111 protein-coding genes and 3 pseudogenes (1 of these 114 running past the window's edge) are annotated in these 115,343 nt (G+C 63.9%); 56 read left to right on the top strand and 58 right to left on the bottom strand.

The annotated features are described in order from the left end of the window. A protein-coding gene (locus CH278_RS28095) for a hypothetical protein (protein ID WP_094623003.1) crosses the window boundary here: on the top strand, nt 1-52 show its final stretch. Its footprint begins 563 nt before the window's first position; the window shows 52 of its 615 coding nt (coding positions 564-615); its start codon lies beyond the left edge, outside the window; its stop codon occupies nt 50-52. 353 nt (nt 53-405) lie between these two features. Continuing rightward, nucleotides 406-6,213 carry a helicase-related protein gene (locus tag CH278_RS23900; protein ID WP_441344178.1) on the top strand — a complete coding sequence of 1,936 codons (5,808 nt, stop codon included), beginning with the start codon at nt 406-408 and terminating at the stop codon, nt 6,211-6,213. Nucleotides 6,214-6,298: 85 nt separating this feature from the next. Here CH278_RS23900 and CH278_RS23895 read toward each other — a convergent pair whose 3' ends face one another. Then, complete coding sequence (locus CH278_RS23895) at nt 6,299-7,138, bottom strand: hypothetical protein (protein WP_143536298.1); 840 nt, start codon at nt 7,136-7,138, stop codon at nt 6,299-6,301. A 118-nt stretch (nt 7,139-7,256) separates the two neighbouring features. Here CH278_RS23895 and CH278_RS23890 point away from each other — a divergent pair, with 118 nt between their 5' ends. Beyond that, on the top strand, nt 7,257-7,985 hold the full coding sequence (locus CH278_RS23890; RefSeq protein ID WP_094623001.1) for a hypothetical protein: 729 nt from the start codon (nt 7,257-7,259) through the stop codon (nt 7,983-7,985). A 25-nt stretch (nt 7,986-8,010) separates the two neighbouring features. Here CH278_RS23890 and mobF read toward each other — a convergent pair whose 3' ends face one another. Next, entirely contained in the window at nt 8,011-14,202 is a 6,192-nt protein-coding gene (mobF, locus tag CH278_RS23885; RefSeq protein WP_179272029.1) for a MobF family relaxase, read from the bottom strand. Between the two features lie 202 nt (nt 14,203-14,404). Between mobF and CH278_RS23880 the strand changes: the two genes are divergently transcribed. The 3 genes from CH278_RS23880 (at nt 14,405) to CH278_RS23870 (ending at nt 15,874) form a co-directional block, all read left to right on the top strand. Next, nucleotides 14,405-14,869, top strand: coding sequence for a hypothetical protein (locus CH278_RS23880; RefSeq protein ID WP_080731981.1), 465 nt, complete (start codon nt 14,405-14,407; stop codon nt 14,867-14,869). 3 nt (nt 14,870-14,872) lie between these two features. After that, on the top strand, nt 14,873-15,430 hold the full coding sequence (locus tag CH278_RS23875; RefSeq protein WP_052057159.1) for a hypothetical protein: 558 nt from the start codon (nt 14,873-14,875) through the stop codon (nt 15,428-15,430). Between the two features lie 108 nt (nt 15,431-15,538). Next, nucleotides 15,539-15,874, top strand: a complete 336-nt coding sequence (locus tag CH278_RS23870) for a hypothetical protein (RefSeq protein ID WP_032386848.1) — start codon at nt 15,539-15,541, stop codon at nt 15,872-15,874. A 276-nt stretch (nt 15,875-16,150) separates the two neighbouring features. On the opposite strand, the gene CH278_RS23860 is transcribed toward CH278_RS23870, so the two are convergent. From CH278_RS23860 to CH278_RS27795, 5 genes are all read right to left on the bottom strand, one after another. Next, on the bottom strand, nt 16,151-16,777 hold the full coding sequence (locus tag CH278_RS23860) for a DUF6308 family protein (protein WP_094622998.1): 627 nt from the start codon (nt 16,775-16,777) through the stop codon (nt 16,151-16,153). Nucleotides 16,778-16,791: 14 nt separating this feature from the next. Then, nucleotides 16,792-17,154 (bottom strand): hypothetical protein, encoded by a 363-nt coding sequence (locus CH278_RS23855; RefSeq protein ID WP_094622997.1) that lies wholly within the window; start codon nt 17,152-17,154, stop codon nt 16,792-16,794. A gap of 316 nt (nt 17,155-17,470) precedes the next feature. Continuing rightward, nucleotides 17,471-17,776, bottom strand: coding sequence for a hypothetical protein (locus CH278_RS23850; protein ID WP_032386844.1), 306 nt, complete (start codon nt 17,774-17,776; stop codon nt 17,471-17,473). A 177-nt stretch (nt 17,777-17,953) separates the two neighbouring features. Next, on the bottom strand, nt 17,954-18,520 hold the full coding sequence (locus CH278_RS23845; RefSeq protein ID WP_094622996.1) for a hypothetical protein: 567 nt from the start codon (nt 18,518-18,520) through the stop codon (nt 17,954-17,956). A 224-nt stretch (nt 18,521-18,744) separates the two neighbouring features. Beyond that, on the bottom strand, nt 18,745-18,927 hold the full coding sequence (locus CH278_RS27795) for a hypothetical protein (RefSeq protein WP_143536297.1): 183 nt from the start codon (nt 18,925-18,927) through the stop codon (nt 18,745-18,747). A 293-nt stretch (nt 18,928-19,220) separates the two neighbouring features. On the opposite strand from CH278_RS27795, the gene CH278_RS23835 reads away from it, so the two are divergent. From CH278_RS23835 to CH278_RS23825, 3 genes are all read left to right on the top strand, one after another. After that, the gene (locus CH278_RS23835; RefSeq protein ID WP_094622994.1) at nt 19,221-19,646 is read left to right on the top strand and encodes a hypothetical protein; all 426 of its coding nucleotides are present in this window, start codon (nt 19,221-19,223) and stop codon (nt 19,644-19,646) included. Nucleotides 19,647-19,761: 115 nt separating this feature from the next. Further along, on the top strand, nt 19,762-20,709 hold the full coding sequence (locus CH278_RS23830) for a hypothetical protein (RefSeq protein WP_094622993.1): 948 nt from the start codon (nt 19,762-19,764) through the stop codon (nt 20,707-20,709). 165 nt (nt 20,710-20,874) lie between these two features. Next, entirely contained in the window at nt 20,875-21,057 is a 183-nt protein-coding gene (locus CH278_RS23825) for a hypothetical protein (RefSeq protein ID WP_143536296.1), read from the top strand. A gap of 102 nt (nt 21,058-21,159) precedes the next feature. Here CH278_RS23825 and CH278_RS23820 read toward each other — a convergent pair whose 3' ends face one another. The 5 genes from CH278_RS23820 to CH278_RS28090 form a co-directional block, all read right to left on the bottom strand. Further along, nucleotides 21,160-21,432, bottom strand: coding sequence for a hypothetical protein (locus tag CH278_RS23820; protein ID WP_032386838.1), 273 nt, complete (start codon nt 21,430-21,432; stop codon nt 21,160-21,162). Beyond that, the gene (locus tag CH278_RS23815; RefSeq protein WP_094622992.1) at nt 21,429-22,016 is read right to left on the bottom strand and encodes a DnaB-like helicase N-terminal domain-containing protein; all 588 of its coding nucleotides are present in this window, start codon (nt 22,014-22,016) and stop codon (nt 21,429-21,431) included. The genes CH278_RS23820 and CH278_RS23815 overlap by 4 nt, the downstream gene beginning before the upstream one ends. Nucleotides 22,017-22,069: 53 nt before the next feature. Beyond that, nucleotides 22,070-22,303, bottom strand: a complete 234-nt coding sequence (locus CH278_RS23810; RefSeq protein ID WP_094622991.1) for a glutaredoxin family protein — start codon at nt 22,301-22,303, stop codon at nt 22,070-22,072. A gap of 222 nt (nt 22,304-22,525) precedes the next feature. Continuing rightward, nucleotides 22,526-22,741 (bottom strand): hypothetical protein, encoded by a 216-nt coding sequence (locus tag CH278_RS23805; RefSeq protein WP_143536295.1) that lies wholly within the window; start codon nt 22,739-22,741, stop codon nt 22,526-22,528. Between the two features lie 125 nt (nt 22,742-22,866). After that, complete coding sequence (locus tag CH278_RS28090) at nt 22,867-23,106, bottom strand: hypothetical protein (RefSeq protein WP_256984009.1); 240 nt, start codon at nt 23,104-23,106, stop codon at nt 22,867-22,869. 257 nt (nt 23,107-23,363) lie between these two features. Between CH278_RS28090 and CH278_RS23795 the strand changes: the two genes are divergently transcribed. After that, nucleotides 23,364-23,588, top strand: a complete 225-nt coding sequence (locus CH278_RS23795; protein WP_094622989.1) for a helix-turn-helix transcriptional regulator — start codon at nt 23,364-23,366, stop codon at nt 23,586-23,588. A 128-nt stretch (nt 23,589-23,716) separates the two neighbouring features. On the opposite strand, the gene CH278_RS23790 is transcribed toward CH278_RS23795, so the two are convergent. The 3 genes from CH278_RS23790 to CH278_RS23780 form a co-directional block, all read right to left on the bottom strand. Further along, a complete protein-coding gene (locus CH278_RS23790) occupies nt 23,717-25,360 on the bottom strand; it encodes a ParB/RepB/Spo0J family partition protein (RefSeq protein ID WP_094622988.1) in 1,644 nt (547 codons plus the stop codon). 93 nt (nt 25,361-25,453) lie between these two features. Next, nucleotides 25,454-25,738, bottom strand: a complete 285-nt coding sequence (locus CH278_RS23785) for a hypothetical protein (protein WP_094622987.1) — start codon at nt 25,736-25,738, stop codon at nt 25,454-25,456. A gap of 149 nt (nt 25,739-25,887) precedes the next feature. After that, nucleotides 25,888-26,274: a hypothetical protein gene (locus tag CH278_RS23780; RefSeq protein WP_094622986.1), complete on the bottom strand. Its 387-nt coding sequence runs from the start codon at nt 26,272-26,274 to the stop codon at nt 25,888-25,890. A 347-nt stretch (nt 26,275-26,621) separates the two neighbouring features. Here CH278_RS23780 and CH278_RS28085 point away from each other — a divergent pair. The 7 genes and pseudogenes from CH278_RS28085 to CH278_RS23745 all read left to right on the top strand — a co-directional run. After that, nucleotides 26,622-27,032 (top strand): annotated as a pseudogene (locus CH278_RS28085) (site-specific integrase); the annotation flags it as partial. Between the two features lie 270 nt (nt 27,033-27,302). Next, nucleotides 27,303-28,106 carry a hypothetical protein gene (locus tag CH278_RS28080; protein ID WP_230591174.1) on the top strand — a complete coding sequence of 268 codons (804 nt, stop codon included), beginning with the start codon at nt 27,303-27,305 and terminating at the stop codon, nt 28,104-28,106. A gap of 731 nt (nt 28,107-28,837) precedes the next feature. Then, complete coding sequence (locus CH278_RS27245) at nt 28,838-29,923, top strand: hypothetical protein (protein ID WP_141216343.1); 1,086 nt, start codon at nt 28,838-28,840, stop codon at nt 29,921-29,923. Nucleotides 29,924-30,741: 818 nt separating this feature from the next. After that, the gene (locus tag CH278_RS27240) at nt 30,742-32,013 is read left to right on the top strand and encodes a hypothetical protein (protein WP_141216749.1); all 1,272 of its coding nucleotides are present in this window, start codon (nt 30,742-30,744) and stop codon (nt 32,011-32,013) included. Continuing rightward, nucleotides 32,010-32,444: a hypothetical protein gene (locus CH278_RS23755; protein ID WP_094610795.1), complete on the top strand. Its 435-nt coding sequence runs from the start codon at nt 32,010-32,012 to the stop codon at nt 32,442-32,444. The genes CH278_RS27240 and CH278_RS23755 overlap by 4 nt, the downstream gene beginning before the upstream one ends. Before the next feature lie 711 nt (nt 32,445-33,155). Further along, a complete protein-coding gene (locus CH278_RS23750; protein WP_094610794.1) occupies nt 33,156-34,265 on the top strand; it encodes a matrixin family metalloprotease in 1,110 nt (369 codons plus the stop codon). 133 nt (nt 34,266-34,398) lie between these two features. After that, a complete protein-coding gene (locus CH278_RS23745; protein WP_141216750.1) occupies nt 34,399-34,923 on the top strand; it encodes a hypothetical protein in 525 nt (174 codons plus the stop codon). 359 nt (nt 34,924-35,282) lie between these two features. Here the strand turns inward: CH278_RS23745 and CH278_RS23740 are convergent, their stop codons facing one another. The 5 genes from CH278_RS23740 to CH278_RS23720 all read right to left on the bottom strand — a co-directional run bounded on the left by CH278_RS23740 (nt 35,283) and on the right by CH278_RS23720 (nt 38,031). Continuing rightward, nucleotides 35,283-36,134, bottom strand: coding sequence for a hypothetical protein (locus tag CH278_RS23740; protein ID WP_094622985.1), 852 nt, complete (start codon nt 36,132-36,134; stop codon nt 35,283-35,285). 65 nt (nt 36,135-36,199) lie between these two features. Continuing rightward, a complete protein-coding gene (locus tag CH278_RS27235) occupies nt 36,200-36,400 on the bottom strand; it encodes a hypothetical protein (protein WP_094724361.1) in 201 nt (66 codons plus the stop codon). A 196-nt stretch (nt 36,401-36,596) separates the two neighbouring features. After that, nucleotides 36,597-37,376 carry a DUF6924 domain-containing protein gene (locus CH278_RS23730; RefSeq protein WP_052056699.1) on the bottom strand — a complete coding sequence of 260 codons (780 nt, stop codon included), beginning with the start codon at nt 37,374-37,376 and terminating at the stop codon, nt 36,597-36,599. Between the two features lie 71 nt (nt 37,377-37,447). Then, a complete protein-coding gene (locus CH278_RS23725) occupies nt 37,448-37,834 on the bottom strand; it encodes a hypothetical protein (RefSeq protein ID WP_032385459.1) in 387 nt (128 codons plus the stop codon). Further along, on the bottom strand, nt 37,831-38,031 hold the full coding sequence (locus CH278_RS23720) for a type II toxin-antitoxin system HicA family toxin (RefSeq protein ID WP_008720157.1): 201 nt from the start codon (nt 38,029-38,031) through the stop codon (nt 37,831-37,833). Before CH278_RS23720 ends, CH278_RS23725 begins: the two co-directional genes overlap by 4 nt. Before the next feature lie 198 nt (nt 38,032-38,229). Between CH278_RS23720 and CH278_RS23715 the strand changes: the two genes are divergently transcribed. Next, nucleotides 38,230-38,601, top strand: a complete 372-nt coding sequence (locus CH278_RS23715; protein ID WP_032385460.1) for a histone-like nucleoid-structuring protein Lsr2 — start codon at nt 38,230-38,232, stop codon at nt 38,599-38,601. 202 nt (nt 38,602-38,803) lie between these two features. Here the strand turns inward: CH278_RS23715 and CH278_RS23710 are convergent, their stop codons facing one another. Continuing rightward, the gene (locus tag CH278_RS23710; RefSeq protein ID WP_052056700.1) at nt 38,804-39,433 is read right to left on the bottom strand and encodes a hypothetical protein; all 630 of its coding nucleotides are present in this window, start codon (nt 39,431-39,433) and stop codon (nt 38,804-38,806) included. A gap of 574 nt (nt 39,434-40,007) precedes the next feature. Here CH278_RS23710 and CH278_RS27705 point away from each other — a divergent pair. Both CH278_RS27705 and CH278_RS28270 read left to right on the top strand, forming a co-directional pair. Then, on the top strand, nt 40,008-40,376 hold the full coding sequence (locus CH278_RS27705; protein ID WP_176460803.1) for a DUF1003 domain-containing protein: 369 nt from the start codon (nt 40,008-40,010) through the stop codon (nt 40,374-40,376). Between the two features lie 27 nt (nt 40,377-40,403). Further along, complete coding sequence (locus CH278_RS28270) at nt 40,404-40,652, top strand: hypothetical protein (RefSeq protein ID WP_371828738.1); 249 nt, start codon at nt 40,404-40,406, stop codon at nt 40,650-40,652. On the opposite strand, the gene CH278_RS23695 is transcribed toward CH278_RS28270, so the two are convergent. Further along, the gene (locus CH278_RS23695; RefSeq protein WP_170949168.1) at nt 40,579-41,310 is read right to left on the bottom strand and encodes an FAD-binding oxidoreductase; all 732 of its coding nucleotides are present in this window, start codon (nt 41,308-41,310) and stop codon (nt 40,579-40,581) included. The two genes, CH278_RS28270 and CH278_RS23695, sit on opposite strands and share 74 nt — an antisense overlap. Continuing rightward, nucleotides 41,307-41,900 (bottom strand): molybdopterin-dependent oxidoreductase, encoded by a 594-nt coding sequence (locus tag CH278_RS23690; protein ID WP_032385462.1) that lies wholly within the window; start codon nt 41,898-41,900, stop codon nt 41,307-41,309. The genes CH278_RS23695 and CH278_RS23690 overlap by 4 nt, the downstream gene beginning before the upstream one ends. A 409-nt stretch (nt 41,901-42,309) precedes the next feature. On the opposite strand from CH278_RS23690, the gene msrB reads away from it, so the two are divergent. From msrB to CH278_RS23675, 3 genes are all read left to right on the top strand, one after another. Beyond that, on the top strand, nt 42,310-42,783 hold the full coding sequence (msrB, locus tag CH278_RS23685) for a peptide-methionine (R)-S-oxide reductase MsrB (RefSeq protein WP_032385463.1): 474 nt from the start codon (nt 42,310-42,312) through the stop codon (nt 42,781-42,783). Beyond that, the gene (gene msrA / locus CH278_RS23680) at nt 42,780-43,340 is read left to right on the top strand and encodes a peptide-methionine (S)-S-oxide reductase MsrA (RefSeq protein ID WP_032385464.1); all 561 of its coding nucleotides are present in this window, start codon (nt 42,780-42,782) and stop codon (nt 43,338-43,340) included. The genes msrB and msrA overlap by 4 nt, the downstream gene beginning before the upstream one ends. An 87-nt stretch (nt 43,341-43,427) precedes the next feature. Further along, the gene (locus tag CH278_RS23675) at nt 43,428-43,817 is read left to right on the top strand and encodes a TetR/AcrR family transcriptional regulator (RefSeq protein WP_179272030.1); all 390 of its coding nucleotides are present in this window, start codon (nt 43,428-43,430) and stop codon (nt 43,815-43,817) included. Nucleotides 43,818-43,871: 54 nt separating this feature from the next. Here the strand turns inward: CH278_RS23675 and CH278_RS23670 are convergent, their stop codons facing one another. Further along, nucleotides 43,872-44,576, bottom strand: coding sequence for a TetR/AcrR family transcriptional regulator (locus CH278_RS23670; protein WP_032364248.1), 705 nt, complete (start codon nt 44,574-44,576; stop codon nt 43,872-43,874). Nucleotides 44,577-44,779: 203 nt separating this feature from the next. On the opposite strand from CH278_RS23670, the gene CH278_RS23665 reads away from it, so the two are divergent. Further along, nucleotides 44,780-46,255 carry an MFS transporter gene (locus CH278_RS23665; protein WP_371128951.1) on the top strand — a complete coding sequence of 492 codons (1,476 nt, stop codon included), beginning with the start codon at nt 44,780-44,782 and terminating at the stop codon, nt 46,253-46,255. A gap of 16 nt (nt 46,256-46,271) precedes the next feature. On the opposite strand, the gene CH278_RS23660 is transcribed toward CH278_RS23665, so the two are convergent. Next, nucleotides 46,272-46,826, bottom strand: a complete 555-nt coding sequence (locus tag CH278_RS23660) for a PaaI family thioesterase (RefSeq protein ID WP_032364186.1) — start codon at nt 46,824-46,826, stop codon at nt 46,272-46,274. Nucleotides 46,827-47,068: 242 nt separating this feature from the next. Here CH278_RS23660 and CH278_RS28075 point away from each other — a divergent pair. Further along, nucleotides 47,069-47,188, top strand: a pseudogene (locus CH278_RS28075) (transposase); the annotation flags it as partial. Nucleotides 47,189-47,243: 55 nt separating this feature from the next. Here CH278_RS28075 and CH278_RS23650 read toward each other — a convergent pair. The 6 genes from CH278_RS23650 to CH278_RS23625 all read right to left on the bottom strand — a co-directional run bounded on the left by CH278_RS23650 (nt 47,244) and on the right by CH278_RS23625 (nt 53,336). Next, on the bottom strand, nt 47,244-48,308 hold the full coding sequence (locus CH278_RS23650) for a BtrH N-terminal domain-containing protein (RefSeq protein ID WP_032382558.1): 1,065 nt from the start codon (nt 48,306-48,308) through the stop codon (nt 47,244-47,246). 46 nt (nt 48,309-48,354) lie between these two features. Beyond that, nucleotides 48,355-49,191, bottom strand: a complete 837-nt coding sequence (locus tag CH278_RS23645; protein WP_032364247.1) for an SDR family oxidoreductase — start codon at nt 49,189-49,191, stop codon at nt 48,355-48,357. Between the two features lie 396 nt (nt 49,192-49,587). Beyond that, a complete protein-coding gene (locus CH278_RS23640; protein WP_032370982.1) occupies nt 49,588-50,328 on the bottom strand; it encodes a transglutaminase-like domain-containing protein in 741 nt (246 codons plus the stop codon). Nucleotides 50,329-50,397: 69 nt separating this feature from the next. Beyond that, nucleotides 50,398-51,606: an NAD(P)/FAD-dependent oxidoreductase gene (locus CH278_RS23635; RefSeq protein WP_032370840.1), complete on the bottom strand. Its 1,209-nt coding sequence runs from the start codon at nt 51,604-51,606 to the stop codon at nt 50,398-50,400. Further along, complete coding sequence (locus tag CH278_RS23630) at nt 51,603-52,991, bottom strand: cytochrome P450 (RefSeq protein ID WP_032364182.1); 1,389 nt, start codon at nt 52,989-52,991, stop codon at nt 51,603-51,605. Before CH278_RS23630 ends, CH278_RS23635 begins: the two co-directional genes overlap by 4 nt. A 24-nt stretch (nt 52,992-53,015) precedes the next feature. Then, complete coding sequence (locus CH278_RS23625) at nt 53,016-53,336, bottom strand: 2Fe-2S iron-sulfur cluster-binding protein (RefSeq protein WP_024793405.1); 321 nt, start codon at nt 53,334-53,336, stop codon at nt 53,016-53,018. Nucleotides 53,337-53,445: 109 nt separating this feature from the next. Between CH278_RS23625 and CH278_RS23620 the strand changes: the two genes are divergently transcribed. Further along, nucleotides 53,446-54,474: a helix-turn-helix domain-containing protein gene (locus tag CH278_RS23620; RefSeq protein ID WP_052047647.1), complete on the top strand. Its 1,029-nt coding sequence runs from the start codon at nt 53,446-53,448 to the stop codon at nt 54,472-54,474. Between the two features lie 137 nt (nt 54,475-54,611). Here the strand turns inward: CH278_RS23620 and CH278_RS23615 are convergent, their stop codons facing one another. The 5 genes from CH278_RS23615 to CH278_RS23595 all read right to left on the bottom strand — a co-directional run bounded on the left by CH278_RS23615 (nt 54,612) and on the right by CH278_RS23595 (nt 60,945). Then, on the bottom strand, nt 54,612-55,355 hold the full coding sequence (locus CH278_RS23615; protein WP_230591063.1) for a recombinase: 744 nt from the start codon (nt 55,353-55,355) through the stop codon (nt 54,612-54,614). Nucleotides 55,356-55,723: 368 nt separating this feature from the next. After that, nucleotides 55,724-56,890 (bottom strand): site-specific integrase, encoded by a 1,167-nt coding sequence (locus CH278_RS23610; RefSeq protein ID WP_032364181.1) that lies wholly within the window; start codon nt 56,888-56,890, stop codon nt 55,724-55,726. Between the two features lie 204 nt (nt 56,891-57,094). Further along, a complete protein-coding gene (locus tag CH278_RS23605) occupies nt 57,095-58,327 on the bottom strand; it encodes a TniQ family protein (protein ID WP_176456963.1) in 1,233 nt (410 codons plus the stop codon). Next, a complete protein-coding gene (locus CH278_RS23600; protein WP_255122989.1) occupies nt 58,324-59,127 on the bottom strand; it encodes a TniB family NTP-binding protein in 804 nt (267 codons plus the stop codon). Before CH278_RS23600 ends, CH278_RS23605 begins: the two co-directional genes overlap by 4 nt. Before the next feature lie 138 nt (nt 59,128-59,265). After that, nucleotides 59,266-60,945 carry a Mu transposase C-terminal domain-containing protein gene (locus CH278_RS23595; RefSeq protein WP_032386874.1) on the bottom strand — a complete coding sequence of 560 codons (1,680 nt, stop codon included), beginning with the start codon at nt 60,943-60,945 and terminating at the stop codon, nt 59,266-59,268. A gap of 296 nt (nt 60,946-61,241) precedes the next feature. Here CH278_RS23595 and CH278_RS23590 point away from each other — a divergent pair, with 296 nt between their 5' ends. Both CH278_RS23590 and CH278_RS23585 read left to right on the top strand, forming a co-directional pair. After that, nucleotides 61,242-61,664: a hypothetical protein gene (locus CH278_RS23590; RefSeq protein WP_032370903.1), complete on the top strand. Its 423-nt coding sequence runs from the start codon at nt 61,242-61,244 to the stop codon at nt 61,662-61,664. A gap of 85 nt (nt 61,665-61,749) precedes the next feature. Further along, nucleotides 61,750-62,376 carry a DUF305 domain-containing protein gene (locus tag CH278_RS23585; protein ID WP_032370902.1) on the top strand — a complete coding sequence of 209 codons (627 nt, stop codon included), beginning with the start codon at nt 61,750-61,752 and terminating at the stop codon, nt 62,374-62,376. Nucleotides 62,377-62,482: 106 nt separating this feature from the next. Here the strand turns inward: CH278_RS23585 and CH278_RS23580 are convergent, their stop codons facing one another. From CH278_RS23580 to CH278_RS23545, 8 genes are all read right to left on the bottom strand, one after another. After that, nucleotides 62,483-64,651, bottom strand: coding sequence for a heavy metal translocating P-type ATPase (locus CH278_RS23580; protein WP_094622984.1), 2,169 nt, complete (start codon nt 64,649-64,651; stop codon nt 62,483-62,485). 34 nt (nt 64,652-64,685) lie between these two features. Continuing rightward, nucleotides 64,686-64,916 (bottom strand): heavy-metal-associated domain-containing protein, encoded by a 231-nt coding sequence (locus CH278_RS23575; protein ID WP_032364250.1) that lies wholly within the window; start codon nt 64,914-64,916, stop codon nt 64,686-64,688. A gap of 677 nt (nt 64,917-65,593) precedes the next feature. Continuing rightward, nucleotides 65,594-66,835, bottom strand: a complete 1,242-nt coding sequence (locus CH278_RS23570; RefSeq protein WP_032371006.1) for an Nramp family divalent metal transporter — start codon at nt 66,833-66,835, stop codon at nt 65,594-65,596. Nucleotides 66,836-66,934: 99 nt separating this feature from the next. After that, a complete protein-coding gene (locus CH278_RS23565; protein WP_032370900.1) occupies nt 66,935-67,783 on the bottom strand; it encodes a cytochrome c biogenesis CcdA family protein in 849 nt (282 codons plus the stop codon). After that, complete coding sequence (locus tag CH278_RS23560; RefSeq protein ID WP_080729299.1) at nt 67,780-68,412, bottom strand: TlpA disulfide reductase family protein; 633 nt, start codon at nt 68,410-68,412, stop codon at nt 67,780-67,782. The genes CH278_RS23565 and CH278_RS23560 overlap by 4 nt, the downstream gene beginning before the upstream one ends. Beyond that, a complete protein-coding gene (locus CH278_RS23555; RefSeq protein ID WP_032370899.1) occupies nt 68,409-69,038 on the bottom strand; it encodes a TlpA family protein disulfide reductase in 630 nt (209 codons plus the stop codon). Before CH278_RS23555 ends, CH278_RS23560 begins: the two co-directional genes overlap by 4 nt. Nucleotides 69,039-69,093: 55 nt before the next feature. Beyond that, nucleotides 69,094-69,741, bottom strand: a complete 648-nt coding sequence (locus CH278_RS23550; protein WP_032370898.1) for a vitamin K epoxide reductase family protein — start codon at nt 69,739-69,741, stop codon at nt 69,094-69,096. Further along, nucleotides 69,716-70,375, bottom strand: coding sequence for a DsbA family protein (locus tag CH278_RS23545; protein WP_032370897.1), 660 nt, complete (start codon nt 70,373-70,375; stop codon nt 69,716-69,718). Before CH278_RS23545 ends, CH278_RS23550 begins: the two co-directional genes overlap by 26 nt. A 136-nt stretch (nt 70,376-70,511) precedes the next feature. Between CH278_RS23545 and CH278_RS23540 the strand changes: the two genes are divergently transcribed. From CH278_RS23540 to CH278_RS23530, 3 genes and pseudogenes are all read left to right on the top strand, one after another. Next, on the top strand, nt 70,512-70,910 hold the full coding sequence (locus CH278_RS23540; RefSeq protein WP_032370896.1) for an ArsR/SmtB family transcription factor: 399 nt from the start codon (nt 70,512-70,514) through the stop codon (nt 70,908-70,910). Continuing rightward, nucleotides 70,903-73,110 carry a heavy metal translocating P-type ATPase gene (locus CH278_RS23535; protein ID WP_032370895.1) on the top strand — a complete coding sequence of 736 codons (2,208 nt, stop codon included), beginning with the start codon at nt 70,903-70,905 and terminating at the stop codon, nt 73,108-73,110. Before CH278_RS23540 ends, CH278_RS23535 begins: the two co-directional genes overlap by 8 nt. Nucleotides 73,111-73,158: 48 nt before the next feature. Next, nucleotides 73,159-73,458: pseudogene (locus CH278_RS23530) on the top strand (DUF3703 domain-containing protein). Between the two features lie 9 nt (nt 73,459-73,467). Here CH278_RS23530 and ccsB read toward each other — a convergent pair. Genes ccsB through lnt form a run of 3 tightly spaced genes read right to left on the bottom strand, consistent with a single transcriptional unit; the run spans nt 73,468 to nt 77,566 of the window. After that, nucleotides 73,468-74,430 (bottom strand): c-type cytochrome biogenesis protein CcsB, encoded by a 963-nt coding sequence (gene ccsB, locus CH278_RS23525; protein ID WP_032370894.1) that lies wholly within the window; start codon nt 74,428-74,430, stop codon nt 73,468-73,470. 4 nt (nt 74,431-74,434) lie between these two features. After that, nucleotides 74,435-76,060, bottom strand: a complete 1,626-nt coding sequence (gene resB / locus CH278_RS23520; RefSeq protein WP_032371004.1) for a cytochrome c biogenesis protein ResB — start codon at nt 76,058-76,060, stop codon at nt 74,435-74,437. Between the two features lie 27 nt (nt 76,061-76,087). Next, nucleotides 76,088-77,566, bottom strand: a complete 1,479-nt coding sequence (lnt, locus tag CH278_RS23515; RefSeq protein WP_094721993.1) for an apolipoprotein N-acyltransferase — start codon at nt 77,564-77,566, stop codon at nt 76,088-76,090. A 319-nt stretch (nt 77,567-77,885) separates the two neighbouring features. Between lnt and lspA the strand changes: the two genes are divergently transcribed. Together lspA and CH278_RS23505 are read left to right on the top strand one after the other, a co-directional pair. Beyond that, a complete protein-coding gene (lspA, locus tag CH278_RS23510) occupies nt 77,886-78,401 on the top strand; it encodes a signal peptidase II (RefSeq protein WP_052053813.1) in 516 nt (171 codons plus the stop codon). A 205-nt stretch (nt 78,402-78,606) separates the two neighbouring features. Continuing rightward, complete coding sequence (locus CH278_RS23505; protein ID WP_032370893.1) at nt 78,607-79,020, top strand: Rieske (2Fe-2S) protein; 414 nt, start codon at nt 78,607-78,609, stop codon at nt 79,018-79,020. Between the two features lie 197 nt (nt 79,021-79,217). Here the strand turns inward: CH278_RS23505 and CH278_RS23500 are convergent, their stop codons facing one another. Further along, on the bottom strand, nt 79,218-80,141 hold the full coding sequence (locus tag CH278_RS23500; protein ID WP_032370892.1) for a cation diffusion facilitator family transporter: 924 nt from the start codon (nt 80,139-80,141) through the stop codon (nt 79,218-79,220). A 238-nt stretch (nt 80,142-80,379) separates the two neighbouring features. Here CH278_RS23500 and CH278_RS23495 point away from each other — a divergent pair, with 238 nt between their 5' ends. Continuing rightward, a complete protein-coding gene (locus tag CH278_RS23495) occupies nt 80,380-82,419 on the top strand; it encodes a cytochrome c oxidase assembly protein (protein ID WP_032371001.1) in 2,040 nt (679 codons plus the stop codon). A 154-nt stretch (nt 82,420-82,573) separates the two neighbouring features. Here CH278_RS23495 and CH278_RS27700 read toward each other — a convergent pair whose 3' ends face one another. Beyond that, nucleotides 82,574-82,735, bottom strand: a complete 162-nt coding sequence (locus tag CH278_RS27700; protein ID WP_155288468.1) for a hypothetical protein — start codon at nt 82,733-82,735, stop codon at nt 82,574-82,576. Nucleotides 82,736-82,928: 193 nt separating this feature from the next. Between CH278_RS27700 and CH278_RS23490 the strand changes: the two genes are divergently transcribed. From CH278_RS23490 to CH278_RS23460, 7 genes are all read left to right on the top strand, one after another. Next, nucleotides 82,929-83,726, top strand: a complete 798-nt coding sequence (locus tag CH278_RS23490) for a M23 family metallopeptidase (RefSeq protein WP_080729311.1) — start codon at nt 82,929-82,931, stop codon at nt 83,724-83,726. A gap of 25 nt (nt 83,727-83,751) precedes the next feature. After that, complete coding sequence (locus CH278_RS23485) at nt 83,752-84,105, top strand: BlaI/MecI/CopY family transcriptional regulator (protein WP_032370891.1); 354 nt, start codon at nt 83,752-83,754, stop codon at nt 84,103-84,105. Beyond that, on the top strand, nt 84,102-85,058 hold the full coding sequence (locus CH278_RS23480) for a M56 family metallopeptidase (protein ID WP_032370890.1): 957 nt from the start codon (nt 84,102-84,104) through the stop codon (nt 85,056-85,058). Before CH278_RS23485 ends, CH278_RS23480 begins: the two co-directional genes overlap by 4 nt. Before the next feature lie 86 nt (nt 85,059-85,144). Further along, a complete protein-coding gene (ctaD, locus tag CH278_RS23475) occupies nt 85,145-86,917 on the top strand; it encodes an aa3-type cytochrome oxidase subunit I (protein ID WP_052053812.1) in 1,773 nt (590 codons plus the stop codon). Between the two features lie 94 nt (nt 86,918-87,011). Continuing rightward, nucleotides 87,012-87,611, top strand: coding sequence for a copper resistance CopC family protein (locus CH278_RS23470; RefSeq protein ID WP_032370889.1), 600 nt, complete (start codon nt 87,012-87,014; stop codon nt 87,609-87,611). Nucleotides 87,612-87,621: 10 nt separating this feature from the next. After that, the gene (locus tag CH278_RS23465) at nt 87,622-88,584 is read left to right on the top strand and encodes a cytochrome c oxidase assembly protein (RefSeq protein ID WP_032370888.1); all 963 of its coding nucleotides are present in this window, start codon (nt 87,622-87,624) and stop codon (nt 88,582-88,584) included. 32 nt (nt 88,585-88,616) lie between these two features. Beyond that, nucleotides 88,617-88,907, top strand: coding sequence for a DUF4229 domain-containing protein (locus tag CH278_RS23460; protein ID WP_052053811.1), 291 nt, complete (start codon nt 88,617-88,619; stop codon nt 88,905-88,907). 72 nt (nt 88,908-88,979) lie between these two features. Here CH278_RS23460 and CH278_RS23455 read toward each other — a convergent pair whose 3' ends face one another. Further along, nucleotides 88,980-89,399 (bottom strand): hypothetical protein, encoded by a 420-nt coding sequence (locus CH278_RS23455; RefSeq protein ID WP_094650287.1) that lies wholly within the window; start codon nt 89,397-89,399, stop codon nt 88,980-88,982. Between the two features lie 117 nt (nt 89,400-89,516). Further along, nucleotides 89,517-89,693 (bottom strand): hypothetical protein, encoded by a 177-nt coding sequence (locus CH278_RS27695; protein ID WP_155288467.1) that lies wholly within the window; start codon nt 89,691-89,693, stop codon nt 89,517-89,519. Nucleotides 89,694-89,750: 57 nt separating this feature from the next. Between CH278_RS27695 and CH278_RS23450 the strand changes: the two genes are divergently transcribed. The 4 genes from CH278_RS23450 to CH278_RS23435 all read left to right on the top strand — a co-directional run bounded on the left by CH278_RS23450 (nt 89,751) and on the right by CH278_RS23435 (nt 94,815). Continuing rightward, the gene (locus CH278_RS23450; RefSeq protein WP_230593005.1) at nt 89,751-90,218 is read left to right on the top strand and encodes a TniB family NTP-binding protein; all 468 of its coding nucleotides are present in this window, start codon (nt 89,751-89,753) and stop codon (nt 90,216-90,218) included. A 1,532-nt stretch (nt 90,219-91,750) separates the two neighbouring features. Next, nucleotides 91,751-92,440, top strand: a complete 690-nt coding sequence (locus tag CH278_RS23445; RefSeq protein WP_032370995.1) for a ParA family protein — start codon at nt 91,751-91,753, stop codon at nt 92,438-92,440. Then, a complete protein-coding gene (locus CH278_RS23440) occupies nt 92,441-93,319 on the top strand; it encodes a ParB/RepB/Spo0J family partition protein (protein WP_032370887.1) in 879 nt (292 codons plus the stop codon). 320 nt (nt 93,320-93,639) lie between these two features. Beyond that, the gene (locus CH278_RS23435) at nt 93,640-94,815 is read left to right on the top strand and encodes a tyrosine-type recombinase/integrase (protein WP_032370886.1); all 1,176 of its coding nucleotides are present in this window, start codon (nt 93,640-93,642) and stop codon (nt 94,813-94,815) included. A 270-nt stretch (nt 94,816-95,085) separates the two neighbouring features. Here the strand turns inward: CH278_RS23435 and CH278_RS23430 are convergent, their stop codons facing one another. The 4 genes from CH278_RS23430 to CH278_RS23415 all read right to left on the bottom strand — a co-directional run bounded on the left by CH278_RS23430 (nt 95,086) and on the right by CH278_RS23415 (nt 99,170). Beyond that, nucleotides 95,086-95,814, bottom strand: coding sequence for a hypothetical protein (locus tag CH278_RS23430; protein ID WP_094622983.1), 729 nt, complete (start codon nt 95,812-95,814; stop codon nt 95,086-95,088). A gap of 2 nt (nt 95,815-95,816) precedes the next feature. Further along, the gene (locus CH278_RS23425) at nt 95,817-96,866 is read right to left on the bottom strand and encodes a ComEC/Rec2 family competence protein (RefSeq protein ID WP_032370885.1); all 1,050 of its coding nucleotides are present in this window, start codon (nt 96,864-96,866) and stop codon (nt 95,817-95,819) included. Nucleotides 96,867-97,311: 445 nt separating this feature from the next. Beyond that, nucleotides 97,312-98,055, bottom strand: coding sequence for a hypothetical protein (locus tag CH278_RS23420; protein ID WP_032370884.1), 744 nt, complete (start codon nt 98,053-98,055; stop codon nt 97,312-97,314). Between the two features lie 254 nt (nt 98,056-98,309). Then, nucleotides 98,310-99,170: a hypothetical protein gene (locus CH278_RS23415; protein ID WP_143536294.1), complete on the bottom strand. Its 861-nt coding sequence runs from the start codon at nt 99,168-99,170 to the stop codon at nt 98,310-98,312. 405 nt (nt 99,171-99,575) lie between these two features. Here CH278_RS23415 and CH278_RS23410 point away from each other — a divergent pair, with 405 nt between their 5' ends. From CH278_RS23410 to CH278_RS23390, 5 genes are all read left to right on the top strand, one after another. After that, the gene (locus CH278_RS23410) at nt 99,576-100,193 is read left to right on the top strand and encodes an SMI1/KNR4 family protein (protein ID WP_032370883.1); all 618 of its coding nucleotides are present in this window, start codon (nt 99,576-99,578) and stop codon (nt 100,191-100,193) included. A 190-nt stretch (nt 100,194-100,383) separates the two neighbouring features. Further along, nucleotides 100,384-100,920: a hypothetical protein gene (locus tag CH278_RS23405; RefSeq protein WP_230591170.1), complete on the top strand. Its 537-nt coding sequence runs from the start codon at nt 100,384-100,386 to the stop codon at nt 100,918-100,920. 144 nt (nt 100,921-101,064) lie between these two features. Continuing rightward, on the top strand, nt 101,065-101,271 hold the full coding sequence (locus CH278_RS23400; protein WP_032370993.1) for a hypothetical protein: 207 nt from the start codon (nt 101,065-101,067) through the stop codon (nt 101,269-101,271). A 227-nt stretch (nt 101,272-101,498) separates the two neighbouring features. Then, nucleotides 101,499-102,476: a hypothetical protein gene (locus tag CH278_RS23395; RefSeq protein ID WP_032370881.1), complete on the top strand. Its 978-nt coding sequence runs from the start codon at nt 101,499-101,501 to the stop codon at nt 102,474-102,476. A 366-nt stretch (nt 102,477-102,842) separates the two neighbouring features. Further along, entirely contained in the window at nt 102,843-104,015 is a 1,173-nt protein-coding gene (locus CH278_RS23390; RefSeq protein ID WP_032370880.1) for an ATP-binding protein, read from the top strand. 208 nt (nt 104,016-104,223) lie between these two features. Here the strand turns inward: CH278_RS23390 and CH278_RS23385 are convergent, their stop codons facing one another. Together CH278_RS23385 and CH278_RS23380 are read right to left on the bottom strand one after the other, a co-directional pair. Further along, the gene (locus tag CH278_RS23385; RefSeq protein ID WP_143536293.1) at nt 104,224-106,053 is read right to left on the bottom strand and encodes a hypothetical protein; all 1,830 of its coding nucleotides are present in this window, start codon (nt 106,051-106,053) and stop codon (nt 104,224-104,226) included. Nucleotides 106,054-106,264: 211 nt separating this feature from the next. Beyond that, a complete protein-coding gene (locus tag CH278_RS23380) occupies nt 106,265-106,477 on the bottom strand; it encodes a hypothetical protein (protein WP_032370879.1) in 213 nt (70 codons plus the stop codon). 211 nt (nt 106,478-106,688) lie between these two features. Between CH278_RS23380 and CH278_RS23375 the strand changes: the two genes are divergently transcribed. Both CH278_RS23375 and CH278_RS23370 read left to right on the top strand, forming a co-directional pair. Then, entirely contained in the window at nt 106,689-108,074 is a 1,386-nt protein-coding gene (locus tag CH278_RS23375) for a cytochrome P450 (protein WP_032370878.1), read from the top strand. A gap of 41 nt (nt 108,075-108,115) precedes the next feature. Next, nucleotides 108,116-109,150: a GAF domain-containing protein gene (locus CH278_RS23370; RefSeq protein ID WP_052057167.1), complete on the top strand. Its 1,035-nt coding sequence runs from the start codon at nt 108,116-108,118 to the stop codon at nt 109,148-109,150. A 173-nt stretch (nt 109,151-109,323) separates the two neighbouring features. On the opposite strand, the gene CH278_RS23365 is transcribed toward CH278_RS23370, so the two are convergent. Beyond that, entirely contained in the window at nt 109,324-109,767 is a 444-nt protein-coding gene (locus tag CH278_RS23365; protein WP_176458467.1) for a helix-turn-helix transcriptional regulator, read from the bottom strand. A gap of 1,120 nt (nt 109,768-110,887) precedes the next feature. On the opposite strand from CH278_RS23365, the gene CH278_RS23360 reads away from it, so the two are divergent. The 4 genes from CH278_RS23360 to CH278_RS23345 all read left to right on the top strand — a co-directional run. Beyond that, nucleotides 110,888-112,090, top strand: a complete 1,203-nt coding sequence (locus CH278_RS23360) for a hypothetical protein (RefSeq protein ID WP_256984008.1) — start codon at nt 110,888-110,890, stop codon at nt 112,088-112,090. Between the two features lie 91 nt (nt 112,091-112,181). Next, nucleotides 112,182-113,027, top strand: a complete 846-nt coding sequence (locus tag CH278_RS23355; protein ID WP_094622982.1) for a hypothetical protein — start codon at nt 112,182-112,184, stop codon at nt 113,025-113,027. A 51-nt stretch (nt 113,028-113,078) separates the two neighbouring features. Further along, a complete protein-coding gene (locus CH278_RS23350; protein ID WP_238325129.1) occupies nt 113,079-114,767 on the top strand; it encodes a cutinase family protein in 1,689 nt (562 codons plus the stop codon). Nucleotides 114,768-114,799: 32 nt separating this feature from the next. Continuing rightward, nucleotides 114,800-115,343, top strand: a 544-nt coding sequence (locus CH278_RS23345; RefSeq protein WP_094623023.1) for a DUF6668 family protein, incomplete at its 3' end; no start/stop codon positions are given.

Here is a 115,343-nt window from a genome sequence, read left to right as displayed (position 1 = left end):
CACCAGCCAGCTCGACGAGAGAGTGGCCGAGACCGCGGCAAGCGGAAAGTAACCCGCCGCAGCGAATCCGACGCCCAACTGGATCTGTTCTCGTTCGACGCCGACGGTGCCGCACCGATCGACCCGGCCGGCACCGAGATCGGCGGCACACCGCTCCCGGCACCGGTCGATCCCAAGATCCTCGCCGCCGACGCCGCATCCCAGCAGACGCGCGAGCTCCAGCCCGCACCGGAGGTCGTCACGGGCACTGCCGTCGACGGCCCGGCACTGCCGCCGTCGGCGACGGAGCTGGTACGCGACGCCTACGGCCGGCTCGCGCGCGAGGACGAAGCGTACGTGCGGTTGGCGCGGATCCGCGCCGACCTCGACGGGACACTGACCAGCGAGCAGCTCACCGATGCGCTGATGGAGCTGCGGCGCGCGGGCGATGTGTCGCTGATTCCGGAAGAGAATCAGAAGACTCTCGGGCCCGCCGATCACGCTGCGGCGGTGAGCTACGGCAACCAGAGTCGGCACCTGATCGCCGTCGACGGTCGCCGCGTCGACCAACTCCTCCCCACGCGGAGCACTCCCCCACCCAGCGTCGAGACCGCCTCCCCCACAGTCGAACCGACCCCCGATCCCACGACGACTACCGCAGTCCCGGACACCACCGAAGGGATGGTGGTCGACACGCAGACGGTCGCCGAGCGACTGTGGAATGTCGAGCCCGTCGACTTCCGGCCCGGCACCGACATCCTGGTGCCCTCCGGAACGAAAGCCCGTGTGGCAGCGAACATCGACGCCCTGCGCACCCTCGCCGTCGTCACCGCGCAGGATCGCTACGCCACCGCCGACGAGCAAGCAGTGCTGGCCCGCTGGTCGAGTTGGGGTGCAACCCCGCAGGTGTTCGACCCTCGCCGCGACGATTGGGCCGCCGAACGCGAGCAGATCCGCTCGTTGCTGGACGACACCGCGTGGGCGCAGGCGCAGCGAACCATACTCAACGCTCACTACACCGACCCGGCGATCGCGGCGGCGATGTGGAAGGCAACGATCCGGGCCGGGTTCACCGGCGGCCGGGTTCTCGAACCGGGTTGCGGATCGGGAACATTCATCGCTCACGCCCCCAGCTCCGCGCAGATGGTCGGGGTGGAGCTCGACGCCACTACCGCCGCGATCGCCGCGGCGTTGAACCCGTCGGCGCAGATCCGCGCCGAGGGATTCGAGAAGACCACCGCGCCGGCGTCATCGTTCACCGCGGCGATCGGCAACGTCCCGTTCGGGGACTACCGGCTCTACGACCCAGTCCACAATCAGGCCAAGCACTCGATCCACAACCACTTCATCGTCAAATCGTTGGCGATGACCGCCCCCGGCGGCTACGTCACCGTCCTGACCTCCCGCTACACCCTCGACGCCCAGAACCAGCGGGCCCGCCGCGACATCGCCGCCCTCGGCGACCTCGTCGGCGCAGTCCGGTTGCCGTCCAACGCCTTCCGGCGTGTCGCCGGGACGGAGGTCGTCACCGACATACTCGTGTTGCGCCGCCGCGCCGACGGGGCGAAACCCGCACCGTTGACCGAGCGGTTCCTGCAGCTCGAGAACGCCACCGCTCTCGACGATGCCGGCGAGGACAAGGGCGTGCCGATCAATTCCGTCTACACCGATCACCCCGACTGGGTGCTCGGTGAGCTACGGGTCGGGCACGGCATGTACGGCAACGAGACCCTGTCCGTCGACGCGACCGACAGCGACGTCGACCTCGCCTCCCTGGTCGAGGATCGGCTCACCGCGATCGTCGACGCAGCGAATACCGACGGTCTCGGGCTCACCGCGTCGTGGCGCGACACTCTCGGGCCCACCCGGGAGGACTTCGAGCGCGGACTGCTGGCGATCGGGAACGGCCCGGCGCAGGACGAGCTCGCGGTGGGCACGCTGCGGCACGATGCGCAGATGGAGACCATCGAACGCTGGAACTCCCGCGCCTGGGAGCCGGTGAACACTCGTGGAGCCAAGCAGGTCGCCGAATGGGGCGAGCTGCTCGCGCTGCGCGACACCACCCACGCCCTCCTCGACGCGCAACGTGGACCCACCGACCCCAGCCAGCGGCAAGCGCTGCGGGAGATCCTCGGTGAGCAGTACGACGCCTACGTTGCCCGCTACGGCCCGATCAACCGGTTCACCATGACAACGCCCAAGGACCTCACCGAATCGCAGCACGACGCCGCTCTGGCGAAGCTGATCGACACCTGGCGTAAGGACGAAGGCGTCGCCGGCGACCCGTATGCCGGAGAGGTTCCCGAAGACGTCTACGACCGGCTCTCCGACGATGCGTGGATCAATCCCCGCCAGCCCACCAAGCTGCAAAGCCATCTCGGCAAAGCCTTGCGCACCGATCCGACGTTCGCTGCGGTGCTCTCCCTCGAGCACTTCGACGAGGAGACCATGGCCCCCCGCAAGGCGGCGATCTTCCACACCGACGTTCTGCACTCACGCGAGCTGCGCAGTCACGCCGAGACGGTCGACGAGGCAATGGCCATCAGCCTCGACGAGCAAGCCCGCCTCGACGTCGGGCGGATCGCCGAACTACTCGGAACCACCGTCGAGCAGGCCGAGACCCAGATGGAAGGACGCGCTTTCCGCACTCTGACCGATCCGACCCGGTGGGTGTCGTCGTCGAGGTATCTGTCGGGCAATGTCCGCACCAAGCTCGCCGACGCCGAAGAGATCGCCGCGCTCGATCCCCGCTACCAAGCGAACGTCGACGCCTTGACCGCGGTGATACCGCCACGCAAGACCGATGTCGATGTCGCTCTCGGTGCGCCGTGGGTGCCGATCGAGACCTACACCCAGTTCGTCCGCGAGACCTTCGAGGTACCGGCCGATGTCCCGGTCACCATCGAACGGGCATCGGGTCGCTGGGCGGTGTCGGTGGATGCCTACCCCGGTGTGGGCGAGCAGCACCTCAAGTGGGGCCTGGTACCCAAACGGGGATCGTGGTCGACGAAGTACAACTTCGAGCACCGCCCCGCCGAGGACCGCGGGATCGGCAACGCCGGAATGCGCTCCGGTGACTACGAGTGGCAGGAACTGCTCACCGACCTGCTCAACAGCGACCCGATCGAGATCGCCACCTCCAAGGAGTTCCGCGAGAGTGCCGGGGCACCGGGCATTCACGATGCCGCGACCCGCGCGGCGCAGTCGAAGGCGCGGCGTCTGTCTCAGGAGTTCGGGCAGTGGGCGTTGCACTCCGACGAGGTGCGCCGCGAACAGCTCCTCGATATCTACAACGACAAGTTCAACTCCCTTGTCGCGCCGGTGCATTCGGGGGCGCACATGGCCTTCCCCGGTCTCGGTGAGAAGTACTCGCCGTACCCGTATCAACGAGACGCCGCCGCGCGGATCGTCTCCGAGCCGACGGTGCTGCTCGATCACGTCGTCGGGGCCGGCAAGACCGGCACCATCCTCATGGGAGCGATGGAGCTGGGGCGTCTCGGGTTGGCGGACAAGCCGTGGGTGGTGGTGCCCAACCACATCATCGACCAGGTCGTCCGCGAAGCCGGGCAGTGGTATCCCGGCGCGAGAATCCTGTCCGGATCGGCGGCCACCGACGCCGAAGGGCGCCGATTGCTCGTCGCCCAGTCCGCCTCGCAGGACTGGGACATGGTCATCGTGCCGCGGTCGGCGTTCTCCTCGATCGGGGTCGATCCCGGCACGAAAGCCGAGTACATCCGTGGCCAGGTCCAGGCCATCGACGCGGATCTGGGCGATGTAGAGGGCCGCCAGACCAAGAAACGGCTCGAAGCGATGAAGGCCAGGCTCGAGGAGAAGCTCGCGACTGCGCTCGAGCAGGCGGGGAAGGACCGTGGGCTGACCTTCGAGGCATCGGGCTGTGACTACCTGTTCATCGACGAAGCCCACGAGTTCAAGAATCTCGCCCGCGCGTCCGGGGTCACCGAGCTCGCGAACGAGGGCTCGCACCGGGCCACCGACATGGACCTCAAGCTGAACTATCTGCGGTCGATGCGCCGCGAGGAAGCGATCACGAAGGGCATTCCGCCGGAGGAGTACGTCGAGCGTGTGGCCACGTTTGCCACAGGCACGCCGGTCGCGAACTCTCTCGCCGAGCTGTGGGTGATGCAGCACTATCTGCGTCCGGATCTCCTCGAGGACGCCGGGGTCGCCTCGATCAACGACTGGGGAGCGACGTTCACCGACACCGTCGAACGAGTCGAGCTCAATTCGTCGGGATCGAGACTGCGGGCCATCACCCGGGTCGGTGAATTCACCAACGTCGGCGATCTCATCGGCATGACCAGCGTGTACACCGACGCGGTTACCCGCGATCAGGTGCCGGCGAACCTTCCGGTCAAGGACGGTGGCCGCAACACCGACGTCACGTTCACCCCGGCGCTGGAGGTGCAGGACTTCATCGCCGATCTGGGCTACCGGGCCGATAACGCCGACGTCAAGCGCCCTGATCTCGACAATGCCCTCAAGGTCGCCAACGACGGCCGCAACGCCACCCTCGATCCGAGGGTGGCGCACATGGACCCGGCACCACCGGAGCATTCACGGGCGCACATCGTCGCGCAGCGAATCCTGAACGTGCACAACGAATCGAGCGAGAACGCCTACCTCGATGCCTCCGGTGAACCGCACCCGACGCCGGGTGCGTTGCAGATCGTGTTCTGCGACCGCTCCACCCCGAAAGCCGACGGGTCGTGGTCGATCTACGACGGGATCCGCGAGGAGTTGCTCGCCGGCGGGATGGAGCCCGCACAGATCGCCTACGTCCACGACTACCCGAAGCCGTCGGAGAAGGCCCGCCTGTTCGAGATGTGCCGCACCGGAAAGGTATCGGTGGTGTTCGGGTCCACCGAGAAGATGGGCACCGGCACCAACATCCAGGATCGTGCGATCGCACTTCATCACGTCGATGTGCCGTGGCGACCAGCCGACCTCGAACAGCGTGAGGGCCGAATCATCCGGCAGGGCAACCAGAACGCCCATGTCAAGGTGTTCAACTACGTCGCCGAGAAGACCTTCGACACCGTCATGTGGCAGACCGTGCACCGCAAGGCGCATTTCATCGAGCAGCTCAAGAAGGCGGACCGCTCGATGCGGCGGGTGGTCGATCTCGACAGCGACTCGCTCGCCGAGAACTCGGCCATGACCAAGGCCCTCGCCACCGGCGATGATCGGTACATCCAGCAGATCGAGCTGGACTCCCAGCTCCAGGAGCTCCAGTCCGAAGCGGATTCGCATTTCGCCGAGCAACGCTCCATCGAACGCGACCGGGACCGCCTGCGCCGCGAAGTACCCCGCGCACGCCAGCGGGTCGCCGGATTGAAAGAAGCGGCACCGGTGCTCAAAGGCCGGCGCGACGTCGAGCAGTGGCCCGGCATGACCATCCGCGGAGTGTTCTACGACAAGCGCAGCGACGCCGCGAATGCGATGGCCATGGCGTTGCAGGGCACCTACCAGGCCCTCAAGGGTGAAGGGTTGACCAAGTCGATGGTGGTCGCGGAGATGAGCGGATTCCCGATCGAGGCATCTCGCCCGGCCCAGGACAGTGCGCTGTATCTGTCGTTTTCCGGTCTCGGTTCCTCGACGAAGGTGATCGAAGCGCACGATCTGTATCCGAGGATCGGAGACGGAGACCGCAGCCAACACGCGTTCGGTCTGCTCACGCGGATGGAGAACATGGCGTACACCGTCGACACCGACCTCGCGAAGGCCGAACGCTCACTCGATCGAGACGAACAACGCCTCGACGACCTCGAACTGGTCGAGCTATCCGACTTCCCGAAAGCGGTACAGCTGAAGGACCTCTCGAACGAAGTCGCCCGGCTACGGCGCGAAATCAAGGAGGCAGAAACGAGTCCCGAAGCCCTCGCCCGCGACGCTGCCCGTGCCGAACGTGCAGCAGCGAAAGGTCGAGAGCAAGGGTGGTCGCTGATGCTCAACCCCACCCCCGCACTCGTCGAACAACTCGGAATGGGCAGCGCCGACAACGTCCGCGCGATGATGCGCCAGGCCGAAGTAGAAGCGTTACAGCGCACTTCATCGTCGAGCATCGATGCGATCGACCCGGATCGACCCCGTCGCGGACTATCTGCACCACCCGAAAACAGGGCACCGGGCACCGGTCGACCGGATCCTGATCGGCGCCGCCCACCTCCAGAGCCGAACGGGCCCACCCGCGACCAAGGGCCCCAATTGGAGTAACAGGTATCTGACTCGCCGGATCTGCCACCGGTCCGGCGAGTCATCAGTTCAGCTCGAAACTGCCGGATCGCGGGCCGAACTTCTCCTACTTCAAGTCATGTCCCACCGGCGGCCGCACGATGTATTGAAAGTAGGCACGGTGATCGAATCCGTTGGCCCGCTGGTACTTCGCCCCCTTGGCACGCATCTGAATGTTGATGACAGCTGCCTCACCCACATCAGCGTCCGTAACCTCCCATTCGAGTTGGGCTTCCGTGCCGCTTGCGGAAATGGCGGAGGCTGCGTGTGTGCCTGCGGGAGTGATGAGCTCCCATTCCAGTGGTCGGTCGCGTCCGTCGGTACCGGTTACCGTGACCTGAACTCGGTCTCCTGGGCGAAGGATCGCACCGGTGACCTTGCCCTCAAAGATTTCCCCAATCGGACCGTCCCAGCCGGTGAGTCGATGACCGAAACAGTCCACCGCGGACTCAATCCGCGGATAGATTTCTCCGGCGGGATCTCGCGTGCTCATATACAACGTCACCTGATTTCGGATCTGACCGGCGATACCGGAGAGGAGTTCCTGCTCGAAGGTCACCAAGGGCCTGCTGTGGGCTGTGGTGTTGCGGAGTTTTTCCATGCGCACTAGAAGTGGATAGGCGTCTCCGAGTGCAGGTTCTAGGTCCGACCAATACGTCTTGGCGATCTTGACCAAGTCGTACATGTTCGCATAGGTGAGGCCGGGCCCATCCGTTTCGGCTACACCGCGACGTTCCCTAGTCTTCTGTTCAGCCTTGGCTCTTTCTGCCCACAACTCGCGTTGCTGCTCTGTCGACACTCTTTCGATCCAGTCGGCATCGTACTTCTGCAGGAACACGTAGCCCATCAAGGATCTGAGGGCGTTCTCGCAGGTTGACTGGGCAATGCTCGGCTCAAGGGTCACCATGACCACATGCTGCCACGCACCCGATTGCAGTGGGCTGATGCACTTGGTCCGATGTCGCAAGATATTTCCGATCGCGCATTAGGCCCTTGCGTAGGTGTCACCGTCGTACGGTCGAGGGATGGCTCTCGGAACGATCATCAGAGATGTGTACTCCAACGACGAACGCAAAGATATGCGAAAAGTCCTGCGAGCGTTTCTCTGTGGAGGTTGGAATACCGCCGGGATCTACTGCTTCTGGGACCCGGACACACACGACGCTCTCTACCTCGGTTTGGCCAAGAACCTCCCCGACCGGTTTGCCAATCACAATGGGTTGAAGGGCACCCCAGGTAACGGGAACAAAGCGATAGAAGTCGACGCATGGTTCGATGCCCACGAACGGCTGGGCTACAGCATCATCGTGCAGTCGGACGTCGCGGACGATGCCACGGAGGGTTACACGAAGAGTGCCGAAGGTCAGCTGATTAAGGGCCACCAGAAGGCATTTGGCAAGATCCCGCCGTGGAACAACATGGGCGGCAGCGTCGACGGAGCCGCGAAGGCCGGGGATCTGACCGGAGCATGGTTCGACTTCCTCACCGGTCGCCAGGACAGCCTGCTCGTGGCACGACGAACGATCCGGCAACTCGATGACGACGCCACAGCTGAGTTCAACGAAATCGATATCATGCTTGCTCGCACACAGCTCGCCTTGGCCCAGTTCGATTCGGAGATAACCGATCACTCGATCGTCAAGGGTCTTGAGTATCTCCGTGACACTCCGGTCTTCGGCCGAACATCGGAACGCCACGACGAGTTGATCGAATACCTACACGAGCCCGCACCACACCCCGAACTGAGCGACTGAGCGCGCGTCTGTTCGTGTCCGTTCTTTACAAGCCGCGATCGAGATCGATCCCCCGATTCGGCTCGACGTCCGGTGGGGTCTGTCTGCGCGTGGCGGCATCCGTCGTTGACTGTCCACTCGCCGCTGACGGGGCACTGGCGAGAGAACGTGCACGTGCAGCATCCTCGCGATCCGCATCACGCAGAACTTCGGTGTCACGTCGTTGATCGGTGATTCCCTCGACGGGCCGACCGTCTCTGAGGGGCGCAGCAGTGACGTCGGTTTCTCGGCGTAGTCGCTGCTCGACCGCTGCACGTTGGGGTGCCGTGAGCTTCTGTCGGCGGCGGCGAGCATGTTCGGTGATAGCGGTATCGAACACGGCGGCGGATGCAAGATCGGCGGCGCGGCGGTCGGGGTCGCCCGCGCGTGCCGCGATCGCGGACCATTCGCCAGTCTCGGCACCCACCCGGCCGGCGGCGTCGCGAGCAGCGCGTTGGGTGTCGCGGACCTGGCGTGCAAGTCGCTCTTCGCGTAGTCGTGCATCGTCGGCGGCCGGTTCGAGGGTCTTACGCTCGCGTCGTTTTGCGGTCGACAGCTGCTCGGTGAGCGACGTGTGTTCATTGCGCGCAGCCTCGTGTTGCGCGGTGATCCGGCGTAGTTCAGTCTCGATTTCGCGGGCTGCTGCGATCGCTGCGGCGTGCTCGTCGAGTCGGGCGTACAGCTTTTCGGTGTCGGCGACGACGGTGGGTTCGGTGCGGTCGCGTCCGGCGCGGTCGACGAACGCGGTCAGCTCTGCGTCCGGGAGGAGACGGATCGGGTCCTGTTCCATTTTGGCGAGCAGGGCGGCGTCGGCCGGCGAGAGCGCCGGTTGCGGATCGGGGGCACTCTCGATGATGTCTTCCGCCGACAGTTCTGTCGGGGCCGGCGCTTCGTGCTCGGGCTGCTCGACCACGGTATCAAGTTGTGGTGCGTCAACCGCCTCGGTGGTGGCAGTGGGCTGCTCCTGCGTCGTCACGGTCGGGGTGTCGGACATCGCGGAACGCTTCGCTGCCTGTTCGGCCCGCCACAGCATCGCTTCGGTGCGGTCGACGTCGGCCTTGAGCTCGATGAGGACGGCGAGGTCGATGCTCTCGGCCGCCAGGCGTGCGGTGGTGACGTCGACGGCGGTGACTTCTCCCCCATCGGCGGCGGTGACGCGCTCGTATTCGGCGGCGGCGTCGTGTGCGCGGGTGCGGGCGGCGGTGGCGGTGTCGTCGACGAATCCGGCGCGCCAGATCTCCCAGTCGAGACCGCGCTGAGCGAGGGCGCGGGCATCGTCGTCGTCCCCGGCGGCCGCCACGTCGGCGGCGACTGCGGGCCGGATGACGGTGTCGATGTGATGCCAGAGCGCTTCGGCCTCGAACTCGGTGTCCATCCAGTCCTGGCGGGTGTCGAGCATCGCGATCCGGGCGGGGCGTTGCCGGTCCGCGCGCTCCTGCAGCTCGGCGAGCATCGTGCGGGCATGGAACTGTGCGGGGCTGGTGCCGTCGGAAATCCGGCCGCGCAGCTCCCTATAGTTGGTTCTCGCGTCTTCGAGGTCTTGGGTAAGCAGTCGTACTCGTTCGTCGGTGGTGACCGTCGGGTACGGCAGAGCCAACACCCGTGCGTGTTCGAGCATCGCCGCGTACGGATCGACCTCTGGATCGATGTCCGGATCGTCGGCGGTGACGTCGTCGCTGTAGCTGTCGTACTCGGGCGGCGGGGCGTCGTCGTACTCCAGCGGCGCATCGAGTGCGTCGAGGGAGGCGAGGTAGTCCGCATCGCTGCCCAGCGGGATTGTCGGTGCGGCTGCGTCGACTGCTGCTGTCGGTGAGTTGACCGGGGCCGGAAGGTAGTCCGGATCGGCGAATTCGGCGGGCAGCACGTCGGCAGTAGTGTCGCCGATCGTCTCGTCGAGCGGTGCGAGGGCTTCTTCGTCCTCGACCGAGAGCGGTTCGTCGGCCAGTGGGGTGTAAGTGCGGGCGAGGTGGTTCTCGCGCACCAGCATCTCGGCCCGCCACGTCAGTGCGGTGGCGAGTTCGTGGGCGGGCAGGGTGACACCGTGATCGACCGGGTCGATGCCCCCGTGCAGGAACTCGTACGCAGTCCCCAGCAACTCCCCCGGCGTCCACAAGGTGGGGTCGGCGTCGTCGACGGTCGCCACGAGTGAGGGCCATGCCGGGTCGGACATCACGCGGGTGGCGGCGCGCTCGCCGAGCAGTTCGGTCAGCATCGGTGCCCAGGATGGTTCGAGGACCGCGCCGTCGGTGTCCGCGTCGAGCGCGGCGGCGGAGAGTTCACCGGACAGTCGCCACCACAGTGCGGCAGCGGGCAGCTCGTCGGGTAGCGGCGAGGTGGCGAGGGAGTCGCGGACGAGGGTGTGGACTTCGATTCCGGCGCGTGCGGCGGCGGAGAGTCGGTCGGCGAGGATCGGGAAGTACGGGTCGCGGGCGATGTGGGTGTCGAGTTCGTCGACGAACGGACGCCATCGGGCGACGGCATCGTTTCCGGTGTCGATCATTTCGGCGGCGCGGCGGTCGAGGCTGCGTTGCGCTTTCACCGATTCGGCCGCGTATTGCTCGGGTCCGGTCGGACGGCGGTCTGCCGGGTCGACGTCGTGTGCGGCGCGGAACACCGCAAGATCGGTGAGCAGTTCGAGGTCGGGTTCGTCGGTGAGTATCGGGCGCGCCCACACCGGTGCAGTTGTCGGTGTCCATGTGGCGACGTCGGCGGCGATGCGTTCTCGATGACCAGTGATGGCGTCGGCGCGGGCGTCGAGGTAGCTCGCCCACTCCGGTTCCTTGCGCAGTGCGTCGGGGATGGCGGGCAGCCACGGCAACGGCCCCCGCCCCGATGCTCCACGTGCTGCGGAGTGGCGTCCGGTGGCGTCGAGTCGCCAGTCCAGGACTGCGGCCCGATCTCCCGCGGTGCCGAGTTCGCGTTCGGTGATCGCGGCGTTCAGTGCGACGACAGGGTCGTCGCCTCCGGCGGCGAGGATCGCGAGATGACCACGCAGGACCGGCCACGCGGCGTCGTCGGTGAGGCCGGCGATCGCGGCGTCGGCGGCGGTGTCGATCGCGGCCATCACTGCGGGTCCGGCGAGGACTTCGCAGGCGGTGGCGACGGAGTAGTCGTAGGCGTTCGCGGCCGGTGCCAGGTTCACATGCGGATCGCCGGCAGCAGCGAGGGTCGAGTGCGCCGATACCTGTGCGCCATCGCGGCGCAGGATCGCCCGGAAGTCGTCGACGGCGGTCGGGGGAAGCATTCCGCGTTCGGTCATCGCGGTGTGCAGATCGCCGTCGGAGGCGGTCGCGAGATACATGTGGTTGTTCAGTCGACCGCGGGTGAGTGCGACGTAGGCGAGCTGTCGGGTTTCGTCGCCGGTGGCCACGACGTGGCAGGTGTCGGCGGTCGAGCCTTGCGCGGAGTGGACTGTTCCGGCGTAGCCGAGTTCGGTCGATTCCTGGACGTAGTTTGGTGACAGGGTGACGGTGCGTCCGAGTTCGAGGTGGCGTACCACCAGTGATCCGTCGCGGCCGACTTTCTCGACGGTCCAGCGGTCACCGTTGCGGACCCAGTCGGTCTGCGAGAGTGGGTTGCGGCGGTCGTTGGAACGAGTGCGGACGATGTCCCCGGCGCTGGCGCGGAGCCCGTCGGCGAGGACGGCTTCCCGACCGATCTTGGCGTCGGTGGCGGCGAGGCGGTCGGTGCGGGCGCGGGTGTTGAGTTCGGCGACGAGCTCACGGGTGGGTGCGAGCAGCAGTGCGTCCTTGCCGGCGGCGCGGTCGGTCGACCATGCGATGTAGGCGTCGTCGGTGACGGTGGCGATGGAGCCCACGTGCAGCCGGGAGTGGTCGATGTAGAAGCCGATCGCGGCGTCGTCGCCGTCGCGCAGTGCCAGTGATGCTGCGCCTTCGGCCGCGCCGGTGACCGGGTCACGGAACCGCACCACCTGCGAGAGCGTGAGAGCGCCGACGCGGTCGTGGATGTCGCGGAGCACTCCGCCGGAGGCAACGGAGGCGAGCTGTTGATCGTCGCCGATCAATCGCACCGTTGCGCCGCGTTCGGCGAGGGCGGTGACGGCGTCGTCGAGGTCGAGGGTGCCGGTCATTCCGGCTTCGTCGACGATGACGAGAGTGTCCGGTCCGATGTTGGTGTACCACTCGGGGACGGACACCGGATCGCCGTTGCGTAGACGTTTGGTGATGTCGACGAACTTCGCCAACGTATCGGTAGTCGTCAAGATATCTTGACGCAGGACTGCGGCGGCAGCAGCAGTCGGCGCGAACCCGACAACGTGTCCGCCTGCGTTCTGCCACGACCGTGTCAGTGCGGTCATGGCGGTGGTCTTGCCGGTTCCGGCGGGTGCGAGTGCGAGCTGAAGTTTCGCACCGGAGGTCGCCATTGCGCGCACCAGTGATCGCTGTCCGGCGTTGAGTTCGCGTCCGTTCGCAGCGGACTCGAGCAGCGCCATTTCGACGTGCTCGTCGGCGATGGCAACCCCGTCGTTGCGTTGTGCGAGAGCGACGATGCGAGCTTCGGCATCGAGGACGGCGTTGGTGGTGAACAGGGTTGCTTCGTGGCGGGTGTGCACGTCTCTGCCGTCGCGTCGACGCATTACCTCCGGGGCGATGTCTGCGGCGACGTCGTCACTGAGTTCGTCGCCCAGGGTGACGGCGTGGTCGGTGCTGCAGGCGCGGTCGGTGATCGCTTCGACGAGGTCGGTGATGCGATCGGCCGGCGGGTTCGCGGTGCGGACCTGACGGATCGCTTCGGCGCGGATGTTGTGCCGTTGGTAGCGCGAGCGTGCACGGGAGACGACCTCGACGACTTCGGCGGCGGTGTAGTCGATCCAGCGCGGGTCGTCGATGTCCACGCTCGCCCGGGTGCGCTTCTTGCCGGTCACCTCGGCGACCATCTTCGACAGTGCCTTCGGTGAACCGAGTACGTCGATCGCCTCGGCGCGCCACCCTCCGCGTTGCTCGGCGTGCGAGCGCGGTTCGTGTTTGGCCTGCCGGGTCTCCAGTGTCGCGCGCTGCGCCAACCGGATCGCTTCGATGGCGGTCGGTTCGCGGTGATGCTCGGCCTGGAACTCCCGTGCGAGTTCGGCGGTGCGCACGACGATGGCGGCATTGCGGGAGGACCAGCGCTCGGCCAGACGGGTATCGAGGCCGACGATTTCACGCACGGGTCGCTTCGACCGGTCCTCGCTCGGGCGTTCGGCGAAGTCGACTCCGATGCGTTCACGCAGTTGCGCTTCGAGGGCGGTGTTGTAGACCTCGGAGGCGGGAACGTTGTTGCGGTACAACGCGGCCCCGTCGAGCGCGAGCCACTTCGTCGTCCCGTCCGGCAGGGTCGTGGAGACCTTGTTGGAGATCGCGACGTGGGTGTGCAGGTTCGGATCCCCGGCGCGTGAATCGCGGTGGGTGAACGCTGCGGCGATCAATCCGTTCGCGTCGACTTGCGCGACACCGCCGTTGCCGAGGCGGGTGAAGCAGGCGTGCTCTTCGAGGTATTCGAGTGCTGCTGCGATCGCGGCGTCGTGCGCTGCTTCGATCTCTTGCGAGATCTCCCGCGGCGCAACGGCCCAGAGCGCCGACACACTTTTCACGGGCGTGAACGTGAGGTCGAACCCGGCGACGGCTTTGGTGTTCTGTCGCCCCGATTTTGCGACCCACCCGGACAGTTCACGTTCGTCGGCCGGGGCGCGTCCGTACTCGCGCTCGAACATCTCCCTCGCGACGCGGGTGCGGATCGTTGCGCGCGATTCGGCCTCGATCGGTGCGTTCCATTTCTCGCCGGCCGCGAGGTTGTGCTCGACGAACGCCTTCGCGCACGCGACCCGGTAGTCGGAGGCTCCGTTGTCGATCTTGAATGCGCGTCCGAGCTTGATCGCCGCCGACGCTGCCCGCTCTGCGTTCTTAGTCGACGCACCGGCAGCGAGCTCGGCCGCGAACTTTTCCGCGTACATGGTGTCGGCCTCGGGGTGCAGGCCGTCACCGAACAGCGCCTTCATGTGCGCCTCGGACACCTGTTCCCCTGCGCCGATGGTTTCCAGCTCGGCGAGTCCGGACCCGGTCCAGCGGCCCGGAGATTCGCCCTTTTCGGAGTAGTACTCGGCCAGTGATGCGGCCCCTCGTTCGGTGGAATCTGCCGCTGCAACCTGCCTGGTCAGGTACGTATACCCGTCCCCCGCGGTGAGCTTGTGCAGACCCATCATGGACCGGACCCTACCAGCGAAATCCACAAAGTGGCCTGAATGCATGAGGTCTGTGGGGTTGGTCTTGGCTTTCGGTTCTAGATCGGTGGTGCTTGGGATCAGTGGTCTTGGGATGGGGTTTCGGTGGTGGTGGATCGGGATGCGGGAGGAGGTTGTGTCAGGATCTGTGAATTCGAGGGTGTTCGGGGTTAAGGTGGGCGGCATGGCGTCGACTCAGGCTCGGATGACTGCGCGTGCTCGGGCACGGGCAGCGCAGCAAAAAGTCGTCGCCGACCGCAAAGCGCGCGACGAGAAGAACATGGGCTCGTTGACGGACTACTTCGCGGCCGCTGACCAGATCGACGCGGCCCGGCTGGCGATGGCCCGCGCGCTCGACGACATCCGCGCTCGGGAAGGAACACTCAGCGCCGCTGCGACACTCGCGGGGATCACGACCGGCGAAGCTCGCAAACTTCTCGCACTGCTCGCCGACACCGCAGCGCCGTCGGCGAGCCCAGAGACCGGCGACGACGCCTCGGTCTCCGACTCGGATGCAAACGCAGAATCGCGTGATGGATCGGCCTTGAACGAGCCGGGTGACTCGGCGTCGACAGGCGATGCAACGACGAACAAAGCCGCGACCGTCGACAGCGTCCCGGACGCCGAGTCCGCGACAAGTCAGGGGTAGCCGGTGACCGCAGCGGTGATGCAACTGGCGTTGTTCGGCGACGACACCGACGCCGCTGAGTTGCAGTCGGTTCGCCGGGTGTGGCGACCGTTGCAAGGGCCGTTGACCGCCAAGACGGTGGCACGGTTCTGGACGAAGGTCGTCAAAACTCCGACGTGCTGGTGGTGGCGTTCAGCCGTCAGTTTTCCTGATTCCTATGGGAGGTTCACCTTCACCGACGGCGACACACCACGCACGTTGTCCGCGCACCGGTTCGCTCTTCTGCTCGAATACGGCGACCTCGATGACGGGATCGTCGGCGAGCACGACTGCGACGAAACACTGTGCGTGCGAGTGGCCGACGGTCACCTCAAACGCGGCACCCAGTCGGCGAACCTCGCGCACGCCGTCGCAGTCGGCCGGCACATCGGACCGACACCGGCAGGCGGGGATCCACGCGGACGCTACGGGCGCGCGATCGCGATCCGCGACGCACTCGAAGACGGCTACGACGAACCGCGACTGCGGGCCGCTCTCGCCGGCCACAGCTTCGACGCCCAAGCACCACCAACACTGTTCTGATACGACAACGACGACGTTGTCGGCGGCGAGCTGTAGAGATAGATCCATCAGGCTTCGGGCCGCTGCACCGCCCCGGTGAGAGCAGTCCTCAACGATAGGGACTTCGAGATGACGCTCTCCTCGCTCTTCACCGACGACGTCGGACCGCTCCCCCTGCTCGCTGTCGCCGGTGCTGGACTCTTGATCTGGTACGTCCGGTACCTCGGCGAGAACGACCCCGGATGGAAGGGTTTCGTGGCAAACATTCTCACCGTCATCGGTGTCGGCGCGTACCTCGTCGTTCTCGCTGTCGTGTTCGGCGCGTTCATCGCGGTGATCGGCGCGTTCATCGCGGTGATGCTGTTCATGGTTCCCCTGTTCGCACTCGGCGGTGCCAGCGGAGTCGATGACCGCAGAGCCCGTCGCGGGTACTACCGCGACCGGTACGACAACGATTACTACTGACCCTCCGACACGCACGAACAGTCTCTGTGCACGTAGTGCACTCGGGCGATGCTCAGCCGGTGCAACAGCGGTTGTGCAGTCGCTGCAACGGTCACGTGCGGATCGTGTGCACCGCGTCCCGACACCGGATGCAACGGGCACAAGGTTTGAGAGAGAGCGTCGCCTGTGTACGCGGCCCGGGTACAGCGTGAGCGATGAATGCGGATAGTCCTGACGCACGACCGCAGCTGTCGGTCGAGGAGATCTTCGAGCGGCATGGCGAGTGCAGACGCCGACTCAGTTCGTCGTGCCGTGCATCCAGGCAATGACGTCGAGGACTCGTAGCGCACTGATCTCGTCGGGCAGTCCGGCCTTCGCCCGAATCGAACGCAACCGCGCGTCGAGTGCTCCGCCGTCGGCACGCAGCGCTTCCCGAATGGGGTTCAGATGCAGTGCCTTCGTGTCCAGCACACGTCCGACGACCACGTCGTAGATCGGCACGAGACGGGGACGTTTGCGGGCCATCAGCTTCGTAGCGATGGTGCGGCCGATGTCCCCCACGCTCCGCAATTCGTCCTCCAGACGCCACAACGGTGCCTCCGACGTGAACGGTTCGGTCTCATCGACGAGGTCGCGGTCGGGGCCAACCGACTCCAGGAGTTCGGTGAATCGGTCGACTCGGGTGACGAGCAGATCGCGTGCCGCGTTTGCCGTGACCGCAACCGACAAGAAGGTGACCGCAACGAGGTCGTCGGCGGTGAATCGGTTGCTGTCGGCGACGCGGTTCTGCGGTGCCCAGCTGTCGAAGTACGCGCCGGTGTAGCACCCGGCATCGAGGTAGGTGCCGCCGTAGTACCGACGCAGCAGAGCGACCGCATCGTCGTCGGAGTCGGCGATCAAGGGCGGTGGAAGAGTGACACTCATAGCGGTCGATCGTGTCAGACAACGGTGGTGTCGACGTCGGGTTCCGGGTGGGGTTCGATGCGCTCCATGCTGTTGATGATCAGCGCGGTGCGCTCCGGCGGGCCAGACACACATGCGGTCGCAGCGATCGGGCCCGCCGTCTCGACGCACGATCGGCCGGTGTGTGCGAACGCGCGCGGGAACATCCAGAAGTCGATCGAATCGTCCAAGTCGACGAGTCGCCCCATCGCCCACTGACCTGTCTGCTCATTCGTCTGCACTGTGACGTCCTCGAGGGTGCCGTGCACGACGACGTGCGTCCCGTTGGGGACATCGCCGTCGAGCACCTCCCGCACTCGCACGAGAGGCTGCGGTGTGGCGGCGTGGTCGTTCGGCATGGTCCCCAGGCTTCCACCAGGCTCCGACACGAATGTGGCGTTGTGAGGCCGACGGCTCCGATGTGGCCTGTCAGCGGCGGGCGCGCCTGGGGGGGTCGAGCTACGACTCGGTGCGATCGGGTGCGGTGGTGGCGTCGCAGATCCTGTCGTCTTCACCTGCGTACCGGAAGGTGCGTTGACCTGTCGAGACCATCCTGGGCGTTCGCCGTCGTCGGCAGGTGGGTCGAACGTCCGCTCGTCTGCCATACCGCCAGTTTCTCGTCTGCCACGACCGATCTCGGGCGGCGTCGACGCGGTGATGTGACCGGGGGAAGGTTCAGAGGTAGAGCAGGTTCATCTCGCCTGTTCCGTCGAATCGTTCGAGGCTGTCGAGGACGCCGTTGAAGTTCGCGGTCCGGCATCGTCCGAGGCCGACGATGAGTGCGAAGTTGCCGTCGAGGGTGACCAGATACGACGGGGCGCAGCCGTTGTCGGGTGAGACGTGTTCGCGGGCGTCGAGCAGTGCGTAGCGGACGGCGTCGGCGGCTGCTCTCTTGGCGGTGGCGAGGTCCGGCTCGGCTCCGGATGCGGTGATGATCTCGGGGTTGTTCTCGGGGCGGGTAGTGACGGTCCAGGTGATCATCGTCGGTGTTCCTTTCCTCGCGCTGTCGTGGGCGGGCCGTGTAGGACTGGAGCCTCGCACGGCGAGCGCAGCGAGTCGGGCGAGGCGACCGCCATTGTCGGTCGGGTGTGGAGTGCCGGCGAAGCTGTGGATAACGACGTTCGGCCCCGCGGTGCGGGGCCGAACGTGTGGTATAGGTCAGGCGTTGTCGAATGCGTCGAGAATTCTGGTGGGGTCTCGGCGGAAGCGGCCGCCGTCGACGAATACCCCGACCGCGGTGCGGTGAACGCGGCGCAGCTCCTCCATGAGGGTGTCGTAGCCGACGCGGTCGGTGATGCGCCAGGTGATCGGGCCCATGTGCAGGTCTGCCCAGTGGACGGTGCGGCGTTGTTCGGGGACGTAGCGGCTGTGCGCGACGACGGAGTGTTCGGGGCCGCCGAGCCACACGACAGATATCGCGGCGGCACCGAATTGTGTGCCGGGTTGCGCCGGGTGGGGGGCGTGACCGTCCACGCCGACGAGTGAGCCTCGGACGGAGGCGAATCCGGCGATGAGGTCGCAGACGGCTTCGGCGCTGCGGAAGGTCATCATCACGTGCCCGAACGCGACGATCATCTGCGCTTCGTCGGTCGCGGCCGCAGTGACGGTGATAGTGGCGGTCTGTGGGCCGGTGACGATCGCGGTGGTGTGGGTGACGATGGCGGTGGTCCGCGCGTTCTGCGCTGCGCTGGCTCGGCGGCTGGGTCTGGTGGTGTTGCTCGACATGGTGACCTCTCCTGGAAAACGGTGGCCGGACCTTCGCCCTGCCAATTTCTTTTGCCGTGGTGGCTTGAGGAGAGGGCTCAGCGCACGGGGCGGCGGGTCAGCCGGTGGGCCGGAAAGTTTTCAGCCGAAGGCGTTCTGAAAAGTTTTCGGAGCCCTTGGGCCGGCGCAGCCGCCATCGGTTGATGCGCCGGCACGGGTGATGAACACTCGGAGAAGCCACAACGTCACAAGAAATTGATTTCTTCGATGCGGACGAAGCGCAGCGGAGTTCGATTCGGCGGCGGCCCGCAGGGTCGCGTGTGGCCCGCCAGGGCCTGCCCGAGGACTGCACCGGCCACCACCGGCGAGACGGCCGACGCCGCCGGGGTTCGGCGCTCCTGCAGCGCGGTGTGGGGTACGGCTCGCACGGTGACTGTGCGGGAGCGACGAAACGGAACCACGCTCGATGTCGCGGTAGCTCCGATCTTTTCGGTGTGTCCGACGGTGGTCGGGTGTGCAGTTCCGGTCTGGGCGGATTCGGTGTGGATCGTTTAGACTTTCGATCAAGTTCGAGCGTCGATGAGGGTCACGTTCGAGCGCGCCCCACCCGTACCGATTCACCCAGCACTGCGTTCACCGCACTGTGGGTTGTGTGGCTCTGTGAGCGATCGGTACCTGTCCGGTGGGGATTTCCGCGCACCGAAACTGGAAGGCCCTCACCATGTCTGTCTCTCCTGCTGTCGACAAAGACACCGCTCTGGCGCGCGCACGCGCCGCGATCGAGAACCGCACCAAATACATCGAGTCCCTTTTCGACGCCGCCCAGGCATCCGCTGATGCGCGCGAGAAGGTCGCCGAGGCGACTCGCGCCGCTGAACGCGCGAACGCCGAACACGCTGCCGCGTACAAAGAAGCGATCGATGCCGGGTGGACGGTTGCCGAACTCACCGGAAGTGGTCTGACTGCACCGACACCGGTCGGCAAGAAGCCATCCAAGCCCTCTGCCAGGCGCAGCTCCGGTCGCGCTACTGCGCGCCGCCGAGTAGGTGCCGAGAACACCGCCGGCCCCGACCGGCAACACGACGATGCGACCTCGCCGACTGCACCCGGAACGCCGAGCGAACCTGAGTCCTCGCCCGCGCACTGACCCTGCTGCCCTCGCACCACCCGCGCACCGGCACCGGTCGCGGATCCCCCGTGCCCTCGCACGCTCGACACATCTCGCGTGCGGGCGCACCCCATCACGTCTAAGGACCACACACATGACCCAGCCCGGATTCAACGTCGAAGTAGCCTCCCTCGACCGCAACGGCGACCCCGGTTTCGTGCACTACCGCGGCGCGTTCTACACCTCCCGTTCCGCCGCACAGTTCGCACTCACTCAAGCAGCAGCACTGGCAGACACCTACGAGTTCGACACCGTCTCCGTCGTCATCGACGCAGTCGGCGAGGGCACCTCACGCCGTGATGTCGAGTTCATCGGCACCCCCGGCGAACTCGCCGCCGACCTCACCGCACTCCCGGACTACAAGAACGGTGTCCTGCGCACCGTCATCCCCGCACCACGCAACGTCACCGCGGCAATTGCCGCGATCGTCGAAGCAACACCGCCGCTACCCGACTCGGCGGTCGACGGCCCCGACGCCGTCGCAGTTCTCGACGTGGAGGTGTACTCGGTCCGGCCCGGCCCGATCCCGAACTCGCGCACCGACGTCGGCGCGTACACACCCGAGGACGCGCACCGCATCGCCGAGCAGCTCGCGGCAGATCTCGGCGGCTCCATCGAGCCGATGCGCAACGAGACGGTGCTGCGCGTGACCCACACAGCGGACGTCTCCGACACCGACCGCATCGCCGCCGAACGGTCCGTGCAGGTGCGGAACCTGCGGGCGAACCTCTCCGTCCTCGACCCGGTCGCCGACGCCGAACACATCACCGCCCTCGCCGCCGACCTCGACGAGCTGCGAGCTCGATCGACGCCGGCCGCACGCCCGGACAACACCGCAGCTGTGTCCGCGTCGGTATCGACGCCTTCGCTGGCGAACGCAGCGGACGTCGAACGCTCCTCGACACGTCCGCGCGGGTTGGTCACTCCCCCGACCGGACGCTCGTCCAGAGCGGCACAGGCCACCTCGTCCACGCTGCACACCGCCCCTGCTCCGACACACACAGCGGCGATATCGCGGTCGGCCGATCACGGTCTCGGGTGACCACCGACCACCAGATCCCCACCGCAGAGAAGGGAAGGGCGGCACCGACTACCTCGGCCCTCGCAGCGCTCCGACGAGCTCGGCGACGGTAAGCCTGCGTTCCGGCTCGACGGCGGCGACCTCGGCGCGGTCCTGGCGTTCGAGGCGGTGCTGTGGAACGAACCGATGACCGGCGTACTCCGCGAAATCCACATCACGCCCGGCCGCGTACGCGTGGTCGTTCTTCAGACCGAACAGCAGAAGGGCCTCTACCCGCGATACACATCCAGCGGCGATCCTGATGCGCCGTATCTGGCCGACTACGACATCAACTTCGGCGACGAGGTCCGGATCGGCGATCGCCACTGACACCGCTCGTCCGGCTCAGCTCGGCCGTACACGCGAGAAAGGCACCCACACAGCCGGTGTGGGTGCCTTTGTCGATCGGGCCGGGTTGGGTTGGGCGCGCGGTCAGCGCTGCGGGTGCGGCGCGGTGCCGGGTGCACCGAAGATCCCAGCCGAGCGTGCCCATGCGGTCAGGGTGCGGCGTTCGGCGTCGGTCGTCTCGTCGGCGTGGAGGTAGTCCCACTCCTGCAGCGCATCGAGGTCGCGGGCGTCGGCTCCGACGTGTCCGCACCACCACAGATACGCCCCGATCGGGGACTCCACCTCCGGCCCGTGGGAGTCGACACCGCGGGTGTCCCGTTCGTTACGGGGTCCGGTGCGGGGACTGTCGAGGGTCACTGCCCTGCCCGAAACGTGTTGAGCCGCCGCCACAGTGCTCGTTGAGCGCGTCCGTGCTCCACGAGATGTTCGAACAGGTACTCCTCCGGTAGCTCTTCGGCGGCGTGGACGATGGCCGTTGCCACGGTCCGGTAACTGCGTCGGTAGGACTGAGAGAGAACGATGTCGGCGTAGTGGACGGCGGTGAAGCCGTCTGCCCCGGCGGTGATGACCTCGTTCAAGCGGCGACGCAGGGGCGCGTCTTTGGCTCCGCCGGATCCGGATCGCATGAAGGCTGCGGTGACGCTCGCCGGGTCGTAGGGTTCGCCGGCCAGGGCGAGACCGGCAATCACGACGAACATTCGCCGGTATGCGACGTCGTCGAAGTCGTCGGCGGTCACGATCGCGGTGATGCGCAGGTCTTCGGCGGACACTCCCCCGGTGTGGGCGCTCCACATCAGGGCGCACAGCAGCAGTGCCTCGGGGTCGGTGGACGGCTCGTGAGCTGTCTCGTTGTCGACGGCAGTGTCGTCGTCGACAACGGCGAGGCTGCGAACGACACGCTCGGGCTCGTCGGGCGGTGGAACTGCACTCAGTGGCGTCATCGTCGGGCTCGTTCTCGCAGGTCGATCTCGAACAGGGTCAACGGAGTGGTCGGTCAGGCCGCGGTGAGCTTGTCGATGGCGTCGATCCGAAAGCCGGACCAGTGGGTGTTCTCGTCGACGACCACGACGGGCATCTGCCGGTAGCCGAGTCGGTCGGTGACGAACTCGCGGGCCGCTGCATCTTCGGTGACATCGACGGTTGTGTAGTCGATCCCGTGCTTGTTCAGGCGTCGTTTTGTTTGATCGCAGTTGTTGCATTCGGGTTTCGTGTACACAGTGATCGACATAGCTCACTCCTCGCGAGAATTGTTCCGATATGTCGATTTTACCTCAAATTGCCCCGATTATCCATAGATAAAGCGAGGCATTTTAACTCGAATATGTTGGCGCGCAATAGATTACTGACTGACCAGAAGTTCGCAATTACGTCGGTTGCGTTTCCTTATCGGCGTCCAGCTCGGCAGCGGCGAGCACCTCGAATATGTCGATCTGGCCTGCGGTCTCGGCCATCACCGCACGCCCAGCTCGGGGCGGGTGATGGACTGCACGGCGAGGGAGAGTCGTACATCGCCGGCGTCGACGACGAGCGGGTGGATGCGGCTGTACCAGGCACCGGGTGCGTCGAGGAGGGCGGTGACCTCGACGCGGCCTGCGGGTGCGGTGCGGTAGCCGAGAATGTCGATGATCGTTCCGTCGAACTGGGTATCGAGCGAAATCAGTTTCATTCCAACTCCTTTGAGACGGCGGCGCGCGGGCGTGGTGGATGCGGCCAGGGTGGCGGTCATGAGTACTCCCAAGGTCGGGCGGAGAAAGACTTCAGCGACGACGGTCGCGGGCCGTGCGCAGGCGCTCAGGAAGGCAAGGTCTGGCAGTCGGCGCATTCCCAGCGCCCGGCGGTCGAGGTGCAGGTCCGTCGCTCTTCACAGAGCCAGCAGATCTGGTTGCGCTTGCGGGTCGACACCTGTTGCGCGGCAGCCACGGTGGCGGCCTGTGCGCGGTACTGCTCACGGGTGCTCGCATCACGGACAGCGAGGTCGGCGCGGACCTGCTCCGGATCTACGGCCAATCCGCCGGTTCGTACGTTCAGCATGTCCCCGAACGCTGCGCGGCAGGACTGACACACATCGCCTGGCGTAGCGACCGGAACAGTACACCCGGGCAATGCGCAAGACGTGAACAGCGTTGCCTGCCAACCGTATTCGATCTCGCCGGTGCGTGTCGATGTCATACCCAAACCATACAGCGTCACGCTGTATGGTTGCAAGGGGTTCGGCGGAGTACTTACAGCGTGGGGCTGTAAGGTGCGGGTATGTCGACAATCATGCTCGTGCGGGGATCGGAGGAACCGTGACCGATACCGAATTGACCCTCTCGGAGGTTCTGGCACTGATCGAGGCCTCGACCGGGAAAGCGATCGCGTCCTCAACGTGGCGGTCATACGTCGCTCGTGGCCAGGCCCCGAAACCTGCCCGCCACCTCTCGCGCACTCCGCTGTATTCGCGGGAGGACATCGAGGCGTGGATCGCAGGCCGACCCGGCAGTGGTGCACGAACCGACCTGTACCCACGCTGATCGCCGTTCGGCGTTCCCGGTTCACCCCTGCGCGCGTCAACATATCTTGACGAACCAGAAAGGCCCCGGCCATCGGCGTGATGGTCGGGGCCTTCCTGCCGTGCTGGTTGCGACGCTCCAGCGGATGGTTAGGCGTCGTCGTCGACGGCGGCGTACGCGGCGTCGACGGTGATGTTGCCGATCGCGGCCTGCTCCACCGGGGTCAGGGTGTGCCCGCTGTCGGCGAGGAAGGTCAGGTAGCTGTCGATGCCGACCATGCCTCGGTAGTGCTTCGAGGAGAACCGCCAGTAGTCCTTGGCGTCCTGCGGTCCCGTCAGGCGGGCCTCGAACGCGGTGAGCACACGGGCAAGCAGCAACACCTCGGCGCGAGCGGGCGTGGCACCGGTTGCCTTACGGTCGACCTCGCCCAGCGGTGAACCCATGATCTCGCCGTACCGCTCCGAGCACTTGGATTCGGTGAACACGTCGCCATGAGCCGCCAGCGCGGTCACCATCCACTTGGTGGCGTTCTTCGGGGCGGTCTTGCCTGCGAGCAGACCGGTGAGGAATGCACGTCGGGCTTCGGTGGCGGTGGCTCCGGCACGGTTGAGGGCTTTCACCTTGCGGCGTTCTGCGCGTTCGGTCTCGATGCGTTCGGCTTCGGCGCGCGCGGCTGTGCGCTGCGCCGGGGTCAATCCGTCCTCGGCGTCGCCGCCCTCTGCGCCGACGGCGGCGATCTTCTCGGGTGCGAGTTCGAGGCCGGCCGCAGACACGTGGTCGTGGCGCAGGAAGAACTCGCACCCCCAGGCGGTCACTTTCTCGACCGTGTTCGCGTGCCGCAGCTCCTCGTACGCCTCGGCGGCGTCGTCGTCCTCGGTGTCGAAGTCGATGTCGTCCTCGGCGACTTCCTCGCGGGTCGTCTTGTCGACCCAGACGGTGCCGGTCTCGTGGACGTAGACGTGCCACAAGTGCGGTGCGTGCTCCGGGGCGTCGGCCGGGACTGCCGCGCCGTCGGCGGTGCGCAGGTCCGCGAGTGAGTACCACTCCCCCTCGCTGGTGGACGGTTCGTCGTGGAGCAACGTGAAGCCGAGTGCGATGTAATCGGCTGCGGCGAAGGTGGTCTCGGCGCGTTCGTCGATGCGGCGCTGGAGGGTGGCCAGGCGGTACTCGAAACCGAATCTGTTGTCGAAGATCTGCTCGATTGCCTCGGTGATCCACGGCTCCGCCTGTGCGGCGGCTTCGAGATCAGCAAGCAACGCAGCCCCTTCGAGGGTGAGTTGCCGGTCGTCGAGCTGGCGGCGAGCGCGCTCGGATCGTCCTGCTCGACCGGCCTTTTCGACGTACGACTTGGGGACGTGCAGTGCTGTCGCGACCTTCTGCACGTTCAGGCCCAGGTCGAGCAGGCCCGTGACGGCGGCGGCGCGTTGCCCGGTGGTGAGGTCTTCGCGCTGGTCGTTGGATACGACCTGCTCGGTGATGCGTTCGATCCCTGCGGCCTTCTCGTCGTCGGACTGCTCGCGCACCATCACCGGTATCGAGGTGAGACCGGCTTCGCGGGCCCCGAGAGTTCTGCGCTGTCCGTCGTGGACGACCAAGGTTCCGTCGGCGCGGCGGACCGCCGAGACCGCCTGGAGGACACCGTGGGCGGCGATGGAGGCGACGAACTCGGGGTCGGCGGTGATGTCTACGCCGTCGCGGACGTTGGCGGTGATGTCGAGGGCGTGCGGGTCGGCGTCGACGAGGGTGTAGCCGGTCGAGGTCGGTGCCGATTGTGCAGCCATGGTGGTGGTCATGATCGTGGTCTCCCTGGTTAGTGTGTGCAGGTGAGGCACCGGGCAGATATCAGCTGCCCGGTGCCCGTTCGCAGGTGGAGGGTCGAGCGAGGGTCAGCGGTCGGCGGTCTTCACGACGGGTAGTTCCCAGATCGGATCTTCTGCACAGGGGTCGCTGATGTCGACCCATCGCCCGGTGACCGCGTATCCGCGACGGGCGAGCAGGACCTGCGCCGTGTCCGGGGTCCAGTCCATCGGTGCGTGCTTCTCGATGCCGGGCGCGTCGATGTATTCGACCTCGATGCCGCCCCGTCGGATGGACACTCCCAGGCCGCGTTCGGGGCGTTCGTCGCCGTATTCGGAGGTGACTGCCGTGAGGTTCTGCTCGGTTTCTCCCATGCCCCAACCTTACAGCGTCACGCTGTATTGTCAAGTCCTGCAACGGTTTTCGATTCCTGTGCGAATCCGAGCGGTCTCGTTGCGGGCGTCGAACGGCGGCACCATACCCACTCGATTCGCCTACAGCGCAGGATGATCGAGCCTGCGGCTCACGCCGGGTCGGTGCGGCGGGTGGGGTTCTCGATACGGGGGCGCAGGTTGTAGGTGTCGTACCACTGCTGGGCGGCTTGCTTGCTCATGCCGAGGATCTCGCCGATCTTCGACCATGGGACAGGCCGCTCCTGGGTCCGGAGGCGTCCGATGATGGCGTAGCGGTCGGCAATCATCGTCGAGGCGAGGAAGGCGTTGATCTCGAGTGCGTCGACATCGGAGACCGCGTCGTCCATGCGGCGTTGGGCGTTCACGGTCCACGTCCCGGCGTCCTTGCGCCCCTGCTCGTGGACCATCTCGGCTAGGTCGACGTCGACGAGAGCGTCCTTGTATTGGACGTAGAGTTCGGTCAGCTCGGTCGGGGTGAGGACCTTCTCCGATTCCATAACGTCAAGATATCTTGACGTATTCTGTCCGTCAACATATCTTGACAATTAGAGCGTGCTTCAGCTGACTGGGGTTGCGGCTTCGGCGGGGCACCACTGTTGATGGAGGCGAAGGAATCCCTTGCCGTTGCCGATCGGTATATCGAAGCTCAGACAGCAAATCCACTGTCCACGAGCGGTTTTCGCCCACGCATGAAGCAGTCCGGGCGATTTTGTATCCATCGCGAGTCCCTCCGAGCGGACCTTGAGAGGCGTCCCGTCGCGGAAGGATCCTCCGGACGAGCCTGCCACGGTGAGCGCTATGTTTTGTGCACGGATGGACAGATGTCCACGTACTGTTGCCCACCATGCCGAAACCTGGTTGGCGTGTTTGTATCACTCCACACGAGTTGGTGCCGCGGCCAGCGGTTCCGGACACAAATTTGGAGTGGCCTGGGTTCGCGCGGCCAGAGTTGGTGGCCGGCACGCCGTTCCTCATCGACCCGGTATTCGAGTACGACGTCGAACTAAATGCCTTCTTCAGATCAGTCGATATGCAGACGAAGGCGCGCAACACCCAGGTGGGCTACGCCCGCGATCTAGCCGCGTTTTTGAACTTCGTTGCTGTCTCACGAGACAGAACTCGTTGGCGCGACGTCAACGAGGCTGACCATCTGGCGTACTGGCGCTGGCGCAGGATCGACCCCCAAGGGCCGCACATACAAGGTGCGACATGGGACCGAGAGGTTGCCGCAGTCGACAAGTTCTACCAATGGCAGGTCCGCGCGGGCCACATATTGACAAACCCTGTGCCGCACAGAGTTCGACAGCCAACACCGTTCGGCGCGGGCTTCGTCCGTCATGACTCTTCGACCACAACACCGGCAACCTACTCGCACGATGCCGCGACGGATCGTATCGAGTGGCTCCCACCCCAGTCCTACCGTTTGTGGCGCGATGTCGGGATTCGCGGATATCGCGCCGACGGTGTCCACGACACCGGGTTTCGCGGTCGCTGGGCGGCGCGCAACGCGTCATTCTGCGACTTGATGGTGCGCACCGGGATGCGGTTGTCCGAGCAAGCGGCGCTGACGGTATTCGATGTGCCCGCAGCTCGCAGTCTGGGGGGCTATCAACGTTTTTGGTTGCCGACGGCCATCTCCAAAGGTCGTTCGGCCCGCCGGGTCTACGTTCCTGAATCCGTGATCGCCGACCTGATCGGGTACGTGACACTCGATCGCGCGGAGGTCGTCGACCGCGCACGCGCCTGCGGACGGTACGAACAGGTTCGCCGCCCGCTCGTGATCCCTGATCCGCATTCGCCGGTCGTCGTGCAGACTCGGTCCGGTCTGAGATCGACCGTGAAAGTTTCCAACCTCGATGCCGACGAGCGCCGCCGTTTGCTCATCGACGGGCCCGATGGTTTGACGCCGGCCGCGTTCTGGCTGTCGGAGTTCGGCACCCCCATGGCGGTCTCGACCTGGAAAGACATGTTCGCAGTCGCCAACACACGGTGTCGTCGAGCAGGAGTTCCTCTGTCTGCACATGCTCACCTCCTGCGGCACACGTTCGCGGTGGTGACTCTGGAACAGCTTCAGCGCGGACATATCAGCGCGATGACTGAGATGACTGCCGAACAGCGAGGGCAATGGACACAGATCTTCGGTGACCCTCTGGACTGGGTGCGACGTCGGCTCGGGCACCGCTCCGTGGTGACAACACAGATCTACTTACACGCGCTGTCGGAATTGGAAATGGAAACGCGAATGATGTTGGTGCCCAACACATGGGAAGATCCCCGCGACACTCCACTCGATGTCTTCGACGTCGCCACTGAGAACAAAACGCAGTGAGCGGTCGCGGCAGTACCGGGACCGGGCGCCGCGCGATGCTCCCATCTGGCCTGTACACACCGACCGAAGGCGAACACGCCATCGCCTCCGGCCTTACGGTCCGATTCTATGGTGAAGACGGCCGGACTCTGCTGGTGGACGTCGCGAAGATGGCGCTGCCCGGTTGGCACACGGCAGTTGCGGAGGCTCTGTCCCTTGCCCTCGGGCCGACAGGACGCAGCAGAACGCTCAGCTCAGCGAAGGGACTGGTTACGAGGGTGCGATCCATGCTGCGATCCCTCTCGGAACTGCGGGATCCGCCGACCGGACCACCGTTGCTGGAGACCGCCCACCTCCAATCTGTCTACAACCAGCGCAGAGTAACGCAGAAGGACGTCTACGCCTGGCGAGGCATCGCACTTTTCGGACAGTTCCTGACGTTGCCACCGCTGGTCGATACGGTGAATTCATCAGTGATCGACTACACCTGCCGCCAGATCGGGCAGACCCGGATTGGCCAACCTGGCTACTCGGACGGAGAGTTCGATCGTATTCTCTCAGCCGCTCGGTCTGACATCACCGCATTGCGCGATCGGATTCGACTCTCGGAAGCTGCAATAGGACAAACGGGTGAACGGGAAGGCTTGGAGGGCGACAAAGAGCTCGTCGCGATTGCGGAATCAGGAGTCGTACCCCCGAGCCGGAGCTTCAGCGCGCACGTTGTCAGACTGGAGCTTGCGAGCCGGCTCTATATGACGATCCGGGACCTCGCGCCGATGCTCGTGTTGATGGTGGCGCTGACCGGCCGCAATATCGAAACCATCAAAGAGCTCCCCTGGGAACACAGAATCCTGGAGACACGCGCCGTCGAAGTTCGTGTCATCAAACGCCGCCGCGGCAATCACCGATGGTTCGAGACCGCGACGTGGGAGATCGGGCCACCGGGTCGCGAACTGCACTATCCCGGCGGTCTCTACCTACTGCTACACGAACTGACCACTCGCAGCAGGAACACTTCTGGCAGCGCATCCGTTTGGTCGATCTGGCGTAGCGGCCACAACACCGGCCTTCGCGGTATCGAAGAACATTTCGACCCATTCGCTCGCGAACTGACCGCAACAGCAATCAACCTTGCCGGATGGCGCACCCGGCATTGCCTCCACGCTGACGTCGTCGACGGAACGCCCCCGGCTCCGCTTGCGGTCACCGGCAACCGGATCAAGACCACGGCAGACGTGCGCCGTACCAAACAGATCGGCGGTCACCTCCCGTCCGCTGCCCGGAGCAACACCATCCCGGTTCTGTTCCGGAACTATCTACGCGGAGACCCGACAACACAGGAATGGGCACACACCGTTGTCGCGGCTGCCGTCAGCGACGCCGAATCGAGCGCTCTGGCAGCACACAGACGAGCGCTGCACGTTGCCGGAGGCACACTGAACGTGCAGCCGGAACGCTCCACCACCGATCCCGATGGTGAAACCCCGTCGACGCATGCAGACGCAGCCGATACCGCCTGGTCAGCGTGCCGGGATCACGAACACCATCCCGCCACCGGGAGAAGCTGTCGCGCATCGTTTCTCGACTGCTTTCACTGCGGAAACTGCGTGGTCACACCGGATCACCTTCCTGGACTGCTCGGATTGCTCGATGCGCTGGCGGCCCGCCGCGATCAGCTGTCGGAGGCCGATTGGTGGGTCCGATACGGACCGACGTGGGCGGCCATCCGCCATGACGTTCTCTCGAAGTTCAATCGGTCCGAGATCCTGGCGGCAACGGAGATCAAACCCACCGATGCACTTCTCGATCTCGTCGAATCACCATGGGAGCAAACATGACCAACGCCCACCCTCAACCGTCGACGTCGCATCCGTTCGACGAACGATGCGTATTGAACGGGCGGCCGGTGCGCCCGGAGACAGAACTCAGCCGAGCTTCCCGATTCGTAGACGACGTCTGGGATCTCAGTCCAGCTTTCTTTCAGCAACATCATGTTGCTCTGATCCTCGACTTCACATCCGTGCCATCTGTCTATCGCACCGTGGCCAAAGAACTTTTCATCGGGCTACTGGGCGGGCCTGCACCCGCCAGAGGACGCGGCTTACCGAAGGTAGCAACGATTGCCTCGATGTTGCCCACGCTACGCCACTTCTTCTCCTGGCTCGCCTCGCGACCCAACCTGCGCCAGCCGCTGCTATCGGAGTTGCAACCTTCCGATTTGATTGCGTACCAAATGCATTTGCTCGCGACGCAACCCACTCTCACGGTTCGTGATCGCTATCGCAGTTCGGTTCGGTCGCTCTATCGCTACCGCGGACTCATGGTTACCGATCAGCTGACTTTCGACCCGTACCACATCGATGGTTGGAGCGAGTCCGGCGACAGGAGCGGACCAGACAACGCGACCGCCAGAATTCCGGAGGCGGTGCTCGGACCCCTACTCACATGGAGTCTGCGATTCGTCGATGAGTTTGCATCGGACATTCTCGCGGCAGACCGCGAGTGGCGACGAGTTCGATTGGGACAAGGGTCAATTCCGCCCAAGACGAGACGATGGGTCAAGGAGGAGCTGGACCAACTCATAGCTGAATACCGTGCCGCGGACCGCCCACTACCGGGGCATAACGGACAACCGAGCATTCGCCACCTGTCCCGCATGCTTGGATGCGATCGCACGACCTTGCGGACCTACCGCCACCTCATCGAAGACACAGCTCGACTGGTCGGGGTCGACAACGACGTCTCGTGTGACGTGGTGATCAACGGACGGATCAACGGGTCCCCCTGGATCGACCGCATCCTGTTCAATCGACGTGATCGTCAAGCCGGGATCTTGCACCTGCTGTCGGCGCTGAGCGCAGCCTGCTACGTCATTATTGCGTTCCTGTCCGGCATGCGTGACAGCGAGATCAAGCATCTGCAGCGGGGCTGCATCAGCGTCAAACGTGACCCTCACGGCAGGCCCTACCGGTGGATGATGACCAGCCTCGCGTTCAAAGGTGAACGCGACCCCACCGGAGTGCAAGTGACCTGGGTTGTCGGCGCTCCGGCCGCCCGCGCCGTGGCGGTCCTCGAACTCCTCCAACCCGGTAACGAAACCCGGCTGTTCGCACCCTCAACTCATGGCACCGCAGTGCGGATCGGCAAAACCGCCGCCCACGTCAATTTGACCAAGACCACGAACGACCACATCAACAATCTGGTGTCCTGGATCGACGGCTATTGTCGCGCACATGGTCTCGCAGAGAACATACCGGCTGTGAATGCCCAAACCTGGCGGCTGACAACCCGCCAGTTCAGACGAACGCTCGCCTGGTTCATCGCACGCCAACCCGGCGGATCCATTGCCGGAGCAATTCAATATCGCCACCAAGCTGTCCAGATGTTCGAGGGCTACGCCGGCACATCGGATAGCGGTTTCCGCGCCGAAGTCGAGTCAGAGGTGGCCCTTGCCCGAGGGGAGGGTCTGATGGCAATGATCGATACCCATGAACACACCGATCTCGTTGGACCCGCCGCCGACGAAGCCCGCCGACGTCTGAGCGAGCTCGAGTCGAATATCCGATACCAAGGACAGGTCGTCACCGACCGGCGTCGGCACGACCGCTTGATACGCCGATTCGACCCAGCAATCTATCCAGGCCGATACGCCACCTGCGTCTACGATCCGGACAAGGCACTGTGCACACGCGCACAGAACCTTTCGGGCCAGAACGCGCCGACGCTCGGTGATTGTCGACCGCTCGAATGCCGCAACGTCGCGCTCACCTCAGGCAACCTCGACGAGTTGCGTTCGGAGAGCTCCGATATCGAGCGCGAGCTCGAACGAACACCGTCGCTGCCTCCGTTGCTGCAGCATCGACTACGGCAACGGAGTGAGCAGATAAATCAGTTCGTCGACCGACACGATCCGAACTCAATCCGATGAGTAAACGCATCGACCTCCCGAGCGAGCAGGACGTCCGTCGAGTGATGACAGAGCACCTCGAAGACGCAGCATCGGCCGGCGGCCGCGCCACTGTCATCGGCCTTGCCCGTCGACTGGGTCTGTCCAACGCAACCTTCTGGCGGCACTACCCCGCTATCGCTGCCGAACTCAGAGCCGCTTCCGTCGCAGCTCCCGTCGCCACACGGCATGACGACCGGACCGAACTCCTTGCCTCCAACAAGCGCGTGCAACGAGACAACGCGGCGCTGACTCAAGACCTCACCCTCGCACTGGCCGTCATCCAGCGGCTAACACTCGACAACCACGCCCTACGGAAAGAACTGGAAACAACGTCAGGGGTGATCTCCCTGCAGTCACGCTCGAACTCCGCGGACGCTGTCGTGGGCGCGTGTGGCCGGCAGGACCGCTAAGCCTCGATAAAGCTGCAAGATACTGGCGTCGGGGAGGAAGTATCCTCTGACCAGAATTGATTCGAGTTCTCACACAGCGAATCAGACCAGACCACCGAGTATGTTCACCGCTGTCCTTTTTGAGATGACTCGTTCAGCTTTTGACGTCGGACGGCAGATACACCAACGACAATGCTTGCGATCCCAGCCATGAGGACAAGCGTTGACAGCGGGTCAAATTCATGAGTCTCCACACGCGTGTCAAAATCCTGTGCAGCGCAACGCACGACGACCAGCGGTAGAAGGGGACGACTGGACTCGACGTCGACAGCCCCCGGATAAGCATTCTCGCAAATCTCTGAGGCCGAGCGACCGAGCCCAATCTGGCTGGTCGCCCCAAAAGCAACACCAACGAGCAAGACGCCGACTAGAACCAGCAGGACAGCTGGCCGTAGCCACCGAGAACCTGTATTGCTCATGCGTTCGAAGTCTAGCCGCCGTCGAGTTGGCGGCGGTCACGGTGACCGAATTGTGACCAAACTCGTGTTCGCGTGCCTCTCCAACGGTGGGCAAACTGACCGTACTGTTCGGTTCGTCCTTGATGCCCTTCACTGTGGGAGCTCCATGAAACCGAGCAGGTTACCTCTCAAGTCGCATATTGGCGATCCAAGCCCATTGATCAATGTCCGCTTCAGGCAGCATCGGACGCGAAACTAAATTGTCGCTCGAAGAATGTCACTTATCGGTGCGTTAATTACATCCCTTGCATTGCTAGTTTCTACACCTGGCGTTGCGAACGCCGATCAATTTCGCAACAACCAGTGGGTCCTCGGCTCCATCGAACGCGAATTTATCGATTTCCTTTCGGGCGCTAACCAATACGGCCAAGGCGGCACCTCGAGTATCGGAGAACCCACCAGTGGCGAGCTCTGGGCAGGAAACAGCAACGAGGGGCGGTGGCAGGAATTCGGGTTCACGAATCGCATTTACTGGTCGCCAAATGTCGACCCAAATAAAGGTCGTCAAATCGGCGGCTTGATCATGAACAAGTGGCTCAATTTGCCATCGCGTCAGTACAGAACGTATGTCAACGGCCCGTATCAATACGAGAAGCGAAGCGACGAACGTGGACGACTCGGCTACCCGGTCACACGTGAGAGCCCTGCTTCGGGCGGGCGATACAACAACTTCCAGGGCGGCGCGATTACATACAAGTTCGGAGCCACATCCGCCTATGCCACCTGGGGGAACATTCGCGATCAGTGGGCTGCGCAGAATTACGAGCTTGGACCCTTGGGCTTCCCGAGCAGTGATGAGTACCTGTGTCAAGATGGAACAACGTCCAATGATGGTTACGAGTCATATGGCGCTTCCGGACAGAACTTCCAGAACGGCCAGTATCTGACGTCAGGACGCAAGCCGCCGACATTGGGCTACAGCTCGGTCCTCTTCTCCAAACTCACCTATCAGTCATCTTCCCAATACACGACCGCAATTTCGCAGGCATCCACTGCTTGGAATGCACTTGGGAGCGTCCAGGTTACCCCCTATGACCCTGTGAACCCGACGCTCACTAATGTGGAAATTTCCGACGCCAACCGTCCGGACGTCACATGGGCCGGGCTATACAGCAACACCGACTTTGGGGTGGACACTATTCAAATGAATACAGCGAAGCTCGGTAACGCCAGTAATCAACGGAACGTTATGACACACGAGATGGGTCATGCGCTCGGTTTGGCGCACAACTGCAAAAGTCAGCTGATGGATCCGATTTCAAACTCATCGGTTTTTGCGCCGCAGTTCATGGATCAAGCCGCCTACCGTCAACTCTGGGGATGACATGATGAAGGTCAGAAGTTTAGGATCAAAGTACGGCAGGGTGGGCGTTGCGAGCTTATTCGCCTGCATTGTATTAGTTGGCTGCAGCACTTCGGCAGGCACGCAACCTGGAGATGCTGGCGCGACTGCCAGCGTGACTACGCGCACACAAGCAGTGGAAATGGACTCGGCTTTCGATGTGACAGACCCTCAGCAGCTTGCCGGTTGGGCCGACGCGGTCTTCGTCGGAACAGTGATTGAGCAAGTCGGTACGAAGGCAGTTGGGCCGTTTCCCGAGACGCAGTTTTCTGTTGAGGTGCTTCAGACCCTAAAGGGTGACGTCGCGGGCCAAATACTCGTCAATCAGCAAGGCGGGTATGGCACCGACGGTACGTTGTACTTACTGGACGATGACCCACTGATCGAGCCGGGAGCAACATACCTTATGTCGGCTGGCTTCTTGCCGTCCGAAAACTGGTACACGGTCGCTCCACGCGCGGGCAAAGTGACGTTGTCAGCAGAGGAAGTTGCTGCCGTCAGCGATGGAACTGCGCGGCGATCAACCGATGAGCCAGCGCCGGTCGCAACAATGCGAGATGCCATCGACAACGAGATTCCGTTCGATCCGAACCGCGAATCGGAGCCCGTCAGCTCCGAACCGCCAGTGCCACCAAGGTAGGTGTGTGTGACTTCAGTCGACTGGACCGGAAGCTGATCTTCACGTCCCACCAGTGCAGTTCGGGGGTGTATGCCTTATTCCCGAACTGCACTGACGTTTTAGCCTGTCTTGGCTGTCGACGGGCCAAATCCTCATCCGCGTTGGCTCCGCTACAGCGGCAGCTCATGGTCCGAGCCTGATTCGGGCAGGTATCGAACCTCGTTGGTGATGGCCCGAAACAGCGGGAGACTAATCGGATGCACAGTGGTCAGAGGCAAACCCCGTCTACAATATGTTGACCAGGACTCTCCGAGGTGGATCGACGATGCGGCGCGTGGGGGGATCGAAGCTCACGGGCCAGTTCTCGTACAGGTCGGGGGTCATTGTGCGACCGCCAATCGGTGCGGCCCATGTTCGGCGACTGCGTCGGTGACCGCGGGGGCCCAGCGCAAGCCGTGTTCGCCGAACATCGGTGCGGTGAGGGTGTAGCGGCCTGTGCGCTGGGTGATTCCGCGTCCGTGGACGGTGGTCTCGAGTGTGATCGAGCCGATGCGGCCCCTGCCTTGCTCGATGCCGCCGTAGCCGACCGGCCGAGAGAAAATCGTCAGATCGAGACCAGGCATTCGACCGTCCGTGATCGCGAATACCCCTGCGTGAGTGCGGTTTCGGGCCAGCAGGGCACGTGCGCGGGTCGGTGGTACGTCGCGACCGTGGACGGTGCTGATGACCAGATCGATCCCATCGATGCAGATATTGGCGGCGTCGAGAGGGTCTGCTTGACCGGGGTCGATCAGGGCGATCTTCGACAAGTCCCCGCCGTGTTCGTGGACGGCGAGGAGCCCGAACTTGGGTTGACCGATCAGGGCGACGTGGTGGCCGGCCGCGGTGGCGGTGGCGACGAGTCCGACGAGAATCGATCCGGCACCGGTGATCGACAGGGCCGTTCCACGGGCCAGCGCGCCGCGTGGCAGCAGTTCCGACAGCGGCATGGGCACCGGCAGGGTTTTGAGGGTTCGTGAGCGCACGGGGCCGCTCAGGGCCCGCTCATCGCCGTCGGTCGCGGCGGCCTGCGCGTTCGGCTGCGAGGGGGCGAATGCGGGCGAGTCGTCGGAGTCGACTGGTGCGTGGTCGCGGCGTCCGGGGATCGCGGCCATGCTGCGGCGAAGAGCGGCGAGCTGTGCAGCCTTGTCCAGGTTGGTCAGGTCGGGGATCGTGTCGGCGATACCGGCCATGAGTGCGACCTTTCGCCGAACGGATCAGTGCCCTCAATCTATGCGAACATACGTTCGATGTCGAACTACCTGCGTGTGCCCGAAGCTGGCCCTGGTTCGCGAACCCTAGCGGCGTTCGCGAGGTGGTCGAGGGAGAGTTCGGGGTCGGCCGTCAGGTGGCGATGTTCGGCGAGCAGACGCCTGACGTGATCGAGGTCCGCGCGCACGGCCGGGTCGTCGGGGTCGTAGCCCTCGTCGATGATGGCGGCGCGTTCGTCTGGGTCCATGTCTAGTTCGACGCAGCAGCGCCGGGCGCGGTTCCCGTGTCGTAGATCAGGTCGTCAGAGCCGTCGTAACGGAGGCGCGCGAGTTCACCATTTCCTGATCCTGCTCGCCGTGGCGAGCCGGTCCCTGGCTAGATTCAGGGACCGGCGCGCCCCTGGTGTCTTTATGGCCGCTCATAAAATCCCGTGCGGGCGGCGGTCACGACGGATAGATCACTTTCATGGCGGCCAGCAAGCTCAGACTGTCCGAGTCCAGGTAGATGGACCAGTAGCTGTCGACGAGCGCGAAGTGGATTCCCAACCCCGAGCCGCCCCGAGCAAGAACCTGAAGGGTCTCGTCGTATCCGATGGTCAGTTCCGAGTTGTAGGTCCCTCCTGCAATCGCGTCGTACCTGTCCCGCAGATCGGTGACGACCATCGCCGGCCAAACCGGTACTGACCTTTTTCTCAGATCCTCTCGCAGTTGCTGGACCGTCGGCGAGTCGTCTGCGTTGTCTGCTGCGGCGATCAAATCCTCGCTTCGGACCTGCGGCTTTTCTATAGTTTGCACTGCTCCGGCACCGCGGTACACCCCATCCAGGTCCGCGCCGGAACGGAGGTCGTCGAAGCTCAGATTTGCGATAGACAAGTTGTTCTCGATTACCGCAAGCCTGCTCGGTACAACCCGAAAAGTAGCTGCCTCATCGTCCGGATCGGCACTTGTATCCACAACGAGCACTGGATGTTCCGGCTCGTCACATGCCCGCTGGTCGACTACGAAGAGATAGTCCGGCGGCGGAGATTCCACCAAGCCGACAATGCGTGACACCGACATGTCGGCAAACTCCGGGTCGTCGACCGTCGTCAGAAAGGCTTGAGCCTCATAACCACTGTCTTGCACGTGCGACGCCTGGGCATCTCGCGCAACCTGCGCCCAGGCACCGTCATCGCCGAAGTACGTACGGATGAGCAGGGATTGGCCCTCTGGCAGAGTTGGCATGGCACCGACTCTAGTCGTTCACAACCGTGAAACCGATGCAGTTGCGAGGGACCGAACATTCGATGCTCAGGTCAATTGTTGACGAGTTGGCTGGCTCGCTGAAATGTCACGCCGAGAAGCGATCCGATATCTCGGACGGGTACCTGAGCGGTGGCGAGCTTCTTCGCGAAGGCCTCGGTGCTGGCTTTGACGCGGGCTTCGTCCTCGGCCAGACGTGCTCGCTGTGTCGCGATCTCGGCGATGTGGACCGCGAGATCCTCTCCCCCGGGTTCGAGCTGGATGTGCTGCTCGATCTCGACATCGGCGAGGGCGACTCCGGTTTCGAGGGCGATGAGTTCTTTCGCTGCGGTGTGGACATCGTCGATGCGACGGGCTTGAGTGAGGGCGTCGAGTTCGGGGACGGCGATCATCCACCACTTGCCGTCTCGGGTCACCGACACCGTGTAAGTTTTGCTCACTGCTGTGCCTCCTTCATGGCTGCGAGGATCTTGCGGTAGACACCGGGCGAGATCGTCCGGTGCCCATCGGGCACAGTCACTTTGACTGCGCCGTCGGCCGAGACCCACGTGCTGTGCGATCCGACCGTGCGGACCGAGGTGAACCCGGCCGCTTTGAGGGCCTTGACCACTTTCCGCGTGGGCTGCTCGGTAACCATGACTTTAGTCTAGTCGATTGGACATTTTCTAGTCAAGTCGACTAGACGAAATAAGGTCGAGTAGCGGTGGCGTGGTCGACACGGGAGGAAGTGCCTATTACGCATTTCCTCATCTGGTGCATCTGCCTGCGGGTTCGGTCTGGTTAGAGTGGCAGTCGACAGCAATGTGTTTCCATTCGAGAGAGGCCGCATAGAACCGTGGCGAAAAAAATATTCACCCAATTGGTCGACGATATCGACGGCTCGGTCATCGACGACGAATCAGGCGAGACAATCGAATTCTCCGTCAACGGCGTCGACTACCTCGTAGACCTGAAGGCAAAGAACGCCAGCGAGTTTCACCGCAAGATCGGCTACTACATCGAGCACGCGACCCGCGTCGGCGGGCGTAAGCGTCGGCACTCCCCCACCTCCACGGCTCCATCTGCTGCACCCTCGAACAGCGGGGCCACACGTAATCCGGCTCAGACCAGAGCTGTCCGGCAGTGGGCCGCAGACAACGGTTACGAGATCAGCGATCGCGGCCGCATTCCCGCTGCTATCGAAGACGCATTCAACGCTGCACACTGATCATTACTTCAGGATCACCGCGCGAACTCGACGGTGTATCCGGCCTGACCGTCGATCGACAGGCTGTACTTGCACACCACCGAGCGTTGTCATGTTCGAGCCTTCCTTCCTTCGCAACTACGGATACGCCGTCATTTGCGGGCCCCGCTCCTGCAGACCCCCGCTTGAATGCCAGCAGACGAAACGAGGTGAAGTTCACCGATCAGTCAGCCGCGGGCTTGGGGAACCTGGGAACAAACTCCCGCCGGAATCGGCGCAGCCTCTTCACAAATGTCGAGATGAGAATAAACGCAACAAAGACGGCGACCATGACACCGGTGACGATCTGCAGCCAATCCGCGGCACCACAAATGGTCGCAATCACCACTGCAATCACGCCACTGATCATGGAGTTCACGACTCCGACGATGACGGCGGATCCGCCGAACAGATGAAGGACTCCGATGCGCCGTCCGAAACCGTATGTCTGGAGGAGACTGGCCCAATCATCGTGATACCCGGTGACGAAGTACGGCTCGAGGCCAGGCAACAGATCTAGGTACGCGTGCCGCAGACGGTTCATACCAATGACTAACCAAAGATCTTCGAGGTCAGCTTCTAGCAACCTCGTGTACGTCGACAACCCAACTAACAAAACCAGCGGTAGAACGAGCGAGGCAATGACTCTGAAATTCTGCCCGAATCCAGTTGCCTGGACCATCAACGAAAGGGCAACGACGGATGCCGAGACAATCGCCAGGAACGTTCCCGTGCGACTGAAGATTTCCTGCCAGAGTGCCCCCCGAGCGGCGAGAAGGCTCCAGTGCTCGACGCCGAGGATCTGGGCGTTCAAGGCGTCGGGGCCCCTATCCGCAACTGGTCGAGGCTCAGGAAAAGGTGGCGTAGCCGGGTTCTTCATGTCGTCCTAACAGGTCGAATCGAAGGCCAGCTTCCTGCCCGGCTCAGTGCGGCAACCGTGCGATCGCGGGCAAGGGTCGCTGGGCAATGTCATGAGGTTACGCCGCCGCGCAGTGACCTACCGGCTTCCGGCCCGCAGATCTTCGAGGCGATGCAGACAGTACAGAAACTTGGTGCCACGAAGCCGAACATAACAGAATTTGGACTTGACGGTCCACAAAAAGCTGGCACAGTAGCTTCCGCGTGCAGGCAGTCGAAGAGTCGTTCACTGCGGACGAGAGCGCACCGGAAGGACTGCAACGATGAGCGATGAGCGGCCAGAGGAAACAGGCCGACGGTCACCGGAAACCGTCACCCCCGCTGAGACTGCCGGTATTCACGGCCACGAGATGTCCGGGCACTCCGGTCATGCCGTCGGCCGAGAGATGTTCGCGTGTCCGCACTGCGGGCACCAACTCAGCATGTTCAGGGAGTCGCGGTCCAGCCCCGGAGACAAGGCTGCGGCGTGGGTGGCCGGCGTCGCCGGATCCTGGCCCTTCCTGCTGATCATGTTGCTGTCCATCTTTGCGTGGTTCGTGATCAACGCCATCCGGCCGATCTTCGATCCGGAGTCGTCAGCCATGCTCGACTATCTGGGAACGGTTCTGGCGATCATTGCTGCCTTGCAAGGACCGCTGATCCTGCTTTCTCAACGCCGCGAGTCCGATCGTGACCGCGCGCGAGACATCGAGACCTTCGTGATTTCACAGAACACCGAGGCCGACCTGCACTCGATCGGTTCCGCGGTCACCACCGCCCTCGAACAATGGGAACGAGATCGAGCCTTACATGCTTCGGTCGAGCCTGAACGCACTTGTGAAGGTGATGACTGCAAATAGGAGACGGACAGTTGCCCTTCCGGATCAATGGCCAACGAGCCGCCGGTCCCTCCGGAGACGGCCCGGCAGGATCTGGCCGACGGCTTCGACGCGTGGCAGCGCCACTTCTCCGACGGTCTGCAGCGAATGCAGCGCTCCGGTGAACTGAGGCAGGAGGCCGATACCGACGACCCGGCGACGTGCCTGTTTGCATCGACTCGAGTCACGAACTGCCGCCGAATCGTTCGGTACGGATCCGCGCTGCATCGTGGCCGAGGTCGACAAGCCACCCGGTGACGGCTTCCACGAACGGCGATGGCCCGCAAACGAATACGCGCGGAGACCGTGATGCGGCGAACGTCCGCTCGGCGATCGTATTCCGGGTCAACCGCCCGCCCTCCTGGAATCCAGGTGCGGACTGTCGGGTGTGCACGATGTCGACGGTAGTTCGTGTCAACCCTACGAGCTCGTCGGCGAACATCTCGTCTCGCGGACTGCGGACCGAGTACAACAACCGACAGTCGGAGCTGTCCGCCTCGCGTTCGCGTGCGGACGCAATCGCGAACAACGGCACGACTCCGGATCCGCCCGCGATGAGCTGGATAGGAGAGCGGTCGGTATCGGAGCGGGACCAGACGAAAAAGCGTCCGAGAGGTCCTTGCACCTCGACATCCTCACCCTCCGCGAGGTGACGTACGAGAAACGGTGACACCTCGCCCGTGGGCAGTTCCTGGACCATCAGAACCACGCGAGTTGACTCACCCGAGGACGCAAGAGAGTAGGACCGAGACGCCTGGTATCCGTCCGGTGCCGTGAGCCGGACATCCACATGAGCTCCGGCGTCGTTACCGGGCCACGTCGGCACATCCAATTCGAGGCGCACGGCCGATGGATTCTCGAAACGCCGACTGATCACCCGCCCGAGATGCCACTGGACGCCGCTCGAGGTTGTCACGAGTAGCGCTCTTCCCGCCATGGGTCGCCCCGAAGGTGGTAGCCGTTCTGTTCCCAGAACCCCGGTTCGTCCGAGGGCAACATCTCCATTCCGAGAACCCACTTCGCGCTCTTCCAGAAGTAGAGGTGGGGCACCAGGAGTCGGGCCGGACCGCCATGTTCGGGTGTGAGTGGTTCTCCTTCCGCCTCGGTGGCTATCCAGGCCTGCCCATCGAGGAGATCTTCGAGCGGCAGGTTCGTGGTGTAACCGCCGGAGCTATGAACCATCACGTAGTCGCAGCTGGTCTCGACATCGTCGAACAACAGGTCCAACGAAACACCCCGCCAGGCCATGTCCAGCTTGGTCCAGTGAGTGACGCAGTGAATATCGGTGACGATGTTCTCGACGCCCACCTTCTGCAGCTCATGCCAGTTCCACCGGTGTGCGACTTTGTCCTCGGTCGTGATCGTAAAGCTCCATTGGCTCTCGTCGATTGCCGGCGTCGGTTCTATCGAGAGCACCGGCCAGTCGTGGGCGAGGGTCTGCCCGGGGGGCAGTCGAGCGTCGGTGGACCTTCGCTGATTTCCGAAACCACTGTTGATAACTCCCACGACTGCACCTTTCCTCGGGCATTCACTACCGCGGCCTACGCGAACGGAACCGAAAACTGTTTCATATCACCGAGCGTCGAGTTGGACCGGAAGTCTGGAGTCGTGCTCCGACAGCCGTGTCGGGGAACGGTTGAGCTCCTCGGCGAACGCCCTCGGCGCGGGTCCTCGCGCAGCTCACGGTCCCCTTCCTGTTTAAGTACCCAAATATGGACTTTGGGGTCCAGTTTTGTGACTGGAATATATCGGAAAACCTAGGACTTTCGCGGCGAATATTGCTTTTCCAACGGGTTTCTCACTTTCGATCCAGCCTGGAGCTTACGGCAGATAGCCAGGAATATCTGGACCCATAGGTCCGTTAAACGATACGATGGCGCGGCCGCCGCGCCATTCGCAAGGAGGAGCCCACGTGATGACGAACGACTACCGCAAGACTCCTGAGTCGGTCAGCCGCCTCAACGACATGCAACTTCGGGTGACGCAGCAGGGCGGGACCGAGCCGGCGTTCCGCAACGAGTACTGGGACCACCACGAACCGGGCATCTACGTCGACATCGTCTCGGGTCAGCCGCTGTTCTCGTCCACCGCCAAATACGACAGCGGCACAGGATGGCCCAGTTTCACCGCCCCCATCGACGCCGCCGCCGTTACGACCGAGGTGGATCGGACATACGGGATGAGCCGCACAGAGGTGCGCTCGGCAGGTGCCGACAGCCACCTCGGGCACGTGTTCCCTGACGGACCGAAACCCGGCGGCCAGAGGTACTGCATGAACTCGGCCGCAATGCGCTTCGTACCCGCTTCCAGGCTGGTCGAAGAAGGGTACGGCGACTTCGCCACGTTGTTCGACACCGACCAAAATTCCTCGAACGGAGCGGCCTCATGACCAACGAGATCAACAACACCGAGACGATCACGAGCGGCGCGACAGCGGAAACGGCCGTCCTGGCCGGCGGGTGCTTCTGGGGGATGCAGGACCTGATCCGCCGTCATCCCGGGGTACTCGGGACCCGCGTCGGATACACCGGCGGACATAACGAGCATCCGACGTATCGCAACCACCCGGGCCACGCCGAAGCCATCGAGATCGTGTTCGCCCCCTCAGAGACGACCTATCGCGACATCCTGGCGCTCTTCTTCCAGATCCACGATCCCACCACGCTGAACCGACAGCGAGGCGACCGCGGCACCAGCTACCGGTCCGCGATCTTCCCCGTCACACCGGAACAGGAGCGGATCGCCCGCGACACGATCGCCGATGTGGACGCGTCGGGTTTGTGGCCAGGTAAGGCGGTCACCACGATCGAGCCGATCGGCCCTTTCTGGGAGGCTGAGCCCGAGCATCAGGATTACCTGCAGAAATATCCGAACGGCTACACCTGCCACTTCCCCCGCGATGGTTGGGTGCTGCCTGATCGGAGTTCGTCGGGCGCGGGAGCGTAGCGGTCGTCCGGTCGGGCGCGGGCCATCTTTCGGCCCGGCCCGGCCGCGAAGCCCTGATCTCGACACCGGTGTAGTTAGCCTGGGGAGATGACCGACAGCGTTAGCGGCTCTCGCCCGCGCCGCTTGACCACGCGCGGTGCCGCAACGAAGGCACGAATCGTCGATGCGGCCGATCAGTTGATGTACGAGCGCGGTGTTGCTTCCACGACCCTGGCCGACGTCCGGGCCGCGAGCGAAACCTCGAAGTCACAGCTCTACCAGCACTTCGCCGGAAAGCGCGCACTTGTGTTGGCAGTCGTCGAGGTCCGCGCCGACGCAGTGCTGTCACAACAGCGCCGTCGTCTCGAGAGGATCGAGTCATTTCGCGGACTCGAACTGTGGCGTGACTGTCAGTTTCAGAAGACGGCTGCACGATGTCAGAAGTGCACTGCAGTGCAACTCCGAGTTCTCGAGCACACGTCCGGCCTTATCCAGTGAGCGCTGCGATCCCTGACTGGATAGCGCATTGATGGTGAAATTTCCCATCAAGTTTTACTGGCCGTCGGTGAGCTGCGGGTCTAGCGCCGCGGCCGGCCATGGACGGCTGTTGTCGCGCGAAGTGCTCGATCGGACACTTGCGGCATGGGCGGCGAGAAAGTTGTCGACGATTTGGATGCAGTCGTCGGCGTGGATGTGGCGCAGTCCTGTGAGGCGAGCGAACACTATCGGTCCGAGGAGCTGAATGAGGGCGAAGGTGGTGTCGATCTCGCCGAGCACAGCGCGAGCGTCAGGCGCCGTCAGGATCTGATCCAGGGACCTGCGGTATTGCTCTATGACACGGGCCCGAAGCGAGACCACCGCGCCAGGATCGAGATCGCGCCGGCTGGCGTCGCCGCTGTTGACGGGCCCCATTGCCAGCCAGGCCAGCGTGGTCATCTGCACCGGAGCTTGGTCGATGAGGTCGGCTTGGGTGGTGAGCAACGAAATCAGACGTTCACGTAGCGGACCGGTATCGATATCGGTGTCGACTGGGGGTAATAGTCGCTCGAAGGTTGCAGCGAGCAGGTCAGTGGTACTTCCGAAATGTCGGTACAGAGTGGCACGTGCAACCTTCGACATGCGGGTGACCGCCTCCACGGTGACCGCCTCCACACCGCCGGTGGACAGCAGCTGACCGGCCGCTTCGAGTAACCGGTTACGTGAGCGCGCCAGCCGGGGGTCGGCCGAGCCCTCGGTTGCAACGAGAGGGTCGACCATGAACGGGCTCCGCTCCATTTGACTGACAAGACATGTCCTCGATTGATCATTCTGTCACACCCGCAGAGTTGTGATACTAATAGTCTCGAACCGAGACGATCAGTCTCGAACTGGGAGGCTGGCCGTTGAACGAACGTAGATCCGACTCTGCCAGCGTCGCTCGATGGAGCGGTGCCCAGTGGTGGATGTTGATTGTGTCGTGCATGGCAGTCGCGTTGGTGGTGGCCGCAATGGCAGCATTGTATTCAGCGTTGCCCCAGATCGCGGTCGCGACAGGGGCGACGCAAGCCCAACTGACCTGGATAGTCGACGGTTATACGTTGGTTTTGGCGTGCTTCGTTCTGCCTGCCGGTGCGATCGGTGACCGGTACGGTCGCCGGGGGGTGCTCGTGGCGGGGTTGGCGTTGTTCGCTTTCGCGTCGGCATTGCCCTTGTTTCTCGCCGACCCGGCGTGGCTGATCGCTGCTCGCGCGTTGGCTGGGGCGGGTGCGGCGCTGGTCATGCCCTCGACGCTGTCGATACTGACCGCGGGATTTCCACCGGCGCATCGCGGCCGCGCTGTAGGTGTGTGGGCCGGGGTTGCTGGATCCGGGGCGGTCCTGGGCATCCTCGGGGCTGGTGTGCTGCTCGAGCAGTGGTCGTGGACCTCGGTGTTCGTCGGGTTGACCGTCGCCGGAGCGGTTCTGGCCGGGTTGGCATGCAGTATCGCGGAGTCCCGCCAGCAGGAGCATCCACCGGTCGATTGGGTGGGCGCGGTGACCGTAGTTGTCGCGGTCGGGGCGATCGTCTTCGCTGTGATCGAGGTTCCGGCCCGTGGCTGGTCGGATTCGCTCGTCGCCATCAGCACTGCGGTGGGCTTGTTTGCGGTTGCGGTGTTCGTCGTCGTAGAACTACGTTCCTCGGCACCCCTACTCGATGTCCGGTTGTTCGCCCGCCGTGGTTTCGGTGCCGGCGCGCTGTCTGTCTGTATCCAATTTCTGGTGACCTTCGGGGTGTTCTTGCTGTTGGTGCAGTATCTGCAGTTGATTCTCGGTTATGGACCGCTCACCGCCGCGTTGGCGTTGACCCCTATGGTCGTGCCGCTCATCGTGATCTCGGTGATTGCACCCTGGCTGTCGAACATTGTTGGGCTGCGGGTGATGACCACTGTAGGTCTGCTCACCATCGCGGCGGGACTGGTGATGGTGAGCAGACTGACCGTCGCGGCGACTTACCCTGACCTGCTGTGGCCCTTGCTCATCATGAGTGCGGGTTTGGGGTTGTGTACCGCCCCTGCGACTTTCGCCATCGTCTCGGACACTCCTGAGGCCAAGCACGGGGTGGCTGCCGCGGTCAACGACGCAGCTCGCGAAATCGGTGCCGCGATTGGGATTGCGGTAGCCGGTAGCGTGCTCGCGGCCGGTTACGTTCAGCACATTCAGCCGGCTCTGCCCCAGCTACCCGAGCCTGCCCGTGGTCCGGTGGCCGATTCTCTGGCCGCCGCGTTACAGGTCGCCGACCGCGCAGGACCAGCTGGTCAGCCGCTGGCCGAGTTCGCCAGAGCCGCATTCGTACACGGAAGTGGTCAGGCGACACTGTCGTTGGCGGCGCTGACCGCCGCTGGGGCACTCGTCCTCGCCGTCTTTGCGCCAGGTAGACGCAGCCGTACGACAGCCACCGCGGGTGATGGACGTCGGTGAAGGTCGGCCAGGGTGTCTATTCTTCGGTGTGATTCGTGTCCGTGGCCCGGAGTTGGGCTCGGGCTTGGGACTGCATGAAGTGTTCGACCTCGACCACCACGAACAGGGCAGTAGCGGTGGCTACCGAGCGGCCCTGCGCATCGTCCATCGTGGCCGTGAGATCCAGTTTGCGCCCATCACGAGACCGAACGGCAGCACGCAATACGTATGGAGTGCCGAGCAGAACCGGCGCCAGGTAGTCGAGCTCGAGACGCCGCGTCACGGCGAGCTCACCCACTGTGTAGAGCAGGAAGCCGAACAGATCGTCGAGAACGGTCGCCACCGCGCCTCCGTGTGCTATCCCGGGTGCCCCGACATGACGTTGATCGAACACATGGTGAGCCACCACGCCGTTCTCGTCACGCTGGACCGACAGGGCGTGGCCGTGCGGGTTCTGCGGCCCACAACCAAGACAGTCGGGGTGGTGGGGCGGTAGATCAGGCGAGTCGAAACTCGTGCTCCAGAACGAGCGCGCCCAGTTCTCGACAGCCGGGCCGGCCGACCCGCTGACCTCGTCCGGAACTCTTTTCATGGTCGGACCTCTCTGTCGTGAAAAAAAATTGTGCCGAGTCTGTCGCGTCATCGTGCGCTCGGCCTGCACCGCTGTTAGTTTCGATAGATAAACTGCACTATGTCAGAAGTGAACCGCGCGTTGAAAACGTCGGCGAGGTTGCAGATGAGGGTCATCCACCCCGCAGCCCAGTGGCTGGCGTCGTGATCTGATCGGCCCAGGGATTCGGACACTAGACCCGCTTGGAATAGGGATCTACAAGCATGAGCAGATCGCGTCGATCTTTCAGCACCGAGTTCAAAGACGAACTGTGCCGAGAGGTCATCGACTCTTCCAAGCCGATCAGTGAGGTCGCCAGGGCGTACGGTGTCGGCGACGACAGCTGCAGCACAGTGCGATGCGCCCCGTGTACCGCGCGCCATCGAACGACGGTGGGCATCATCTCGTGATGGCGGACAGCGAGCGTGAAGCAGACTCCAGGGACTCCACCAGGATCAGCTCGAGTTCCGACAGTCTGGCAGCCGACACGGCCACCGCAGCTGCGCGTGTTCGTACATCGAGACCGCGTTGTGTTCCGGCGCGGGCAGTTTCGGTCCAGGCCTGGGCGCAGTGATCGGCGGCCACCGCGAGGTCTGCGGTAGCGGGATCACCGGTCAGACGTGCAATCTCGGTACAGCCGTCGGCGAGAAGCCGACGAAAGAGCCCGCCTCCGGTTCCGGCCTTTTCGATGAAGATACCGAGACTGAACAGCAGCGTCTCGAGGTCATCGGGCGGAAGGTCGACCCAGCTCTTGACGTCGGTTGCCAGCTGGTCGACCGCGGCCAAACCGTCGGCACCGGCTGCTGGTATGTGGTCGGCTATTCCCGGTGTCGATGGGGCGTGCATGCTGGCGGCGGATCGGGCGAAGGCCGCGGCCGCGGCAGTCGACACGGGCGGCAGTGTCTGCGGCCACGTGATTCGGTACGTGCAGTGACGTGTCGGTTGCGGGAACGAGGTGGAAGATCGCGCCCGAGCCAGCGCGTCGAGCGGGATCTTCTGCACGTCGGCCCGATCGTTGTCGACGACCGAGGCAGTCCCCCCGATCTCGTCGTAGCCGATCACCACGATGTCGTGGCGACTCATCTGCAGTTTCACCCGTAAGTAGGGCAGCTCAGCGATATCGGCCCAGACCAGACTGGGTCTTCCCGCATCGATGTCGTCGCGAACCCATGACCATCCCTCACCGGGATCGTCGGTCGTGAGAACCTCGACTTGTCCGCCGAGCCTGCGCGGTAAGTCGATCTCGAAGTCGGCACCGCGGCCGACCAGGTACATCGGTGGGACCAGGTCGTCCGATCGCAGGTAGGACAAACCGAGATCACCACCCAGTGCGAACACCAACCCCTCGTCGGGTGGTCCGTCCCATCCCAGACCGTGCCACTGGAGAAGGTCTCGCATTGCACCTGACCCGCAGTGCCCTCCCATCCGGTGGGGATAGTTCTCGATCAGAGTCGTGGGGGTCACTGTGGCTGCCTTTCGGGTGGTTGGTCGAGCGCGCGTGTCGGCATGCTCAGCTGTTCTGGATTCTGTCGAGATACGTTCGGCGAGCAGTCATGTCGACGTCCGCGAGGAACACCGAATCTGTGTTCAGGGCCGCACCCAGTCCGGTCGCCAGCCGCCGGGGGACGAATTTCACCGCCGCGACCATTGCGCCTGCGAGACGGGTGACGCGGACGAAGGGGCGTGGATTCTCGATCAGATCTGCTGTCGCGCGGGCGATTTCCTCCGGCTCGGCGTTGCGTAATCCCTTTGCGCCGGCGGTTCCGGCGACGAGTTCGGTGTTGGTGAACGTCGGGCGGACTGTGGACAGTCGAACCCCTGACTTGCGGTACTCCAGTCGTGCGGCCTCTGTGAATCCGATGACTGCGAACTTGGTAGCGCAGTAGGTCGCCAAACCAGGTACCGCGAGCTCGCCGGCCAATGACGCAGTGTTGATGATGTGTCCGGTGCGGCGCGGCAGCATGCGCTGAAGAGCCAGTTTGGTCCCGAAGATGACACCCAGGACGTTGATCTCGACTTGACGCCGGGTTACTGCATCGTCCTCTTCGTGGGCGTGGCCGGTAGGCATGATGCCCGCGTTGTTGATCAGGATGTCGAGGGGTCCGAGTTCACGTTCGACCAGGTCCAGAAACGTTGTGAACGAGTCAGGTTCGGTGACGTCGAGTCGGGTGACGACCTTCACCCCGAGTTCGGCGGCGGCCTCCTTCGCACGTGCCTCGTCGATGTCGCCGATGGCGACCCGGTGGCCTCGTCGAATCAACTCCTTCGCTGTCTGATAGCCGATGCCGCGAGCTCCACCTGTGATCGCCACGGTCCTGGCGGGGGTGTGAGGTGCGTTGTTTGTCATCTGCTGCGCTCCTTGCATAGATGAGAGACATCGGTAGACGCCTGTCGGCCCGCTCTCGCGGTAGCGGCTGCGCACACGGGAGAGGGATATGGGTATCGCGCGTCGTCTCGTGCCCGGGGAGGCGTTCGGATCGGTCGTTCATCGCCCGCAGCCGCAATTCCAGCGGCAGAGCGAGTCTCGTCTGTTCGGTGCAACTTCCGGTGTCGGCCTTACCACGGCCGCGGCGACGAGACAGTCATGTGGCACAGCTCTGCCAGCAGGTATCGGCTCACCCGATTCGAAGGTGTCCGAGGCGGTCCGAGTGTTCACGATCGCGATTGTTCGCGGAGAGAGCTCCGACCGATCGGCAGTCGGCCGCGATACGGGGTTCGGCGCGTATGTTCTCACCGCTTGTGTTCATCGAGACTCCCGCGGAAGGTTTCGATCCCCGGGAGTTTCGTCCGGCCGGGTGCGGCCGGTGAAAACATCATCGAGTGGGTGAGCGCCCGTGAAGATCGTGGGGCCGTAGGCGTGCCGAAGCACCGTCAAGATCGCGTTCAAGGGTAGGTCGTCGAAGACTCCTCGCTCGCGGACATACTCCATGTGCTGGGCTCCGTCTGCGGTGAAGGCATGCATGAGAGCATCGCGATCGCCGTCGAATTCCACTGGCGGCACGCCGAAACGAGCGCACAACTCGACATTGAATGCCGGCGTGGCCTTCAACCACCGGCCCTCGATGTAGAGGCGACTGTAGCCGTGGTAGACGAACAGGTCGGTGCCGCCCATCAGCGTGCGCAACGTCTCGGTCTGCAGGTGATTTCGGACGTCGGCGAAGCCGAGCAGTGCTGGGATACCCGCCGCCCGGCACACTGCGGTCAACAGCACCGCCTTCGGGACGCAGTAAGCGCGCCCGGCCTCGAGGACGAAGCTCGCTCGATAGTGGGCCGGATCGTCCGACACGGTGTATGGGTCGTACCAGATTCGGTCGCGGACGGCGGCGAAGAGGCGTCTGGCCTTGTCACGGTCGCTGCTCGCATCTCCGATTGCCGCGGCGGTGAACGCCCGCACGGATTCGTGCTCGATGTCGAGGAAGTCCGTTGCTCCCAGGTATGCGTGTGGTGGCTGCGTAGTATGTGCTCCGGGCGGGCGGTCTGTCATGGTCATCGCTGATGTTCCCTTCTCTGAGCAAACCGGTTGCTGTTGTGTGCACAACGACCGAAGGATCGGTCAGTTGCGCGCGAGTCCGCCGAGCATCAGGTCTTCGCGTTGGACGGGGAGTCGCTGGGCGATCACCCGTTTGCTGTACATGAACTCGCGCGGGCGACCTATGCAGTCGGCGGCAATGAGCTCACCGGCCTGGAGATAGAAGCAACTGAAATCACTGTCGCGGGTGGGGTCACCGCTGAGAACCACTTCGTCGTATCCAGTGTTGAGGCCGGCGATCTGCAGCTTGAAGTGATACTGATCCGACCAGAACCACGGCAACGCTTCGATTTTTCTGGACTTCCCGCAGGCGGTCGACGCAGCGACTTTGGCCTGCTCTCCTGCGCTCGAGACGGACTCCAACCGTAGTCGACGGCCGTAACGGGCCATGTCGTGGCTCGCGCAGTCCCCCGCCGCCATGATGTCGGGGTCGTTGGTCCGAGTGTGATCGTCGATCACGATGCCGTTGTCGATGACAAGACCCGCATCGGCGGCGAGGTCGGTGTTCGGCTCGACGCCGACACCGACGATGACCAGATCTGCGGGGATCGATTCTCCGCTGGCCAAGGTGATTTCACGAACCTCACGGTCACCGGACAGGCCCTGAACCATCGCGTTCGTTCTGATGTCGACTCCCTGTTCGCGATGTATCCGCTCGAAGAACGTCGATACCTCGGGAGCAGTGACCCGCTCGAGCACACGCCCAGTTGCCTCGAGGACTGTGACCTGTACGCCCAGTGCGCGCAGCGATGCCGCTGTCTCGAGTCCGATGTAGCCGCCTCCGACGATCACCACCCGCTGGCCAGGGCCGGTGGCCATACGTATCCTCTCGACGTCCGCTGCGGTGCGCAGGTAGTAGACCCCGTGGAGATCGGCCCCGGGAACGGTGAGCCGACGAGGGCGGGCTCCCGTGCACAGCGCGAGCTTGTCGTAGGCCAGCTTCTCCCCGGTGTCGAGAACGACGTTGCCTTCCGACCGAACGATGGTCTCCACCTGCGCGTTCAGGAGCTGAATACCTTGCTTGGAGTAGAAGTCCGTGCTGCGAATGGCGATATCGTCGAGTACGCATTTGCCCGCCAGGTATGCCTTCGACAGCGGGGGGCGTTGATAGGGAGCGGCAGACTCGTTACCGATGAGGACGATGTCGCCTGTCCAACCTTCTTGGCGCAAACTAGCTGCCAGTTGTGCCCCAGCATGGCTTGCGCCGACGATGATCGCCCGTTGCGATGTCATACGCTGGAAGTAGGCGTCAGGCGCACCATCATCTTGCTGATGCCCCGCACGAAATTCGACTGAACATACTCGGGGTCGCCGACGACCTCGATGTTCTCGAAGCGGGGAAGCAACTCCTCCCACAGAATCCGCAGCTGCATTTCGGCCAGCCGATTGCCCATACACCGGTGCACACCGAATCCGAACGCGATGTGATTGCGCGCATTGGCACGATCGATGATGAAATCATCAGGATTCTCGAAAACGCGTTCGTCGCGGTTACCCGAGGCATACCACATCACCAATTTGTCACCCTTGCGGATGAATTGTCCGTTCAGAACGGTGTCGGCTTTGGCGATTCGGCGCATGTACGCCAAGGGTGTTTGCCATCGGATGATTTCCGAGTTCATGTTGGGGATCAAATCGGGATTGGCCTTCAATTTCTCGAACTGGTCGGGGAATTGGTTCAACGCAAGAACGCCACCGCTCATCGAGTTTCGCGTGGTGTCGTTGCCACCGACGATCAGCAGGACGAGGTTGCCCAGAAATTCCATCGGACGATCGATCAGATCCTTGGTGTCCTCGTTGCTCTGCAACATGGTGATCAGATCGAAACCGGACTCTTCCCCTGCAGACCTCCTGGCTGCTTTGTCATGCCAGAGAGCGCTGAGGCCACGGGCCATGTCACGCATGCCTTCGAACACCTCGTCGTTGTCCGAGGGCCCACCGTTGGCTTGCTCCATCGAGGTTGCCAAATCGGACCAGTAGACGAGTTTGCGGCGTTGTTCGTAGGGGAAATCCAGAAGAGTTGCGAGCATCCGAGCTGTCAACTCGATCGAGACATTCTGCACCCAGTCGAACGGCTCGTTCAAGGGGAGGTCGTCCAATACCTCCCGTACGCGCGATCGGATCAGTCCCTCCATCTCCCGGAGGTTCTTCGGTGCGACAACCCCCTGGACGGCAGCGCGCTGCTTGTCGTGGTGTGGTGGGTCCATCGCGATGAACATCTCGATATCGAGAAACCGGGGCGGAACGCCGATGACGATGAACGGTTCGGCCGAGAACACAGCGTGATTCTTGTCGACGGCCACGATATCGGCATGGCGCGTGACCGACCAGAACGGGCCGAACGGACTATTGGGTTGGTAGTGCACCGGTGCCTCGTTCCGCACGCGCTCGAAGTACGACTGCCACCGCCCTTGTCTGTAAAGAAAGGGGTTACTGAGGTCGATGTCGGCGAGCTCGACATCCTCGACCGGTGGGATGGGACTTTCGACGAAGATCTTCTTGCCATTCGTGCCAGTCACCCACCGTCGGGTCTTGTCGTACAAATGAGCGCCCTGGATCTGCAGCCCTATCGGGATGGTCGACTGGACCTTGTCGGCGATCGACTCAGAAACTTTCATGCTGTCGTGCCTGCCTTTCGCACATCACAATTGGAATTCAGGTGTTCGAACGATCAGGCCATCCCACGCTTCCGAGGCCACCATCTGGCACGACAACCGAGACGTGGGTTCACGCTCGGGGTTCATCGCCAGCATCTCCTCCTCGTCGGCGCCGGACAGACCCACCTCTCCTGACCACTGCGGGTCGACGATCACATGGCAGGTGCCACAGGCCGTTTCGCCCCCACAGTCTCCATCGATCCCCGGCACAGCATTGTCGGTTGCAATCTGCATCAGCGAGCGACCTTCGACCAGAGCCGCCTCGTGCTTCTCACCATCGTGGGCGACGAAAATTACAGCTGCCATGTCAACTCCTCGTTTTCCGGCGTGATTGACGAAAGTGTCGTCGCAAACGCGGGTGACGGCTATGTTCGGTGGAGTCATAAACTTGTGAATTCGGGTCAAAGGGGTCACCGTGAAGCTGAGCGACGAGGGCGTGCCACCGCTTGCGTTCGTTCAGTTGCTCGAACGCCGCGCACTCGACCCTGACGCCGCCGCGCGGCTTCGTGTGATCATGCACCGCGAAGGAACCAGTGAAGCGACGCTCATTCAGCATGACGTTCAGGCACCGATACGGTGGTTTCGGGAGGTCTATCCCGAACTCGATATCGCCCAGGCCACTCGACTCGGATTTGCGTTTGCCGAGCAGGCCCAGTTGACATCGTTCGGGCCTCTGAGTTCACCTTTGATCAGCGCTGGTTCGGTCGCCGAGATCGTCGATCTCCTGACATACCTACCATTGATCTCCACGGCGTTGAAGTCGCAGTTCCACACCGGCGACTACGGTCTGATCGTCGGGCTCACTGCGCACACAGGCGATTCCGCACTGGACTGCTTGGTCATCACCTACGGTGGGTCGGCGTTACTACGACTGCTGGACATGCTCGCCGGTGACATATCGCCGGTGACACTCCATCTGAGCTGGCCGGAGCCGGCCGAGGTGAGCCACGACGAAGGTCCGGGGGCGAATCGCCGGTTCTTCGACGCTCCGATTTCCTTCGTCCACGTACCCGAGGAGACCCTCAACAAGGCTTGTCGCTTCTCGGACCCCCTCGCATATCGTCTCGCTATCGCTGATCTGCAGCGAACACTCGCCCAGCGGAGTGGGTCCATGTCATCCGCCGAGAAGGTGAGGCAACAGTTGGAAAAGGACCTCGGACAGCGAACCAACCATGATGTTGCACAAGCATTGTCGATGTCGAGTAGCACGTTGAAACGGCGGCTTGCCGAAGAAGGAACCACCTATAGCAAGGTGCGCCACTCGCTGCTGTACGAGCGCGCGATGCTACGGCTCCTCGACCGATCGGTTTCGGTCAGCGAGATCGCTACCGAACTCGGATACAGCGACCTCGCCAACTTCTCTCACGCCTTCAAACGCTGGACCGGACGCTCTCCGAAAGATTTCCGAAATCCCCGACTCTCAGACGACCCGGATTCGACGTAGACCCCGCAGAACGGGGTCGAGATCGATGCCTCGTTCGTTCGCGGCCTGATCGATCTTCATCTCGGAGATTTCTGAGACGTCACCGCCTCCCTGCCGTGAGAAGAAGAGTGTGTGCAAACCCGAGTACCAACCACTAGTCACTCGACGGTGTCGGCCGGCACGCGTGCGGTCTCCGATTCGAGAAAGTCGACGAGAGCTTCCAACAGGCTGTCCGCGCGGGTTTCGACATCGGCCAGGACAGAGTCCACGTCGTCGAGAAGACCGTGGGCGTGTCTACGCGCAAGCGTTCCGCGTTCGTAGTAGCCGGGGTCGAGTAGAACCCGCGGTACTGGATCCGGTGCCGCGATCTGCTCCGGATGTTGTGACCGCGCAGTGGGCTGCAGGTGGGTGGGTGCCCTTCCGTCCCAGTGCATTCGCACGATGCCCGCTACCGCACGGGCGGTCAGCGGGGTCGCAGCCAACGGGGTGTGGCCCCACCGGTCGATCGCAGTCGACAGCGGATGTTGACCGGCCGGGTCGAAATACCGGTCGTATCCGCCGAGCCCGGTGCCGTCCACGGCATCGAAAGCGTCGGCGAGCATTCGGGTGCTCGGATACCGGGCCTGATGGCCGAGCACCTCACACCAGCGCTGGTACACCGTGCGCGGAGAAATGCCCGTCCCCGCCAGCGCGAGGGAGGTGAGGGTATGAACGCCGCGGCCTGTCTCGATGCGAAGGGCGTCGAGACCCGCATCGGCGGTGACATCGCATGCCCGCAGGGCCGCGATCTGCGTGTACGGCAGACCTGTCGTAGCGAGCGTGAGGATCAGCGCGTCTCTGCGCGCGAACAACGCTGACGGCCAACCGTATTCGGGGAGTCGGGCGATGATTCCGCCGATCACGGCTGCCACCTCCTGCAGGCGCGACGTGCGGGCCCCATCCAGCGCAGCCCGGACGGTCTCAGCGCGCCCTGGAGGAGGTAATAGATGCCGATGATGAGCGGAGTCGATCACCGCGATCCGGCGGCGTTGGGTCGTCGGCGCGGCGGGGTGCGCATACAGGAACCGAGCAAGTGACTCAGGAGAGGCCGCCAATGGGGGTTCGCCATGGGCGGTGCACCAGTCCTCGAACAGTGACCACGTGTGCCGATCCCGCCTCGGTATCGACGTGTTCGTGATGTCCGATGCACGTATCGGACAAGGGCGGTCGTCGTGGTCAGCATCTACCCCTGTCGTCCCGTCGCCGCTCACTGGTTCGGTCGGGTGCCTGGTCATAGGCCGAGCTCGGTGACGGCGTTGCCGACCAGTGGCGCATTCTCGTGAGCGTATGTTTCGACCATTGCGGGTGTGGTGTGCCCGGTTTGGCGCATGATCGCATGCGCGTCGGCACCGTTGCGGAAGGCCTGCGTGACGAAGCCGGAACGGAGGGAATGCCCGCCGAGCTGGGCGACGGTGTCGGGGCCGTATCCAGCTCGAGTAGCGCGGCGGCGGATCGCCGCGTGCACCGCGGCTCCGGACAGGGCTGTGTCGGAGAGGTTGCCGTTCTTGCGGACGGACCGAAACAGAGGGGACCGTTTCTCGACTACAGGAAGGGTGCCGCGGCAGATATGGGAGTCGAATTCCACTGCGCGGGAAAGTATTCGGATGACAGCAACTCTGCCGCCGGTGTCGAACGCTGCGACGATCTGCAGCCATCGCACCCACGCGCAGACCGGACATGACTCGTGGCGGTCGGTGAACGGGAGTGCTTTCACGGTTCCGGTGCCGTCCTGGTCGGTCTTCGATTTGCGGATACGTACGTGCGCGCCGTCGAGGCGGTCGCGGTGGACATCGCGGCATTCGAGCGCTACGAGTTCGCTGCGGCGGAATGCGCCGGTGTAGCCCATCAGGAGCAGCGCAGTGTCGCGGCGTTCGAGGACCTCCGACGCCCACCCGGCCCCACCTCGACGCGCGTAATCGACGATCGTAGTGATGTCGGAGGTCAGCAGCGGTGCGCGCGGGTTACGGGGCCGCTCCCCCGCAGACGCGTAATCCCGCCGAATACCCGAGAGAGTGGCGCGCACCATCTCGTGCCCGCACGGGTTGTCGTAGCCGGTAGCGCGGTGGCGGTCCGCGACCGCCGCGATCCATTTGCCGAACGTCGACGGCGCATACGCCCGCGTCCCGTCGACGGTGAGCGTGTCGGCAGCCGCAACGAGATAGGCCGCCACCGTAGCGGGATGCGCCGGCAACGCGTGGTGCCCGGCGACGGTGCACCAGGTCTCGAAGCGTCGCCACGCCGAATCGTAGGCGCGGCGGGTAGCACCGGACCGTGCCGACGCCATCGACCGTTCGATCCGAGCGGCGACCTCGCCCGACAGGTCCGGAAACACCTCCGCACTCCTCACCGGGACGACTGAATCCGTGTCCAGGACCTCACCTAGCTGCCGATCTGCCATGACAGGGACTGTAGCGAGCACCCCCGACAGCTCTTTCGAGTTGAAACGCGCTGAGCAGGGATTTAGACGAAGACGGTGCGGGAAGGAAAATTCTCGTCGGTCACCGCACAGATAACGTTGGTGACTATGACCCGGGCGCGAAAACGGGCTTCTCGGCTGTCGCCGCGTGTGCGCCGCGGACGACCCCGCTCCATCGGGCGATAGCTATGTCGGCGGATGGTGCAGCGGGATCCCGTGGTCGAGGAACAGTTGCACCGTCTCATCCAGCTCCGCTGCGGTGCGGCACCCCCAGCGCAGGAAGTTGTACAACGAACTGGCGGATGCGGGATCGACGCGCGCTGCCGCGATGGCGGCCTCGGCCGCAGCGTGCGCGTCAGCCCATAAATCGCGCTCGGGTGCGGGATAAGACGAGCGCGTCGGAGCTGTCCCGGGATCGACCGGCTCATACGGTCGTGGGCTCAGCAGAGATGCGTGCGCACCGCCGGCGTCGATCTCACCGCTCTCGACCATCGCAATGCCGATCGCTGCGGCCTCGAGGACTTTCGCCTGCTCGTCCCAGTGCAGGTCCTCGAACGGAACCCACGCGGTCCGGAGCGGGCGGGAACGACCGGCGGCCTTCCAGATCGCAACGAGTCTCGTCGCCCACCGTCCGGTGCGAACCAGTGGTGAGGACACTTCGTCGACGACGGTGCGCAGCAGTCGGAACCAGACTGCGGCATGTACCCGGCCTGGGCCGAGTTCCACCCATCCCGTCGTCAGGGCCTCGGTGCTGCGCCGATCGAGGTCCGTGACCGCCGAGGGAACCGGAACGGGCGAGACCCGTTCGTCCGAACCGAACCGGACCTGATCCCAGAAGATCGCATGACCAGGGAAAACAGAGCAGGGTTCGAGTCGACAACGGTGGTCGAGGCAGCTGCTCAGCACCGGATATTGCTGCAGCAGAGCCATGTTGATACCAGCAGTGGATTCGAGGCTGTCGACACATGCCGGGCATGCCCGACTACGCGGAGTGCTCGCCCACGGCAACCATGCCTCGCTCGTGGGTGTGCGACGTCGTCGATCCTCCCTCGCGAGGTCGGCCGGTAGCAGGATCGAGAACTGGTGGACGTAGGTGTCGAAGTCGCAGTCGGCGGGGTCGGTGCTGTCGAGCAACCACGGTGTCCACCCCGCCAACGTCATCATCCGCACCCTCTCTACCGGGACTGCGCCGCGACCGGCCAGCTCGATAAGTATCGGCTCCGGTGTGTAGCGGTCGAGATCCTCGACAGCACAATCGATATCGAGGTCTGCAAGCAGGTCAGAAGGCTTGATGTGCGGATACAGCTCGCATATCCGGGCCACCCAGGACGAGAGGGCCTCACCTGGCAGTGGCTGCGGATGCAGCGGCCACGGGCGAACGTACGCATCACCGGGCATCGGTGCGAGCCGCGCGTTCACGCGAGGTGGCGCTCGAACTGGCGGCGCCGCTCGGTGGGACCGAGGTACAGAGTGCGCGTGAGCACCGATGAGGTGATCGCTTCCTCTCCGCTGTCGACGGCGGTCACTGCTGCGGCAGTGAGCAGCGTTGTCAGTTCACCGATGGTGCCCTCGGAGCGAGTGAGGAGGTAGTCGGTCATCTCCGGTGATGTCAGGTGCGAGGGTTTACGGAGGGGGAAGCTCGTGGTGAAGCTGGCCAGCAGTGATCTGGTGTCGGCAGTGTTGGTACAGACCGGCAAAGTCATGGGGTGGAATCGGTTCTCCAGCTGGGGATCGGTCCGGATGGCGAGGTAGGCGTCGCGGGTTCCGACAGCGACAAGAGGAATGCGTAGTTCGTTGCCCAGGAATCGCAGCACGTTCAAGAATTCGCGGCGGACGTTGTCGCGGCCGGCGAGAACATTGTGGAGCTCGTCGATGATCAACATCTTCACGCCGGTGGCGCGGAGCAGCATCAATGCTTGCTGTTCGAGTTCGTGGACCCGATTGCGGGGCCTGGTCGGTGTTCCCAACGCTGTGAGCAGTGCGAGGTAGAACCGGCCGGGTGACGGGTCCGGGGGCATCTGCATGCACAACACCGGTATCTGCTCGCGGTCGGACAAGCTGATCGGCGGATGAGTGCGCCGGAACTTTTCGATGATCATCGACTTGCCGTTGTTCGTCGGACCGAGCAACAGTAGGTTCGGCATACGCTGTCGGTCCGGCCACGACAGCAACGTCTCCAGATGGTCGATGACCGTACGGGCCTGCGGATACCCGTCCATCTCTCCGACCGGATCAACCGGATCCGCTCCGCGTCGTCGAGTGCGGTGAGCGGTCGAACCGACTCCCGCAGGTGCCCCAAATCCTCGCTGGACGACTCGGTGGGTTCGTTGCTGCTTCCTTTCGATGCGGTCATCGGCTCACCATTCCTCGATGTCGCTGAAGACCGGCGTTGCGGTGCCGCCGTCCGTTTCAGGCTCCACCGGCGGGTGGATCGCCGGGATCGGTGCAGACGCGGCGCCGGTGAGATGCGTGCGGCGGGCACGGTTGCGCCGGGCTTTGCGGGTGGCTTTCTGCGAGCGGTCGGTGACCTCACGCATCTGCTCGATCATCGAAAACAGTGCGCTCTCATCAACGTTCGACCGACCTTGTTCGCGGAGACGGGCGATAGCAGCTCTGTGCTCCCACAGTGTTACCGCGGGATGTGACATCGTCCGGTACGGCACCTCGACATAGCCTGCACCGTCTGGTTCGAGGACCCAGATTCTGCTCAGATCGCGTGGGTCACGTCTTATCACGAACCGCCCCAACTCCTCTCGCCGCGCAACCCACGGTTTGAGCGCGTTCGAGAAGTAGTGCACGTGATCGAGAACGAAGCCCGTGCGCGTCAGACGTCGCCGGATGACGGGAAGAAAGTCCACCAGGAACGCGGTCTCGCCGAGCACCACACGATGGGCATGACCAGCTGCGGCGACACCGCCGGCCCACACGGCGGCCGGAGTGTTCCCGATCCCTGAATGCACGCTCGCGTGATACGAGGCTATCGCCAGAACCAGCCAGCGCTCCAACTCGCGCAATGTCAACGCGGCGTGCTTGTCCGAGTCGTAATTTCCTCGGTCCGCGGGGTTCGAAAAAGTGGTCCCGGGTAGCTCGTGCACAGCCGTCATCGCCGTTCCGAGAATGCGTTCGACGATCCCGCCGTAATGCGGCCGGCCCGGTGGACGGTATTCGAGGGTGATCGCGTGCTGGGCGCATCCGCGGCGTAACGCTTCGCTTTTGAACTCGGCGGCATTGTCGAGGTATAACCGCTTCGGCTTGCCTGCCATCGGCCATTGCACCTGTTCGGCCAGCTCGCATGCTTCGAGCCACGTCTGCTTCTCGCTGCACACCCGGCCCAGGCACAACCCAGCAGATACGGCTGACGGTGCCTCCAGAGTGACGACGAACCCGAGGACGGTACGGCTGAAGACATCGATGGCGATCGTCAAGTAGGGGCGACCTATCGTTTGACGCTCGTACTCGTCGACGATCATCACATCGACGACGGTGTGGTCGATCTGGACCTGATCGAGAATCCCCGCAACCGCCGGTGGAACGTCGCCGGCGGACTGACGCGGCCGGGCGGCATCGGGTCCCCCGCGTGACCTGGCCACCGACGCCGGATGGAGGCCGGCGATACGCGCGGTGACGGTGTTCCTGGCCGGCACAGGCAGACCCGCACGGTGACAGGCCAATGCGATACGTCTATGCAGCGCAGCGACACTGAGCTTCTGACGGTGAAGAAAGTATCGAGTCAGATGGTCGGCGATCACTTCCTCGACCTCAGCGGATACTCGGCTGCGGCCACGCCCACCCGACGAGACCTTCGTCAGAAGATCGGTGACCGTCCCCGTCCCGTTCCTGAGCCTGCCGACCAACGTGTAGACCTGCCGCCTGGACAGTCCCAAGCGCTGCGCTGCAGCGTCGACCGCTTCCGAACGCACCGGATGCATCTCCAGCAAGGGAGCCAGGACAGCGAAACGGGTCTCGGCCTGGGACCACCGCTCCCCCGACGCTGTCAGCACACCGGTCTCCACGACGTCGAGCTTGTCGGGGTCCATCACAAGCCTCCCTGTCACCGAGAGCCGAACATGCGACCGTGCACCGCACTTTTGACATCAGAATGTCAGAAGACACGTGCACTCACCCTCGTAACGCCTGCAATGAGTGCAGCCGTCTTCTGAAACTGACAGATTGTCAGATTCAGAAGTGAGCTGCACTGGTTCAGAAGTCGAGTGCACAGCTCCTTAACTGGGGCGGCGTTTCCCAGAGATTCGGCCTCTGCCCGACAGCGGAGGGCGGGCGATCCCCTGGTTCGCCATTACCCCTGGGGGGTATCTCTGCTACCGTCAAGGGCATGCAATTGGCAGTCAGACGTGGTCGACGGGGCACGGCCTCGGTGACCGGTCTGCTAATTGCACTGACGGTGTTCGGTGTCCTGTTGATGCATTCGGTGACACCGATGTCGATGTCCGTAACCGGCTCGATGTCGTTGAACGGCGGCCGTGCCTCGATGGCGACGCCGCTTCATATGTCCGAAACTATGTCGGTTCCGGTGATGGCCGGGGAGCACGACTGCCCGACGGCCCACCAAATGATGCACCCTTGTGTGGGCACGACGGTGTCGTCGCCCGCGCTGACGGTCCCGGCGTTGAGCGCAGCCATCGATCCAGTACCGACGCTACTCAACCGGACCGTCGGATGCACCGATTCCACGCTCGAACGTGCACCGCCGTGGACGTTGTGGGAGTTGGACAGATCGGTGACCTTGCGAGTGTGACAGGGAGCCCGGTAGACGCGCGTCGACCGGCGGACCGAAACACGTCACACACCCCTGATTGTCCACTCTTGCAAGGAGATTCCACATGCGTACCAAAGTCATGGCTTCACTCGCTGCCGCCGCCGCCAGCGCGTTCCTCGTCGTCGGCTGTAGCAACGACTCGACCGAGTCGTCGATGGACGGGCACTCCATGGGCTCGATGTCCTCCGCACCGATGTCCTCGGCCCAAGCAAGCGCGTCCGCAGAGTTCAACGATGCCGACGTGATGTTCGCGCAGATGATGTATCCGCACCACGCCCAAGCAGTCGAGATGGCCGACATGGCGAACGGCCGCACCGACAACCCGGACGTGCTGTCGCTGGCATCGGCGATCGCCGGCGCACAGCAGCCCGAGATGGACCAGATGACCACCTGGCTCACCGAGTGGGGTAAGCCCGCGCCCTCGGCTGACATGAGTCAGATGGGCGGGATGGACCACAGCTCCGACAGCGGCATGATGACCGCTCAGGACATGGACGCGTTGATGGCAGCGTCGGGACCCGAATTCGACCGCCAGTGGTTGACGATGATGATCGCCCACCACACCGGTGCCATCGAGATGGCGAACACCGAAATCGCAGACGGTTCCAACCCTGACGCCCTGGAGATGGCCCGCACCATCGTCGCCACCCAGCAGCAGGAAATCGAGACCATGCAGCGGCTGCTCGGCTGACCTGGTCCGCTATACACAACGATGGCCGCATCCTCTCCGGCGGAGAGGGTGCGGCCATCAGCGCTTCGCAGTCGTCAGGGCTGCGTTTCCGGTACGAGATCAGCTCTCACAGTGACGGTGTGCGCTGCGACGGAGAATTGGAACTCCCCTCGTTCACCGCTCCGGTGATGGTGTCGGGCGTGAGGTCGAGTCGCCGAAGCAGCTGCGCGTTCGCGGCGACGATGATCGTCGACAGCGACATCAGGATCGCGCCGATCGACATGGGCAGCACGAACCCGACCGGCGCGAGCACTCCTGCCGCGAGCGGAACTGAGATGAGGTTGTATCCCGCTGCCCACCAGAGGTTTTGCTTCATCTTCCGGTACGAGGCCCGCGAGAGTTCGATCACCGACAACACCGACCTCGGGTCGTCGCTGGCGAGGATCACTCCGGCCGACGCGATAGCAACGTCGGTACCCGCGCCGATAGCGATACCGACATCGGCCTGCGCCAGAGCCGGTGCGTCGTTGACTCCGTCACCGACCATCGCCACCGTGCGCCCTTCCTGTTGAAGTTCAGCAACGTTGTGGGACTTGTCTTCCGGTTTCACCCCCGCGAAGTAGCGGTCCACACCGAGCTCGGTCGCGACGGACTGCGCGACGGCATCGGCATCACCGGTGATCATCACCACCGCGATACCCCGAGCGTGGAGCGCATCGACTGCCGTGCGGGATTCGGGCCGGATCTCGTCGGCGAGCGCGAGGGCACCGATCACGGCCCCGTCGGCGAGGACGTGCAGGATGATCGCCCCGTCGCCCCGCCACCGGTCGGCGACAGCAAGTTCGGATCCGCGCTCCTGCTCGAGCAGCGCGGGCCCGCCGACCTGCACGCGGGTGCCGTCGACGTCCGCAGAGACCCCGACGGCGGGAGACGACTGGAAGTCTGCTGCAGCCGGGACGGTCAGGTTCCGCGCGCGTGCGGCCGCAACGATGGCGCGAGCCAGGGGATGTTCTGAGTCGGCTTCTGCGGCAGCGGCCAGCGCGAGGACGTTGTCGGCGGTGCGCCCGTCTGTCACCTCGATTGCGGTGACGGTGGGTTCACCCTTGGTGAGGGTCCCGGTCTTGTCGAAGAGCACGGTGTCCACCGTGCGCATGGTTTCGAGTGCGAGCCGGTCCTTGACCAGGACACCGCCGCGGGCGGCGCGTTCGGTGGCGATGGAGACCACCAGCGGAATCGCCAGTCCGAGTGCGTGCGGGCAGGCGATGACCAACACGGTGATGGTGCGGATGACGGCGTCGTCGGGCATCCCGACCAGAGTCCACACAGCGGCGGTGATGATCGCGGCACCGAGAGCGAACCAGAACAGCCAACCGGCGGCCGTGTCGGCGATGCGCTGAGCGCGCGAGGTCGAGTTCTGGGCGTCGGCGACCAAGCGGCCGATGCCGGCGAGGGCGGTGTCCTCCCCTACTGCGGTGACCTGGACGCGCAGACCGGAGTCGGTGGCTACCGTGCCGGCGACGACGTGGTCGCCGTCGCTGCGGCGGACGGTGCGTGATTCGCCGGTGATCATCGATTCGTCCATGCTCGCCGATCCGGAGACGATGGTGCCGTCCGCCGGTACTCGGCCGCCGGGGCGGACGACAACGACATCACCGAGCTCCAGCTCGGCCGGGGACACCGGCACCACATCGTCGCCGTCGACGCGTTCGGCGACATCCGGGAGCAACGCCGCCAACGAGTCCAGAGCGGAGGTGGTCTGCGCGAGGGATCTCATCTCGATCCAGTGCCCGAGCAACATGATCACGATCAGCAGCGCCAGTTCCCACCAGAAGTCGAGCTGATGATCGAGCAGGCCCAGGCTCGCTCCCATCGACGCGACGAATGCGACGGTGATCGCGAGGGCGATGAGCAGCATCATTCCCGGTGCACGTGAACGGATTTCACTCACCGCGCCGGTGAGGAACGGGGAACCGCCCCAGGCATACATCACGGTGCCCAGCACCGGGGAGACCCAGGCGATCCACGCTGCGTCGGGCAGCGAGTATCCGAGGAGCATCGCGAACATGTTCGAGGCAACGATCACCGGAACGGCGAGGACCAGCATGACCCAGAACAGGCGACGGAACATGCCGACGTGATCGCCGTGACCGGCATGGCCACCGTGCCCGGTATGGCCTTCGTGTTCAGTCTGCTCGCCGTGTCCGGTGTGGGCTGCGCTGTGTCCAGACGGGTCGTGGCCCGACTGTGTGCCCGCTGTCTCGGCCACGCCGACATCGGCATGTGTGTGGTTGTTCATCGCGGTAAATCCTTCTCTCCGCCGAGTTCAGCGGCTACGCGGTGCGTGAATCTGCGGGTTGCGGTTCGGCTGTGTAGCCGGCATCGCGAACGGCAGCGACGACCTGGGCGTGGTCGGGCTCGTCGGCGCTCGTCACCGTCAGCGTCCCCGCCGACGCCGATGCTTCGACCGTGTCGACCCCGGCCACAGCACCGACTTCTTCCCGGACCGACGCCTCGCAGTGTCCGCAGGTCATGCCGGTGACTCGGTAATTCGTGGTGATCATGAGGTACTCCTTCATCCTGAATAATACCCCCAGGGGGTACCTAGCGACGACTCGGACCATACCCCCTCCCCGTATTGCTTGGAAGGGGGACAGCATTCAACGATCTGACGGCGAGGGCTATCGCGGATCTCGACGATCGCGACTGGGACGTTCCGATGCTCGCGGACGTATTGGAGTCAGTGGACCGGCCTACCGGCGGCGCTTGATCGACCCCCATCGGCTGGCTCACTGCGAGCGTGGTCGATTGTTTGCAGGGCGGTGAGGACGATTGCACCGCCTGCTCGGCGATTTCGGCGGGTAGTGGTGGTCCACCGACGGTTCTATCCGTATGACGGCGAGTATGACAATTGGGCACTGACAGAGCTGTTCTGTTGCAACAGTTTCGGGTCGCGCCGTACTTCGTCCTGGCTTCAGAGATAGAGCAGGTGTGGTGGTGCGGTGCCGTCGAAGCGCTCGAGGACGCCGTTGGGCTCAGAGCGTGTGACTTAGATCCACAGAATCCTGCAAAAATTGAGGCAGGAGTGCTCGACTCTCGCTGCCGCAGTGGCACTGTGGCCCGTTGGTGTGGAAGAAAGGTACGCGGCCTCTCCCCCGCTGACTGCTGAAGGGCGGCGAGGTGTCGGTAGAGGGTGACTCTGCCGACACCGAGGACTGATGCGATCCCGGTTTTGGTGCAGTCAGACCACGGTCAGATAGATCAGTGCAATGTTGAGTGCGACGACGATTCCCGCGATGAGCCATGCCGCGTATGCCGTGATCCGGTGATTGACATCGCCGCCCATCAGGATGCGGTCCGAGGTGAACCGCACCAAGGGAATCAACGCGAATGGGATACCGAACGACAGCACGACCTGCGAGACGACCAGTGCCCGACTGGGGTCGACTCCTGCTGCCAGAATTGCCAGTGCGGGAACAAGTGTCACCAGTCGTCGCACCAGAATCGGAATGCGCTTACGTAGTAGCCCGTCCATGATCATCGCCCCCGCGTACGCCCCGACCGATGTCGATGCAAGGCCCGAGGCCAGCAGGCCCACCGCGAACAGCAGTGCTACCACCGGCCCCAGAGTGTCACCCACTGCTGCGTGAGCTCCGTCGATGGAATCGACGCCCTCGCGGCCCCCCAGCGTCGAGGCCGCCAACAGCAGCATCGACATGTTCACTGCCCCGGCCAGCAGCATCGCCAACCCGACATCGATCCGGGTGATCCGCAACAACCGCTGACGGACGGGCCCTGCCTCGGGGTGTCCGTGCCTGTCACGTGCTAGACCGGAGTGCAGGTACACCGCGTGCGGCATGATCGTCGCACCGAGCATCGCGGCGGCGATCAACACACTTTCCGCGCCGTCGAACCGCGGAATGAGACCGGCGGCGGCCTCGGTGAACGATGGCGGTTCCACGACGACGCTGGCAAGAAATCCGACGGCGATGACACCGAGTAGCCCGAGAATCACGAACTCGAAGGGCCGTTGGCCCCGGCGATCCTGGACCATCAGCAAGATCATCGATACGGCCCCGGTGATGAGGCCGCCGATCAGGAGCGGCAGGTCGAAGAGCAGGTAGAGGGCGATCGCACCGCCGACGATTTCGGCGAGGTCGGTCGCCATGGCGACCACCTCTGCTTGCCCCCAATATGCCAGTCGCACAGTCCTGCTCGACTTCTCGCGGACTACTTCGGGCAGTGTCATTCCGGTGACGATGCCGAGTTTGGCGGAGAGGAACTGGACGAGACCGGCCATCACGTTCGCGGCAACGATCACCCAGACCAGCAGGTATCCGAACTGCGCACCGGCGCTGACGTTGGAGGCGACGTTGCCGGGGTCGACGTAGGCGATCGCTGCGACGAAAGCGGGTCCGAGCAGAACGAGGCCCGACCGAAACCTCGAGGGCGGCCGAGACGATCGGCGCTGCAGCACAGACATGACCACACCCTCCGGCACCAACAGTATGTCAGGACCCTGAAAATATAGTTCGGCTACCCGAACAATGCAATGCGGCGGGGTGGTTTGGCGACATCTCGATCAGATGGGCAGGACCACTGCACTGACGAATTCGTTGCGGATCCAGGCGATGAACAACCCCCACACTCCGGTCAGCAGCGCGATGCCGACGGCGATCATGATGACACCGCCCGCGATCTTGATCTTCTGTGAGTTCCTTCGAAGCCACCCCACACCTCGCATCGCCGAACTCGAGCCGAACGCGAGGACGACGAACGGTAGGCCGAGTCCCATGCAGTACGCGACGATGAGAGTGACCCCGCGGGCTGCGGTTGCACCTTCGGTTCCTGCCGCGACAGACAGAACGCCGGCGAGGGTGGGGCCCAGACACGGTGTCCAGCCGAGCGCGAACACACCGCCGAGCAGCGGCGCTCCGGCGAGGGACGAGATCTGCTGAGGTGCGTATCGGGTGTCGCGTTGCAGAACGGGTATCAATCCGATGAACGCTGCACCCATGATGATCGTGATGACGCCGCCGACTCGTTGAAGTACTTGCTCGTTGATGCGCAAGGTGCCGATGACTCCGAAGATCGAGGCTGTGGCGAGGACGAAGACGATCGTGAATCCGGCGACGAACAACGACGCTGCGCCGGCCACACGCCAGCGATTCGCCAGCTCCGGCGACGACGTGTCGGTGGTCGAGGTGCCGGTGGTCGAGGTGCGGGGCGATCGGGTATCGGCTGATTGGGCGTCGGCACCGGCGATTCCTGCCAGGTAGGACAGGTATCCCGGCACCAGCGGCACCACGCACGGGGAGGCGAACGAGACCAGCCCGGCGAGCATGCATGCCGCGATCGCGAGCAGTAGGGGCCCGCTCGATGCCGCGTTCTGGAAGGCCGACCCGATGTCTTGGGCGAGAAGAGTCGTCATTCCGCGGCTATCCGTTCGACGACGGGAAGGAGGTCGTCGGTGAGCAGGGCGCGCATGAAGACCGCGGCCACGCGGTGTGAACGGTCGAGTACCAGCGTCGAGGGGATCACGCTGGTCGGGTAGTTTCCGCCGAGGGCGATCAGGGTCCGCATCGAGGGGTCGTAGATCGAGGGGTAGGAGACGTCGTTGTCGACGACGAAGTCCTGCGCTTTGTCCTTCTGTGGATCTCTGACGTTGAGGCCGAGGAATTGCACGCCACGCTCGCGGGTGGTCTCGTAGACCTCTTCGAGGTCGTCGGCTTCGCCGCGGCAGGGGCCGCACCACTGGCCCCAGAGATTGATCACGACGACCTTGCCGTCGTAGTCCGACAGAGCGGTCGTCTTGCCTTCCTCCATCAGATCGGGGCCGGCGAGTTCGCCTATGGTTCCGCGTGTTTCGGGGGGATCGTAGACGATGTCGGTTCGACCGCCGGGGGCGACGAAGTCGAAGCTGCCTCCCGGGGGCGCAGCCTGTGCGCCGTCGGAGCATCCGGAGATCAGTAGTACGAGGGCAAGAATCGATCCAATTGCCGCGGTGGGCGTGCTGCCCTGACGGCGCGCACCGACCCACACTGGTGGGAAGCGTGTCATGAGGTGAAATCCTTTACTGCAGTGCGGATCTGGTCTGTCGTCTCGAACACCGTCGGGTCGGTGACGCGCTCGACCGTTCCGTCCGGGCGGAGGAGAAAGCTCAGGGGAAGGACCGGCGGTGCCGAGAGCGCGTCCAGGACGCTGCCGCCGTCGATGTAGTTCGGATAGCGGACGCCCAGTTGCGTGAGCAGCGCGGCCGCGTCCGCGGGCCGGTCCTCGACGTCGATTCCGATGACTGGGATCGCGTCGGGTTCTGCGGTGTAGGCATCGAGTACGGGCATCTCGGTGCGGCACGGGCCGCACCAGGATGCCCACAGGTTGATCAGCGTCACCTCGCTTCCGAGAACGTCGGCGAGATCGACATCGTCGGCGCTGCCGATGCAGCGCGCTATCACTCCTGCCAGCGGACCGCCTTCGCGCGGTACCGGCGGCGGACACAGCGGTAGCGCTGTTGCTCGTGCCGCGTCATCCGGCGGGCGGGACAGTGTGGGTTCGGGTCCGACCGGCGCGACATTGTTGGCGATGGCCTCGGACGGGCCGCCCTCGACGCCACCGGAGCGGGGCCACAGTGCAACGATCGATGCAACGACAACGACGAGCATGACGATCGACCAGCCGCGCGTCATCGCCGTGACCTTCTTTCTCGAGAGAGCGGCAGAGGGGCGAACGGTACGTCGCGGATCATAGGAGCGTGGACCAGTACGACCAGAAACGCTGCGCGATCAGGGCGATGAGGACGAGAAACCACACGGTCAGTGGAATCGAGTGATTGCGAATCAGCGAGTCAAGCCATGGCCGAAACCATTGCCCAAGAGCGGATTTCGACCTGGCGCGGTCGAGGTTGCGCAGCGTGACGTACCAGAAGATCGGTACGGTGACCGCCCACACCGCCATGCAGTACGGGCACAGGGCACCGATCTCGTACAGGCTCTGCGCGATCAGCCAGTGCACGAAGACTGCGGCAGCAGTGACACCGACCTGCATTGCACCCCAGAACCACTGCGCGAACACCGCACCGGCGAGAAGGGCGGCACCCACTGCCGCCACGACGGCGAAGCCTGCGATCCCGAGAAGGGAATTGGGAAATCCGAACGCAGACGCCTGCGGGGTGTCCATCACCGATCCGCAGTTGAGTACCGGGTTGATGCTGCAGGTCGGGGCGTAGGCGGGATCGAGCGCCAGAGCGAACTTCTCTACTGTGAGCACGAACGCGGCGGTCAGGCCGATCAGGCCGCCCACCAGTAGCAGCCAGGGCAGGCCCCGGGCGAACGGTCCGCTGCGTCGGGTGAGAGCGGCTGCGGGGTCAGCCGAGTGCAGCGTCGAGGGCATCGGCGAGGTCTCCGTAGGTGGTGGGTTCGATCTTGGTGCCGTTGAGGAAGAACGTCGGGGTGCCCTGCACGCCGAGCGCGATCCCGTCCGCGACGTCGGCCTCGATGCGCGCGAGCGTCGCAGGGTCGGTGTAGGCGGCATCGAAGGCGCTCATGTCGAGCCCTTGCTCGACGGCGAAGCTGCGGAACAACTCGTCCTGCGGAACCTGCTGTTCGCCCCACTGCGCCTGCGTTTCGTACATGCGCTGATACATCGCCTCGAATCCGCCCTGCTGGGCCGCGGCCTCGACTGCGCGTGCGGCTCGTTCGGCATTGAAGTGGGAGGCGATCGGAAAGTAGCGGGCCACGAAGCTCACCCGGTCGCCGTACTCTTCACGCAATTGCTCGATCGCCGGGTAGGCCGATCGGCAGGCCTCGCACTCGAAGTCGAGGAACTCCACGAACGTGACCCGGCCGTCGGGCACCGAGTTCAACCGATGACTGTTCTCGCGCACCGCAATCGAGGCAGGGTCGGTCGCGGCCTGCTCGGCGGCGGCAGCATCCGGAGACCCCGATCGATCCACCACCAGAAATACAGCCAACGCGGCGGCGAACACGATCACCAGGGACAAGGAAATCTTCAACGCTCGGCTCATACAACTACCTTCTCGATTCGTTCGGACTGATCAATGGGCCCGATATGGGCGTTTCGACCCGCTATGACACTAACAATCGTGCGAACGTTGACTAATGGTCCTTCCCTAACGATCGCATGATTGTTAGATTGTGCCCATGGCCTTGGAACCTCTGGACTCGTGCGATCTGTTGTGTATGGACCTCCCTCACGCCGAGAGGGTGCGCGCTACTCTGCCCGCGCTCGGCGATATCGAACCGGTCGCCGACGCTGCCCGAGCATTCGGCGACCCCACCCGACTGACCATCGCGCTCGCGTTGAACGCCGGCGGGCAGATGTGTGGCTGCGACATCGCGTGGATCGTGGGACAGAGCCAGAAGCTGGTCTCCCACCATCTCCGCAAACTCAAAGCCGCGGACGCCGTCACATCGAACAGAGACGGAAAGTTGGTCATGTATGCGCTCACCGACCGCGGCACCCGACTGCTCGCGACACTGACCGAGGTACTGCCCACCACCTCGATCGTCGCTGAAGTCACCGGGGTCGATCATGGCTGACGCGTGCTGCGGACCTACCCCGGCAGCGCCGACCACCGAATCCACTGCTGACGGTGCGGGCACGGGAGGTCCAGCTCCAACCGATGCACTCCCGAGGTTGTGGCAGGTCCGCGAGCTGCAACTCGCCTCGGCCGCCGCGATCATCCTGGGCGCATCGTGGTTGCTCGGTCGAACGGGTGCCGATGCGGTTGCGACCGTCGGCGCTCTGATCGCTGCCGCGATCGCCGCCGTCACCTTCGTTCCCGCGACGGTGAGAAATCTGCGACACGGACGCATCGGTGTCGGCACGCTGATGACGATCGCGCTGCTCGGTGCCATCGCATTGGGCCAGATCCCCGAGGCCGCGATGCTCGGTATCTTGTTCTCCGTCGCCGAGGGGCTCGAGGAATACGCGGTCACCAAGACCCGCCGCGGACTGCGCGCACTCCTGTCCTTGGTGCCGCCGACGGTATCTGTCCTGCGCGGTGGAACCGAGCAGGCCCTGTCCCCCGACGATGTCGTGATCGGGGACATCATGGTGCTGCGGCCGGGTGAGCGAGCTGCCACGGACGGCACCATCGCTCGCGGTTCGACGAATCTGGACGTGTCTGCGATCACCGGCGAGTCCGTGCCCATCGAAGCCGGTGTCGGTGACGAGGTGCATGCCGGTGCCATCAACGGCGGCGGGGCCATCGAGGTCACCGTCACCGCGCCGGCATCGGAGAGTTCGCTTGCTCGCATCGTCCGCATCGTCGAACAGGCCCAGGACCGCAAAGGGGCCGGCCAACGGCTGGCGGACCGTATCGCACGTCCGCTCGTGCCCTCGATCATGATTCTCGCCGTACTCGTCGCCGGCGTCGGTGCGGTGCTCGGTGACCCCATGTTGTGGCTCGAACGCGCACTGGTGGTCCTGGTCGCGGCATCACCGTGCGCGTTGGCCATCTCGGTGCCGCTGTCGGTGGTGGCGGCGATCGGGGCTGCGAGTCGCAACGGGGCATTGATCAAAGGCGGTGCAGCAGTGGAAGAGCTGGGCCGCATTCGCGTCGTCGCCTTGGACAAGACCGGCACCCTCACCGCAGGACGACCGGAGGTCGTCGACGTCGTCACCGCTGCGGGAATCAGCCGCGACGCCGCGCTGGCCGTTGCTGCTGCGCTCGAAGCGCGCAGCGAGCATCCACTCGCCCGCGCCGTACTGGCCTCCGTATCGACCGTCGCGGCCGCCGATGATGTCACTGCCATCGCCGGGCACGGCCTGACCGGCACCCTCGACGGTGCCGCGATCAGGCTCGGGAAACCGAGCTGGTTCGACACACACCCCAGCTCCGAGGTGTTCCGCGCCGACGTCGCTCGTCTGCAGAGCGGCGGTGCCACAGTCGTTCTCGTCGAACGCGCCGGAGTTCTGATCGCTGCGATCGCCGTCCGCGACGAACTGCGGCCCGAGGCCGCCGAGGCTGTCCGCCAACTCACCGCGCTCGGTATCGACACTGCGATGCTCACCGGCGACAATGCGCTCACTGCGCAGGCTCTGGCGACCCAGGCGGGCATCACCGCCGTCCACGCCGAACTACTGCCCGAGGACAAAGCGGCCCTGCTGACCGACATCGCGGCCGGACGCAAGATTGCCATGGTCGGCGACGGCATCAACGACGCTCCCGCCTTGGCGACCGCAGATGTCGGTATCGCCATGGGCGCCATGGGAACCGACGTTGCCATCGAGACCGCCGATGTTGCCCTCATGGGGGAAGACCTCCGGCATCTACCGCAGGTGCTGGCCCACGCTCGACGCGCCCGGCGCATCATGATCGAGAACATCGCCTTGTCGATCGCCATCATCGGCGTGCTCGTCCCACTGGCTGCCACCGGTGTCCTCGGTTTGGCGACTGTGGTGCTCGTCCACGAACTCGCCGAAGTCCTGGTCATAGCCAATGCGATTCGCGCTGCCCGCACCACACCGTTGGACGGGTTCGTGCCCCCGCCCGCGGCGTCCGGTGCCCTCAACGTCACGATCGCACCCGCAGCGGCCTTCGAGGATGCCTGCTGCGCTCCGGCTCCGACGCCGAGGAACACCGCACCTCTCGCATCTGGGAACCTACTGGCCTCCACCACCGCAACGTCACCGTCGGCGATCGGAGCAGACGATGGCAGCTCCGTGTGCTCGGATGGATGTACCTGCTGCACATCGACCCCCGCGTACGGCGAACTCTTCCGCGGACAGAGGTAGAGACCTGCGGGCGGTGATCGGACTGCACGCAGGCTCTACGGGATCGACATGACCGCAGCAGCACGGGCATCGACAACAGAGGTGCGCTGGTACCACCTCGAACGAGCACACATCCTCTCGCAGCCCTGTTGACGGTTGCATGCTCGCAACCACGCCGCGATGTTGAAAGCTGCGGCGGTAGAACATGATCGGCGCGAATCCTGGGGCCAGTTGATTCGGATCGTGGTCGCTGCTCCAGGATCGTGGTCGGGGCGATACCCGGCCGGTAACACCGGCCGGGTCGAGGCGGGACTGATGTCGCCGATGCCCATTCCGCAGGACCTTGCGGACGCGCTGGAGGGCACGTAGCGGGAGTCATCAGTTCAGGCCTGCGTAGGAGTGCAGGCCGGAGACGACCATGTTGATGATGAACAGGTTGAACAGCATCGCTACGAATCCGGCGATGTTGATCCATGCTGCGCGGGTGTTGCGCCATCCGCTGGTGGCGCGGGCGTGTAGGTAGGAGGCGTAGACGATCCAGGTGATGAAGGAGACCGTTTCTTTCGGGTCCCAGCCCCAGAATCGGCCCCATGCGGCTTCGGCCCAAATGGCACCGAGGATGACGCCGACGCCGAAGAGTGGAAATGCGAAGATCGTGGTCTTGTACGCCACGATGTCCAGTGTCTGCGCGGAGGGCAGACGGGCGACGATTCGGCTCATTCTGCTCCCCGAGGCCTCGGGATGCTTCATGCGGATCAGGAACAGCGCGCTTGCAACCCCGGAGATCAAGAACACCCCGCTGCCGAGCGAGACGATGGAGACGTGCACCGGCAGCCAGTACGACTGCAGTGCCGGTACCACCGGTGCTGCGTTGGCGTACAGCACGGTGCCGGCGACGAACAGGAGGATCAATGTCGGTACCAGGACGAACAACCACAGGGTGCGCAGTTGCTTGGAGCGCAGCACCACCAGTGCAGCCAGTACACCGGCCGCGCAGGTGACCGAGACGAATTCGTACATGTTGCCCCACGGCGGCCTGCTGGCGGCGATCCCGCGAAGAACGATCGACCCGACATGCAACGTCAGCGCCACCATCACCAGCCCGAGGCCTGTGCGCCCCAGGCGTTCGGACGGAACCCGCCGGGGTGCGTCGGGAATGCGACCGGGTGTCGTCGACGTCGCGGCGATTATTCGCGTGCGCAGTCGCTCCGTGTTGTGCAGTGTCGCCGCACGGGTCGTCGCGAGCTGGCCGAGGAACGCCATCGCGGCGAGGAGATAGACCACGAACGCGGTCTCGAAGCTGATGTCGCTCCAGCGGGCGAGGGTGTCGTCGATCGGCATGGCGCTACACCGTTTCTCTGTCGTGGGTCTCGGAGTCGCTCGAAGTTGCCTGCGGCCAGATCTGTGACCGGAGGGTCTCGAATTCGGGTCCCCAGCCGGCGTGATCGGTGCGAGCCAGTCCGCCCATGTCCACGCCCGCGCGGCCGTGTTCGGCAGGGTGGATCCGAAACCAGACACGACGGCGGGTGATCACCAGGGAGATCAGTAGTCCGGTCATCATCGTGACCGCGAACACGAGCACCCACCGCTGCGCGGGGTCGTATCCGACCTGGAGGTTCGCGAATTCCTTGGCCCCGTCGAACCGGACGACGGTGCCGTCGGTGAGGGTTGTCGATTCTCCGGGCCGCAGGTTGACTCGGTCCTGCTTGACCAGCCGTCCCTGGTTGATCATCTCCTGGTCCAGGGAGAAGATCGACTGCGGGATGCCGGTGTCGAGACCGGTGTCGCCTTTGTAGATGTCCACTGCCACAGCGGGATCGACCAGTTCCGGGAAGCGGGAGGAGAGCAGGTTTCCGTTGAATTGCGCGGTGGGCGCGAAGAGTCCTTCGATGGCGATCTGCCCTCGGCGGCGTTCGTCGGCGGTGGCGTAGGTCCCCCCGGGTGGGTCGAATCGCAGCGCGCCGCTGCTGAGGAACGTGGTGGCGTCGTCGGGGCGGAACTGCAGGGCTTCGGTGCGGGTCTGGCCGTCGGGGAAGGTGACGGTGAATTCGGGGGCGTAGCCGTGTCCGGTGAGGTAGATGCGTTCGTCGCCGAGCCGGAGGGGTTCGTTGACTTTGAGTTGATAGTCGCGCCAGGTGTCGGCGGCGATGTCGTCGGCGCTCTGGTAGGAGATGTTCGAGGTGAACATCTCGGCCTGACCGTTCTCGAGGTAGTCGGCGGTGAAGTCCTTGACCCGGATACAGAACGGCTCGAGGCCGGTGCCGTCGGTGCTGTTGCCGGCGCGGAAGGAGTCGTAGACGGCGGGAGAGGTGTTGCAGAAACCGGGTCCGTTGTCGGCGATGACGATGACCGAGCCTTCGTAGCCGAACAGTTTGCCGATGGCGATAGCGGCGAGCAGGCCGATCAGCGAGAAGTGGAAGAGCAGGTTTCCGGCCTCGCGGGTGTAGCCCTTCTCGGCCGAGAGGGTCAGTGCCCCATCGGGCTCGGGCCGCACGACGGTACGCCACCCTTTCAAGTGCGGCGCGATGTCGGCGATCACCTTCTCGGGGTCGCCGGCGAGGGTGCCCGAATGATGCAACGGTAGTCGAGTGAGATTTCGGGGTACTCGAACAGGTTGTGCGCGAAGAGCTTTACCGTGCTCGATCAACCGGGGAGTCAGACAGCCGATCAGAGACACGAACAGCAGGACGTAGATCGCGGTGAACCAGGAACTTGCGAACACGTCGAACAATTCCAGTGTGTCCATCACCGGCCCGAGAGCCGGGCGGGCGGCGATGTAGGCATCGACGGCCTGGGTATTGAGATTGCGCTGCGGCAGCAATGCGCCGGGGATTGCTGCGGCGGCGAGGAGGAACAGCAGCACCAGCGCTGTCCGCATCGACGTCAGTTGTCGCCACCGGTTGCGCAGCATCGCCACCGTTCTGCGCACCAGTCCCGGCGAGTGCGCACTGGGGTGTTCGTCGATCGTCATCTCCGCACACCCTTCACCGACCACCATCTAAATACTACGCGACATAGTAGTTTGCGGGTTCGGTGTGGTGGAGCGTGGTCGGCGCAGCAGCGAGAACGCCAGTGCCGCAACAGCGCCGGTAGCGGCAATCCATTCCGGAACGCTGCCGGTGATCGTCGCCGGGGTGAGCGTGGTGCTCAGTGACACCTCGGTGACGACAGCTGCGGGGGTGAACAGCTCCGTGCGCTCGACGACCTCCCCGCGTGCATCGATGACGGCGCTGACGCCGCTGGTGGCCGAAACGACGACGCTGCGCCCGTGTTCGACCGCCCGTACCCGCGACATGGCGAGTTGTTGATAGGTCATGTTCGTCCGACCGAAGGTGGCGTTGTTGGTCGGCACTGCGATCAGCTGGGCACCGGCGCGAACGGAGTCGGTGAGCAATGCGTCGAAGGCGACCTCGTAGCAGGTGGCCACCGCGACGGGCACTCCGGCGAGGTCGACGACGCCGTTGCCCTGACCCGGAACGAAGCGTCCTGCTTGGGCGGCATAGGGAGAGAGTGCGGTGACGATCGTGCGCATCGGCAGGTACTCCCCGAACGGCACCAGTCGACGTTTGTCGTGCCTCTGCCCTGGGCCGGTGACCGGATCCCACACGATCGAAGTGTTCGTGGTGGTGCCGTCGCCCTGGCGTAGCACCGTGCCGACGAGAATGGGCACTCCGACGGCGCGGGCTGCGGCATCGATACCCGCCGCGGCATCGGGATTGCGCAGGGGATCGATGTCGGAGGAGTTCTCCGGCCAGATGACCAGATCGGGTACGCGTACGCGGCCGGAGTCGATGTCGTCGGCGAGCTCGATGGTGCGCTGAACGTGGTTGTCGAGCACTGCTCGTCGTTGGGCGTTGAAGTCGAGACCGAGCCGCGGGACGTTGCCTTGCACCAAGGCGACGGTGACCGTGTCCTGCGGCGGCGGAGCGAACAGTGGAGCCACCACCGTGAGCGCCCCTACAACAGTGGCCGCACCCATGCACGACGCTGCTGCAGTTCTGCGGGTGAACCGATCGGAAGCGATGGCACCGGCCAGAGCGGACCCGATCAGCACCACGACGAACGACAACCCCGGCGCGCCGATCAACGCAGCCAGAGGCAGCAGCGGCCCGTCGGATTGACCGAATGCGATGCGGCCCCAGGGGAATCCGCCGAACGGGACACGTGAGCGCGCAGCTTCGATCGCCACCCAGGCGCTCGCCACCCAGACCGGCGCCCACGGCAGTCGCGACATCCGATCCGCTACCGCGCCGAACATCGCCACGAAGAGGGCCTGAACGACAGCCAGCGCCAGCCACGGCACCGACCCGACGTACTCCCCCACCCACGGCAACAGAGGCACGAAGAACGCCGAGCCGGCAACGAAGCCGTAGCCGGCCCCCGCACGCGCCCCTCGCCCGCGCACAGCCAACAGCAGCATTGCAAGTGCTACCGGAGCGAGAAACCACAGATCGATGGGCGGGAACGTGGCGTACATCGCCAGCCCCGAAGTTGCCGCTGCGGTCAGACGTGCCCAGGTTCGGGGCCCTTCACCTCGACTTGTCCGATACAGCCGCCACACTCGACCTCGGTCGACGCAGGACGGTCCGGGCCCGGGTTCGGCATCGGGCATCGCCCTCATGACGAGGGTGCCGCCGCCCTCACGGCGACACGACGCATCGGGTGGCGGAGAAATCGACGGTATTCATCAACTACTATGGTGCATAGTATTTCAAGTGTTGGCAAATCCGGGGTCACCTGCACCGTCTGCGGTGCACCCGGACGTACGCACGGTGTACACCCGAGAACGAGGACCAGTGACCCGCTCCCCCATCGCCACCGCTCGGCTCCGCGCCGCCGCAACCGCCCTTGTCCTGGCTCTGGTCGCTGCCGCTCTACTGGTCGACTACTGGGCGCAGGCGGCGTTGCCCGGCTCGACGATTCCGCTGCGGATACTCGAGCTGCGACTGGCCTTCAATCGCGGAATGGCGTTCAGCCTGGGTGATTCTCTGCCCGTGTGGGTCGTCGTCGCCGTGACGGCGTCGATCACCACCGGGTTGGCGATCTACGGGTGGCGTACCGCGCCTCACGCGGGTCCGGTCACCACGGCAGCGCTGTCGTTGGTCCTCGCCGGTGCACTCTCGAATGTCCTCGACCGGCTCCTCGACGGCGCGGTCACCGATTACTTTCACACCGGTTGGTGGCCGACATTCAACCTCGCCGACATCTACATCACCTGCGGGGTGGTGCTGATGATCGGGGCGGCACTGTTCACGCGAGAGGCCACAAAGATTACCCCTCGGCCCGCAGTGCCCGACAGCGCCGAATCGTGAACTTGCATGAGATACCTCGGTGCTCGAATCGAATGCCCTGCAGTGCAGACACATTCGCGACAGGACAATCATGCTGATTCGCTCGAACAGTGAGAGTGATCGACACCGAAACGGCTCGAAACATAGTCGACCACAACCACCGACAAGCGATCGTCGCCTCTCGCTCACCGAGGCGCACCGAGGCGCACCGAGGGGAACCTGCTGCATGAGCGACAACATCCCGGCGCTACCGCGCCGTATTTTTCTCGCTACGAGCTGCGCTACAGCGTGCCTGGCTGCCGCCGGATGCAGCGTCGGCGAAGCCCCGTCCGGTGAGGACACCGCTTCCGACGGTCCCATCACCTTGTCGGTGAACGATGTTCCTGTCGGCGGTGGAATCGTGCTCGCCGACCGGCAGGTCGTCGTCACCCAACCGGAACCCGGTACCTTCCGTGCCTTCTCGGCTATCTGTTCTCACCAAGGGTGCACAGTGAACCGAGTCCGCAACGGCACGATCGAGTGCCCCTGCCACAACAGTGCCTTCTCGATCACCGACGGGGCGGTCATGCGCAGCCCCGCTACCGAGCCACTGCCGAACCGCGCCGTGACCAGAACCGTAGATACCCTCACAGTCGACTGATCCATCACCGGGCGGCCGAACATGCGAGGTGGACGGGTTCGGGGTGAACGGTGTCGACCGGGCCGATGTGCGGCAATCGAGGACCCACTCTGTGCCCCCACCCGACTGGTGCCGGTTCCGGTACATCGCTGCCGTGTCGACGACAGCACGGCGTGCCGATCTCGCACCGGGTCGAGACCTGCCTACCAGAGACCTGCCTACCAATTGACCTCTCGGCAACGGCCTTCGCCTTCCTGGGGTTCGACCTGCACAGTGGCGTGCTCGAGACCGAACTCGTCGCGGAGAACCTGCTGCGCTGCAGCGAGCACCCGGGGTGTCTCGGCCTCCGGGGCGACCGTCAGATGCGCCGAAGCGACCTCCATCCCCGACGTCAGTGTCCAGATGTGCAGATCGTGTACCTCTTCGACATCGTCGACACCGGTCAGGGCCTTTTCCACGGCGGCGACATCGATGCCCGACGGAGCGTGTTGCAGCAGAATTCGTACGGCATGACGCCCCAGAGTGAATGCACGCGGCAAAACGAACAACCCGATGGCGACCGCGATGACCGGGTCGGCGTACCGCCACCCGAACACGACGGTGACCAGTCCGCTGACGAGCACTCCGATCGAGCCGAGCATGTCCGCCATCACCTCCAGATACGCACCCCGAACATTGAGGCTCTCTTTCGCACCACTACGCAGAAGGAGGAACGCGATCAGGTTCATGGCCAGACCGAGCAGTGCCACCAACATGACCGGAATCCCGGGCACCTCCGGTGGGTTCGTGATGCGTTGCGCGGCTTCGTAGAGAATCCACCCAGCGACACCGAAGAGCAGCACTGCATTGAACAGAGCCGCGAACACTTCGGCTCGATACAGTCCGAACGTGCGGCCGGTCTTGCGAGACTGCCGCTGTGCGAGTGTGATCGCCACGATCGCCATCAAGACCCCGAACACGTCGGTGAACACGTGTGCGGAATCGGACAACAACGCCAGCGACGAGGTGGACAGACCCACTACCACCTGCGTCACCAACGTAACCGCCCCGAGACCGACAGCGATCCACAGTCGCCCGAGGTGCTTACCGGATGCGCTCGCCGGCGATCCCGGCTCTATCCCGTGGCCATGTCCGTGTCCCATCGTGGGTACCCCTTCTCGGCGTGGTTCGATAGCAGGAACACAACATATTGCGATATGCGCATATATGCAAGTGTCGTGTTCGCTGGAAGCTGCTGCCCGCGCGGCCGCACTGCGTCGGCGCAGAACTATGATTCGTAGTAGTTCGATCTCGGTTGCGCGACTCGGTCGCGCAGCCGTGCCGATATTGCCGGCCGACAGTTTTCCCGCCACACATCATCCACGTAAGGGGTGCCGCGTCATGGCCACCGACGACATGGCCACCGAAGCCGCACTCTCGACCCGCGGTCCGGTGAATCGACGCTCCGGTTCGCAGGTGATGCTGCTGTGGGCCGCGATCGCGGCAGTGGTGGCCGCTGCGCTCGCGGCGTTGTCGACGTCGCAGGCGCTGATTCTGCTCGGGCTTCCCGATCCGGGACCGATCACGACCTACGGTATTCCGGCGCTGACCGCGCTCGGAGAGGTAGCCGCGGTCGTGGCGGTGGGGTCGTTGCTTCTCGCAGCGTTCCTCGTTCCTCCCCAAATGTCGGGTGTGCTCGACATCGACGGGTACATCGCCGTCCGCACCGCGGCGAAGGCCTCCGCAGTGTGGGCGGTGTGCGCAGCGGCGTTGGTGCCGCTGACGCTCTCGGACGCGTCGGGTCAACCTGTCGGATCCGTTGCGGCGCAACCGGTGCAGTTCCTCGGTGCGATCGGCGATGTCGAGGCCTCCACTGCATGGGCCATCACCGCCGCGATCGCGGCGATCACCGCCGCAGCATGCGCGGCGGTGTTGCGGCATCGATGGACCCCCGCCTTGTTCGCCCTGTCGATGCTCGCGTTGATCCCGCGCGCGGTCACCGGCCACTCCTCGACCGGCGGCAATCACGACATCGCGACGAACTCGTTGATCCTGCACATCCTCGCCGCCGCACTGTGGGTAGGCGGACTCCTCGCACTTCTCGCTCACGCGCTGCGCGGGGGTGGACACCTTGCCGTCGCGACCCGCCGCTACTCGACGCTCGCTCTGGTTGCGTTCGTGATCATGGCGGTCTCCGGAGTGGTCAACGCTGCCGTGCGAGTACCCGTGACGTCGCTGTGGGATTCGACGTACGGCGCTCTGATACTGGCGAAGATCGCAGCCCTGGCGATCGTGGGGACCCTCGGGTGGATACAGCGACGACGAACGGTCGGCGCTCTGGCTCACGATCCCGAGAACCGCAGATCCCTGATCACGTTGTCGATGATCGAGACCCTCGTTCTCGTCACCACAGTGGGCCTGGCGGTCGCACTCGGTCGCACTCCCCCGCCCCCGCCGCAGGACGCCTCGCTACCTCAGGCGCACGAAGAAGCCTTGGGCTACGTGTTGGACGGCCCGCCCACCGCTGCGCGGTTGGCGTTCGAGTGGCGTTTCGACCTGGTGTTCGGGTCCGCGGCCGTGATCGCGGCTGTTGTGTATCTGGTGGCCGTGCGGCGTCGTCGGCGGGTAGGCCTGCCATGGCGGCGGCGGTGGACCGCGAGCTGGTTGATGGGCACTGCGGTGCTGCTCGTGGCGACCTCGTCCGGGGTCGGGCTCTACAGCCCGGCGATGTTCAGCGTGCACATGGCGGGACTGACCGCGGTCGCCATCGCCGTGCCGCTGCTGTTGGTCCTCGGCCGACCGGCCACCTTGTTCGCCTCGGTCCTGCCGACCGCGCCGGCAGCCGACGCACCGGGCTCGCGCGAATGGCTCCGGGCTGCATGGCACAGCCGAGCAGCCCGGATCGCAATCCACCCGTGGGTCAGCACCACGGTGTTCCTGAGCAGCTTCTACCTGATCTACCCCGGCGGAGTGTTCGACACCGTCGCCGACTCGCATGTGGCACACATGGTGATGAAGGGCTGGTTCCTGACCGTCGGGATGGTGATGTTCTGGGGCACGGTCGGCGAAGACCCGGTACCGAGACCGATCGCGGGACTGACGAAGTTGCTCGCGAGTATCACCGCGTTGGCCGGGTTCGCATTCTTCCTCGTCGTGACGATCGATCTCGAGACCGCGCTCGGAGCGAGCTTCTACAGCGGACTGCGTCTGGATTGGAACGCAGACCTGCTGGCCGACCAGCGGCGCGGCGGCACTCTTGCGTGGGGCATCGGCGAGTTACCGTTGCTCGCTGCCGCGGTTCTCGCCGCGGTCCGGTGGTCGGCGGCCGACGAGAACGCGGCACGACAACGAGACCGCCGAATCGACGATCAAGGTGATACCGAACTCGAGGCGTACAACACCATGCTCGGTGGCCTGTCCTCTCGGCGCGATCACCCCTGATACCCGAAGAATCCGTTCTCGGTCAGAGTCGCCGCAGCCCGGTCGCCGCAGCCCGCGGGATGTCCTCCGAGGACCGTGACCAGCGGTATGAGCGAATCCGGGTCGAAGGGGATGGAAAAACTATGCTCGATAGTAGTAACCTGTGGCCTGACCGTCACCATTTCGTTATCTCGAGCGAGGCCTCGGCCTCGTAGCCACCAAGGATTGTGATCTTGGCCCGACACCGCACACCCGATCCGATCGACGACGACTGCGCAGCGCCGGCGCGCGGCGGCGTGATCTCGATGCCCGTCGGCACCAGGCCGACGGCGCTCACCGATCGCCCCCGTCATCGACGGGCCGAGTTCGCACCCTCACGTTTCGTGACCGAGTCGCCCGCCGATGCCGGGTACTCCGACACTCTGCCGGAGGACGAGCACACGCCCTCGGCGCAGACGCCCGCACCGGATGAAACCGTTCACGCGGTCAGCGACGCCTGGGACACCGCGGCCGCGGACACTACCGCGTCGATGTGGGCGGCGCACGTGGCCGGTCCGGACGAGGCGACGCACGACGACGGGGGCCGCGCCGATGTCCAGGCCGTGTCGCGAACTACTCGCCGCGGACTTCATCGCCGCCGGGTGCCGAAGCCGGGTGGCCGCGCCATCGCTGCGTCGGTCGCGGTCGGTGCCTTTCTTTCCGCGGCAGCGACGGCTCCGAACACCGGGTCGCAGGACAGTGTGGCGCTCAGCGCCGCGAGTATCGATCGACCTCCCGCCGGCGCCCTGCCGCCGAGCCCGGTCGTTGCCTCACCCCCGCAGGTGTTGCAGTTGCCCGATCTCGACGTCGGCCGGTTGGCGCAGCGCATGACCGAACAACTCGCCGAGGGGGGAGTTCGGGCGGCGGAGCGCGCAGCACGCGATGCCGAGGCGCGCCGCCCGCTCTCGGTGGTGCCGGTGTCGGGAACATTGACCTCCAGTTCTGGGCCACGTTGGGGGACAACGCATTACGGACTCGACATCGCCAACACGATCGGGACGCCGATCGTATCGGTGACCGACGGCGAGGTCATCGAAGCAGGGCCGGCGCAAGGGTTCGGCCTGTGGGTGCGTATTCGTCAGGACGACGGCACGATCGGGGTGTACGGCCACATAGACCAGGCGCTCGTCACCGCCGGTCAACGCGTGAAAGCCGGCGAGCTCATTGCTACGGTAGGCAACCGAGGCCAATCCACCGGACCCCACCTGCATTACGAAGTGTGGCAACCCGACGGTGCCAAGTCCGACCCGGCGGCGTGGCTGTCGGCACGCGGAGTCGATATCACCTGACACGACAAGGAAAGAAGAACTGGCGATGAAAAGGCTCGGTGATCTCGAAGCGGAGGTGATGAACGTGCTCTGGGAATGCGATCGACCGCAGTCGGTCCACGACCTGCGCGAGCGCATGGCCGGCAGAAACCCCGCCTACACCACGATCCTGACCGTCGTGACCCATCTCCACGAGAAGGGGTGGGTCGAGCGGACCAAGCAGTCACGCGCGTACCTGTACTCCCCGGTGCAGTCGCGCGCGGAGGCCACCTCGCAAGCGCTGCGCGAAATCCTCGACACCAGCACCGACTCGGCCGCCGTCCTGATGCATTTCGCGAAAACCGTCACCGACGACGAGCTCGACGCTCTGCGGGGGAACCTGCCGGACGTGAACCGGTGATCGTCGCGCTGGCGTTGCTCCTCGCGGCGATCATCGCGGCCGTCGCCCTGCCGCAGCCGTTGACCTCTCTCACCCGCACCGTGAGCCCCACTCTCGCCTTGACCGCATGGATCGGCAGCATCGCCGGGGTGCTGTTTCTCGTGGGATCCGCGGTGACCGTGTTGCTCTGGCCCGGCCATGCGCCCGCCGAGGGCATGGTCGAACTTGCCGTCCGCTGCCTGGGATCGCTGCAACACGCGGCGCAGCCGTGGATCGGTGAAGCTGTAGCCGGGGCATCGGTCGTCCTCGCGGCGTCGGCGTCGGCGCGCGTCCTGCGCTCGACTCGCCGTCAGCTTCGAGCCCGGTCCAAAGTCCGCGACTATCACCGCGATGTCATCGCCGTCGTCGCGCGCACGGACCCCGGACCCGAACCGATCATGTGGCTCGACCACCCGCTCCCGCTGGCCTACAGCATCGACGGTCGCCCGGGCTACGTCGTGGCCACCGAAGGCCTGCTCGCCCATCTCGATCCCGATCAGCAGCGAGCTGTGATCGCACACGAACGTGCCCACCTGCGCGGGCGACACCACCGCATCGTCAACATCTGCGAGATCCTGGCCAAAGCACTTCCTCGCGTTCCTCTGTTCGCCGCAGCACCTGCAGCGGTGCGGGTTCTGGTCGAGGTCGCCGCGGACCGGTCCGCGGCCGCGGTCACCAGCGCCGACACTGTGCGTTCGGCCTTGTCGACGGTCTCGCAGGCGCATTCAGCGCGTCCACTGTGGGCGTTGGGCCTGATCGGGGAATCGACCGCCGAGCGGTTGCACCACCTCGACACGAGCGCGCACACGCCGAGCCGAACCGGGGCAGGCGCGTACGCTGCCGCCGCCGTGCTGCCGCTCGTGGTGCCGGCCGCCATGGCAATCCTCCTTCTCAGTGCGGTCTCCGCCGCAGCGTGCGCGGTTCTGCTGACTTGAACCACCCCTAAATACTATGCAGCATAGTATTTGAGTTAGGCTGTCGGACGCGTCCTGTAATTCGCGTGCGATTCGAAGGTGGTTCCATGACGGCGCTGACATCTCCTCCGGCTGCGCCGGCGGTTCGCCCCTATCCTCCCCGCGGGGCCCGCAAGGGGTCGTTCCTGCACACGATGGTCACCACCACCGATCCGAAGGTCATCGGGCTGATGTATCTGGTGACCTCGTTCGGGTTCTTTCTCGTCGGTGGCCTGATGGCGTTGATCATGCGCTCCGAGCTCGCCGTTCCGGGAATGCAGTTCCTCTCCAACGAGCAGTACAACCAGCTGTTCACCATGCACGGCACGATCATGCTGCTGCTCTACGCCACCCCGATCGTCTTCGGCTTCGGCAACTACATCCTGCCGCTGCAGATCGGCGCACCCGATGTCGCCTTCCCCCGGCTCAATGCCTTCAGCTACTGGCTGTACCTGTTCGGCGCGCTGGTCACCACCGCAGGGTTCATCAGCCCCGGCGGTGCCGCAGATTTCGGCTGGACCGCGTATACCCCGTTGAGCAGCGCCGTCTACTCCCCCGGTATCGGATCCGACCTGTGGATCGTGGGCTTGCTCGTCGCGGGCCTGGGCACCATCCTGGGCGGGGTCAACATGGTCACCACCGTGGTGTGCCTGCGCGCTCCGGGAATGACGATGTTCCGGCTACCGATCTTCACCTGGAACATTCTGGTGACCTCGATTCTGATCCTGCTGGCGTTCCCACTGCTGACCGCGGCGTTGATGGGCCTGCTCGCCGACCGTAAACTCGGCACCCACATCTTCGATCCCGCCAACGGCGGGGCGTTGCTCTGGCAGCACCTGTTCTGGTTCTTCGGGCACCCCGAGGTCTACATCATCGCGCTACCGTTCTTCGGAATCGTCTCGGAGATCTTCCCGGTCTTCTCCCGCAAACCCATCTTCGGGTACAAGGGGCTGATCTACGCCACCGTCGGCATCGCCGCCTTGTCCATCGCGGTGTGGGCGCACCACATGTATGCCACCGGTGCCGTGCTGCTGCCGTTCTTCTCGTTCATGACCTTCCTCATCGCCGTGCCGACCGGGGTGAAGATCTTCAACTGGATCGGCACCATGTGGCGCGGCCAGGTCACCCTCGAATCCCCCATGCTCTTCTCCATCGGATTCCTCGTCACGTTCGTCTTCGGCGGGTTGTCCGGGGTGCTGCTGGCGAGCCCGCCCATCGATTTCAACGTCACCGACACCTATTTCGTCGTCGCGCACTTCCACTACGTCGTGTTCGGAACGGTCGTGTTCGCGACCTATGCGGGCATCTACTTCTGGTTCCCGAAGATGACCGGCCGCATGCTCGACGAACGACTGGGCAAGTGGCACTTCTGGATGACGTTCCTCGGATTCCACGCCACCTTCCTCGTTCAGCACTGGCTCGGAGCGCAAGGAATGCCGCGCCGCTACGCCGACTATCTCCCGTCCGATGGATTCACCACCCTCAACCAGGTCTCGACCGTGGGATCGTTCGTTCTCGGAGCCTCGACGCTGCCGTTCATCTGGAACGTCTTCAAGAGCTACCGCTACGGCGAAGTGGTCACCGTCGACGACCCCTGGGGGTTCGGTAACTCCCTCGAGTGGGCGACCAGTTGCCCACCACCGCGGCACAACTTCACCGAGATGCCCCGAATCCGCTCCGAGCGGCCGGCGTTCGAGCTTCACTATCCGCACATGGTCGAACGCATCCGCGCCGAGCAGCACGTCGGTGGCCCGCACTCGGATTCGATCGCGCCCTCGGAAGTGATCACCGAAGCCATCGCCGGCCGTGAGCGATCCGATCCGCCGGACCCGGTGAAATAACCATCGTCGCAGAAGTGACCCACCGCTAAACCGCCCTCCCTACTACTATGTCCCGTAGTTGTTGGGTCGGGCTCGATACAGAGGAGTACCCCACGTGAAACGTCTGATGCTGATCGCTGTGATGATCTGCGGGACAGCATTGTTCGCTGCAGCGCCGGCGTCGGCGCACAGCGAACTGGTCAGCTCCGACCCGCCCGCCGATGCCACCCTGGAGTTCGCGCCGATCGGTGTCGGTCTGGTGTTCAACCAGGACATCAACGAATCGTTCGCAACCATCAGCGTCGTGGGTCCTGGCGACACTCAGTGGGCACAGGGAACGGCCACGGTCGAGGGCCCCGACGTATCGGTCCTGCTCGAGGACGGACTCCCCAACGGGCAGTACACCGTCGGCTACCGTGTCACCTCCGCGGACGGGCACCCGATCACCGGGTCGTACGGTTTCTCCGTCGACGTTGCGGCGACCGCCACCCCTCAGGACGCCGCTGCACAGCAATCGCAGGGCGGTGCGACCTCGACCTCGCCGACTCCTGTTACCACGGCTACGCAGCCCTACGATCCCAACAATCCCTCCGCCAGCGAAGACCGGCCACCGAAACAGAACACCATGATGCTGCTCTCCATCGTGGGCCTGACTGTCCTCGGTCTCGCTGCCATCGCCCTGACGTTGGTGATCCGAGGCAAGGACAAGCAATGACAGGGTCCCGATGAACATCGCCGCAGTAACTCCCCCGGAAGGCCCGCCGACGCTGGCAGCGTTGCTGAGCTTCGATGTACCGCCGCTCCCGATCCTGCCGATCGCCGGCATCGTCATGGCCGGGCTGTACTGCTGGGGGCTCTACCGGGTCCGCGGTCGAGGTATCGCGTGGTCACGGTGGCGGAGTGCGAGTTTTCTGCTCGGCTGCGCGGCGCTGGTCCTGGTGACCGGACTGCAGGTCGAACGCTACGGTTACAGCCTGTTCAGCGTCTTCATGTTCCAGCATCTGACGTTGTCGATGACCATCCCACCGTTGTTGGTGGTGGGTTCGCCCGGACGACTTTTGTTGCGTGCCACCGCTCATCACGGAACCGGGCGGTGGGTACTGATCGCGGCGCTGACGGGGTTGCGTAGCCGCGCCGGGCGCATCGCGCTTCACCCCGGGCTGACGATTCCGTTGTTCCTCTTCAGCTATTACGGTCTGTATCTGTCGTCGATCTTCGATGTTCTCGCCGTCAGCGAGATCGGGCACGTATCGATGGAGATCTTCTTCTTCGCCAGCGGGCTGCTGTTCATCATCCCTGTGCTCGCCGTCGGCCCCCTCCCTGTTCGGCAGAGCAATCTGGGCCGTATGTTCGACCTGTTCGTCGAGATGCCGCTGCATGTGTTCTTCGGTGTCATCCTGATGATGTCGAGCACCCCCATGCTCGCCACGTTCGCCTCCCCTCCCCCGCAGTGGGGTGTCGATCCGATAGCTGATCAGAAACTCGCCGGGGCGCTGGCATGGTCCTACGGTGAGCCGGTGGCCCTGCTGGTGGTGCTCATCTTCTGCATTCGATGGAACCGAGACGAAAAAGAGGAATCGGCCGTCGCGGATCGCCACGCCGAAGAAGACGGATACAGCGAACTGAACGCCTACAACGATTTCCTCAAGCAGATCGGCACCGAAACCCGGCCCCGCACCCTACGGTGACGCCCGCACAACTACGCACGACAGGACGGCCGATGCCACTGATCCGCACACCCGCAACCCCCCAGGGGCAGCTCGTCTTTCATGTGCTGGCCTACAACGGCGTACGGCTGATACTCGTGTGCGTCGCTGCAGGCGTGATCTTGGCCGTCGACGCGCTGACGACCCTCGACATTCCCTTCGTATTGGTACTACTCGCCGCACTTGCCGCAAGCCTGCCGCTGTCGGCACTGACTCTGAGGAAACGTCGCCGAACCATCAACGCGGACATCGAAGCTGTCGATCGCGCGCGCTCGATCAAGAAGCGAGGTCCCGCGGCGGGATGACCCCGTAGCAGAACTCTCTGACGCCGGCGTACGCATTCACGGCATGGCCGTATCGTTCTTGTCGATCACTGTTCACCCGACCCACTCGATGTGTGGTTGCGCTTCTGGTTTCGGCGCGCCATCGAGCAGTTCGAGGGTGCGTTGCAACAGATTCTCGATCCGATGCTCGAGATCATCGGTTATGTCGGACACATCGGCCAGATCGGTGTGGGCACGGCGGCGGGCATCGATACCGATTCGGTAGTAGTCCGAGTCCAGTGCAGCTGCAACGGGTTGCGGCGGCGAGCCGGTCATGTCCGCTTCCAGCGCGCGATCACCGAGGAGCAGCGACCGAGGCGGTCGTGGGTCGTGTCGAGGCGGCTGCCCAGTGCGATGGGCATCGACGATCCATCCGACCCCTGCCGGGGACATCGACTGTGCGGGGAACGGCATGTGGCCCCACCGGTCGATCGGCACGGCGACGGGACCTGGGTGCACCGACCATCTGGTCATGTCGGGAAAAGCGTTCGCCTGCAAGTGCTCTGAGAAGAACCTGGCCTTCCCGCTGCCCCCAACAGTACGGCATGAAGCGCATTACAGTACACCCGAAATCGGTTATCTCACTGACTATTACGCGACCGATACCTGGATACCGGCGAGGGTGGCGCGCACCATCTCGTGGCCACACGGGGTGTCGTGGCCGAGCCCGCGGTGGGACGAGAGGGCCTCACCTGGCAGTGGCTGCGGATGCAGCGGCCACGGGCGAACGTACGCATCATCGGGCATCGCCGCGAGCCGCGCGTTCACGCGAGGTGGCGCTCGAACTGGCGGCGCCGCTCGGTGGGACCGAGGTACAGAGTGCGCGTGAGCACCGATGAGGTGATCGCTACGGTCATCGACCATCTGGAGACGTTGCTGTCGTGGCCGGACCGACAGCGTATGCCGAACCTACTGTTGCTCGGTCCGACGAACAACGACAAGTCGATGATCATCGAAAAGTTCCGGCGCACTCATCCGCCGATCAGCTTGTCCGACCGCGAGCAGATACCGGTGTTGTGCATGCAGATGCCCCCGGACCCGTCACCCGGCCGGTTCTACCTCGCACTGCTCACAGCGTTGGGAACACCGACCAGGCCCCGCAATCGGGTCCACGAACTCGAACAGCAAGCATTGATGCTGCTCCGCGCCACCGGCGTGAAGATGTTCGTTCGTCCAGACCCTGACACACCTTCATCCGTTCCCTCCTACGAAGCGCTTCTCCTTAGAGGACACAGAGCCTGGACCATTGGTGCCAGCCCACGATTCGACTCACCTGTTGCCCCAATCCCATAGGAGCGCGATTATGTTCGCTCCATCGATGTCAGGATGCAGCCTTGCCAGCGTCGCACTCGGCCTGAGCGAGGCATAGCACTGAAGCCTGCCTCGAAGGGCGCGCTCGAACGGCAACACGAAGAGAGCTCGACGCAAGGGTGCAGCTCTGTACCACTCCAAGGTCAAATTCAATCTTTACCGCGGTAAAGGTCGCCAAGATATGGAACGGGTCACCCGGACTCCAGGCTCTGCAGGCCCCGGTCCCCCAGCGCATCAAGCGCATCCACGATTTAACTCAAGCAAATGCACTCAACAGGAAGTTCCCCAGCACACGCCAGCCTCGTTAAAGCGGATTCGATTGAATATTGTCTATCAAAGGCCCGCCGCCACCTTCGGCCGGCCTTCGAATGCGCACCGCCAAAGAACCCGGAACTTCGACTGCAAATCGGCCAGATCCCGACGCTTGTGGGTGCGACACTTTTCGTCACAGTGACGAAATTGGGTGGGGTGCGACATCCTGCCCCCCGGTCTTACTTCGGCGCGAACTATCGCGATTCACCCTACGTAAATCCGCCGCAAGGCGTTGCCGGCCAAACCAAGGTCCTACGAGATGGCTGAAACTAACTGCCGACAAGAAATGAAACTCAAGGCCTCACTGGAGCCCACATCACCCCACCACCCACTCGCATTTACTGAATCATCACCTTGCGGTGAGAGATCAGCCTTTACCGCGGTAAAGACGCGACAACGCCAAGGCTCAGGACCTAGCGCCTTGACAGTCCGCCGGAATTGGGCGAAACGACCAAACTGGGCCTGCCCGAAAACCCTAACGAAAACTGTTGCACCCTCACTACGATATCGGCCGGCCGATTGCATCAGAAGAGCCTGGTCGCGCATGATTGCAGTGCACTGCAACAGCAAGCAACTAGCGCGTACTTCGAAGTGCAACGACTGTTGCAGAACCAACGCCAGGTCGCGCCCAGAAATCTTAGTACGACGCGCCTCAGCGGGCCTTAAAGACATCCGACGGGCGTGGTGCCGGCACTTCGTGTATCACCATACCTAGCAAGCCTCCCGACTAACTGCTGTCGACCAGCGAACCAGCCAACGTTGGGGACGGCTGCCGTCCGCAGCCCTGCTCGCTGCTTCAATGACACAGTCCTCGCACGAATCTGCAACGGTGTAGCTCCCACACCCTCGGGTCAGAAGTCTGAATACCAGTAGTTGATGGTGCGACAGGCGGACTTAAGCACTGCCCACCTTCACTGATTTGACGTCTACCGCGGTAAAGATTTAGCCGGTAAGTACCACAGCGCGTGGACGAGCCAGTGAGCGCCGAGGTCCAGCGGGGGAGTCTGCCATCGGATCACAGACATGACCCGGCGAGTCGAAGCTACAACCGAACACTCTGGAGGCATAGTGATGTACATTTCGAGGGCGCAAGCAACTCCAGCGCTGCGCGTTCTCGCGGATCTTTACCGCGGTAAAGATCATCGCCAGAACACCACACCGAAGTAGCCGCACCGCGGTGAAGCAAACGGAAGGTGGGCTCAATGCCCGTACACGTAATAATCAGCCAAAAGGGCGGAGTGGGGAAGAGTACCCTCACGATGAACCTGGCGGCAGTCAAGAATGACGTCTTGACTCGCTCCGGAGCCAAGCAGAGCGAATCGCCAGTACTGGCAGCTTCGATCGACCCTCAGGGCTCGGCAGTGTGGTGGGCCGAAAGAGTGCAGGACCTTCCCTTCCGGGTCACTCAGATCGACGACCCGGAAATGCTCCGCCATCTGCCAAACCTGGATGGAATCAAACACGTTTACGTCGATACGCCGGGCTGGATCGGCGATCGTCCTGGGGCTGTAGATAACGGCACTTCAGGACAAGCGCTCGACACTGTACTTTCGGTGACCGATCTCGCGATCGTCCCGATCGTCCCGGAGCCACTCAGCTTCGACCCGACGGCCCGCACAATCTCCAAAGTGCTTGAGCCGAAGGGAATCCCATTCATTGTCGTCATCAACAACTGGGATCCAAGAGACGGCCGAGTCGACCTGGAACAGACCGAAGCATTCGTCCAAGCGCAAGGTTGGCCACTCGCCAACACCGTTGTTCGGCACTACAAGGTGCACAGTCGAGCCGCAGCTCAGGGGCAAGTGGTTACCGAGTACCCGCCAAATCGGGCATCGCTGCAGGCACGTGAGGACTTCCAACGCTTGTGCCTTGAGCTGGAAGTAGGTAAGTAAATGGCAACATCACAGAAGTCCCGGGGCGGTCGGGTCGATTTTTCTAGTCTGGTTGGTTCAGTGGGGGACAAGTCGCCCGTGGATGCATCCATCCCTGTGGATGGCCAATTTAGACCAGATGTGCCTCTGTCCGAACTAGTGGCCAACCCTCGGAATCCGCGCTCAGCGGTCGGGGATCTCGCCGATCTGGCTACAATCGCGGAGCGGCAGCTTCAACCTGGGACAGTGGTTACGAGCGCACGGTGGCTCGAACTTTGGCCAGAGGACGTCGCCAGAATCGGTTCCGCACGTTGGGTTGTGGTCAACGGCTGCCGAAGGCTTGCTGCGAGCGAGAAGTATGGCCGCAAGGGAATGGATGTGGTCGTTCAGGACAGCCTTGCAACATCCAAAGAGGCCATCCTGTGGGCATCAATAGTCGAAAACCTGGACCGGCAAGACTTCGACGTTGTCGAAGAGGCAGAAGCTGTCAACCTTCTTGTTACTGAACTCGGAAGCGCCACCAAGGCCGCTCAAAAATTGGGGCGATCAGAAGGCTGGATCTCGCAGCGGCGCGCATTGCTCAAGCTAGAGCCTGAGTTGCGGGAGAAACTACGTTCAGGCGATCTCGCGATCCGAGACGCTCGGGCGCTGGCGCAGATTCCGTCTGCGGAGCAGGTCGCTGAGTGGTCTTCACGCCAGCAGAACCCACCATCGCCGAAAGCAAACGAGAAGAAACCACGCCGACCCTCCGATGCTGACAAGCAGATCGCATCACGCAGCGCCGCAATCCGGGCGCTGATGAAGCTGAAAAGCGATCCCCACTCTGTGGCAGTCGCGATCAGGGAAGCGCTCAACGAGGAGGACATACGTGAGCTGGTGAAGACGCTTCGAGGCATCTGACACAGCTCATCCAACCAAGAAGGCCTCGGCGGAAAGCACATCCGCCGAGGCCTTGCTGCTGAGCCTCCGATTCGGACCAGTGGGGAAGTGGAGCGGAGGCTTAAGCCCAGGTAGCCGGTCTGTGTCAGAAGCGCGACCCACCACTTCGCCAGCTCTGATCGGTCGCCAATGGCACTCTTGCAGATAGAGCTTCCTACTCACCCTTACTTATTCAGATTAGACCAACGTAAATTGCATTTTCCGCACCGTCTAAAGCGAAACGCCAGCTCAGCATAGCTTTGCGCTGCAGGCGTGTCGGTGACCTACGCTAGGCTGCCGATATGGACTTCCGACCAGGCCGAACACCTGCCGTGACCACCGGTGCCGGCACTTCCGACGCGGGCAGGTCGGTCGCGGTCGAGCCCGAGATCCCACCCGCCGTCGCGAAGCGGATCGCGACTGCCGTGCACTCCTCCCGGTCCGAGGGAACCCGCAAGACCTACGCCGCCGCGTGGAGACGCTTCACCAGTTGGTGCGAGACGAATGGTCACGTGACGCTCCCTGCACACCCGATCACCGTCGCCGCCTACCTCGTCGACGCAGCCGACACCCGAAACGAAACAGGGGAGCGGGCTTACGCCGTCGCTACGTTCGGCACCTGGATCGCCGCTATCAACCACCACCACCGCACCACCGGCCATCTGTCGCCATCAGCCCACGAACTCGTCACCGCGACACTGTCCGGCATCCGGCGCGAGTATGCCGCGGCGGGCGACCGACCCCGCACCCCACGAAACCCGTTGCTGGTCGAGGACATCAAACTCCTCGTCGAAACGGCACGGGACCGATGCCGAGGCTGGGCCGACGAGGTCCTCGAACGTCGCGACTCCGCAATTCTGCTCCTCGGGTTCGCCGGCGCATTCCGGCGCAGCGAACTCTCCGACCTCGTGTGCGGCGACATCACCGTGCACCGGCACGACGGATTGCATGTGCGGCTGCGGAAGTCGAAGACCGACCAAGAGGGCAGGGGAGCGGTGAAGGCCCTGCCGTACACAGACTCCCACGAGACTTGCCCACCGTGCGCCTACGTTCGCTGGGTGCAGGTCGTGGCTGCGTTCGACGCCGGTGGCCGTCCGTCCGTGATCCGCCTACTCCGAAAGCGAGAACCGTTCGACGCTCACGTATGTCGTGGGGGAGTGCCGCGCACCGCCGCCCGCGCACCGTTGCTCCGGTCCGTCGCGAAGAACGGCAATCTTGGCAGCACGCCGCTGTCCGGAGCCGCGATCCACCAGACCATCCGCCGCCGAGCCGACCACGCCGGCTTCGACCCGACCGCACTCGCGAAGCTGGGCGGGCATTCGCTCCGCGCCGGCTTCGTCACTCAAGGCACCCGCAACGGTGCCGATGGATCCGCCATCGCCCGGCAGACCGGCCACGCCAGCCTTGACTCCGTCGAGGTGTACCGCCGTGAACATGCGCCCCTCGTCGGTAATGCCGTCACCAATATCGGGCTCTGACGGTGAGCTACGACTTCGGAAGATCGCAACAACGCGGGAGACTCGTCCATAGTCCTGACCAGCGCTGCCATAGGAACACCGCAGACCTACAGAGCTGGTGATGATAGAAAAACACGATCAATGTTCGGGATCGCAGGTTGAACGTCAAAGGTCACCAGGAGTACCCAGCAACCCGACTTGCAAGATCACGATCGGTCGCCGTTGAGGCCGTCTTGCGACAGTGCGGGACGATCATCGATGCCGTCGGTCTGACGCGAGAATCTCGTCTAACTATAGGGCGTACGTGAGCTTGACGAGTTCCTGCGCATACCTGTCGGCTGCAGCTCGAACGGAATCCTCCGATGCAAAACCAGCGAGCACCAACACTTGAACACAGCCGATTCCAGCAGCTACGAACGGGCCGGCTATGCCCATATCCACAACTGAGCAGGCAGCCAAGACCCCCAGAATGGCGCAAGCAAGTGTTGCCACGACCCCAATGATGATTCCTTTCGGGCGTAGACCAAGTAAGCTGCGTCGGAAGCAGTACCAAACTAAAGTGTTCTTTAGTAACGGGTATTTTCCTGCGTCCCGGGTTAACGCAATTATTCGGCCGACCGCAGTCTCATAGATTTGATCGGCGCGTCGGGGATCTGCACGTTCCTCTGACTCGGAGGGCAAACGGAGCGTGCCAATTAACAGGGCTAGTGTGCGGTGCAGGTCGGCCACCCGCTCGGGATTTTCTGCGTTCACCCATCGAAGAAGCGACGTTGTGGGTGGCCCACCCCAGCTCGCCCACAGCGTCGGTTCAAGGTTCTTCCCCGGATTGTGACCAAGATGCACAGACAATGTGCACACCGCCAACCATAGAGGCACTGGCACGACCTGCCACCACTGCGCAGCAGCACCGAGTTCGGACGCAATGACCTGTAGGAGCGCGACCACCGGACTGCTCACGATCAGGCTCGGGAGACCGTAAGCGCGAAAATCAAATGTATCCATCATCTTTGGCAATTCCACGTCTATTCCGAATCTTCGACTAGCGGTCCCAGACTCGGAATCGGTGTCCACCCCGCTCGATTTACATTGTTCTGACTGCAAACGATGTGGCCTTCTGTTGCCACAACATGAGCACTACGCCTAAGGAGTGCATTCGTTACCTTCGGGTTCGGGTGCTTGGTGCTGGCCTTAGCAGAACTGACCACGGCGACAACCTCGACCGTTGCGCCAATCGGACCGATCACCCGATCGAGCAAAGACGGAGACAGGTTATGCCGACTCCCGTGATGCGGGACCTGGAACAGGTCGACCGGCGCAGTTGCGAACTCACCTATCACTCGCTCGTACTCATCTGCAGCCAACGACAGGGCGGGCACACCTGCGTCACCCGTGAGGATCACCCTCTTCTCGTTGTCGGATAACAAAAGCACAGTAGAGGTGTTATTGCGGTGACTGGTAACCGGATCTTCTTCAAGGGTTTCGGGTGGCAGGAACGGCAAAGCCCTCGACAGCAAGTCCGTGGCCTTGGAGAAGGCAGCGGTCAGACTCTTCTTTGCGCGAGCAGTCGCAGCCACACCAGATCTCTCGTCCAAGATGTACTGCTGAATCAGCGACCGGTAATAGTCCAGCGTCGGACCGAGAACTCTGAATTGGCCACCCCATCGGGTTAATCCGCGAAACGGCTCGGTGACAGTAACTCCCTGCGATTCCGCAAGCGCAATGACAGCATCGACCCTCTCGATGTTGGAGAATAATTCCGCGTCCCCACTAACAAAATGTTCCCGCGGTCTATGGATAAGTAGCTCTCCGACGCTGAGGTTCTCAAGTACGAAAACCAGTCCATTAAGGTGGTCTGCGTCTGGATGGGTCGAGACGAGGAGGTCGATCCGATCGGTATCGTAGTAGGTTTGAACGTGATCGACGACGTTTTCTCCGATCGCGGAGTAACCGGCATCGACGACTATGACCCGCGAAGTCCCATCAGCCAGCCAAAATCTGCCCGTGATCGCGTCGCCACTCTTCGTGCCATTGCCATCTTCAGCTTCAACAGGCAAGAAATCCAACTCATACATGTGTGGGTGCCTCTCAGATGCGCGAGGCAGCGAAGCACACGCCCATGTTGACGCGCTGGTCCCACGGAGTTACGTTGGCTGTGAACCGTCCAAGTTCAGCCAATAGCTCCGAAGCCGCTACCTCTGGTGTGCCCGTTTCGGGGCTTTCGGTTTGTTCCCAGTAGACGCTACACCTGGTGTCCGACATCTGCGTGTGACACAACAGGTTGTAATCCCATCAGTGTGTTTTATGCCGCGCCTGCATGCTTACGGCCAGACAATGGGGTACGCGCCGTCAACATCTCTTGACGGTGCGGTATCTGCGTCATCAGGAAGGTTCAGCGGGACCGAGCGTCCGCTCGATGTTCTTGTAGCTTGCTTTGCAAGTTCATCACTGGGAACAGGTGGCTGCACGTCCGGGTTCGGCTGGTCGCCCTCTGTCCCAGGTGGTTCTCCGGTGCTCTGATCACATAGGTCCGTATGCGATCGACTCGCGCCAGTTTCCTGTGACTCCGTTCGCCCACCCGCTCATGGTCTTCACGTAGCTTCCGCCATCACCGCTGAGCCCGTGACGTGTATCCGTTTGTCTGCGTTCGATATCAGTCATCGTCGGTGCCACGATGCTGACCGTTCGATCCGTCGTCGCATCGATGGGATGGCGATAAGTCACGGTGATGTCGGTCCCGACCAGGGTGACCGAGACCGGCCTGAACCGCTCGTGTACTCGGCGGCGTACGACCAGACGGTCGGCCAGTGCGGTAAAAGCCGGCAAGCATTCCCTCGTCGCCGCCGATGAGTCGAGAGCGACGTCATCCCATGTTCCGTAAGGGGCGTACATCTTGGGTGTCAGACCCGCGGTGTCGGCGTACGGTCCGGTGGTCGCAAGAGTGTCAACGAGCACCACATTGCGTGGGTCCGGTTCCGCCTTGGCGAACGTTCCGTACCTACTGCGCGGCAGACGGTTCCAGTCCAGATCATTCGGTGCGAGTGACGGTTCCCTTGTTGCACAGTCCACGAAGACGACGAAAAGGTGCCAGGCCATGGAGGTGGTCACTGTTGTGTCGTGCACGAGTACGTACGCATAGTCGGCCCAGTCGTCGCCGATGACCGCACGCATCCACCCCGCGGCCTCCTCTGCCGCGACCGGGCGTCGAGGCCGGCGAAGGTCGTCCGGGTCGGATCCCGCAGCGAAGCCTTTGACTTGCACCATCACTAAACACGGCTGCGCATCCGATGGGAATGACCCGTACTCTTCCAACCCCGGACGACTACCGGCTCGTACCGTGACCACGGTCGATTGTGGGTCGAGGACACTGGAACCTTTAACTGGCAAGCTAGAACCAACGTGGACGTCGTGGAACGGCTCGCGCTGCACTGACGCCCGGGCCCATGCGCGGTGAGGGCCGATCCAAAAGCCCAAGTGGGCGTTGAGTTTTCCCGCGATGATGAGGTCTGACCGGTCGGTCATGCGGACTCTCCTGCACCGTCGGTCGGCGACCTCGATGGTGTGCCGATGTCGATCCATATGACTCCATCGACGAAGCGAGGGGAGTGAAAGACGGGTTGGCCGAACGGTATGCCGCCGATCGATCGGCCTGCACTGAACGCTCGGGGATCATCCAGATCGCGCAGCCGGTGCGCGCGCAGCCCGTTCAGGTCGATGTCGTACCCGTACTCCCTGCCACCGTCGAGCAGGTGCCAGGTGTATCGCACGATGACCCGATCCATACTGTGCAGCGCCACCTTGTGGAACGTGAACAACCGGCCCTCGTCGAGACGACCGATGTGGTCTGCGATCGTCGCCGTCATCTCGGACAGGAACTGTTGCGCCCACACCGGTGGGGGAACTATCTGTGGGTGCAGTATCGAATCCGCGTCGACTGTGTCACCGTGGAGGCGAAGATACTTGAGCAACGCCGGGTCTTCCGGTACAACTTTCTCGGGGTAGATCCGTCGGCTACTGCCGCCGGCCATAGCCCAGTCGAAGTCGCTCGGTGCGAGCTGGCCGTGACCGTGGCGGTCCACGAGTACCGTGAACATGGCCGGTCCGGGGCGGAGAAGCCCTCTGTCCGTGACGACCTTGTACGCATAGTCGGCGAGATCGCCCAGAACTGTACGCAACCAGACGATCTGCTCCGGATATGGTAGGTCCGTGGCCGGCCGATGCGCCGTCGCCCCGGTGCCGGAGGGCGCGTTGGACACCGCGTAAAGGTTCACCTGTATCCACCGCACACCGGCGGTCCTGTCGAAGGTGCCCATGAACGTCGGATCTCTGACCGTCGCACCCACGCGGACGGTGACATCTTCGAGTTCGATGCTCGGCACCTCGGCCGGGTGCGGGTTATGACTGGGCGACAACGAGCCGGACCGGATTCTGGAATTCACAAACCGTTGCAGCACAACGATTTCAGCTGCACTGTCGGCGGGGACAATGGGAAGGTGCGGCGCTGCTGTCATGGGTCGTCACATCTGGATGCTCGACTCCATCTGGTCAGGTGCTTCGAGGAGCGCCCGGGTGGGGTGCGGGCGCTCATGCGCCTTTCTGCTGGATCGTCATGAAACGACGGTAACACCAAGTCGAAGAATGGTCGACAAACAGAATTACTCAACAGTTGTCGACGTTTCGTCCCGACGCCCGACGAGGTAATCACGGTGACGGTGCGGAAAACTGTCGCGAAGCGATCTGCGTTGCGATAATCGTAAGATTCCTCTACGCAGTAGGGTCGGGCAATGTCGTTGACTCATGAGTGGAACCTCCTCGTGACTGCGCTGCGGGATGTGGCACCGGTGACGGCGCGAACGCTCAGGCCATGCGCGTCGACGAGTGCGGTGAAACGGGCCGAGGCAGCGACGGTTCCGTGGCCGGACGAGCTTCGCGAGTTCTTCGGCCTTCACGACGGTCAGAAGGAGGTCGGCGGCGCGGGACTCGTCGTTCCGGCCGGACGTCTGCTGCAGGTCGTGGAGATACCTCAGCGGCATCGCGACATGGTCGAAGTCATGGCGGATGTCGTTGCAACAGAACCAGATATGTTCGACGGGACGTACGCCGAGATCGTCGACAACCTGGTCGAGGCGGGCACCGAGGCGGAAGATCACCTGTTCCTACCGGGGTACGTCCCTATCGCGGCTTGGGATTCGAATTTGATGTATTGCGACACCCGTTCGGGAGAGATGCGGGGGAGTGTGTCGTACCGATCAGACGACGGCGGGCACCTGGGTGTGCCAACCTGGCCGTCTTTGGAAGCATTTGTTCGCGACGTCAGGTTGGCCGTGACCGATCAGATATCGGTCGGCTGGTACACAGCAGCGGTCGACAACGGGGTGCTGGACTGGGACATCGTCGAATGACGTTGCTGCAGGGCGAGAGCGCCGAGATAGCGGTACGGGCAGCGACGGCCTGCATTGGAGCGGCCACCCTCCGAAACACCCGGTGTTGCGGTTCACGCCCGCCGGTGTCGTGCGGGCAGGCGCGTAGTCGGCAGACGGCGGCGTCCAAGTGACGATTACTCCGTGTCGTGACGGCTCACCCGCTCGATGGTTGATCGATCAGAGACGCGACTGGTGGGATCTGGTCACCCGCGGCCCGTCGGGGTACGAGCGTTACGCACGGTTAAGATTCATCCCGGATCCGACTTACGACGGTCAGCGCGAAATGGACACCGACTTCGCCAACGACGGACCGCCCGAGATCGCCCAGCTCGGAATCGCTGTCTCCACCCTCGCCCGGTTCACCACAACTCCGGACGAGTGCTATTTCCTGATCTGGGAGGGCTACGAAAACCTCGACCACATGCAGGCCGCGACAGTCTCGATCCCGGAGCGGCCCTGCTACCTCTTCCGAGGTACTGCGGAGGACGTGTCGACGTGGAAGGACGCCCGAGACGACTCTGGTGAGCTGCCGATACCTGCGTTTGTGTGGCCGGCCGATCGTGCGTGGTGCATCGCCAACGACGTCGACCCCCACTTCGCCACCATCGGTGCCGGCGAGTCCGCTATCGCAGATCTTCTTCGCACCGCACGGATTGATGCGACGCCGGACGATCCCACCACGTACCCACCGTTCTACGGATTCTGAAGGCCACGGTCCAAAGGACGCGTTCGACGCGCTCGCCGGTACGGCGCAGTGCCTGCAGCGCAACGGTTTCTAGTGGACGTCTCCGTACATTCGGGTGGCGGTATCGAACAGGCAGCGCTATCCGAGACGCAAGGAGGCACCTCCATGGCTGGAATCGCTGACAAGCTCGACAAAGCATACGAAGACAAGCCACTCACCGAGCTCGTCGGCGCACCCGCCGAAGCACTTCAGGGCGTCAGCCCTGGCGATGCCGAGCATCTCAAGGCCGCGTTCAACATCAAGACCATCGGCGATCTCGGACGCAACAAGTACTTCCTCTGGGCGCAGTCGATCGCCAAGCTCGCCGAGTAAGACTCGAGTACGGCACACACGATGAAGCCACAAGACTGGCTACGTCCTGTGGCTTCATCGCAAGCCGACATCGAGCCTGTGGCGTACCTGCACCATCGACCGTCGACAGCGATGCCGTCGACGCGCATGCGTGCCACGTTCGCGGCGGGCGACCCTCGGCGGCGTCCCTGATCGGTCGGCCTTCAGCCCGGTACCGTCGCACCTGTGACACCGAACGGGGCAGCACGGTGAGCGGTTACCGCTATCAGTGGTCACTGTTCGCCGACTGGTGCGCTGCGGCCGACGTCAAGGCCCTACCTGCGTCGCCGATCACGCTGGCGCAGTTCCTCGATGAGAATCCTGCCGGCGATGCGGTTCAGTTGCGTCGGGTGTCCGCGATCAACCGCGCTCACCGCGATGCCGGCCAGCCCGCTCCCGGCCGAGTGACGTCGATCCGGATCGCACTGGACTCGGCACGTAGCGAGCGAACGATCCGGCGTGCCGAGCAGGACCAGATCATCGCGGCCGGACTACCGACCTCCGGATCGACGGCCGCACTGTTCGGTCGCCGTGACGCCGTTCTTCTCGTTCTCGCCGGAGCAGGCCTGTCTTACAAAGCCATTGCCGAACTCGATCGCACCGACATCACCACCGACGGTGACACTGTGTGGATCGGCGGCCGCCACCGAATCCGCATCGCCCCCCACGACGCCAGCAATGTCGAGCCGGCCACGATATGGGATCGGTGGCACACAGTCCTACAGTTTTCCGAACACTATCCCTCGACGACGCTGCTAGCAGAACATCTGCAACGCAACACTTTTCCCGACATGACCGAATTGCCGCATCGCAGCGGTCCGGTCGCGGTGCCGATCGACCGGTGGGGCCACCTACCCTTGCCGGTCACGGCGATGACCGCCGCTGAGGTCGGAGCGGTGATCGCCAGGCACCGCACCGGTGCCTCTCCACTGCACACCCCACGTCGCCCCATCATCAGACCCACCGACGGTGGTACCGATCGGAGTTTCCCGATCGCCGCGCCTGAGCCAGTGTCTGTCGAGCTCGACTCCGGGTACTACCGCTCGGGTGTCGAGGCACGTCGACGCGCCCACACGGCGTTGGCCGATGTACCGGACATGGTCGACGACGTCGAGGACCGCATCGAGCGCCTCTTACAACGCACCCTGCAACTCCTCGACTCATCCACCAGCGGCGACAGCATCTGATGCGGCACGCTCACGACCCGGCACACCGACACCTTGGTCATCGTCCAACTCGTCGAGCACAAAGATCGGATACCGCAACGTTGCCGCTGCACCTGGACCCAGACAACCGCAACAGATGGCGTCTACGCCTATGGAGTGGGCTCGACACCCGCCGCGCACGTCAACATCTCTTGACGGTGCGTATCCACTGTTCACGCATCGGCCGACATCGACACCGCAAGGTTGTCACCGTATTTGCTCCTGCAGCAGGTGCTGCTTGTCGACGTAGTCCGCCAGATCTGCACCCAGCCGATGATCTATCGGAATGTATCCAACTATATAAGACTGAATGCTATACAGATACATACAATCCGATAGTCTGAATGCATGGAGTACGGACTGAACCCCTTCACACCCGGGTCCGGCACCCGACCCCCCGAACTCGTCGGGCGTACCGCCGAGCTCGAACGCTTCGACCTGTTGATCACACGCGCGAAACAACGCCGCTACGACCGTGGGTTGATGCTGCAGGGGCTTCGAGGGGTAGGGAAGACCACGCTGTTGGCGACCATGGCGGACCAGGCTCGCCGCCACAACTGGGTGGTGGTCGAGGTCGAAGCTCAGACCAGTGTGGAAGGTGCCGAGGCCCTGCGGAGGCGTATCGCCAAAGATATCTCTCGCGCTGTACGCCGTCGTCAGTTCGCCGGCCCGGTGGCGGACAAGATCCGGCAGTTGACCGAAGAATTCTCGATGTCCGCCACCGCGTTCGGTGTCGGAGTCGAGCTCGCCCGCTCCGCCGGTGCCGAGAAACCAAGCCTGGGGGTCGAATTCGAGGACCTCGTCGAAGATCTCACCGAAGAACTCCGCAAGGACGGCACCGCGCTGGGGCTGTTCATCGACGAGATGCAGGAACTCGAGCCGGCGCTCCTGCAGGTGATCCTGGCTACCCAGCACCGCGCGGCCCAACGCGAGTGGCCGTTCTTCGTGTGCGGTGCCGGCCTGCCGAACCTTGCGCAAGCATTGGCCGACGCACGCTCGTACGCCGAGCGCCAGTTCGACTACAGGACCATCGGTCCTCTCGCCGACGATCAGGCCCGCGATGCGATCGTCACCCCCATCACCCGGCTGAACCAGGACATCGACGCCGAGGCAACCGACTACGTCGTCGCGGCGAGCGATGGATACCCGTACTTCCTTCAGGTGTTCGGTCACGAGCTCTGGCAGGCAGCCCAGCAGTCCCCGTTCACACTCGCCGACGCCGAGGACGCCGTCGACACCGGCCACGCCTCGCTCGATTCCGGCTTCTACAGCTCACGGTGGCTACGGGCCACCGAAGCCGAGAAACGCTATCTGGTGGCCATCGCACGCAGCGGAACCGATACTCCGCGGACGGCAGCCCTCGCCGAGGCCCTCGGATCGAACCCGCAGTCGATGGCACCGCACCGTGACTCCTGCATACGCAAAGGACTCATCTGGTCGCCGGCCCGCGGCCTGGTTGCGTTCACCGTCCCCGGGATGGCGGACTTCATCCGCCGCCAACCCAACGCACCGATTATCTGACCTCGACACCCAAGGACGTCGACTGGATCGACATCGAGCACGTCGATTGCTCACGCAGCCCAGCATCCACACAGCGCCGTTGCACAAAGAGTCCAGTTCGGTCCGGCGTTGCAGCATCCAGCCGCGCTGGGGGGGAGGGCCAGGGCGAGTAACGCGAACAAGGCCGGCGCTCGGTATCACCCTGGACTCGTGGCCGATACACGGTGCGTTAGAACGGGTCCGGTGGGCCGGTGTTCATCACGGCCAGGATGTAGTCGTGGTCGGGTAAGTCGGCCGGGTGATCGTCGGCGACCGCGAACACCGACCGATCGGGCTCCGGCGGGGTGCGTGCTTCCTCGCGGGCTGCAAGCCATTCTCGCCAGACGATGCGTTCGGCTCGGTGGCGCACGATGCGGGCACGGACGGCCGAGGTGAGGCCGTGACGATGGCCGATGTCGTCGAGTTCGACGGGCCCGATACCGATGTGGGTGTTCTCGATTGTGAGGAGCCCGGCCACGCGCAGATCCAACAGGGCCTCGTATCCGCTGGTGCGTCCCATCCTGATGGCGGTGAACAACTCGTCCGGGGTCTGGGGCTCTGCTGCGGCGAGGACTGCGTCGTAGAGGATGCGGTGACGCCAGCCGATGACACTCCACGCCGGGTGTACCGATTCGACCTCGGCTGGCCCTGCCGCGGTGTCGACTACCGCCGCTCGTCCAGCATGTGTGGGCACTAGTGCGTACCGGTCGGGGTTCTGGCCGACTCCGCGTTCGATCAGCAACAGCGGTGAGCCTTCCATGTCCCGCAGCCGCTCCAGAACGGACCACACCGTCGATTCGGGGAGCATGCCGGCGGCGATGGACAGTGACCGCCCACCGACACCGACAGTGGGGACGCCTTCCACTATCTGCCCTGACACTGCGGCAGCCCACGCCAGTGCTTGAACGACTGCATGGGTGGTCCAGCGATCCCGGCGATGATGAAACTCGGAGGCGACCCAGGTTTGAGCGTGGGTGAGCCATGAACGAAGTACCGGGTCGTAGGTACCCCCTGTGTGCTTTTGCTTGTGCCCGGTATCCCGGACTGGGTCGGGGAGTGTCGATGCGGCCCAGTCGAGTGCGCGGGCAGTGTCGCGGCGGATGGCGCGTTCGGGTTCGGCGTAGCGGGCGTATGCGGCACGCACACCCGCCCACGCGGGTTCGGTGACGCGGGTGAGGATGTCGGTGGCGCTGGCTCCGGCGAGGACTGCGTGGGTGATGACGGATTGGCGTGCTTCCGAGCGTGAGGGCCAGCGGCGGGTGTCGATGCGGCCGGTGCTGGCGAAGTCGAGGACGCAGCGAGGCGGCGGGGCGGAACGGCAGAAACGTGGGTGCAGCCGGGCGTCATCGCTGCTGCCGAGGACGCGTTCAGTGGACGTCTCGGCGCGGATGTGGGTGTCGATCGGGCTGGTGACCGTGCGGCCCGTTCCTCCGAGCAGGGCTTCGAGGCGTTGGAGTGTGCCGGCATCGGACCCGACGGTCAGGATGTCGGCCGCTGTAGCCGGGTCGAGGTCGACGAGGGTGCGGTAGCCACCTTCTTTGCACTGCGAGCCCGGCACGGTGATGCACCCGGTTTTGTGGTTGGTCATCGGTGTGATGTCCAACGTGGGAAGTCTCGCTGCAAGAAGACGTAGCAGTGGCCGGATCTCGCCGGCGGTGACTGTTCTTCCCGGTGCCAGCGGTATCAGTACGTGTCGGCCGCCGCTGGTCGATTGGTCGACGACGGCGCGGCCACCGCATTCGGTCAACCAGGCCAGCAGACGCGTCACGTCGGCGACAACGCAGGCGTGGCCGTGGTGTTTGGTGTCGAAGTCCAGGGCAACGATGCAGGCGCGCTCGCGTGAGAACAGCGGTACAGCTGCTGGCAGTGCCGGCCGTTTGACCGTCAGCGGCCCCGCGGACACGTATTTACGTGTCGTCGGGTCGTAGAGACGCATCGATCGGCGAGCAGCAATGGCTGGTGCGAATCGATGCCACAGCCGGTCCGCAGTCGCATCCGGGTGGACGACACGAGCATTCAATCTTGTACCTACTTCAGGGCACGATGTACCCTGAGACATGTCCGCCAAGACAGTCCCTTCGGGGAAAGCAACACAGAACGAGTTGCGAGCTAGTCACTCGCTTCTCTGACTTCAGAAGCCCTCGGCCCGCACGCCGGGGGTTTTTGTCATCTCAAGGTGCTGCGTAGATTTAGTTGGACTAAGACCCGAATGTCGATTCAGGTCGAGACGGCTACGCAGTCAAGGGCAGTACCCCCTGTTCATGCGCGCGATTCAGTTCGCGCGCAAGATCTTCGCGGTCGCTGGCAATCGCGATCAGATCAGCGACGTACTGACTCAGAGATGTCGCACCAGCCGAGCTTCGCTGCGCCTTGAGCGTGTCAATCAGCTCCGACGGCAGTCGGACAGTCAGTGACGTCCGGTCACCCTTACTGGGCATCGGCATGGCACGGCCTCCTTCGTCTACTTCCGCGGTCCCAACCGGTGTCTATCCTGAACCAGAATCATTTTCGAAGCGTTGAGACACGCCGAGGAAGTCACCAGGAATTACACCTCTGTCATTCAAACGGTCTTCACGCGCTGCCGGTCCACTCTCGCAGCTGCGTCACATAATGGCCGTCGACCAAAGTCTGTGGACGTGGTGGACACTATCTGGCATGGAGATCGCCCAAACCATCTCGAAGACTCTGCCTCATCCGCGCTACCGGTTGCCGTTTGCCGGAGACATCGTTGGCCTCGATACTGCCAAGCCGGTTCAGAAAGAGATGGCAATGGCCACCGAGCTAGGGGGGATCTACGAACGCAAGATTTTCGGCCACCGACTCGTGGTCGTCTCGGAACCGGAGCTTGTCGCGGAAGTGAACGACGAGAAGTACTGGGCAAAATTTCTCGCCCTGCCACATCGCAAGCTACGCGCCATCGGCGAAGACGGTCTGTTCACCGCGTTCAACTCGGAGCCGAACTGGCATAGCGCGCATGCTGTTTTAGGGCCGGCGTTCAGCAAAGGGGCCATGCGCGGTTACCACGAAGCCATGCAGGAATCAGTCAACGAACTTCTGACCTCGTGGGATAGCGGATCTGGTCCGGTAGACGCCTACGACGAGTGCTCAAAGCTGACCTTCGACGTGATCGGGCGTTGCGCCCTGTCGCATGATTTTGGCTCGTTTCGCCAGGCCGTGCCCTTTGCGGACGCCATCGCTCGCGTCCTTCACTATGTGAACAAGTCATCGAACGATGTGCCGATCATCCGCTCTGTCTTAGGACGAAGGGCGACGAGGCAGCACGATGAGGACCTCCAGTTCATACGCCACACTGTCGACTCCCTGATCGAACAGCGAATGGCCCAGCCTGACTCCAGCAAAACATCTCCGGATCTGCTCGAACATATGCTCAGCACGCCAGACCCCGATACGGGCGACAGACTGGCCCTGGAGAACATCCGCAATCAGATCATCACTTTTTTGATCGCGGGGAACGAGACAACAGCATCGACCATCGCCTTTGCGTTGCATTTCCTGAGCACGCGGCCCGATGAGATGCAGCGGATACGGGCCGAAGTTGACGCCGTCGCTCCTGATGGCACCGACATCGAGTTCGAGAATGTACCCAAGCTGCGACGGACACGACATGTAGTCGACGAAACTCTCCGCTTGTGGCCCGCTGCACCCGGCTACTTCCGCAAGGCTCGTGAGCGCGGAGCAACTTCGCTGGGCGGGTACGAGGTACCGGAGGGTTGGGTGTTTGTTCTCCTTCCACAGCTGCATCGCTCACCGGAGTGGGGGCCAGAGGCAGACAAGTTCAACCCCGACCGGTTCGCCACAGGCCAGGCCAGCGACACCAACCGCCGCATCTACAAGCCTTGGGGCACTGGTCTGCGAGCGTGTATCGGCCGCCAATTCGCCTTACACGAGGCGGTGCTTGCGTTGGCGTCCATCGCTCGTCGGTACGAGATTCGGGCAGACCCCGGTTACCAGCTCGATGTGCGCGAAGCAGTGACAATGAGGCCACACGGCGTCAGACTTTCTGTTTCGCGGCGGCTGTGACTGTACCGTCGTCGGTCTAAGTCGATCAGGAGGGGGAACCTGTGGACACCGTGAACAGCTGGCACCTGGTGGAAACTCTGGTGCCGGGACAGATGACAGTCATCAGTACTGGGGGGAAGGTCCGAGATTGGACCAAAATCGATCGCTTGTCACCTGGGCCTGAGTTCGATCTACCTGGTTTTCTGGAACTCACGCGCAGTTCTCGCGCCCAGCAAGATGTGCTCTTCAAAGGCCGTCGGCGTGAAGCTCGCATACGCGCAGTACCAGTTCTGGGGCCGTCAGGGGAAACCCACGGCATACAGGTCTGGGTGGGGGACCCGGAGGTCGAACCCGATCCTGTGCGCATCGTTTCCGGAATAGCCTGGCTACTCGAACGCACCGTCATCGAGCAGACAGTCGAGGCTTCCGCGATGTCCGGCGTCTCTGCTGCTGATCACGTACCAGAACGAACCCCGGCTGAGTACAACGCCAAGGCTGTCAAATTCGATGGGTCCGAGGAGTTGTTCGCCCAGGCGTTGGTTCCTACACACGGTCAGAAGTGGGAGGGCCCGATGTCCGTTCTCCACGCAGATGGCCGAATCATGCGTTGGCATTGCTGGGGGAGGGGGAGAACTGACCCTCCCAACGTCGGCCTCAGGCTGCTATGGCACGACGTGACAGACACAACGGAACCCGACAAACCGACATTGGCTGAGCTGGGAATGCCGAGCGGCCTCGAGAGCGGTGGAACACGCATCGCTGTATTCGACGGCCGAACCGGGATTTTGACAATGTGGTTACCGGAAGCTCCAACCTGGGTGAAATGGCGTGACCTCACAAGCGGCTGTGGCGTGTTGCACGACGACGACCGAGCGACACTGTCAGACGCTCTGGAAAAGTGGACTCACGATACGTCACCTGTGTCAGCTGATGTACGCGTCCGTGCAATCGACGGCGGCGACGCGACCGGCTGGAAGTGGCAGCAAACCCGACTCGAACTAAGGCCCTACCCTGGACAGCTTGGTGACCGGCTGGTCCTTGCGGTGCTCCCCGCGCTACAACCTTCCGAGCAGGTGCTCGAGGTTCCCACTCCCTAACTGATCGTGATAGCTTCGCCCTCGGCACCTTCCGCTCTCCCGAAGAGTTGAAGATTTCCTGTCGGCCGCATGGCCCTCAGACGCAGCCTTTGAGCACCACGTGGAACATATTTCACGTGGCTAACAAGCACGCGTCTTGGAGCCAGAATGTCGATCCAGAGTCAGGTCCCTACTCAGGCCGGTTCGCCCCGTGGCCGCTTCCGCACGCGCTCGTATGCCTCGCTGACCCGTTGCGCCGGGTACCCCAACGCTTCCGCTATCTGGCGGGCGGCCGGCGCGCTCAGTTTGCTCTGCCCGCGCTCGAGCGCCCCGATGTACTGGCTACTGACGCCGATTTCGCTCGCGAGCATCCCCTGGGTCAGCCCCCTGGATATTCGCAGATCACCGAGGTATTCCTCGTCCTCCGGCACTGAGACGAAATCGCTGATCTCGCACCCGAATTCCTTAGCGCATCGAGCAAGAGTGTCTATACGGGGATGGGACTGGCCTCGCTCCCATTGTGAGTACGTCGTCAAAGCCACTCCGAGAACGCGCGCAACCTCGGCACCACTCAGCTTGAGTTCAATTCGTCGTGCCCGCAGCTTGTCAGGTGCGAAACCACGCAACCGACGCCTCACCGATGGAACCTCACGAGAGGACACGATGCCACTTGTCCCAATTCGGTAGCACATAAAGCATGTTTTGATGCTAGTGTATAGATACAGTTGTTTAGACGATGCAACTGAGGTTCACCCCCGGGGCGTCGGCAGAGCAAGATTCGGCTTACAGACGCACACCGCATCAACCACAGCGTCTACGCATCACTGATGCGCCAAAGAAAGCGAGAAGCCGACTGGCTCAGAGTAACTCGAATTAGCAGACTCCAGATGCGCCGTGATTGGTCGTCCCGAAACGCATCCGGAGTCCCCTCCACCTACAGAACAAAGCCCCAATATCGGGCCCAACTTGTATCCGCAGGGGCTCTCCCAGCCTAAGCGGATCTAGCAGAACCGCAATCGGATCGGAGACACCTATGACATCTGTCGCGCAACCGCGAACGTTACATCCGGGCTCCACCTGCAATCCCGGCATCGCCCTCTGCCCCTCGGTCAACGACCGTGTTGCGGGCCTGGCCGTGTGTTCGCTCCCAGCCGTGCCCCACCACAGCCACCACAGGCTGATCTGCGAAGAGACGGGCGCGGTGATTGGTGAATGGACTGACGCCAATGCGACGTTCCTGGAACCACTCCCACGGTCTCCGCTCTTCAGCCACGTGGCCTAGTACCCCCAATCTCGACTGACGCCTGAAGAGGCGATCAGTCGCGAGGGTCTACGCGGCGAACTCACTGCACTGAGGCTCCCGTGTAGCCCCTCAATTGGTGGACCGGCGCGAGGGTCGCATGGTGACGCTTCGACCTCATCGTGTGCCGAACTGCGCTACCCCGCCGGGACATCGAACACATTCCACAACTCCTTACTAACAGAAAGGAATACGCCCGATGCCTTGGATCTTCTCGCAGCTCTGGTTCTGGCTCGGCCTACTGGGCTGAGTGCTCGTGGATGCCAGCGTGCAACGGACGCCCGCTGGCATCCACTCCCAAGGCATCACCCGTCCGCGCTGAGGGTTCGCCCGAAGGCTGACCCTCGTTTTCGGTCGTTCCCCAGCGCGGACGGTGGTGGTTCCACCATCAACCACTCCTGTCACACATCACCCAATACCGCTGCATCACAGCGGCTTACGAAAGGCACAGCCACACAATGTCTCCTCAGCAAGGAATTGGTGGGCGTCACCGCAGCCGCAGGGACCGGGCTCTCGTTCTCACTGCCGTTCCCGTGGCCGTCGCCCTCGCGTGGGGCACCGCGACCGCACACGCAGCACCGCAGGACTTCGTCACCGCACCCGACACCGCCCAGTCCGGAACCACCGACACCACTCCCGTCGCGCCGCCGCCGGCCCCGAACCAGGAACGCCAGTTCCTGCCCGGCTACCAGGCCTCACCTCAGGTCCAGCAGTCCCAGTGGCGTAGCTACGACGACTACAGGTCCGGTAATCAGCAGTCCTCGTACCAGAACACCTACTACGAGCCGGCTCCCGCGCCGCAGGCCGCGCCGACCGATGCACCGCCTGCCGTGCAAGCGGCCCCGCCGTCCCCGCCGCCGGTTCCGACTGTGCAGCGCAAGGTCATCGCACCGATCGACGCACCCGAGGGCTATGTCCTCGTCGGCGGCGAGCTCGTGCCGTACGACCCGAACCTGCTCGATCCGAACCTGGTCGAGCAGTTCAACAACACCGGAGCCGCAATCCAGGCCGACGGCGGAAACTGGCTCGTGGACAACGGATTCGCCGACGCATCCCGCGCGGACCGGATCGCTGCGGGCACCATCACCGGCGTCGTCGCCGGTGGCGCGGCCGGCCTTGCCGCATCCGCCGTCCCGGCCGCAGTCATCACCGGTACCGCCGCTGCGATCGGCGGCGGACTCGGCGTCGCAGCCACTACCGGCACCGGAGCCATTGTCTGGGGCGGACCGGTCGGCTGGGTCTTCATCCCCGGCGCAGCCGCACTGGCCGGGGCAGGCGTGGGTGCCGCCCTGTCGGCACCGATCGTTCTCGGTCTGACCGGTGCAGGCGCTGCGATCGGCGGCGTTCTCGGTGCCACCGTCCTCGGCGGTGAGCAGCAGATCATCGAAGAGCCCGCCCCGCTCCCGGCACCCGAGGCCGTACCGGCACCCCCGGCCCCGCCGGTCACCGCCGCGCCGCTGGCACTGGATGCCCCCAGCGTTCAGAGCGTCATCGACGCCCCGGTGTGGACCGAACCGGCCTTCGAGCAGGCCGCGCAGTTCACCTCGACGGTGCTCGAGCAGCCCGCTGTGGCTGACACCGTCGCTGCGGTGAACACCGCCGTCGCACCGGTTCTCGACCAGGCGAACGCTGCCCTGGCAGGCCTGAACCTCGCGATCTGATCTCCGGGTACAGCCCGACCGTACCGGTGGGCGGGCTGTATCCGAAGGTTCGATCCCGTTCCTGCACTTCGACACTCGGAAAGGCCCTGTTGTGGCACCTCGAGAGACCCCCGACGACAGCTCCGATGATTGGTTCGCCGACCCTATCGTCGCCGACACAGAGACTGCCGCTGCAGCGTCCGAGCGCAGACTGACCGTCCTGACCGACCAGCACCATACCGACGACGATCCCGACGACGACTGGTTCGCAGGCGACTCTGCGGACGACGTGGACCCAGCACGGCCAACGGACGGATACAGCTCCTTCGACGAACGGACCTCTCTACTTCGCACTGGAGGCCCCTACGCCGCGCCCACACCTTCGCAGTCCTGGTGGCGACGTCACCGCTCCGCTGTCGCCGTCACGACTGCACTCGCGGTTCTGGTCGGAGGAGGCTTGGGAGCAGCTCTGGTCCTCACCGGCGTCGGTGACGAACCGCAGGCCCCTGCCGCACTGCTTCCCGCCGACATCGTCACCACCACAACCCTTCCCACATCGGCGGCCCCCGCTGCCGCCGGTGCCGCCGCCGCCGATGTCACCTGGTGCAAGGGCCAAGCCGACGGTGACCCGGTCACCGAAGACAGTGACGACCCTGGCGCGGTGGCGATCTGGCGGTTCGAGAAGGCCTTTTACTTCGACCGCGACGGTGCCGCAGCCCGCGCAGCAGGTGCACCGGACGCGGTGATGGCGTCCGCGCAGAGACTCCAGCAGGGGATCGACCAGCTCGAACCCGACATCGAGTTCTGTGTCCTGGCCGACCCGATCGACGCCGGGATCTACGACGTCACCGTCGTCGAACGCGGACCCGGCATCGACGGCCGCATGAGCCGCCAACGGATCACCACCACCGAGCAGCAGGACGGCACAACGCTCATCTCCGCCATCGTCCCGCGCTGACCCCTTATGACCAGGCACATCTGCTGGACCCCACCGAAGAAGAGAGAAACCGTGCACACATCCATCGACCAGGTTCGCCGCCTCACTCCGCGCCTGCTCGCCGCCACCGCAGCGATGACGGTCGCGGTCTCCGCCAGCGGCGTCGCGGCCGCGCAGCCCTCCGCCACTCCCACCCCGTCAGGATCGACGACCACCAGCCAATCCAGCACCGACGGCAACTGCCCGGTACTGCATCTCGTCGTCGTCCCCGGCACCACCGAGATCGACGAGAACTCCTCACCCGACACCGATTCGGGCTTCTTCTCCCGCCTGACCGTCCCGGCGATGCGTGATGCGAACTCCGGCGACGGACCCGCTCTCGAACGCAGCTATGTCCCGTACCCGGCGAGTTTCGGCGGCAAGCCCGGCGATCGCTCCGCCGTTCCCTACGCCCAGTCCGTCGACATCGGCGTCGAGAACACCACCAAGATGATCTCCGACATCGCCGCACGCTGCCCCGGCACCAAAGTCTTCCTCTCCGGCTACTCCCAGGGCGGCGAGGTCGCCTCCCAGGTCACCCGTGACATCGGGGCAGGAACCGGCCCCGTCGACGCCGACCACTTCGCCGGCGCAGCACTGTTCTCCGACCCCACCCGCTCCGAAGGTGAAGACGTCATCGCCGGCGGCGGCTCCACCCCCGCCCCGGCACCGGGAACGAGCGGTGCAGCAGTGGACACCGTCCAACTCGCCCCGGCCGTCGCCGCAGCCGCCCCCGCAGGCGGCGGTATCGCACCGACACCGAAAATCGCCGGATTCGGCGCAGTCTCCGACCGGGTCGCCTCGTACTGCACCGCAGGCGATCTCGCGTGCGACACCCCCATCGACGCCCCCGCCGCCAAGCTGGTGGCATCCATCGCCGGACAGTCCTCGATGGACACCCGCGACCCCGTCCGGATCCTCACCGACGTCTCCACCGCCGTCGGACGCACCGCCCTGATGACCGGCGCGTCGGTGATCAACGACAACATCGACTTCGACTCCAAGGCAGGCCGATTCGAGGTCAACTCGTCCTCGGAAACAGTGCTGTCGAAGATGGCGAAGTACTCCGACCCGTCCGCAACCTCGACCGACGAGATGATCGACGAAGCGGTCGGTGCGGTCACCAAGATCGCCGGTATGGCCATCGGGGCGGCGATCACCGTCGCCAAGGACGTCATCACCCCCGAAACGATCGGCCAGCTCGCCACCGTCGGCCTGACCAACCCACCCGCAGCCCTCGGCATACTCGCCACCAAAGTGCTGTCCTCAGCGGTCAAGCTCGTACCCCCGGCGACCATCGACTCGGCCGTCGACGTCGCGTTCAAGGAAGTGTCGAACACCATCGACGAGAACGCCGGTCTCGCGCAGCTCGTCACCGACACCTCGTACTGGAACACCGCCACCAAACACGGCTCCTACGACAGCGTTCCGGTCGGATCCAAAGGTGAGACCCCCGTCGAGCTGACCGTGCGGTGGATCGTCGCACTCGCCGCCGACCTGACCGGCGATCAGAGCCTCGCAGACAAGGTCGGGGCAGTGATCAAACAAGGCGCGGCCTTGTTCGCCACCACCGACACCGTCCGCAGTGCCGGCAGCATCCTCGCCGCCCACGCCACCGTCGGAACCACCGGAACCGCAACGACGACCTCAGCGGCCACCACGACGACCCCCTCTGTTTCTGCCGCTGTGCCGACCACCGTCTCACCAACCACCACTCGGTGACCGAGAACGCCGGAGAAGGAGGTGCGCCCGAGATGGCCGCACAACCAGCTGAGCACCATGACTATTACCGAGACGACGACGTGTCGGTCACCCCGGCCGGGCTGCGGATACCGCCGCCCTCACGCCGAGCACCGATTCACGACGACCCGGTTGCAGTCCACGGTCGCCCGCCCGTGATGTGGCTCCTCGCCGCTCACGGGCGCTCCGGCGCAGGCACACTCGCTCAGATCTGGGCCCCGGCGGGCGATGCTCGCCGGGGCTGGCCCGCAGCCGACCGGCACCGCAACGTCGTGGTCGTGTGCCGTACGGACCGGGCCGGCCTTGACGCTGCCCACGACCTTCTCCTGCAAGCTCAGGCCGGCCTCGTCGGCGACTGCACTCTCCTCGGACTGGTCCTTGTTCCCGACGCCCCCGGCCCACTCCCCAAGACCCTGCGCCGATGGGCGGACGTCGTCGCCTCCGCAGCACCAGCTGTGTGGCGAGTCCCGTACGTCGAGGATCTGCGCACCCACAGACAGAACGAACTCGCGATCTGGACCCCCACCGAACCTGACCCACCCCCACCAGGGCGGATGC

Source organism: Rhodococcus sp. 05-2254-5 (assembly GCF_002258575.1).
GTDB lineage: Bacteria > Actinomycetota > Actinomycetes > Mycobacteriales > Mycobacteriaceae > Rhodococcoides > Rhodococcoides fascians.
The sequence above is the reverse complement of the archived record's forward strand: the minus strand, read 5'-3'. Positions and strand labels throughout refer to the sequence as shown.

Bases quoted from the DNA above. Each gene is read 5' to 3' on its own strand.
- CH278_RS23900 (WP_441344178.1), top strand. From the start codon at position 406: ATGGAGCTGCGGCGCGCGGGCGATGTGTCGCTGATTCCGGAAGAGAAT.
- CH278_RS23895 (WP_143536298.1), bottom strand. From the start codon at position 7,138: ATGGTGACCCTTGAGCCGAGCATTGCCCAGTCAACCTGCGAGAACGCC.
- CH278_RS23890 (WP_094623001.1), top strand. From the start codon at position 7,257: ATGGCTCTCGGAACGATCATCAGAGATGTGTACTCCAACGACGAACGC.
- mobF (WP_179272029.1), bottom strand. From the start codon at position 14,202: ATGATGGGTCTGCACAAGCTCACCGCGGGGGACGGGTATACGTACCTG.
- CH278_RS23880 (WP_080731981.1), top strand. From the start codon at position 14,405: ATGGCGTCGACTCAGGCTCGGATGACTGCGCGTGCTCGGGCACGGGCA.
- CH278_RS23870 (WP_032386848.1), top strand. From the start codon at position 15,539: ATGACGCTCTCCTCGCTCTTCACCGACGACGTCGGACCGCTCCCCCTG.
- CH278_RS23860 (WP_094622998.1), bottom strand. From the start codon at position 16,777: ATGAGTGTCACTCTTCCACCGCCCTTGATCGCCGACTCCGACGACGAT.
- CH278_RS23855 (WP_094622997.1), bottom strand. From the start codon at position 17,154: ATGCCGAACGACCACGCCGCCACACCGCAGCCTCTCGTGCGAGTGCGG.
- CH278_RS23850 (WP_032386844.1), bottom strand. From the start codon at position 17,776: ATGATCACCTGGACCGTCACTACCCGCCCCGAGAACAACCCCGAGATC.
- CH278_RS23845 (WP_094622996.1), bottom strand. From the start codon at position 18,520: ATGTCGAGCAACACCACCAGACCCAGCCGCCGAGCCAGCGCAGCGCAG.
- CH278_RS23835 (WP_094622994.1), top strand. From the start codon at position 19,221: ATGTCTGTCTCTCCTGCTGTCGACAAAGACACCGCTCTGGCGCGCGCA.
- CH278_RS23830 (WP_094622993.1), top strand. From the start codon at position 19,762: ATGACCCAGCCCGGATTCAACGTCGAAGTAGCCTCCCTCGACCGCAAC.
- CH278_RS23825 (WP_143536296.1), top strand. From the start codon at position 20,875: ATGACCGGCGTACTCCGCGAAATCCACATCACGCCCGGCCGCGTACGC.
- CH278_RS23815 (WP_094622992.1), bottom strand. From the start codon at position 22,016: ATGACGCCACTGAGTGCAGTTCCACCGCCCGACGAGCCCGAGCGTGTC.
- CH278_RS23810 (WP_094622991.1), bottom strand. From the start codon at position 22,303: ATGTCGATCACTGTGTACACGAAACCCGAATGCAACAACTGCGATCAA.
- CH278_RS23805 (WP_143536295.1), bottom strand. From the start codon at position 22,741: ATGAAACTGATTTCGCTCGATACCCAGTTCGACGGAACGATCATCGAC.
- CH278_RS28090 (WP_256984009.1), bottom strand. From the start codon at position 23,106: ATGCTGAACGTACGAACCGGCGGATTGGCCGTAGATCCGGAGCAGGTC.
- CH278_RS23790 (WP_094622988.1), bottom strand. From the start codon at position 25,360: ATGACCACCACCATGGCTGCACAATCGGCACCGACCTCGACCGGCTAC.
- CH278_RS23785 (WP_094622987.1), bottom strand. From the start codon at position 25,738: ATGGGAGAAACCGAGCAGAACCTCACGGCAGTCACCTCCGAATACGGC.
- CH278_RS23780 (WP_094622986.1), bottom strand. From the start codon at position 26,274: ATGGAATCGGAGAAGGTCCTCACCCCGACCGAGCTGACCGAACTCTAC.
- CH278_RS28080 (WP_230591174.1), top strand. From the start codon at position 27,303: ATGGTGCGCACCGGGATGCGGTTGTCCGAGCAAGCGGCGCTGACGGTA.
- CH278_RS27245 (WP_141216343.1), top strand. From the start codon at position 28,838: ATGACGATCCGGGACCTCGCGCCGATGCTCGTGTTGATGGTGGCGCTG.
- CH278_RS27240 (WP_141216749.1), top strand. From the start codon at position 30,742: ATGCTTGGATGCGATCGCACGACCTTGCGGACCTACCGCCACCTCATC.
- CH278_RS23755 (WP_094610795.1), top strand. From the start codon at position 32,010: ATGAGTAAACGCATCGACCTCCCGAGCGAGCAGGACGTCCGTCGAGTG.
- CH278_RS23750 (WP_094610794.1), top strand. From the start codon at position 33,156: ATGTCACTTATCGGTGCGTTAATTACATCCCTTGCATTGCTAGTTTCT.
- CH278_RS23740 (WP_094622985.1), bottom strand. From the start codon at position 36,134: ATGGCCGGTATCGCCGACACGATCCCCGACCTGACCAACCTGGACAAG.
- CH278_RS27235 (WP_094724361.1), bottom strand. From the start codon at position 36,400: ATGGACCCAGACGAACGCGCCGCCATCATCGACGAGGGCTACGACCCC.
- CH278_RS23730 (WP_052056699.1), bottom strand. From the start codon at position 37,376: ATGCCAACTCTGCCAGAGGGCCAATCCCTGCTCATCCGTACGTACTTC.
- CH278_RS23720 (WP_008720157.1), bottom strand. From the start codon at position 38,031: ATGGTTACCGAGCAGCCCACGCGGAAAGTGGTCAAGGCCCTCAAAGCG.
- CH278_RS28270 (WP_371828738.1), top strand. From the start codon at position 40,404: ATGGCCAACGAGCCGCCGGTCCCTCCGGAGACGGCCCGGCAGGATCTG.
- msrB (WP_032385463.1), top strand. From the start codon at position 42,310: ATGACGAACGACTACCGCAAGACTCCTGAGTCGGTCAGCCGCCTCAAC.
- msrA (WP_032385464.1), top strand. From the start codon at position 42,780: ATGACCAACGAGATCAACAACACCGAGACGATCACGAGCGGCGCGACA.
- CH278_RS23675 (WP_179272030.1), top strand. From the start codon at position 43,428: ATGACCGACAGCGTTAGCGGCTCTCGCCCGCGCCGCTTGACCACGCGC.
- CH278_RS23670 (WP_032364248.1), bottom strand. From the start codon at position 44,576: ATGGTCGACCCTCTCGTTGCAACCGAGGGCTCGGCCGACCCCCGGCTG.
- CH278_RS23665 (WP_371128951.1), top strand. From the start codon at position 44,780: ATGGCAGTCGCGTTGGTGGTGGCCGCAATGGCAGCATTGTATTCAGCG.
- CH278_RS23660 (WP_032364186.1), bottom strand. From the start codon at position 46,826: ATGAAAAGAGTTCCGGACGAGGTCAGCGGGTCGGCCGGCCCGGCTGTC.
- CH278_RS23645 (WP_032364247.1), bottom strand. From the start codon at position 49,191: ATGACAAACAACGCACCTCACACCCCCGCCAGGACCGTGGCGATCACA.
- CH278_RS23640 (WP_032370982.1), bottom strand. From the start codon at position 50,328: ATGACAGACCGCCCGCCCGGAGCACATACTACGCAGCCACCACACGCA.
- CH278_RS23635 (WP_032370840.1), bottom strand. From the start codon at position 51,606: ATGACATCGCAACGGGCGATCATCGTCGGCGCAAGCCATGCTGGGGCA.
- CH278_RS23630 (WP_032364182.1), bottom strand. From the start codon at position 52,991: ATGAAAGTTTCTGAGTCGATCGCCGACAAGGTCCAGTCGACCATCCCG.
- CH278_RS23625 (WP_024793405.1), bottom strand. From the start codon at position 53,336: ATGGCAGCTGTAATTTTCGTCGCCCACGATGGTGAGAAGCACGAGGCG.
- CH278_RS23610 (WP_032364181.1), bottom strand. From the start codon at position 56,890: ATGGCAGATCGGCAGCTAGGTGAGGTCCTGGACACGGATTCAGTCGTC.
- CH278_RS23600 (WP_255122989.1), bottom strand. From the start codon at position 59,127: ATGGACGGGTATCCGCAGGCCCGTACGGTCATCGACCATCTGGAGACG.
- CH278_RS23595 (WP_032386874.1), bottom strand. From the start codon at position 60,945: ATGGACCCCGACAAGCTCGACGTCGTGGAGACCGGTGTGCTGACAGCG.
- CH278_RS23590 (WP_032370903.1), top strand. From the start codon at position 61,242: ATGCAATTGGCAGTCAGACGTGGTCGACGGGGCACGGCCTCGGTGACC.
- CH278_RS23585 (WP_032370902.1), top strand. From the start codon at position 61,750: ATGCGTACCAAAGTCATGGCTTCACTCGCTGCCGCCGCCGCCAGCGCG.
- CH278_RS23580 (WP_094622984.1), bottom strand. From the start codon at position 64,651: ATGAACAACCACACACATGCCGATGTCGGCGTGGCCGAGACAGCGGGC.
- CH278_RS23575 (WP_032364250.1), bottom strand. From the start codon at position 64,916: ATGATCACCACGAATTACCGAGTCACCGGCATGACCTGCGGACACTGC.
- CH278_RS23570 (WP_032371006.1), bottom strand. From the start codon at position 66,835: ATGTCTGTGCTGCAGCGCCGATCGTCTCGGCCGCCCTCGAGGTTTCGG.
- CH278_RS23565 (WP_032370900.1), bottom strand. From the start codon at position 67,783: ATGACGACTCTTCTCGCCCAAGACATCGGGTCGGCCTTCCAGAACGCG.
- CH278_RS23560 (WP_080729299.1), bottom strand. From the start codon at position 68,412: ATGACACGCTTCCCACCAGTGTGGGTCGGTGCGCGCCGTCAGGGCAGC.
- CH278_RS23555 (WP_032370899.1), bottom strand. From the start codon at position 69,038: ATGACGCGCGGCTGGTCGATCGTCATGCTCGTCGTTGTCGTTGCATCG.
- CH278_RS23550 (WP_032370898.1), bottom strand. From the start codon at position 69,741: ATGCCCTCGACGCTGCACTCGGCTGACCCCGCAGCCGCTCTCACCCGA.
- CH278_RS23545 (WP_032370897.1), bottom strand. From the start codon at position 70,375: ATGAGCCGAGCGTTGAAGATTTCCTTGTCCCTGGTGATCGTGTTCGCC.
- CH278_RS23540 (WP_032370896.1), top strand. From the start codon at position 70,512: ATGGCCTTGGAACCTCTGGACTCGTGCGATCTGTTGTGTATGGACCTC.
- CH278_RS23535 (WP_032370895.1), top strand. From the start codon at position 70,903: ATGGCTGACGCGTGCTGCGGACCTACCCCGGCAGCGCCGACCACCGAA.
- ccsB (WP_032370894.1), bottom strand. From the start codon at position 74,430: ATGCCGATCGACGACACCCTCGCCCGCTGGAGCGACATCAGCTTCGAG.
- resB (WP_032371004.1), bottom strand. From the start codon at position 76,060: ATGACGATCGACGAACACCCCAGTGCGCACTCGCCGGGACTGGTGCGC.
- lnt (WP_094721993.1), bottom strand. From the start codon at position 77,566: ATGTACGCCACGTTCCCGCCCATCGATCTGTGGTTTCTCGCTCCGGTA.
- CH278_RS23505 (WP_032370893.1), top strand. From the start codon at position 78,607: ATGAGCGACAACATCCCGGCGCTACCGCGCCGTATTTTTCTCGCTACG.
- CH278_RS23500 (WP_032370892.1), bottom strand. From the start codon at position 80,141: ATGGGACACGGACATGGCCACGGGATAGAGCCGGGATCGCCGGCGAGC.
- CH278_RS23495 (WP_032371001.1), top strand. From the start codon at position 80,380: ATGGCCACCGACGACATGGCCACCGAAGCCGCACTCTCGACCCGCGGT.
- CH278_RS23490 (WP_080729311.1), top strand. From the start codon at position 82,929: ATGTGGGCGGCGCACGTGGCCGGTCCGGACGAGGCGACGCACGACGAC.
- CH278_RS23485 (WP_032370891.1), top strand. From the start codon at position 83,752: ATGAAAAGGCTCGGTGATCTCGAAGCGGAGGTGATGAACGTGCTCTGG.
- ctaD (WP_052053812.1), top strand. From the start codon at position 85,145: ATGACGGCGCTGACATCTCCTCCGGCTGCGCCGGCGGTTCGCCCCTAT.
- CH278_RS23465 (WP_032370888.1), top strand. From the start codon at position 87,622: ATGAACATCGCCGCAGTAACTCCCCCGGAAGGCCCGCCGACGCTGGCA.
- CH278_RS23460 (WP_052053811.1), top strand. From the start codon at position 88,617: ATGCCACTGATCCGCACACCCGCAACCCCCCAGGGGCAGCTCGTCTTT.
- CH278_RS23455 (WP_094650287.1), bottom strand. From the start codon at position 89,399: ATGACCAGATGGTCGGTGCACCCAGGTCCCGTCGCCGTGCCGATCGAC.
- CH278_RS23445 (WP_032370995.1), top strand. From the start codon at position 91,751: ATGCCCGTACACGTAATAATCAGCCAAAAGGGCGGAGTGGGGAAGAGT.
- CH278_RS23440 (WP_032370887.1), top strand. From the start codon at position 92,441: ATGGCAACATCACAGAAGTCCCGGGGCGGTCGGGTCGATTTTTCTAGT.
- CH278_RS23435 (WP_032370886.1), top strand. From the start codon at position 93,640: ATGGACTTCCGACCAGGCCGAACACCTGCCGTGACCACCGGTGCCGGC.
- CH278_RS23425 (WP_032370885.1), bottom strand. From the start codon at position 96,866: ATGTATGAGTTGGATTTCTTGCCTGTTGAAGCTGAAGATGGCAATGGC.
- CH278_RS23420 (WP_032370884.1), bottom strand. From the start codon at position 98,055: ATGGTGCAAGTCAAAGGCTTCGCTGCGGGATCCGACCCGGACGACCTT.
- CH278_RS23410 (WP_032370883.1), top strand. From the start codon at position 99,576: ATGTCGTTGACTCATGAGTGGAACCTCCTCGTGACTGCGCTGCGGGAT.
- CH278_RS23400 (WP_032370993.1), top strand. From the start codon at position 101,065: ATGGCTGGAATCGCTGACAAGCTCGACAAAGCATACGAAGACAAGCCA.
- CH278_RS23390 (WP_032370880.1), top strand. From the start codon at position 102,843: ATGGAGTACGGACTGAACCCCTTCACACCCGGGTCCGGCACCCGACCC.
- CH278_RS23380 (WP_032370879.1), bottom strand. From the start codon at position 106,477: ATGCCGATGCCCAGTAAGGGTGACCGGACGTCACTGACTGTCCGACTG.
- CH278_RS23375 (WP_032370878.1), top strand. From the start codon at position 106,689: ATGGAGATCGCCCAAACCATCTCGAAGACTCTGCCTCATCCGCGCTAC.
- CH278_RS23360 (WP_256984008.1), top strand. From the start codon at position 110,888: ATGTCTCCTCAGCAAGGAATTGGTGGGCGTCACCGCAGCCGCAGGGAC.